The sequence below is a fragment of the Tautonia sp. JC769 genome, from assembly GCF_040717455.1.
GTDB lineage: Bacteria > Planctomycetota > Planctomycetia > Isosphaerales > Isosphaeraceae > Tautonia.
Window position 1 is genome coordinate 57672 of sequence record NZ_JBFEFH010000019.1, and the last position, 82165, is coordinate 139836.

An 82165-nucleotide genomic window follows, 5' to 3' on the forward strand; every position below is an offset into this window, starting at 1 on the left:
TGGCCGGCGGTCATCGGCTTCGGGATCCTGGTCGGCGGGGCGGCTCAACTGGGCGATTTGATGGAGTCGATGATCAAACGCGACTGCGAGCGGAAGGATGCGTCGGCCACGCTCCCCGGATTCGGGGGGGTGCTCGACGTGCTCGACTCCCTGCTCTTTGCCGGCCCGGTGGCGTATGGCTACTGGCTGATTTTCGGGCCGGCCTGATCGAAACCGGCTGCGCGGGGCGGGGGGGCGCGGAAGGGCCGTTGCCTTCGCCGGCCCCATTGTCCAATAATACGGGGGAATCGGCGGGCCGGCCCCCTCGAGTTCAGGGCGTCGGGATTCGTCGCGAGGCAAGGCAGGGACTTGAATGCAGGCAGTGACGATTCGCCTGGCCGATCACGACGAGGAGCTGGCAATCTTCGGCAGCCGGGACCAGTTCCTGCGACAGGTCCGGGATGCCCTGGGTGTCAAGGTCCTCGCCAGGAACGGAGAGATCCGGGTCGAGGGGGAGTCGGATCGGGTGGATCGTGCCTCCCGGGTCTTCGAGGGGTTACGCCGTCGCTATCGGCGTCAGCGCATGATTACGCCCCAGGATGTCGCCGACGCGATCGACGCGGTCACCCCCGTCGACGGGGGGTCGGGCGGCCCGAGCGTCGAGATTCGCGAGGGGAACCGGCTGGTCCGGCCCCGGACCGACGGGCAGACGCGCTACCTGCGCGCCCTGCTCGAGAACTCCCTGGTCTTCTGCGTCGGCCCGGCCGGCACGGGGAAGACCTACCTGGCCGTCGCCGCCGCCGTGGCCGCCCTGCGCCGGGGGGAGATCAAGAAGATCGTCCTGGTCCGCCCGGCGGTCGAGGCCGGCGAGCGGCTCGGCTTCCTGCCCGGCGACCTCGAGGCCAAGATCAACCCGTACCTCCGGCCCTTGCTCGACGCCCTGCGCGACCTGATGGACTACGAGCAGCTGCGCCGCTACATGAGCAACGACCTGATCGAGATCGCCCCCCTGGCCTACATGAGGGGCCGGACCTTGAACGAGGCGATCATCATCATGGACGAGGGGCAGAACGCCACCGTCAATCAGATGAAAATGTTCCTGACCCGCATGGGGACCGACGCCCGGATCGTGGTGACGGGCGACACGACCCAGGTCGACCTGGAGCCCGGCACCCCGGACGGCCTCTCCGACGCCGTCCGCCGGCTGGAGGGGATCGAGGGGATCGGCGTGGTCCGCCTCGACCGTTCCGACATCGTCCGTCACCCGTTGGTCCAGAAGATCGTCAATGCCTACGAGCGGACCGGTTCGCCGATCGAGCCGGGGATGATGGCCTCGCCTTCCCCGATCGCCTCGTCGAATCCACCGGACGACTCTCCTCGAACCGAACCGGGCCTCGCCCCGGAGCATCCGTGAGCGACGCTCCCGTTGCCAAGCCGGCCGACCGGCGGAGCTTCTCCCCATGACGCCTGGTAAACGTAAGCCGAAGCCGGCCCGTGCTCAGCTGCGCGGGGCCGAACTGATCGACCTCCGCAAGAGCCGGCTCACCCGTCAGCGTCAGCGCCTCGCCTGCCTGATCCCCGCGGTCCTCGCGGCCTTCATCAGCGCGGCGATCGTCTGCGGCTCCGGCCCCTCGTTCCCGTACCGGGTCGGCCAGCGGGCCACGCGCGACCTCCGGGTCAACGTCCCCGAATTCCAGCGCCTGAACCTCGTGCAGACGAACCGGCTCCGGGAGCAGGCGGCCCGGCAGATCTCCCCGATCTTCTCGAACGACCCGGCGCCGATCCTGGAGCTGCAGAAGCTGCTCGAAGACCTCGTCGAGACGGTGGCCAACGCCCGCCGCGAGACGATCGCCTCGCTGCCCCCCGACGTGGTCGAGGCCTGGGGCCTCGACGCGAACATCTTCGAGGATCTGCGCGAGGCCAGCGACACCCCCGAGCGTCGCGACGACCTGCGCCGGTCGATCGCCGAGGCCTTCGCGCCGATCATCCGCCACGGGGTCCTCGGCCGCGGCCTGCTGCCGCTCGACGAGGAATCGGGCACGATGATCCAGGTCCTGCAGGACGACCGCCGCGTCTCGGTCAGCCGCGACCGGGTCTTCCCCGAGCGCCTCGTGAGGCCCGACGGCCTGGTCGCCGAGGACTTCGTGGCCTCGTTCAATTCGCCGGAACTGGGCAAGACGCTCTTCGGCCTGGTCGCCGACCGGCTGGCCCAGACGACGACGCTCCACTTCGAGAAGGAGGACACGGCCGCGGCCCGGCAGCGGGCCCGGGACCGGGTCCGGGACTATTACGACACCTACACCCGGGGCCAGCTCCTGGTCGAGAAGGGCCGGACGATCACCGAGGACCAGCTCGAATTGCTCCGGCTCGATCACCAGGCGTCGCTCGACTCGATGACCTCGGCCGATCGGCTGAAGCGGGTCGGGGCCTTCGTGGTCTTGGTGGCGATCCTCTACGGCCTGACCGGGGCCCTACTGCTCCGGTTCGACCCGGGCATCGCGCGGGACCCGCTCCGCGTCTCGGCGCTCTGCTTCGTGGCCGTGCTGGCCCTCGGGCTGGGCCGGTTCATCGCCATGCGCCCGTGGGGGGCCGAGCTGATCCCGATCGCCCTGGCGGCCCTGATGCTCGCCGTGGCCTATACTCCCATGACGGCCCTGGTCTTCGCCTTCGGCACGAGCCTGCTGATCAGCCTGGCGCTGGGGACGGGCCTCGGGTACTTCGTGATGCTCATGGGGGGGACGGCGGCCGGGATCCTTTTGCTGGGCGAGGTCCGGACGCGGACGAAGCCCATCCAGGTCGGCGCCGCGGCGGCCCTCGGCTACGCGGCGCTGTCGGCCGCCTGGGGCCTCTGGCAGGAGCAGCCGCTGGAGCTGATCGCCTCGGAGAGCGGCATGAGGGCCGGCTGGGGCCTGCTGACCGGGTTCCTGCTGGGCGGCAGCCTGCCGTATGTCGAGCGCCTGTTCGGCATCGTCACGGGCATCAGCCTGCTGGAGCTGGGGGACGTGAACCACCCGCTGTTGCAGGAGCTCGTCCGACGCGCCCCCGGGACGCACAACCACTCGATCACCGTCGGTACGATCGCCGAGGCGGCGGCCGAGAAGATCGGCTGCGACGGACTGCTGGTGCGGGTCGGGGCCTACTTCCACGACATCGGCAAGATGCTCAAGCCGAACTACTTCATCGAGAATCAGACCCCGGGCACGGTCAACCGGCACGCGAACCTGGCGCCTGCGATGAGCACTTTGATCATCATCGGCCACGTCAAGGACGGCGTCGAGCTGGGCCGCCAGCACAACCTGCCGGCCCGGATCATCGACCTGATCGAGCAGCACCACGGCACGACGCTGGTCGAATACTTCTACCACGAGGCCAACCGCCGGCGAGACGGGAACCCCGACGCCTCGATCGTCCTGGAGAGCGCCTTCCGCTACCCCGGCCCGAAGCCGCAATCGAAGGAGGCCGCCATTTTGATGATGGCCGACGCCTCGGAGAGCGCCAGCCGGGCCCTGTCGGACCCGACCCCGGCCCGGCTCGAAGGGCTGGTCGAGGATCTGATCGACAAGCGCCTGCGCGACGGCCAGTTCGACCAGTGCGAGCTGACGATCCGGGAGATCGCCGCCATCCGCGAGAGCATCACCAAGTCACTCATCGGCATCTACCACGGCCGCGTGAAATACCCCCAGCAACGGACCGCCTGACACCCCGATGACCGCACCCCCCGACGACCCGAGCCCCCCGACCCTTGAGATCGACCTGAGCGATACCCAGGGGCACCTGCGCCTCGACCCCGACCGCGTGCGGGCCCTCGCCCGCGGCGTCCTGGGCCTCGAAGGCGTGCGAGACGGCAGCCTCTCGATCGCCGTCGTGGACAACCCGTCGATCCGGGAGATCAATCGGCGCCACCTCGACCACGACTGGGCGACCGACGTGGTGAGCTTCCTGCTCTCCGAGCCCGGCGAGCCCGGGTTCTCCGGAGACCTGGCCATCTCGGCCGAGATGGCCGTGACGGTGGCCGCGCGATGCGGCCTTGACCCCCACGCGGAATTCGCGTTGTACTTGACCCACGGATTGCTCCACCTGTGTGGTTACGACGACCTGACCGAGGCGGAGCGTGACCGCATGCGCCGCCGGGAGGACGAGATTCTCGACGCGATGGGCATCGCCCGCCCGCCTCGCGACCTCGATCCCGGGGTCGTCGGATTCGAGGCATCGGCACAGGAGGCAGGTTCTTGAGCGCCTTGGCCTTCGGGATCATCCTGGTCGCGGCCCTGGTGATGGCCGCCTGGCACGGCCTGGCGGTGTTGATCTCCCGGGCGCTGCTGACCTACTCCCGCAGTCAGTTGGAGGCCCAGTGCGAGGCCAACGGCCGCCCCGAACGCGCCGACGCGATCGAGGCCGACTGGGAGCAGACCGAGCGCTCGTGCGCGGTCCATGCCACGGCCTCGGGCCTGCTGCTGCTCGCCCTGCTCGGGGTCGCCGAGGCCTACCACCCGGCGATCGTCGACGACTGGGCCCTGATCGCGGCCTGGATCGCGGCGGGCCTGGCGCTCCGCGTCGTCGCCGGGGTCGCCGGGCGCGTCCACGCCGAGGCGGTGCTCGACGGGACCTGGCCGATCGTCAGGGTCCTGAACAGCCTGGCCGTGCCGGTCCTCTCGGCCGGGGCTGCGCTGGAGGCCTCGGTGCAACGCCGCCGCAAGGGGCCCCGCCGCAACGCCCGGCCCCGCCCGGTGAGCGTCGAGGTCGAGATCCGGTCGCTCCGCTCGGCGGCCGAGGCCGATCACGACCTGACCGAGGCCACCCGAGACCGGATCGAGCACCTCGTCGCGCTGGAGCGGCGCGACGTGGGGGAGATCATGACCCCGCGGTCGGCCATGGTCGCCCTGGCCGCCAGCACCCCCGCGGCCGAGGCGGCCCGGGCGATCATCACCTCGGGCCATAGCCGCATCCCGCTCTTCGGCGAGAATCGCGACGACATCCTCGGCATCCTCTACGCCAAGGACCTGTTCGGCGAGCTGCTCGACGGGCCGGGCCTCGACGCCGTCCGGCTCAGGCGACTGGTGCGCCCCCCGCTCCGCGTGCCGGAGACCAAGCGGGCCTCGGACCTGATCGACGAGATGCGCCGCCAGCGCGTCCACCTGGCCATCGTGCTCGACGAGTACGGCGGCGTGGCCGGCCTGGTCACGCTCGAAGACCTGCTCGAGGAGATCGTCGGCGCCATCGACGACGAATATGACAACCCGACCCCGGAAGACCCGATCGTCCGGATCGCCGAGTCGCTCTACGAGGTCGACGCGGGGATGAGCCTCGACGACCTGAACGAGCGGCTCGACCTCGACCTGCCGACCGACGCCGACTATCAGACCATCGGCGGGTTCGCCTTCAACGCCCTCGGCCGATTGCCCGAGCCGGGCGTCTCGTTCCTCGACCGCGGGGTCGAGTTCACCGTGACCGAGGTGGGGGACCACTCGATCCGGCGGGTTCGGATCGACCTGCGGCCCCGGGAGAGCCTTGAGCATTCCGTCGGATAAGAGGGTTGCTCGATTTCGCATGTTCGGGTTGGCGGACCCCCTCAACCGGCCTTCGGCAACCCTCTCCCCCGCTCGCGGGGGCGAGGGTCGAATCAGCCACCGTCTCCCGGCTCACGGGGGCGAGGGTTGAATCGGCTCCGTCTCCCTCTCCCCGCGAGCGGGGAGAGGGCCGGGGTGAGGGGGCCCCTGCATGAACGCGAGGCATGGCGTCTGGGTCAGCGGACCCCCTCACCCGGCCTGGCGGCCACCCTCTCCCCCGCAGGCGGGGGCGGGGGTCGGAGTCTCGTCGGGTGCTGTCGAGTCTTCGGAGACGCACCGCTGGCCTTCCATCCCGGGTCGGTGCGTCTCCGAAGACTCGACAGCACCCTGCAAAAGATGCCGAGGAGGCGCTCTCCTCGCACGCGGGGGGAACGGCTTGAATTTGCTGCCCTCTCCGTGAGAGCGGGGGGGGCCTTGTTTTCGGAGTTGAGTCCAGTCAATCCGCAACGGAACATCCCCCTTTGGCCGCGATTCGCACCCCCGCCCTGGTAATCCGATCGGTCGAGGTCTTCGAGACCAGCCGGGTCCTGACGCTCTTCACGAGGGAGCTGGGGAAGGTCTCGGCCCTGGCCAAGGGTGCGAGGCGGCTGAAGTCGCCGTTCCAGTCCGGGCTTGACCTGCTGAGCGTCTGCGATATCGTGGTGCTTCACAAGGCGTCCGATGCCCTCGACCTGCTGACCGAGGCCGTGCTTGACGAGCACTTCGAACCACTCCGCCGCGATCTCGCGGCCCTCTACGCCGGCTGCTACGTCGCCGAGTTGCTCGACGCCCTGACCGACCGCCACGACCCGCACCCGAAGCTCTTCGACGCGGCCCGGGTGACGCTTCGTCACCTGGGCGACCCCGTCTCGCGCCCGAGCCGGACCCTCCGGTTCGAGCTGGCCTGTCTCCGGGAGTTGGGCTTGATGCCGGCACTCGATCACTGCGTCCACTGCGGGCGCCCCCCGACGGCCCCCGACCACCGGGTCGCCTTCGGCCTGGCCACCGGCGGCGTCCTGTGCGCCGGCTGCCGGCCCGGCCAGCCGCACGTGGCGACCCTCTCGGCCGAGACGCTCGCCACGATCCGCGCCCTCGCCTCGCCCGGCGATGCCTGGAAGGCGACCTGGGGGCATCCGGAGGTGCTCGGGCCGGTGCGGGCGACCGTCGGGGCGATCATCAGTCATCTCATGGGTCGGAGGCCTCGCCTCCTCTCCTTCGTCTGATCGGATCGGCTTCGGGCCGCAAGGGTCGGGACCCCGAACCGGTGGGTGTGATGATGGACGCGAAGCGGGTCGGCCGAGGGGGTCGGGTCCACGCGGCCTCTTTCTGAGCCGACTCAGCCAGTCGGAGCGAGACACGGATGTCCGAGCCCCTGCCCCGATCCCGAGCCTTCTCTCCCCCGGCCTTCGTCGTGGCCGTGGCGGCCCTGGCGGTTGCGCTGGCCTCGGCCGGCTGCCGAGGGGGCTCGTCTCCCGGCCTCCGCGGCCTGCTCCCGACGGCCCGTCGCGGGGCCGACGTCGATGCCCCGGGACGCCAGGCCTTGCTCGCCCGATGGATGGGGGTCCCGCAAGCCGACGACCAGGTTCGCCGCGCCGGGGGCGGGGGCCTGGTCCTTCGCCCCGACGGCTGGGCCTCGAAGGACGCGACCACCGAGGACCGCCGGGCGGCCGAATTCGAGGCGGCCGAGCAGCTCTACCTCCAGGGGGATCTCGACGCCGCCGAGCGGGCCTTCGCCCGGATCGCCCGCAAGGAACGGCCGTCGGGGATCAAGCGGTTCGCCGACTCCCTCACGGAGCTGGAAGGGCTGGACGACTTCGACCGCCGGCGGTCGCCCTGGGGCATGCGGTCGCTCTTCTACCTGGGCGAGATCCGCTTCAAGAAGGGGAATTACGTCGGGGCGCACGACACGTTCGAGGAATTGCTCAAGGAGTATCCCGGCACGCCTCACCTCGACGAGGCGGTCTCCCGGGAATTCCAGATCGCCCAGACGTGGCTCAACCAGGTCCGGCCGGCGGAGGACCAACCCCCCCTGCCCTGGCACGCCCGATTCCGGGGGGGGCTGCCCCTGATCGACACCGGAGGCCATGCCGTCTCGGTCCTGGAACACGTCCGGCAGAACGACCCGGCCGGCCCGCTGGCCGACGCCGCCGTGAAGCTGATCGCCGACCATTACTCCGAGTCCGGCGACCACGAGACGGCGGCCTTCTACTACGACCAGCTCATCAATGACCACCCCAAGAGCCCCCTGCTCCACGACGCCTTGATGTCGAGCGTCGACTCGAAGCTCAATGCCTACATCGGCCCCGAGTACGACTTCACCGGCCTGGCCCAGGCACGCGACACCGCCAAGAGGGCCATGCAACTGTTCCCGGAACGGCTCACCAGCACCTCGGACGACATCTATCACACGCTCGACCTGATCGCCGACCAGGAGGCCGAGCGCGACTACACGATGGGCGAGTGGTACCGCAGCGCCGGCTACGTGATCTCCGCCGAATACTACTTCGGCGGGATCGTGCAGAAATGGCCCCGGAGCAACTGGGCCGAGAAGGCCCGGGCCCAGCTGGCCGAGCTGGCCACGATGCCGCGCAAGGAGACCGCCCCCTCGAAGATGATGGTCCAGCCGGGCGGCAACGACCCGTTCTCCCAGGGGATCAGCTCGGGGAACCCCGGCGGGCTCGGCCCCGGCTCGACGATGGGCCCCTGATCGGGGGCCTTTTTGATCGGATCGGTCCGAACACGACCCGGAACACAGGACGCGCCCCATCGAGGGCGATCGGCCGACGAGAAGGGCCGGCAGAGGAGGTCCCGCGATGGCGATGTCCCGAACTCTAATCCGAGGCGCCCCCGGCCGCTTCGCCTTGCTCGCTGCGATCGCCGCCCTGGCCGCGATGGGCGGCGGGTGCGGGTACACGCTGCGGGCCCCGTTCGACGAGTCGATCCGCACGGTCTACGTGCCGATCTTCCGCTCCTTCTCGTTCCGCGATGACATCAACATCCGATTGCAGGAGGAGCTGGTCAAGGAGATCGAGGAACGCACCACCTACCGGGTGGTCGATTCGGCCGAGAAGGCCGACACGATCCTCTCCGGCACGGTCCTCTACGCGCCGAAGTTCAACGCCGTCGTCAGCCCGAACAACCTGCCGCGCCAGTTGTTTGCCGAGCTGACGATCGAGGTGAGCTGGGAAGACCTCCGCAATCCGACCGACCCCGACAGGGAGCCGCCCAAGGTCGTGCTCACCCAGACGGTCCCCTTCTTCCCCGAGCCGGGCGAGACGGCCTTCCTGGCCTATCAGGAAGCCATTCGCCGCGCGGCGGTCGATATCGTTAATATGATGGAAGAGCCCTGGTGACCCTTCGGGATGCCCCCGGTCCGGCCGGTCGATCGGCCGGGGGGCCTCGCCGCCGCCGGGAGACGTGATCGGATCGAGACGCCGTGCCGGTGAGCTGCGCCCTGTTGCTGCTGTTGATCGCGTTGGTCGTGCTCGGGACCCTGCCGGGATTGGCCGACTGGACCTTGCCCGATCGGGTCGTCCGGCGGCCGGCGATCATGGGCATCCTGAACCTGACGCCCGACAGCTTCTCCGACGGCGGCCTGGTGCCCGACCTCGCGAGTGCCCTGGCCCGCGCCGAGCAATTGATCGCGGACGGGGCCGACCTGCTCGACCTCGGCGGCGAGTCGAGCCGACCGGGGGCCGATCCCGTCTCGGTGGACGAGGAGATCCGCCGGGTCGTGCCCGTGGTCGAGGCGCTGGCCGGTCGGTCGCATGTGCCGCTGTCGATCGACACGACGAAGGCCGAGGTCGCGCGGGCGGCGCTCCGGGCCGGGGCCTCGGTGATCAACGACATCCGGGGGTTGCTCGGCGACGACGAGATGCCCCGCGTCGTGGCCGAGTCCGGGGCCGGGGTCGTTTTGATGCACATGCAGGGCTCTCCCCGGACGATGCAGCAGGACCCGACCTATGCCGACGTGGTCGCCGAGGTGTACGAGGCGCTGGCCCGCCGGATCGAGCGGGCGGAGTCGTTCGGCATCGAGCGATCGCGGATCGCGATCGACCCGGGGATCGGCTTCGGCAAGACGGAGGAGCACAACTGGCAGTTGCTCCGCCGTCTCGACCGGTTCGCCGGGCTCGGGTGCGCGATCCTGATCGGCACCTCCCGCAAGCGGTTCCTCGGAACTTTGACCGGCCGAGGCGTGTCGGACCGGGCGACGGCCTCGGTCGTCTCGTCCTTGCTGGCGATCGAGGCGGGGGCCGACGTCGTCCGGGTCCACGACGTCGGGCCGATGGCCGACGCCGTGAAGGTCTGGTCGGCGATGCGCCCCTCCTCTTGAGTGCCTTGCGAACGACGGCCATTCCTCACGCCCCAACCTCCGACAGAAACGGAACGAACAGCCATGCCCCTTCCAAGGGGCACCAGGACCGAGAAACACGGTGGGTGGCCGGGGCAGAGCGCAGCGTGCCCCGGGCGAGTGGGCCCTGTCCCCCGGGGCACGCTGCGCTCTGCCCCGGCCACCCACTCGCAACTTTTTTCAGAGGAACCCTCATGGCGTCACAGGTCATGTTCGAAACACTCCTGGATCAGTGCCGATCGCTCGCAACGCGGGCCAAGCTCGCCGCTCGGTCGCTCGCCTCGGCGTCGGGGGCCGCGAAGAATGAGTGGCTGATGCGATCGGCCGAGGCCCTGCGCGCGGACGTCGGGGCGATCCTCGACGCCAACGCCCAGGATGTCGCGGCTGCCCCCGAGTTCGGCCTGACCCAGGCGGCCGTCGACCGCCTGACGCTCAACCCGAGTCGGGTCGATCAGATCGCCGTCGCCCTGGAGGAGGTGGCCGCCCTGCCCGACCCGGTGGGCGAGGTGATCGAGGGCTATCGCCGCCCGAACGGCCTGGAGGTGACGAAGCTGCGCGTGCCGCTCGGCGTCATCTTCATGATGTACGAGAGCCGGCCGAACGTGACCGCAGACGCCGCTGCGCTCTGCGTCAAGAGCGGCAACGCGGTCATCCTGCGCGGCGGCAAGGAAGCCCGGCACACGAACCTGGCCCTGCACGCCGTCCTGGCCGAGCAGCTCGACGCGGCGGGCCTGCCGAGCGAGGCGGTGCAATACGTCGGCGCGACCGACCGCGAGGCCGTCGGCCTGTTGCTGGGCATGCCCGAGTTCATCGACCTGGCCATCCCCCGGGGGGGCGAGAGCCTCATCCGCCGCGTCGTGGCCGAGGCGAAGATGCCCGTATTGAAGCATTATCAGGGGAACTGCCACGTCTACGTCGATGCGAAGGCCGACCCGGCGATGGCCGTCTCGATCGTCCTCAACGCCAAGACCCAGCGCCCGGGGGTCTGCAACGCGGCGGAGACCCTGCTCGTCCACCGCGAGATCGCCCCGCGATTCCTCCCCGAGGCCGCCGAGGCCCTGAGTCAGGCGGGCGTCGAGCTGCGCGGCGACGAGGCGAGCCGATCGATCGTGCCGTCGATCGTCCCCGCCTCGAGCGAGGACTGGGAGACGGAATACCTCGACCTGATCCTCGCCGTCGCCGTCGTCGATGACCTGGACGCCGGCATGGGGCACATCGCCCGATACGGCTCGGGCCACACCGAGACGATCGTGACCGACGACCTCCGCGCCGCCCGGCGATTCGTGGCCGAGGTGGACAGCTCGGCCGTGCTCGTCAACGCCAGCACCCGGTTCAACGACGGCGGCCAGCTCGGCCTCGGGGCCGAGATCGGCATCAGCACCGACAAGTTCCACGCCCGAGGCCCCTGCGGGCTCCGCGAGCTGACCACGACCAAGTGGGTCGTGTTCGGCAACGGTCATATTCGCGGGTGAGGCGGGGACGCCCCCGGGGCGATCAGGGTTCGGCGCGGCAGCGGTCGAGCCCGGCTTCGAGCGTCGGCCGCGAGAACCCGGGGAGCGCCTCCTCGATCCGGGTCGAGTCGAGCGAGATGTCGCGCGGACGCGGCTCGGGGGCGGGGACGTCGGCCTGGCGGTTCTGGCTGATCAGGTGGACGGGCAGGCCCGCATGCAGGGCGAGCCGGCCCATCATCTCGAACCGGGTCAGGCGCTCCGGGCCTCCCAGGTGGAAGACCCCCGAGTGGTCCCGTTCCTCGACCATCCGGACGAGCCCGTCGGCGGCGGTCGCGTAGTCGAGGGGGGTCCGGAACTCGTCGGCGAAGAACGCTTGCGGTTGGCCGGCACGCAGGGCGTCGAAGACCCGGTCGAGGGTGGTCGGCTTCTCGATCCGGGAGGGGCCGTAGAGCAGGCTGAGCCGGACCACGGCATTGTGCAGGAGGCCGGGATAGGGGAGCAGGGATTGCCGCTCCCCCTCCTTCTTCGAGGCGCCGTAGGTGGAGACCGGCTCGGCGTCGTCGTCCTCCTCGCGCCAGCCCCTGAGGCCGTCGAAGACCATGTCGGTCGACGCGAAGACGACCCGGCAGCCCATCAGGCTGGCCCTGGCGGCGATGAAGCCGGTGGCCTTGGCGTTCACGGTGAAGGCGGCCTTCGGGTCCCGGAACGCCTGGTCGACCGAGCTGATCGCGGCGAGGTGGAGGATGGCGTCGGGCTGGGCGCGCTCGAAGGCCCGGCCGATCGCCTCGAGGTCGAGCAGGTCGACGGCCTCGATCGGGAAGCCGGCCCGATGGCCCGGCGCCGACCGGCTCCAGCCGATGACCTCGTGGCCGGTCGGCCCGAGCCGGTCGAGGACATACGCGCCGAGCTGCCCGCTCGCCCCGGTGACGACGATCCGAAGTGGCATGAGAGACGTCCCCGACGGGCCCCGATCGAGTTGCGGTTCACAGTCCCGGCATCTTGCGATACAGTCGGCCCGGTGTCGACCCCGCTCCGGATCGCTCGGCGGGGCCGTCGGAATCGAACAGCCCGAGCGGCCAGGGAGGGCCGCCCATGGATGTCCGCGAATTGCCGGTCGACGAGATCGTGCTCGACCCCGCCCTGAACCTGCGGGACCAGCTCGACCCGGAGACGATCGAACGCTATGCCGAGTCGAGCGAGGACCTGCCGCCGGTCACCGTCTTCGACGTGGACGGCCAGTGGCTCCTGGCAGACGGCTTCCACCGCCACGCGGCGTTCGTCTCCCAGAATCGGCCGAGGATCCCCGCGCAGGTGCGCGACGGGTCGTACAACGAGGCCCTGATCTTCGCCGCCGGGGCGAACCTGACGCACGGCCTGCCGCTCCGCCGCCAGGAGCGGCGCCGGGCGGTCGAGATCCGCCTGCGGCTCGACCCCGAGCGCTCCGACCGCCAACTCGCCCGCGAGCTGGGCGTCAGCCGGGACCTGGTGGCCCGGGTCCGCAACGACCTGGTCGGGGCCGGCCAGATCGGCCCCGGCAAGGGGCGCGTCGGCGCCGACGGCAAGTTCTACCCGAACCCCGGCCTGCCCCGCGACCCGAACGAGTTCCTCCCCGGTCGCGGCGACATGCCCGAGGAACCCCGGGCCCGCCGCAGCGACGAGGACGACGGGTTCGGCCCTCCTCCCCGCCGCGGCCGATCGGGGGGGGACCTCGATCCCGCCGCCGCGGCGCCCGGCCATGCCGAGGTGCCGCCGTTCCCGGGGGACACGCTCGGCGAGCTGCGCGACCTGGCGCGATCCGGCCCCGTCGCGGTCGCCACGCCGACGATCGACGAGATGCTCGAACTCATGACCCGGCAGGTGATGGAGGTCGTCTGCTGGGTCGAGGGGGACGACTTCGCGACGGCCTTCGCCTCGGCCGGCCCCCAGGCCCGCCAGCGGTTCCGGGTCGCCGTGCAGGCGCTGGTCGATGCGTCGGCCCGGCTCGAGGACGGAGAGCGAGGCTGACGGTCGCCGGTCCGGACTGTTTCACCCGGAGGAGGGTCCTGCCCCCCCTCGATCCGAGTTGAGGTCGTCTCCCGCAGGAGGGGGCTCCGCCCATCGAATCCGGTTGAGATCGGTGGGCGGAGCCCCCTCCTGCGGGGAACAAGAGGTCGGGAGTGGGAGCGGGAGCGGGAGCCCCTCCCCAGCATTGCAACGACGTTTCGCCTCGGTCTGGTCCTCGATCGATTTGTCTTGCTTGCCCGGAGGGGTCGTCCCGTGAGTTCCGCACTCCCCGCCGACGCCGCCCGGCCGATGGCCGATCCCCGAGTGATCCGCCGATGGGCGCTCGGGTTCCTGGCGATCGGCATCGCCCTGCGGCTGATCCGATGGCTCCTGCGCTACCCGCTCTGGCACGACGAGGCGTTCGTCGCGGTCAACTTCATCGGCCGGGGGTATCGCGACCTGGCCGGGCCGCTTGAGTACTTGCAGGTCTGCCCGATCCTCTTCCTCTGGGCCGAGCTGACGGTCGTCAAGCTGCTCGGCTACAACGAGTGGACGCTGCGACTGTTCCCGACGCTGTGCGCGATCGGGGGCCTGGTGCTGTTCGATCGCCTGGCGAAGCGGAGCGTCCCCGGCTGGGGGTATCCGATCGCCGTCGGGTTCATGGCGGTCGCCTACTCGCCGATCCGGCACGGCAACGAGGTGAAGTCGTACGCCACGGACCTGCTCGCGGCGACGGCCGTGCTCCTGCTCGCGGTGCTCTGGCTGAAGGAGCCGCGGCGGGCGCGGCGGCTCTGGCTCCTGGCGATCGCGGCCCCGGTCGCCCTGGCCGGTTCGTTGACGGCGGTGTTCGTGGTCGGGGGCGTGGGCGTGGCCCTGCTCCCGAGCGTCTGGAAGGCCCGATCGCGGCGGATCTGGGCGGCATACGCCGGCCTGGCGATGACCTCGGCGTTGACCTTCCTGGCGCTCTTCCGCTTCCACCTGGCGACGGCTCAGAGCGAGTGGCTGCGGACGGAATACCTGATTCCGTACTGGTCGAAGGCGTTCCCCCCCCTGTCTGAGGGGGGGCTGGCCACCCTCGCCTGGCTCGTGCGGAGTCATGCCGGGAATCTCCTCGCCTACCCGATCGGCGGCGACAACGGCGGCAGCACCCTGACGTTGATCGCCGTGCTCGTCGGGCTGATGGCCCTTATCCGGGGGAAGCGCTACGCCCTGGCCGGGTTGCTCGCCTTGCCGTTCGCCCTGAACCTGGTGGCCGCCGCGCTGGGACGCTACCCGTACGGCGGGGAGGCCCGGATCGCCCAGCACCTGGCGCCGGCGGCCTGCCTGCTGGCCGGGCTGGGGGTCGGGCGGTTGCTGGGGTTCGTGCGGTCGGAAGGGCGGGCGGCCCGCCTGCGAGGCTTGGCGGTGGGCGGGTTGCTCCTGATCGGCGCCGGGAACCTCGTGCAGGCGGTCACGTCCCCCTATCACATGATCAGCGCCGCCCGCGACCGCGAGTTCGCCCGCTGGTTCTGGCCCGAGCAGGCCCGGTCGGCCGACCTCCTCTGCATGAAGGCCGACCTGGGCCTCGACTTCGAGCCGAAGCAGTGGATCACCGGCATCTCCGCCAGCTATCTCTGCAACCGGGCGATCTACGCCGCCCGGCGCCCGGCCGCCCGGCCGACGGCCGATCGGCCGCTGCGCTACGTGCTTTTCCACGTCGATACGTACGACTCGCCGCTCGAATCCCCCGAGTTCCGGGCCTGGATGGAGGGGATGTCCGCGGAGCACCGCTTCCACCGGCTCGACTCGTACGTGGTCAACGCCGATCGCGGCTTCGTCGGCTGGAAGGTCGGGCGCTACTGGGTCATCGAGTTCCTGCCCGAGTCGATCGCCGAGGCCGTGATCGCCCGCGATCCCCGGACGATGGGCCGACACCGCGAGTAGCCATGAGTCGGGGGTCCAGTCCGCAAGTTGACGGTGCCCTCGCTCGGGATCCGGGCACTCGAAGACGACCCGGGTGGATCGACTTCGGGTGATTTGGACGTCGGGTCGCTCCCCCCATGGTCACCGGGTGGAGTTGGAACCGCGATCGAGCCGGCCCGGGACGTTTGCTTCGCCCCGAAGGGGGTTGAGGAGCCTGGGGGACGCTCGCGGATGACGAGGCCGATCCGACTCGGAGACGTCCCGGGCTCGATCGACCGAAGGGGGCTACGGGGGGGGCCAGAGCCCTCCGCTCATCCCGCGAGGGGGCCACCCTCTCCCCCGCGATCACGCCGGGGGAGGGGTGTGAGACGTCCCGATCGCCCGATCGAAGGAGGGACTGGGAGCAAGGGCGCGAAGATCGGGGGAAAGGCGTTCGGGAGATCGAGGACGCGGCGTGCCCCGAAGAACGGTCGGGGGCGGGGATTGCCGGAACGGGATTCCGGCGGCGATCGATCGATCACTCCGAGCGAAGAAGGGCGGAGCGGCTTCCGTCCTCATCAGGTCATGCTGCGTCCGTGCGTGTAATCCTGCTCGGCCAGGTCGGCGCGGCAGTCGCCGGCATCGGGGGCCTCGGCATGGCGGATGACGGCGTCTTCGAGCGGTTCGACGCGGTCATCGCCACGGTCGGGGGCCTCGACGGCCGGCTCGGGGGCTCGGACGAGGTGGGGATCGACGGACGTGTCGTTCGTGCGATCGGCCGATCGGTCGATCCGGGGCTGGGTCTTGGCGTCGGTCGTGAACATGGGACACCTCCCCGCTCGGAGCGGGTAGAGACAGGGACGATCGGCGCAGCACGAGGCGACGGCCGTTCGGGAGTCCGAGGGACGAGATCACCTGCGAGGCCTGGCCCGATCTTCCGCGATCGGCCGGTTCCGGTCGGCCGATCGATCGCCGCCCCGACAAGGGGCGTCGCGCGGACACCAGCGGTCGATCGGCCCGCGAGCGATGAAGACGGGAGACGATCACGGAGCGATTCGGGGCCGACAGGCCGATGGTCCGAGGGTATTCTACGATCCGGCGGTGATGTCGCCAAGGGAATCCGCGTCCGATCGAGAGTTCCTTCCAATCATGCGCATCGGAATCCTGTCCGACTCTCACGACCAGATCGGGCGCACGGCCGCGGCGGTGGCCCTGCTGGCGGCCGAGGGGGCCGAGATCCTGATCCACTGCGGCGACCTGACCGAGGCGTCGGTCGTGCACACGGTCGCCGGGGCGGGGCTCGCGTGCCATTACGTGCTCGGGAATAACGACTTCGACCTCGAGGGGATCGAGCGGGCGGTCGGGGCGACCGGCGGGAGTCTGCACGGCTGGGCGGCGGAGCTGGAGCTGGCGGGGCGCCGGGTCGGGGTCACGCACGGCCACCTGACGGGCGAATTCCGGCGCCTGCTCGCGGCCGAGCCGGATTACCTGCTCTTCGGCCACTCGCATCAATAGCTCGACGAGCGGGACGGGCCGATCCGCCAGGTCAACCCGGGGGCCCTCCACCGGGCGAGGGAATGGACCGTGGCGCTGCTCGACACGGATCGGGATGAGGTGCGGTTTCACCGCGTGCGGTGAGGCCTGTGCGGCGACCGTCGGCGCGGTCGGCCGCAAATCGGGGTAGCCGGGGGGCGTCCGGCCGCTATAATCCGCGCACGCAAACGCCCGGTCGCTTGCGGGATTCGGACCAGGGAACGGGGGCTCGCGAGCACGATCGGATCCGGGCGACGGCGGCCTTCGGCCCTCGATCAAACGGGGTCAGCGGCCCCTCGCCTCGCGTCGACCCCCCGCTCCGAGCGGCTCGACACTCACCCGGCATCATGGAAGGAGCCTCCCATGCGTCTCTGCTTCGTCGAAGACATGGCCGTCGTCGGCCTGGAGCCGCTGACGCTCACCCGCCCGGCCTATGGCCTGCGGCTGGGGGCGGTGACGCTGGGAGATCGGGTCGCCCGGGCCTTCGGGGTCGGGCCGGGGCCGGCGCGTCGGGCGGCGATCGTGCGGTCGGTCCTCGAGCCGATCGTCCGCGAGCGCGACCCCCACACGGTCCTCAACGACGGCGACTGGCTGGCCCAGGGGCCGGTGATCGTGGCCAACTCCCGCTGGGTGCCGCCGAAGGATTTCGAGCCGTCGACCACCGCGGCGCCGTGGCTGGGACTGTGCAACGGCCGGCCCGCCTGCGCCGTGGCGGGTCCGGAGCGGGCGGTGGCGCTGACGAGCCATCGGATCGACGAGTGGTTCGACGACCTGCTGGCGAAGGTCGACGGCGAGGAGGTCGGCGGCCACTGGGTCGACCGGCCGTGGGACCTGGTCTCGCTGAACGAGCAGGCCATCCGAGACGACTTCGAGGCGCTCGGCGGCGACTCGGTGACGAACCGCCACCTGCAGTCGATGGCGCTGGTCGGGTCGCCCGATCAGCTGCGGATCCACGAGACGGCCCGGATCGACCCCTACACGGTCTTCGACGCGACGAACGGGCCGATCATCGTGGGGAGGGATGTCTGGGTGCAGCCGTTCACGAGGATCGAGGGGCCCTGCGTGATCGGCCCGGGGACGCAGTTGTTCCGCGCGAACATTCGAGGGGCGGTGACGATCGGCCCGGCCTGCCGGGTCGGCGGCGAGGTGGAGGCGTCGATCGTCCAGGGGTACTCGAACAAGTACCACGAGGGGTTTTTGGGGCACTCGTACGTGGGAGAGTGGGTGAACCTGGGGGCGATCACCTCGAACAGCGACCTGCGGAACGACTACGGCGAGGTCGAGGTGCCCTTGCGAGGCGACCCGGTGCCGACCGGCCAGGCGAAGGTCGGCTGCTTCATCGGCGACCACTCGCGGACGGGGCTCGGCAGCATGCTGAACACGGGGACCTCGATCGGCGTGATGTGCAACGTCCTGCCCGCCGGCTGGCTCCTGCCGAAGCACGTGCCGAGCTTCTCCAGCGTCCTCTGGGGCAAGGTGGCCAGGGGGTTCGACCTGGAGCAGATGTTCGAGACGGCCCGGATCGTCAAGGGGCGGCGCGGGCTGGAGTTCACCGAGGCCGAGGAGGGATTCTATCGCTCGCTCTTCGAGCAGACGAGGCTGGAGCGGCAGCGGGCGTTCCAGAAGGCGCAGGGCTCCCCGCCGATCGAGACCGGCCGGCCGGTCTCGGCCGCCGCCCGCTGAGACGGCGTGGGATGGACCGACGAGGCGAGGAACGTCGGGCTCGGGCCGCGTGTGACGGCCTCGTTGCGAATCGGCGGCGATCGTGTGGCCCTGGGGACTCTTCCCTGGATGATCATGCGTGACTTCGAATAGAATCACGACGCCCGAGGATCCCGAGCGCCCGCCGAGGCCCGCCGCCCGCCGCCCGCCGCCCCGATCGCTCGCGACCGGCCCCGGTTCGCCGGGCCGCCAGGCCCCGCCACCCCTCAGCCCCAAGGGTTCGACAACACGATGAGTGCGCAGAGCCATCGCCCCATCCCCCTCGAAGACCCGGCCCCCGGCGGCCTGCGGCTCCGAATCGTGGTCTACGCGCCCAACATGTCGTTCCGCATGGGGGGCGAGGCGGCGAGGCCCATCCACTACGCCCGGGAATTGATCGCCCGGGGGCACGACGTCCGGCTGATCACGCACGAGCGGTGCCGGAGGGACATCGCCCAGGACGTGCCGGAGCTGGTGGATCGGACGCAGTTCGTGCCCGACACCTCGGCCCAGCGACTCGTCTGGAGGCTCACCTCCTGGTTGCCGGAACGCCTGAGGGAGTTCACCGGCGGCCAGCTCCTCAAGATCATGATGGATCGGACCGTCTCCTCGCTGCTCGAGTCGATGGACGGCGTGGACCTCGTCCACAAGCCGATCCCGATTTCCCCGAGGATCCTGACGGTCGTGCGGACCGGGCGCCCGTTCGTGCTCGGGCCGCTGAACGGAGACATCAGCTATCCCCCGGCGTTCGCCTCGCAGGAGTCCTGGATCACGAGGGGGGTGATCGCCCTGGGGAGGCGGCTGGCGCCCTCGCTCCACCGCCTGCTCGCGGCCCGCCCGACCCTGACGCTCGTCTCGAACGACCGGACGGCGAGGAGCCTCCCCGTGCCGCCTCCGCCCGACCGGCTGCGGCTGCTCCGGGCCAACGCGGTGGACCTGTCGGAGTGGTCGATCGATCGCGACCGGGGGCGCACGCAGGCCCCGGTGCGCATCGCCACGATGAGCCGCCTGGTCCAGTTCAAGGCGATCGACGTCCTGATCCGAAGCCTCGCGGGCTCGGCGGTCCTCCGAGAGCAGGCGGAACTCGTGATCATCGGAGACGGCCCGGAACGGGCGAACCTGCAAGGGCTGGCCGATCGGCTGGGCGTCTCGGATCGGGTGGAATTCCTCGGCTGGATGAAGTCGTCGGAGGCGATCGACGAGCTCAGGCGCTGCGACGTGTTCGCCTTCCCCAGCTTGCAGGAACCGGGGGGGGCGGTGGTCATGGAGGCCGCCTGCCTCGGCCTGCCGATCGTCTGCGCCGACTGGGGAGGCCCGGCCGATTACCTGCCCGAAGGGGGCGGGGTCGCCGTCGCCCCGGACTCCAGGGAGGGATACCTCCGCGGGTTCCGGGAGGCGATGGAGGCCCTCGTCCTCGATCACGAACTTCGAGGCCGGATGGGGCAGACCGCGAGGCGAGTCGCCCTGGAAGCATTCGGGTGGAACCATCGGGTCGATTCCCTGGAAGCCATTTACCGCGAGGCGATCGCCCTGCACTCATCGACGATCGGGGCCCGGCCGGGGGCGTGATGGCTCGGGGTCGGTGTCGGTGTCGGCGCCGATCGATCGCGGTTGCGATCGCCTCGGAGGCGGGCGATCGCGTAGAATGACGCTGGAATCGAGACCTTGAGTGGGCAACCTGTCCCGGACGGATGATTCATGGCCTGGATTGTCTTGGTGATCGCCGGTCTCGCGGAGATCGGCTTTACGACCTGCCTGAAGCTGAGCGAGAACTTCACCCGGCCGATCCCCTCGGCCGGGTTCTTCGTCCTGAGCATCCTGAGCTTCGTGCTCCTGACGAGGGCGATCCAGACGATCCCGCTGGGCACGGCGTATGCAGTCTGGACCGGGATCGGCGCCTGCGGGACGGCGATCGTCGGCATCGTCCTGTTCAAGGACCCGCTGACGGGCAGCAGGGTGGCCTTGCTGGCGCTCCTGATCGGCTCGGTCATCGGCCTGAAGGTGATCTCGGGCGATTGATCGGCGGGTCGAAGACGGCCGGGGCATCTCGGGCCGGCGGCGGCGGGCTTCGGCGGGGCGGTCGCTCGCGAGAATCGAACCTCCCGGCCTTGTCGAGCCTCTATAGGATAGTGAGGGGACGCGCGGACCGGGTGGCCCGGGCTGCGATCGGTCTCGGTATTTTCACAATTGGGGTTGCTTCGATGGCAGGTCAGGAAGACGGTGGCGGTTCGCATCACGGGACGGGCGGACGGCGGGACTGGGCGGCTTACGTCTTCCTGATCTTGATGGTGGTGATCGGATCGACCACGGCCCTCTCGGCCAAGCTCGCGGTGCGCGAGCTGCCCTTGCCGCTGGTCCCCCTGGTGCGGTTCGGGGTGGCCGGGCTCTGCCTGCTGCCGTTCGCGATGAAGGGGGGGGCGCTGCGCCGGATGCTCCGGGAGGATCTGGGGCGGGTGCTGGCCTCGGGCCTCTTCTGCGTGGGTCTGAATCAGCTGTTCTTCCTGACGGGCGCCCGGCTGGCGCCGACGACCCATGTGGGCCTGATCTACGCGACGAACCCGCTGTTCGTGCTCCTGATCGCCAGCGCGATCGGGCAGGAACGCCTGCGCGGGGACCGGCTGGTGGGGATCGTCGCCAGCGTGCTGGGCGTGGCGGTGATCGGCCTGGGGAGCCTGCGCGGGGACGGGTCGGTCGAGGCGTCCCGGGCGATCCTGGGGGACGCCTTGCTCGTCGGGGCGGTGGTGACCTGGGGGGCGTACATGATCGCCAGCCGGCCCTTGATCCGCCGTCACGGGGCGATCCCGGCGCTGGCGGGGACGTTCGTGGTCGGCTCCGTGATGGATCTGCCCGTGTCGCTCTTCTTCCTCGACTGGGACGGGTCGATCCTGCCGCTGGGCCTGGGGGCGATCGGCTCGGCGTCGGCGGTGGCCTGGCTGGGGCTGGCGCACCTGACCCTGATCGTCACGGTCTTCGCCCTGGCCTTCCAGAACCTGGCGATGACCCGGCTCGACGCGAGCGAGGTGGCCACCTTCGGTAACGCGGCGCCGATCCTGACGGTCGTCTGGGGCTACCTGTTCCTCGGCGAGGCGGTCACGCCGTTCCTGGTCGTCGGCGGGGCGTTGACGATCGGCGGCATCCTCTGGACGATCCGCCCGAGGCGAAGCCGGGCGGTGCTGCCGGAGGCGGTGGCCGAGGCCCCCCGGCCCGTCGAGTTGCCGAGGCCGACGGCCGCCGTCATCCCGTGCGCCGAGTGACCCCGCCCGGGCGGTCGGGGGCAGGCCCGAGGAATCGGGGCGAGGATCCTGGTACGATCGACCCTCCGCCCGGCGGGCCTTGAGGCGCGTCGGGCATCGAGTGGATCGCGGGGGGGCCGGCCGCGGCGCCGGCGGCCTCGCGGTCGTGGATCCGACGCGGATTGCCGGGAGAGCTTCGATGCTTCTTCAATCCTTGATGGTTTCGGTGGTGATGCTGGCCTCGCCCGCAGTGGTCGAGGAGGACGGGTTCCGGGTGATCTTCGACGGCAAGACGCTCGACGGCTGGAAGCAGGTCGGCCCCGGGTCGTTCGAGGAGGCGGAGGACGGGGACGGGTTCAAGACCGTCGGCGGGATGGGCCTGCTCTATTACGAGAAGGAGACGTTCGGCGACTGCGTGATCCGGGTCGTCTACAAGGTGGGGGACGAGCGGGATAACGCCGGGGTCTACGTCCGGATCGCCGAGGAGCCGGACGACCCCTGGTACGCCGTGCACAACGGGTATGAGGTGCAGATCGTCGATCGGGGGAGCCCCTTGAGCCAGACGGGGGCGATCTACTCGTTCGCCGAGGCGAAGAAAATCGAGTCGCGCCCCGGCGAGTGGAACACGATGGAGATCACGCTCGACGGCGAGGTGATCGCCGTCTCGGTCAACGGCGAAGCGGTCTCGCGGTTCGACCCGACGAGCGACCCGATCCCGCCGCCCCGGAACGACATCGACCCCAAGCGTCAGCCGAGGAAGACCCGGGGCTACATCGGCCTGCAGAACCACGGCGACGACGACCTGGTGTACTTCAAGGAAGTGAGCGTGAGGCCGCTCGAAAAACAGGCCGACGCGACCGACTGATCGGCCTGGGGGCGCCCGCCGGGCCGTGACGACCCGGATTCCAGGCGGTCGGTCGCGTGAGGGATCGGCGAGCCGGGATCGAGGGGGGGGGGGCGACCGCCCGTCCCCCTCGACGCCCCGGGGCCGTCGTGCTCAGCTCGGATCGAACTCCAGGCCGTGATCGGTGATCCGGTAGGGCACGATCGCGTCGGAGCAGGCGCTCCCGCGGTGCTTGGCGACGTAGAGGGAGCGGCCCATCCGCCCCTCGTGGCGGGTCCGGCCCATGAGGATGATCGTGTTGGCGTTGGAGAAGACGTCCCCCTCGCCGATCGGCTGGGTCATCAGGTCGTCGAGCAGGACGTGGGGCGTGGTGTAGAGGTAGAGGCAGCCGATCGAGGCGTGATCGTAGCGGTGGGCCATGACCTGCGGCTCATTCGCCCGGTAGTGCTCGCGGAAGAGCTCGCGGGCGGCCCAGTCGTCCTCCTTGCGGAGGACATGATGATAGAGGTACTCGAAGAACTCGAACTGGATCGACTCGCTCATGCGGTCGCTCGGCTCGATGCCGTCGACGACCACCCGGCGGACGCCCCGGACGAACTGGGCGTAGAAGAACTCGACCGACTTGCGCAGGACGCGGGACAGGTCGGTCTTCCAGGCGTGCCAGTCGTCGTACTCGAGGTCGCGGCGGGTGACGCGGCGGCCGGCCTTCGAGAACGGGTGGAAGTAGTCGCCGAGCGACCGGTCGAGGTCCCAGACCGAGGCCAGGTCGAGGTTCGTGTCGCTCCGATACGGGGCGATCTCCCAGTCGAAGTGCGACCGGGCGTAGGCGGCGTGGTTCTGGGCGTCTCCCCGGCTGGTCAGGTCGCAGAGGACTCCCCGGCGGCCCTCGGCCCGTCGCCCCTCGTCGGCCCACCGCAGGCCGAGCTGGGTCTTGCCGACCCCCGTGGCCCCGGCGATGACCGTGAGGGTGCCCGGGAGCAATCCGCCGCCGAGGAGCGCGTCGAGCGCGTCGATCCCGAATCCGAGCCGCTGCTGGTGCTGACCGGTCATGAAACGTCCCTCGGCCCGCTCCGCGGAGGGGCCTTTGTGCGCGATCGAGGAGGTCCTGGGCCGGCCGTCGCGGCGATGGCGTCGCGCCCCGGCCGGGTCCCGCATTGTGACGGGTCCGGGGCCGCTCGGGCAAGTGCGGTGGATCGGCTTAAGTTAGGGGAGGGTCCGGTCGATGAACTGACTATCGTGGCCATAAAGTCCACATAATCCGCACGAGTCTCACGGCCGGACCGGGTCATCGGCGATGCCGCAAGGTCGATCCGGGTTACTCATCGGAGGATACCGGGTGTTTCAGCTGCGACACACTCTCGTCCGAACTCGGCCGGTTCTGGGGACCGTACGATGGTTCATGCTCGTCGCGATCGTCGGGGGATGCCCGGGGGGCCCGGGCCTGCTCGCGCAGGAGGCGGAGATCCCGCCGCCCAACGTCGCCCCGCCGGTGGCCCCGCCGGTGATCCCCGCCCCCGATGCCCCGGCCGGGGGCATGATCCGGATCCAGACCGAGACGCCCCCGGCCCCCCCCGCCGGCGACGCCGGGTTGCCCCCGGTCGCCGGGCCGGGTGACGAGCCCGAGCGATTCCCGGTCCCCGACCAGGGAACCCTGATCGAGGCGGTGGATCTGCCCCCCTCCGAGGTGAACCTGATCATCGGCCGGTCCCGATTGTTCCGGCTGACCCGCCCCCTCTCGGCCGACACGCTGATCACCTACGACAACGACGGGGTCATCGAGGTCCAGCCCCTGACCGACCCCGAGGCCCGGGACCTGCGGTTCATCAACGTCATCGGGGTCGGGTTCGGCCGGGCGACCGTCCGCCTGGTCGATCAGGAGCGCAACCTCGTGCAGACGCTCGAGGCGGTCGTCTCGATCGACGAGGAGGCGCTCGAGAACCGGATCAATACCATCCTGGAAGGCTCCGACATCACCGTCCGCCAGGTCGCCCAGAACGTCATCCTGGAGGGCCAGGCGGCCAACTCGAAGGTCATGGCCGACGTGCTCGAGCTGGTCCGGTCCGAGCTCCGGCTCTCCGGCCAGGCGGCCGTCGGCAGCGTGGCCAGCGACCTGGGCTTCAGCGCCGGAGAGCCGGCGCTCGGGACCCCCGTCCCCCCGGCCGCCGCCAGCCCCTCGGGGGTGCAGCCGGGCCTGGTCGTGGTCAACCGGGTGAAGGTCCGGGGCCCCCGTCAGGTGATGCTGAAGGTCAAGATCGCGGAGATCAACCGGACCGGCCTGCGGCAGCTCGGCGTCAACTTCCAGCGCATGACCGACGGCACCGACGTCAGCTCGGTCGTCGGCGGCGTGGCCGGCGTGACCCCGTTCCAGCCCCTGCTCGGCATCGAGCAGATGCTCTTCGCCGACCCGCTCGACACCCAGCTCTTCGGCATCTTCAACGACGGCGACTTCCGGCTCTACCTGAACGCCCTGCGGCAGAACGACCTGGTCCGGATCCTCGCCCAGCCGACCCTGATGACCCTCGACGGCCAGCCCGCCCGGTTCCTCGCCGGCGGCAGCTTCCCCTTCCCGGTCCCCCAGATCGGCATCGGCGGCGTGGCGACGATCACGATCGAGTTCCGCGACTTCGGCGCCCTGCTCGAATTCCTGCCGACGATCCTGGAGGACGACTCGATCCGGCTCGACGTGCAGCCGATCTTCTCCGAGCTGAACCAGAACACCGGCATCGCCGTGGCCGGCACGGCCGTCCCCGGCCTGACCGAGCGCAGCGCCCGCACGGTCGTGCAGCTGCGAGAGGGGCAGACGCTGGCCATCGCCGGGTTGTTCTCGACCCGGACCAACGGCTCGACCCAGCGGATCCCGCTGCTCGGCGACCTGCCGGTCGTCGGCCCCCTGTTCAGCCGCAACGTCATCCAGACGAACGAGACCGAGCTGATCGTGCTCGTGACCCCCGAGCTGGTCGAGCCGGTCGACGGCCAGGCGGCCCCCGGCCCCGGGGAGCTGTACCAGGAGCCGAACGACCTGGAGTTCTACTTCCTCGGCCGCCTGGAGGGCAAGACCCGGCACCCGCACCGATCGACGGTCAATTACCTCGACCCGTTCCAGGTCATGAAGCATTTCCGGAGCGAAGACCAGTGGGTCGTCGGGCCGCACGGCTTCGCGGACTGATCCCCGGGCCGGGCCCTTCTTCGATTCCCGAAGGAAACACGAATAAAAGGCGGGGAGAAGACCCATGCGAGACGATCGACGAACGCTCGGCGCGGCCCTGCTGGGCGCGGCCCTCGCCGCCACCACCTCGACGGCGACGGCCAGGGCGCAGGTCGAGGCCCAGGACCCGCTCCCCCCGATCCTCCCCCCCGCGGTCTCGGGGCCGATCGACGCGGCGCCGATCCCCCCCCCGACTCCGTTGCAGGCCGGCAAGGGGATCGATGCGCCGGTGATCCCGCCCGAGGGCCTCGCGGGGGTGCCCCCGGCGCCCCTGCCCGGCCAGGCGTCCGGCCTGGTCGCCGGCCCCGACGCCGGGGCGATCCACACGCACCAGCCCGGGCCGATCGCCCGGTCCTTCCACCACATCGGCTACGCGATCAAGGACCGGATGGTCGGCGAGCACGAGCGCTTCGCCGAGCCGCCGCTCGGCTGGTCGGTCAACCGGAACTTCGGCGCCCAACAGGCGAAGGCCGAGATCCACCGCTTCACCCTCTATCGCACCGACTTCCTCTCCGGGAGCGAGCGGTTGAACCCGGGCGGCCTCCGACGCCTCGGCCGGATGGTCTCCCTGCTGCATTGCTACGACGGGCCGATGCTCGTCGAGGTCGACCCGAACCGCCCCGGCCTGGCCGAGGCCCGCCGCCAGGCCGTCCTGGAGCTGGCCGCCAGCTACGGCACGATGCTCGACCCGGGCCGGCTGATCGTCGGCGGCTCCCCCTTCCTGGGCGGTCGCGGCGACCTCTCCGAGATTTACGACGGCGTGCTGCTCGACCGATCGCTCCGGGCGCCGACGACCTACCCGCTCCCCCCGCTGCCGAACGCCGATTTCCAGAACTGACCCGAGGCTTTCCCAATGACCTGCCGCACCGCGCCGCCGATTGCGAACGACGACGACCGGGCCCGGGGGATCGGGCGATCGCCGGGCCGAGGGCGAATCCGCGGGGGCCCCGGCCCGCGACTCGCCGGGGGCCATCGGCTCCTGCTGGCCGGCCTCCTGCTGGCGGTCGCCGCCTCCTCGGGGTGCCGGAGCACGTCTCGACTGCGCAAGGCTGACGCCCCGGCGATGCCCGGCGTCTCGACCGACGAGGCGATGGGATCGGCCCTGATGAACAGCATGGCGACGAACGCGGCGGCCGACTCGCCGACGAATCCGGAGCCGATGCCCGAGCTGACCTCGCAGCGGACGGCCGACGTCCACCTCGACCTCGGCCGCGTCTTCGAGGCTCGCGGCCAGTTCGAGGCGGCCGAAGGGGAATACCGCCGGGCCATCGACGCCGTCGACCGCAAGGTCGACCGGTCGACCCGGGCCCTCGCCCACCGCCGCCTGGCCGCCTCGCTCGACCGGCAAGGCAAATTCGCCGACGCCGTCCCCCACTACCAGGAGGCCACCCGGATCGCCCCGAAGGACCACCGGACCTGGAACGACGCCGGCTACAGCGCCTATCTCCAGGGCCGATTCGACGACGCGATCGCGTCGCTCCGCAAGGCCGAGGCGCTCCAGCCGAACGATTCCCGGGTCCTGACGAACCTCGGCCTGGCCCTCGCCGCCTCGGGCAGGCAGGACGAGGCGATGGCGACCCTCTCCCGGGCCAGCGGCCCGAGCGCGGCCGAGGCCAACATGGCCTACATCCTGGCCGCGACCGGCCAGACCGACGAGGCCCGGGCCCGCTACCGGCGCGTCCTCGAGGTCAATCCCGCCAACGCCCTGGCCCAGAAGGCCCTCGGCCAGCTGGAGGCCCAGGAGGCCCGGTCGGCCGAGGCGATCGCCTCGGCCCCCGCGCCGGCCGACCCGGCCGTGCGGCCCGCGACATTCGAGGCCGTCGGTTCGGCCTCGCCCCCGGTTTCGGTCTCCCCCAGCCCGATGCCGGTCGAGGCGTCCGACGAGGCCCGGCCCGCCCGGAAGGGCCTGCTCAAGAGGCGCAAGGCTCGCTGATCTGACGGAGTCAACGGGACGTTGCTTTCGTCGGCCCGCTCGCGCTGCTAAGGTGGGTCTTTCGGCGGTCCCGTGTCGAGCCGATCAGGGCCTCGACCCCCTTTCCCCGACCCGAAACTGGGAAGAAACTCCATGAGCTACGCCAACTGGTCGCGTCGAGGGTTCCTCCGGGCATCGACCTCCGCCCTGGTCGCCGCGGGCCTGCCCCTCTGGTATGCCCGGGAGGTCGCGGCGGCCCGCGAGGAGGCGAGCAGCAAGCCGAAGCGGAAGATCGGCCCGAACGACACGATCGTGATGGCCGCCATCGGCTGCGGCGGCCAGGGTCGGGGGATCATGCGGTCGGCCGCCGGGCGCGAGGGGGTCAAGTTCGTCGCCGTCTGCGACGTCGATTCCCGGCACGCTGAACAGGCGGTCGAGGACCTCGGCGGCGGCGAGATCAAGATTTACAAGGACTACCGCGAGCTCTTCGCCAACGAAGAACTCGACGCCGTGACCATCGGCACGCCCGACCACTGGCACACCCTGCCCGCCCTGGCCGCGATCCGGGCCGGGGTCGACGTCTACTGCGAGAAGCCGCTCACCCTGTTCCTCGACGAGGGGAAGGTGCTGGTCAAGGCCGCCCGCGAGCACGACACCGTCTTCCAGGTCGGCAGCCAGCAGCGCTCCGACGCCCGATACCGCCTGGCCTGCGAGCTGGTCCGCAACGGCCGGATCGGCACGGTCAAGGAGGTCGAGGCCCGGATCGGCCGCAACCCGGTCGGCGGGCCGTTCAAGGAGGCCCGGGTCCCCGACGAGTTGGACTGGGACTTCTGGCTCGGCCAGACCCCCGAGGTCGCCTACGTCCCCGAGCGTTGCCACTACGAGTACCGCTGGTGGCAGGCCTACTCGGGCGGCAAGATGACCGACTGGGGCGCCCACCACAACGACATCGCCCAGTGGGCGCTCGGCTACGACGGCTCCGGCCCGGTCAAGGTCGACGCCGACGGCTCCCCCTGGCCCGTCCTGCCGCACTCGTACGACATGCCCGAGCGGTTCGTCTGCACCGCGACCTACGACAACGGCACCGTCCTGAAGACCATGAGCGACGGCGAGAACGGCAACCTCTTCACCGGCGAGGACGGCTGGATCTTCGTCAACCGCGGCAAGATCGAGGCCAGCGATCAGGCCCTGATCGACGAGCCCTTGGGCGACGACGCCGTCCGCCTCTACGTCTCGAACGACCACATGGGCAACTTCCTCGACTGCGTCCGCAGCCGCGAAACCCCCATCTGCGACGTCGAGATCGGCCACCGCTCCGTCTCCGTCTGCCACCTCGACAACATCGCCCTGAACCTCCGTCGCGAGCTGACCTGGGACCCCGAGCAGGAACGCTTCAAGGACGACGACGAGGCCAATGCCCTGCTCCGTCGCGAGATGCGCTCGCCCTGGACGCTCGACTTCTGAGCCCAGTCCGGCGCTCCTCGCCGGGAGACGCCACCCTTGCCGAGGGGATCACGGGCCCGGGTCCGTCGCGAGCCCCGATCCCCCTTCGCTGGCCCCCTTCGATCGAGACAAGTCCCGTCATGGATCAATCGCCACCCCCCTCGGATCGCGAGCCGTTCGAGTTCAGGCCCGATCACGGGCACTTGATCGCCGACCTCGGCTCGAAGCTGCATTTCGTCGGCATCCTGACGATCGTGCTCGGGGGCATCGCCCTGCTCTCGGGCCTCCTGAATCGGCCGCCGGGCACCCTGCTGTCGGGCGGGACCCTGGTGGCCGCCTTCTCCGCCCTGTTCCTGGTGGCGATCGGCTTCTGGTCGATGCGGAGCGGCCGCGAGTTCCTCCTCGTCGCCCAGACCGAGGGGGCCGACATCCCCCACCTGATCCGGGCCCTGGAGAACCTCCGGCGGCTCGTCAGCCTGCAATACAACCTCGCCTGGTTCGGCCTGCTCCTCCTCGTCCTGCTCATCGTCTTCGGCTTCTTCATCGACCCGGCCCACTGACCTCGCCCCGGGGATCGCCCCCCGCGATCCGATATTGTTGAATTTTGCATTCACCCATTCTCAATTGGTGGCGTGCTGGATTAAATTCATTCCACACCCTTCTTCCGGCGCCCTCGCTCGCGGGCAAAGGGCCCCGCGACACGCCGGACCGTCGCCAATCGGGCTTCCGTTGAATGGACGTGCAAATCTGGTCGAAGTCGCAGGAGAAACGCGCCCATGTGCTGGCGCTCCGGGGGAATGAGGTTTCCCTGGTCTCCCTGTCGGGGAACATGTTCACCCTGAAGAAGAAGCTGAAGGAGGTCATCGAGCGGCTCGAAGCCGGCGACGACCCCTCGCAGCTCAAGGCCGGGTCGGTCGCGACGATCGACGCGGCCTCGATCGCCAGGGCCCGGGTCAGCCCCGGCAACGACTCGTTGACCCTCCACGGCGGCCCCGACGGCTCGAAGACGCTGAGCTTCCCGACGGCCGATGGCAACGCCTCCGAGATCCTCCAGGCGATCCTCGGCCGGGCCGGCCGATCGTTCCAGTCGACCCGGGAAGACATCGGGGTGTTCGAGGCGATCATCCCGCCCGCCATCGTCGGGGGCCTCGGCGGCCTCTTCTGGATGGGGACCTACGACGCCGCCACCAGGCTCGCCTCCGGCGAGGCGGTCGAGGCCACCGGGCGTCGCCAGGGGATGAAGCGCCTCCTGATCGGCGTGGCCGACACGCTGGGGACGACCGGGACGATCGCCGTCGGCGTCGGCCTGCTGGCGTTGGTCCTCGGGTGGGCCTTCCTCCGGATCACCCGACGGCCCCAGCGCACCGTCTGGCTCCCCGATCAGGGGTGAGCCGGGCAGGCGGTCGCGTCCGATCCTGCCGCCCCGTCGCGTCGATCCCGGTCGACCGCGGCGGGGCCGCCCCCAGCTTGCGAGTGCCCGCGCCCGGAAATCCGCGGGCCTCGAACCTTCCCCCCTTGGCCTCGGTCCTAGAATGATGAATCGTCACGGACCGGCCCGGATGGGGAGCATGCAACGATGGCAGCGGATGCGGACAGCGAGGCGGAGCCGAGCGCGAGTTCCGGGGAGGCCCATTTCCCCAACCGGCGGATCGTCACCGTCGCTTTGATGATGGCCATGGCCGTCGCGGCGATGGAGCAGACGGTCGTCTCGCCGGCGATGCCCACGATCATCGCAAAGTTCAACGGGGTCGAGATCTACGCCCTCGTCTTCTCGGCCTACCTGCTCGCCTCGACGATCACGACGCCGCTCTACGGCAAGCTCGCCGACCGCCTCGGCCGCAAGCGCGTCCTGCTCTTCGGCCTCGGCGTCTTCGCCCTGGGTTCGATCCTCTCGGGACTCTCCCGGAGCATGCCCGAGCTGATCGCCATGCGGACGCTCCAGGGGATCGGCGCCGGGGCGGTCGCGCCGATCGTCATCACCCTGCTCGGCGACCTCTATTCGCTGGAGGAGCGGGCCAGGGTCCAGGGGCTTTTTAGCGCCGTCTGGGGGATCTCCAGCATCGCCGGGCCGGCGCTCGGCGGGGTGCTCACCGACCATCTCTCCTGGCGGTGGGTCTTCTTCGTCTCGGTCCCCTTCGGCCTGATCTCGATGGTCATCCTGGCGACCCGGGTCCGCGAGTCGGTGGCCGAGCGGGAGCCGAAGCCGCTCGACTGGACCGGGGCCGCGCTCTTGACCGGCGGCACGGCCGCGCTGTTGATCGCGGTCCTCGGCGGCGAGGGGCGATCGTGGGAGCACGAGCTGCTCCTGCTCGCCCTGGCGGCCGCCCTGATCGCCGTCTTCATCCGCCACGAACGCCGGGCGAGCGACCCGATCCTGCCGATCGACCTGCTCGCCCAGCCGGCGATCGCCGCCTCGATCCTCGGCAGCTTCGTCATCGGCGGCCTGCTCATCGGCATCGATACCTATGTCCCGCTCTTTGTGCAAGGTGTCCGCGGCGGCTCGGCGACCGACGCCGGCCGGTCGATCATGCCCCTGTTCGCGGCCTGGTCGATCAGCGTCTTCATCGCCGCGAAGCTCGTCCCGCAGTGGGGATTCCGCAAGACGGCGGTCGTCGGCTCGGTCCTGATCGCCCTCGGCTCGATCGGCCTGGTGGCCGGGACGATCTGGCCGGATTCGAGCCGCTTCGCCTTCCTCGTCGGCATGGGGGTGATCGGCCTCGGGATGGGGCCGACCTCGCTCAGCTACATCCTCGGGGTGCAGAACTCGGTGCCCTGGGAGCGTCGCGGGGCGGCGACCGGTGCGGTCATCTTCTCCCGGATGATCGGCGGTGCGGTGATCGTCGGACTCCTGGGTGCGACGCTCGGGCACGAACTGGCCTGGCGGCTCGGCGGCAGCTCGGGCGTCGATGTCGCCGCCGCCCTCCGGCCCGAGACGCACGCGCAGCTCTCACCCGAGCAACTGGACGTCGTCCGGCTGGCCATGAACGCCTCGCTCCGTGACGTCTTCCTGCAGATCGTCGTCCTGGCGGCCCTCGGCCTCGGCTGCGCCGTCCGGCTCGCCGGCGGCCGGGCGGTCGATCGCCGCGACCTCCCCGGCTCGCACGCCGAGCAGCCGGATCGGGTCGCCGCCGCGATCGAACACTGAGCGGCTCATCCGGCAGATCCGCCGACGCTCGGGCGGTTTCCCCTCTCTCCCCCCGGGCGGGCAAGAATACGGCGGCAGAGAACGCTCTCAACCCTCTCCCCCGACTCGGGGGAGAGGGTGGCCGCCAGGCCGGGTGAGGGGGCGCTGGCCTGAACGCCATGCCTTGCATCCATTCCCAGGACCCCTCACCCCGGCCCTCGCCCGCGCTTGCGGGGAGAGGGGGCCGGGACCGATCCCCTGTCGGCGACTCTGGCAGATGCTCCACGAAGCCGAGACTCCCGGGCGCCTGGCCAAGCTCGGCTCGAAGCACGGTCCTCGGATGTGATACGCTGGGGGGCCATCGTCAGCCTTTGTTCGATCGTCCAGGGCCCGGGTTCCCCATGTCTCTGCTCAGCCTTCGCAACGCGGTCCTGTCGTTCGGCGGCCCTCGACTCCTCGACGGCGCGGATCTCTCGGTCGATCGGGGGGACCGCGTCTGCCTGCTCGGCCGCAATGGCGAGGGCAAGAGCACGCTCCTCCGCCTGATCTCGGGCGAGCTGGAGGCCGATTCCGGCGAGATCATCCGGGCCTCGGGGCTTCGCATCGCACGATTGCCGCAGGAAGTCCCCCAGGGACGCACCGGGACGGTCGCCGAGCTGGTGGCCGAAGGGTTGCCCGACGACGACCATGCCCTCGGACCGCTCGATCACCGGGTTTTGGCCATCCTCTCCCGGATCGGCCTCGACCCGGACGCCCCGTTCGACTCCCAGTCGTCGGGCATGAAGCGCCGGACCCTGCTCGCGGCGGCACTCGTGGCCGACCCCGACATCCTCCTGCTCGACGAGCCGACGAACCACCTCGACATCGAGTCGATCCGATGGCTCGAAGACTTCCTCATCCGCTGGGGGGGCACGATCCTCTTCGTCACGCACGACCGCGCCCTGCTCGAGACCCTGGCCACCCGGATCGTCGAACTCGACCGCGGCCATCTTTATGTGTTCGATTGCGATTACTCCACCTACCTCGTGCGACGCGAGGAGCAGCTCGCCGCCGAGGAGAAGCAGGCCGCCCTCTTCGACAAGAGGCTCGCCCAGGAGGAGACCTGGATTCGCAAGGGGATCGAGGCCCGCCGCACCCGCAACGAGGGGCGCGTCCGGGCTTTGAAGGCCATGCGAGAGGCCCATCGCGCCCGCCGCGATCGCCAGGGGGTCGCCCGCATCCAGGCCCAGGAGGCCGACCGCTCCGGGGCCCTCGTCATCGAGGCGAAGGGCGTCTCGTTCGCCTTCGACGACCGCCCGGTCATCCGGGACCTGACCACCACGATCATGCGGGGGGACAAGGTCGGGATCATCGGCCCGAACGGCGCCGGCAAATCGACCTTGCTGCGACTTTTACTCGGCCAGCTCGAACCGCAATCGGGCTCGATCCGTCTCGGGACGAACCTCGAAGTCTCCTACTTCGACCAGCTCAAGGCGACGCTCGACGAGGACAAGACGGTCCAGCAGAATGTGAGCGAATACGAAACCATCACCGTCGACGGCCGCCAGCGTCACGTGCTCGGATACTTGCAGGATTTCCTGTTCGCCCCCGACCGGGCCCGGACGCTCGTCAAGGTCCTCTCCGGCGGCGAGCGGAGCCGATTGCTCCTGGCGAAGCTCTTCACCCGGCCGTCCAACGTCCTCGTGCTCGACGAGCCGACGAACGACCTCGACCTCGAAACGCTGGAACTCCTCGAAAGTCTGCTCGTCTCGTATGCCGGGACCTTGCTCCTGGTCAGCCACGACCGGGCCTTCCTGAACAACGTCGTCTCCAGCACGCTGGCGATCGAGGCCGGGGGCGCCGTCCGGGAATACGACGGCGGATACGACGATTTCGTCCGCCAGCGGAAGGTCGAGACGCCGGCCGAGGAGCCGCGCCCCTCCTCCTCGTCGTCGAAGGCCGCGGCGGCTCGCCCGGCTCGCCCCCGCAAGCTCAGCTCGAAGGACCAACGCGAGCTGGACGCCCTGCCCGCCCGGATCGAGGACCTCGAGACGCAACTGGGCACGATGCACGAGGCCATGGCGTCTCCCGAATTCTACAAGCAGGACGGCGAGCAGATCGCCGCGGCCAAGGCCCGGCTCGAAGCCCTCGAACGGGAACTCGCCTCGTGCTTCGAGCGCTGGGAGGCGCTCGAAGCACAGCGGGCCGAGGCGTCCTGACGCTCAAGGGGTGGGATCAAGCGCAGCAGGATCCGGATCGGGGTCGCGCAGGGCGTCGGGGAGCTGCGGGGCCTGCCCCGGGTCGGCCGGGTTCGGGGCCCCCGGCGGGTTGGCGTCCGGATCGCCCGCTCCGGGGAGGCCCATCCCCTGCCCCGCCCCGTCTTCCCTCAGGACATCGGGAGGCGCCGGGATCGGGTCCGGGCCGAGGGCGGCGTTCGGGATCGAGGGGGGGGCCGGGGCCGAATCGACCTCCGGCAGGATCGTCGGCGGGGCGACCATCGCCACCTCGGGCGTCACGGCGTCGAGGCCGACTGCGGCCCGGTAATCGGCCAGGGCCGAGAAGTACCGCCCCTCGGCCAAGACGCGGTTGACCTGGGCGTCGAGCACCTGCTGCTGCAAGATCACGAAGAAGAGCAAGGGCGAGGCGGCCATGATCTCCAGCCGGGTCCGCTCGGCCTCGGCCAGTTGCCGCGTGACGATCTCGACGTTGCGGAGGTATTGCAGCGATTCGTAGGCGGCGCGGAGGTTGGCCGCCTCGCGGAGCACGTCGTTCTGGATCGTGTCGCGGGCGAATTGGGTCCGGGCCGAGATCTGCCGCATCTCCGCCTCGGCCGTCCGGACCCGGCCCCGGGCCAGTCGGCGCTGCAGGGGGACCTCGAAGAACATCGAGGCCTCCAGGATGAACGGCCGGAAGTCCCCCCGGAGCGACACCTGCCGATCCCCGACATTCTGCTCGGTGAACACGTAGAAATTCAACGACGGCAGCATCAGGTTCCGGGCCAGGTCGCGGTCGATCCGGACCCGGTCGTACTGGAGCATCAGGTCGAAGACCTCCGGCCGCAGGTTCAACGCCACGGCCACGTCCTGCTCGACCTGCGAGGCGTCGGGCGGCTGGGCGTCGGGGAAGGCCAGCGGGATATTGTCCGCGGCCGGGATCGACGGCAGGCCCCGCTCGTCCCTCAGGTAGAAGGAGAGGGTGATCGACGCCTGCTCGAAGTTCCGCCGGGCGTCGACGAGCTGCTGCTGCCGTCGGATCAAGACGTTCTGGAACGCGATCACGTCGATCTGCGACACCCGGCCGATCTCCGGCCGGGCCTGCTCGATCAGCGTGGCCATCTGCGTCTGGGTAATCTTGAGCAGGTTCTGATTGATCGCGTACACCTGGCCGGTCGCGACCCAGGCCCAGTACGCCTTCGCCGCGTCTCGGAGCAGGGTGATCCGCTCCCGGAGGATCCCCGGCTCGACCCGCCGACGCTCGATCTCGGCCTGGAAGAGCCGGGCCCGCCGCGCATCGAGCCGCAGGTTCTGCAGGAGCGGCTGCTCGAACCCCGACACGAAGGCACCGCCGCCGAGCGTGTTGAGGTAGTTGTAATACGTCGGGTAATCGCCGTAGGCCAGGCGGTAGCCGGTGAACGCCTTGCCGCCCGAGTTCATGATCGGCTGCGTCAGGAAGACGCTGTGGACGGCCCGGTCGTAGTAGCCGAGCGGGTAGTTCCGCGAGTCGGCGTTGAGGGCCAGGTCGAACGACCCCATCGACGACTGCACGGCCCCATCGGCCCGGTTCCTCCCCTCCAGGACCGCCAGGAACGGCGGGTAGAGGCGCTCCGAGGAGACCCGGACCTCCTGGAGCATCAAGGGCGGCCCCGCCGGCCGGCCGTCGATCCGAGGCGCCCCGCGCGGGATCTCTCCCGTGCCGGCCTGGAGCTGCTCGACCTCGGGCAGCGTGAACGGCTCGTCGGAGGGGGGGGCGTCGGCCGGGCCTTCGTCCCCCCGGCCGAAGAGGCCGGGCAGGAGCAGGAGGTTCTGGTCCTGGGAGCCGAGCGCCGGGGGAGACGGGGCCTGCGTCCCCGGGAAGAGGCCCGGCAGGAAGGCCCCGCCGGGGGCGACGCCCGGCATGAACGGGACGAACGTGCCTTGCTGGCCGGGGCGGAACAAGGTTTCTCCCATCGCCTGCGGCGGCCCGCTCATCGGGTTCGAGAGCATCGTCGGCGGCAAGGGCTGGCCGAAGGGGGAGATCCCCATCGCCCGGGGGGGGCCGGGCGTCAGGTCGGGCTGGAGGGAGAAGGGCAATTGGGCTCCCGCGGAGCCGTCCGCTCCCTGGAAGCCGGGGTAGTCCTGCGCGACCGCGGCCGGGGTGATCGCCATCAACCCGGCCGCGATCCTGACGAAGAGCCTCCGCATCCTGCGGGTCATTTCGGCCTCTTCACCTTGGGTTTGTCGTCCTTTGCCCCCCCGCCGTCCTTGGCGGAAGGCTCCTGATCGGCCACAACCGGGGCGAACCCGTTGAGCCGACGCCAGATCTCGAAGCCGAGCGGGACCTCTCGCAAGAGCACCCAGCCGTTGGCCCGAGCCCCCTGACGCAGATACTCGCGAGACGGCCAGGGGCTCCGGACCCTCGCCAGCCCATCCCGCTCATCTTGAATCGGCTCGTCAGGCAGGAATTCGCCACTCATCCCGGTAATTGTCAAACGTCCTTCGCCCGAATCTTCCGGATTAATCTCCACCGCCGCGACGGTCCCGGTCGCCCCCGACTCAAGGCCCGTGACCGTGCTGCCGACCGAGAAGCCCGCCTCGTTCAGGTCGTACACGCTCAGCTCGGGACCCGAGAGATCCGGGACCGCCAGGATCCGGAACCGGCCCTTGAGCGACTCGCTCGCGTCCACCAATGCCACCTTCGCGGGGAAGGTGCCGACCGCGACCGACGGCCATCCCATGAACTGCAAGGCCGGCCACCCCTCGAACTGGAGCCGGACCGGGTCGCCCGCGTGCACCAGGGGCACGTCCCGGCCGGGCAGGTAGATCTCGGCGGCCAGCCGGGGCGTGTCGGGGATGATGATCGCCAGCGGGTCTCCGTCCTTGACCTGGGCACCCGCGCCGACGTTCGTCAGGATCCGCAAGACCGTCCCCGCCTGCGAGCTGACCACCCGGGTCCCCTGCTCCTGCTGGCGGATCTTCACCAGCATCTCCTGCTTCTTGTTCTCGTAATTCTGCACCTCGACCTGGGCGTTCTGGATGTCGCTCCGGGCCTTCTCGACCTCGGCGATCGCCTTGGCCTCCACCGCGTTGCGCTTCGCCTCGTAGCCTTCGAGCGCCTGCTTGGCCTGCTCCAACGCCGCCTCGGTCTGGCTCAGCTTCTGTTCGGTGGTCCGATAGATTTGCTCGGCGGCGATGACCGCCTGCCCCGCCTCCAGGCCGCGCTCGTAAAGCGCGCGGACCTGCTCGTACTTCCACTTGTAGCCCTTCAGGTCGGTCTCGGTCTCGGCGACTTTCTGCCTGGCCTCGTTGATCTTCTCCTCGGCGCCGTCGATCATCGCCTCGGCCTCGAAGACCGACTGCTCCTTCTCGGCCTCTTTCTGGGTCAGGGCGGCCTCATACGTCTCGACCTTCTGCTTGGCGAATTCGAGCTGCTGGACGGCCAGCTCTTTCTGCTGCTCCAGCGTCTCGATGTACTGCGGGTCGATGTTCTCGACCCGGGCGACGATCTCGCCCGCCTCGACCCGGTCCCCTTCGTTGACGTAGAACTCGACCACCCGGCCGTAGATCGGCGAGAAGACCTGATATTCCCGGTCGAGCGGGTGAAACGCCGTGACCTGGCCGTCGCCGTAGACCGACTGCCGCCAGGGGACCCAGATCATCACGAACGGCAAGACCAGGCAGACGAGGATCACCCCCATCCCCACCCGGCGCGCCGTCTTGGGCGTGCCGACCTGATGCAAGGCCGGCATCCGCGACCCGGCGTCGAAGGCCCGGGCCGGCAGGCCCGGGCGCGGCCGGATCGCCGGCAAGCCGCTGGCCGGCCGCCGCATCGGGGCGCGTCGGGTCGGGACCTCGGCCGGGAGCATGGCCGCATCGGTCGCCAGCATGCCCCCTTCCGCCATCCGGGTGGCCGTCGCTCGGGTCGAGGCGGCCGTCTCCTGGGGTCTCAGCTCAGACGACATAGCTGCGTCTCCTTCAACCAGTCTTCGAGGTCCCGACGCTGACCGCCGGCCATCTCAAGGGTGTGTTCGATGTGCCCGTCGGCCAGGATCACCGCCCGGTCGCAGTTCGTCACCACTTCCTGGCCGTGCGAGACGATCAGGAGGGTCCACGGCGCGCCGCGGTCGAACAGGGTCTCCACCACCTTGCGGCGGGCATCGAGGTCGATGCTGTCCAGCCCCTCGTCGATGACGAGCAGGCGGGGGTCCCCGGCGATGGCCCGGGCGAGCATCACCCGGCGCGACTGGCCGAGCGACAGCGGCGCCCCGTTGCTCGAGAGGATCGTGTGCAGGCCGTCGGGCAGGTCCATCACCTCTTCCAGCAGCCGCACCGCGTCGAGCGCCCGGCGGACGTCGCTGAGCGAGAGCCAGAGCCGGCCGACCCGGACATTCTCCAGCACCGTGTCCTCGATGATCTCCAGGCCCTTGACCATCGCCACTTCGGCCCTGAGTGATTCGAGCCGGAGGTCCCGGGTGTTCGTCCCGTCCAGTTCGATGGCCCCGTGAGTCGGGGCGCGGAGGCCGTAGATCAGGTCGAGTAGCGTACTCTTGCCCGAACCGCTCGGCCCGATGATCGCCAGGCGTTCGCCCGGCTTGACCTCCAGATCCATGTTGTGCAGCACGGACCGGTGATTCTCGTATTCGTACGACAGGTGACGCAGGACCAGGTGCGCCCCCTGTTCCGGGATCTCGCGCTGCGGCTCGCCGTCGTGCCGCTCCAGGGGCAAGTCGACCAGGACCCCCAGTTTGTCCATGGCCGCCATCATGTCGTACCAGGCTTCCAGATGCTTGCCCAGCTTGCTGAACGAGAGCAAGACGGTGGCGATGATCAGCTCGGCGGCCACCAGCTGCCCGAGGGTCAGCTGCTGCTGGATCACCAGGTAGCCCCCCAGCCCCAGCAGGGCCGAGCTGGCGATCGCCTGCAAGGCCAGCGCGAAGATGACCTGACGCATCACGATCGCGAAGTGCCGGCGGCGGGCCGACAGGTAGCGCCGGGTGGCGGCGTCGGCCCGGTCCATCGCGAAATCGGCCCCGCCGTCGACCTTGAACGTCAAGGGGGTCCGGGCGATCTCCTCCAGGCCGCCGGCCACCTCGTACTTGGCCACCGACTCCTGGATGCTCGTCCGGATCGCCCCCCGGCCGAGCAGGAAGATCATCCCGGTCATGGCGATGAGCAGGATCAGGTCGAACCCGAGCAGGAACGGGTGGTAGAAGGCCAGGACGATCAGGCCGATCCCCGCCCCCAAGACGACCGAGATGCCGTCGAGCATCAGCAGGGCCGCGACCTTCTGCACGATCAGGACGTCGAAGAACCGATTCACCAGCTCCGGCCCGTGGTTGCGGTCGTAGGCGTCGATCCGGACCCGGGGCAGGCGGTACGCCAGGTCGGCCGTGACCCGGGCGAAGATCCGGCGCTGCATGATCTCGACCATGTAGGTCTGCAAGGCCCGCAACATCGCCGCCAGCCCGAGGCAGGCCAGCAGGATCAGGGTCAGCACGATCAACTGCTGGAGCAGCAGGTTGAGGGCCACGGTCGTGACCACCGCCTCGACCGCCAGCGGCGTGGCCAGGGAGAGGATCCCGACCCCCACCGCATAGGCGACGATCACCCAGAGGTCCCGCTTCGCCTCGATCCGCAGGAGGCCGATCAGGCGTCGGACCGGCGAGATGTCGTGCCCATGCCCATGTCCGTGCCCCCCGCCGTGCCCATGCCCATGTCCCCCGCCATGCCCGTGCCCGTGTCCGTGAGCGTACATCTCATCGGCGTCGGGATCGCGCAGGGGGTGGCACGGGGCGAGCGGCAGGACCATCGCCCAGGACACCGCGGCCTTCGGATCGCCCAGCCCGAGGCGCCGGGCCAGTTCCTTCTCGGAGACGACGGCCCCCGAGCCGCCGCGTTCCGGGGCGGCGAGCCGGGCGTGTTTGCCCTTCCGGCCGACGAGGGTGATCCAGGTGCCCAGCCCGCCGTCCTGGCCGGGGACGAAGGTGACGACCGGCATGTCGGGCCGGGCCGAGGCGATCGCCTCGCGGATCGACCACCGCGACGGCGTGATCCGCAGGCCGAAATGCTTGCCCATCATGGCGAGGCGCGCCAGCCAGGCCTGATCGGCCGGACCCTGGAACTCCCGCTCCGACTGGTAGAACAGCTGCCGGCCCAGCACCGGGTCGTATTCCAGGCCCGCGGCCTCGGTACAGGCGTCAAGCACGTCGTCGGTGGCCCAGCTCATCCTCGCCTCCCGTTGGGGTTCGCTTCAGACGCGGCCGACCCGGTGTCGACGGCATGGGTTCCGGCTCGCGATCGACGAGCGAGGACGAACCGGGGCCCAGCCCGATCCCCTCGCGGACCTCATGCTGGCGTTCCACCTCGCGCACCAGGGCGCGGCCGGCCCGGTCGATCGCCCGGGCCACCGCCTCGAACGGCTCGTCGCCGCTGTCCTCCACCTTGACCAGGCCGTCGGCCATCGACAGCGTCACGGCGCAGCGGACCCCCGGCACCGCCGAGTTCCCCGCGTCCGACAGTCGAACCGTCACCCGGTCGACCTTCGGGCCGAACCGCCCCAGCGCCGATCCCACCCGACGCTCCACGTGCGATCGCAACGCCGGGTCCACCGGAATTCCCAAGCCCTGCACCATCACTCGCATGACGACTCTCGTGACCCTCGCCTTGGATTGAACCGTGTTGCGATGCCCAAACACGACGATGTCCGGCCGCGCCGTATTGTGGGACGCTCCAATCCAAACGACAAGAGAAACTTTCGTTGGCGACTCATCGAATTTTTCGATGAGTCTTCGATCGGTTTCCTCGAAGAGTCCCCTGGGAATCATCGAGTAGATCGTTTAGTCTCTCTGACATGGAAGCGCTCAACTACCACCACTTGTTCTACTTCTGGATGGTCGCCCGCGAGGGGAGTATCGCCGCCGCCTGCGAGCAGCTCGACGTCTCGCAGCCGACGATCAGCGCCCAGATCCGGGCCCTCGAGCGCTCGCTCGGCCTCGGCCTCTTCGCCCGGGAGGGGCGCGGCCTGGTGCTGACCGACGCCGGGCGCGTCGCCTATCGCTACGCCGACGAGATCTTCTCGCTCGGCCGGGAGCTGCGCGACACGATCTCCGGTCGGCCGGCCGGCCACCCCTTGCGGCTCGCCGTCGGCGTCATCGACGCCATGTCGAAGCTGGTCGTCGCCCGATTGCTCGAACCGGCCCTCCGCCTGGAGGAGCCGGTCCGGATCATCTGCTCCGAGGGGTCGGTCGAGGAGCTGCTCGGCGACCTGGCCCGCCACCGGCTCGACGTCGTGCTCTCCGACGTCCCCCTGGCCCCCGGGGCGGCGGTCAGGGCCTACAACCACCAGCTCGGCGAGAGCGACGTGGCCATCTTCGGCCCCCCGGCGCTCGCCGACTCCCTGGCCGACGACTTCCCCCGATCCCTCGACGGCGCCCCGATGCTCTTACCTGCCGAGCAGACCGCCGTCCGACGCTCGCTCGAACACTGGTTCGAGTCCGAGAATCTCCGCCCGCGGATCGTCGGCGAGTTCGAGGACAGCGCCCTGATGAAGGCCTTCGGCCATTCCGGCTTCGGCCTGTTCCCGTCCCCGGCCGTCATCGCCCGGGAGGTCTGCGACCAGTACAAGGTCCGGCTCGTCGGCCGGATCGACTCGGTCCGCGAGCAGTTCTACGCCATCTCGATCGACCGTCGCCTGAAGCACCCGGCCGTGGTGGCGATCTCCGAGGTCGCCCGGCGTCGGTTCCTCACGACGACGCCGGCCGACCAACCCGCCGCCGACTGAGCGTCCCTCGCCCGCAGCCCCCGTCGATCGGCCGGCCGGTTTCCGGGGGCGAGCACGCGGATCGGCCCGAGGGGCGAGGCCCCTCCGCCGTGCCGTCCTCCGCCGAGATCAGCCCCCCCGGCTGCCGATGGTCGACCAGCCGCTTCGAGAAGAGGACCGCTGCGATTCGCCGGCCGGTCGCGAGGGGTTCGAACGCCCCGACGCATCGGCCGACGTCGGCCGGTTGCTCTGGCGGGCCGTCCCCGAGGCCACCCGGCTGCCGCCGGTCGAGCTGCCCGGGACCACCGGCGTCCAGGCCGATCGGCCCGGCCGATCGGCGCGGCCGGTGGCCAGCTCGGGCTTCACCCCGGCCCGCGGCCGATCCTCTCGGGCCGGCTCCAGGCTCGCCTCCGGCACCTGGATGCCGAGGAATTCGGGGCGGGGGACGACGATCGGGTCGACGTTCAGCATCCGGTCGCCCCGGCCCGAGTTCGCGACGGCGATGGCCTCGTCCTCCCCGCCGTTCTGCAGGCGGTAGGTGTAATCCTGCGGGGCCTCCTGGCGGGCCGCCGGGCTCCCCGAGTTGTCGGCCACCGAGAGCTGCGGGCCGCGAGGCGCCCGGTACTCATACAGGTACGACATGTCGTTGCGGTCGAGGATCGCGTAGATCGAGCCCGGCGACGCGTACAAACCCCGGCCGACCGACGGGTCGAAGGCGAAGTTGCAGACGCCGGCCACGTAGCCGTCCTCGGTGAACAGGCCGCCGCCCGACCGCCCCTGCTTCGGCGAGTGCTGGCACTCGATCGCCTCGTAATTCCGCTTGCCCGGCACCTGGTAGCGCGACGTCGGCGCGAAGATCACCGTGTTCCAGGCCGTCGCGTCCTCGCCGTGCGAGCAGCCGACCGTGTACATGCTCATCCGGGCCTTCGCCCGCCAGTGCTCCGGCACGACCCGGGCCGACGGCACGACCGACCCGGGGCGAATCCGGACCAGGGCCACGTCGCGGTCGAAGTCGTAGTCGATCACCTCGCCCGGCATCGGCTTGCCCTGCGGCCGGACGGTCTGGCCCCCCGGCCCGCCCAGCTTGCCGTCGAACAGCTCGACGAGCACCGGCAGGTTGAACTGGTCGGGCCTCGGCTGACGCCCCTTGACCGTGAAGATGTGGGCACAGGTGAGGATGATCGACTCCTCCGGCGTGCTCTCGATGATCGTCCCCGAGCCGAACCCGAGCGACCCGCGGTCCTTGACCGTGATTCGAACCACCGTCGCCCACGGGTCGGGGTTCGACCGCGAGGGGGCGGCCGCCGCGTTCGAGGCGGCCCGGACCGGAGGCCGGGCCTCCTCCCGGACGGGGGTCGGCTTCGCCGCCTCTCGGTACAGGTCGGCCAGCTCTCGGGTCTCGACCAGCCCTTCCCGGCGCGTCAGCTCCCGGCCCTCGGCGTCGACGATGACGAAGGTCGGGACCCCTTCGATCCCGTACCGCTCGACCAGTTCCGGGTGCTCGTCGACGTCGATCGATCGGACGGGATAACGGTTTTCAATGAGCGTCTCGACCCGAGGGCGCATCTGCTTGCAGGGCGGGCACCACTCGGCATGGAAGTCGAGGATCAACGGGCCTCGGGCACCTTGCTCGGCTCCGCCGGGAGCGGCGGAGGCCGAGGGGCCGGGGCCGGGGATGATCGCAAGCACCAAGGTCAGCAGCAAGGGGGCGGTGGTCATGCCGCGAGGACTCCTTCTTCCCGGGCAGCAATCCACCTCGCTCGGCCTGAGAGCGACGCCTGACCGCCCGTGAAAGGCAGGGGCAGGATCGTTCCGGATCGATCGGGCAGATCGGCCGCGATTGTTCCCTCGCCGTCGGGCAAGCGGCCCGACGCGGGGGGCACCGGCCTGACGGGCCGGCGCCGGGAAACCACCGAGTGCGAGGATGTGAGACGAGAGGCGATCGCATCCGCAACCCGTTCCCGATGCTCGATCCCGGATCGGGCCACTCGGGCCTGACGGATCGACCGGGGGGCGGGTCCGACCACGGCGAGGGCCGTGGTGCGATGCGCCGAGGAAAGAGGGGAGAATTCGAGAGGGGGTGCGGCATGCCGGATCGAACATCCGGCCCTTCCTTGGACAAGCCTCAGATCACTGACCCCGCGGCCCGACCTCATGTCGGGCTTCGGCACCGGCCGCCCAGAACCCCGGCGCGCTCGATCATCCCGTGATTGCCCCGCGAAGGACAGCCGAGGAAGGGATCGAGAAACTCGCGAGGGCTCAATCACGGCTGGCGGGCCTCTTTCTACTCGGAGCGGGCACGAAGGACCAGATCAGTTATCGGCCCCGGCGTCGGGTTTCTGGACGGTTTCTCGAAAAAGATCCGCCGATCCCCCGCCGGTCGTGCGGTTCTTGCCGCCATTGCCGAAGCTGTCGGAACCAAATGGCCCCGGAGGTCGTCTGAACGGTGTGGCCGGTTTGCCGCCGCCCGGTTGGTCGGGTAGAGTTGGCTCAGTCCGGCTGGTCGGACAGCGATCGCGGCACCCTGTCGGCCCGAACCGCATCGAGAATCGTTTTCTGCCTCGCCTCGCTCCTTCGCACTGCGGCCCCATCACGGAAGTCGTCTCCTGTGGGTGACTTGCGAGTCGGTTTGTTCAGTGCTTAGAATGCAAAGGCGATGGCAAGGGCGGTTTTGTACTGCGTCGATCCGATTCCGGGTCGCTCGCCGCTCCGGTCGAGTTCACCTCCACCCACTCCACGGTCTTGCCCCCCAATCGTTCCAACGCCCCGCCGAGATGCTCTCGAGGCGCGACGTCCAGAAGGCCCGGGCGGCCGACCGTCTGACTCCGATCGCAACGGGATGGGACCATGACGTTCGTCGGGAAAATCCTCGTCATCGTGATCCTGGCCTTCGCCCTGTTCTTCCTCGCGTTGTCGACGGTGGTCTTCACCGCCTCGACGAACTGGCGGACAGCGCACCAGGCGGTGACCGAGAAACGCAACCAACTGCAGCAGGAGCTGACGGCCGCCCAGAATGACCTGGCGGCCCAGAAGACCGCGCTGCAGAAAGAAATCGACGACCGCGATGCTCGGATCGCCACGCTGGACGCTCAGAGCACCTCGCTGAGCAACCAGATCGACACGCTGCAGACCGACATCACGAGCCTCCGCACCCAGGTGGAGGAGGCCCAGCGCACCACGCAGACCCAGGTGCAGCTCGCCCAGGCCACCACGGCCGAGGCCCAGCAGCTCCGCGAGCAGTTCCAGGCCGCCCAGAAGGTCGCCAACGACTACGCGGCCCGGCAGACCGAGCTGGACGAGCGGATCTTCCTGCTCGAACGCCAGCTCAACACGGCCACCCAGAACAACGAAGACCTGCGCAACGCCCTGGCCGACTACCAGAACTACCTGGAATCGCGCGGCCTGCCCGCCGATCCCGAGCAGGTCCGCCTGGCCGCCCAGGGGACCCAGGTCTCCCCCGACATCGAGGGCCGCGTGCTCCGCGTGGCCAACGACTACCTCGAAATCTCGCTCGGATCCGACGACGGGGTGACGACCGGCCAGGAATACTTCGTGTTCCGGACCGGCGACTCTCCCCAGTACATCGGTAAGGTTCGGATCACGCTGACCGAGGCCGATAAGGCCGTCGGCCGCCTGATCTTCTCCAACTTGGGCCGCAAGGTGATGGAGGGTGACAGTGTCGCAGGCAAGATCCAGCCGCGGAGCTAAGGCGGGAGGCCGGTCCCGGGGCTCTCGCTCCCAGGCCGTCGCCGCCCCCCGAGGTGGTGGGAGAGGCGTCTACGTCCAGCAGGCCCGCAGCGATATCTTCGTGGTCCTGCTCGGTGTCGCCCTCGGCGCCATGATCATCGGGTGCCTCTTCCTGGCGCTCAAGCTCAACCAGTACGAGTTCAGCGTCTCCGGCCCCGGCGGTTTCTGACCGTCGCCGCCCCGACCGAACATCTTGATCCGCCTCCAGGGCCGGCCCCTCCGTCCAGACGATGGGGGCCGGCCCTGTTCTCGTTGGGACGACCCTTGATCGTCTCGTCCCAGCCCACCCCCTTTGGCCTGGCCCTCCCCCCCTGGCCTCTTGCCGATCCTCGTCCGGAGTCGCCCGCCCTCGGGATACGATCGCTCACCTCGTCCGCCGCCCGATCCGGACCGACGCTCGCATGTCGGGGCACTCGAACCCTCGATGCCGCCCCTCCCCCCTTCTCCTCTTTACTCCACGTCCTCGCCAGCGCAAGGGAACATGGCCGAGGAGGATTGCACCGTCGCATCGCATCCCCTCGTGCCGAATTGCCCGGATGACGATCCTCGATGCCCGCCGTCGGTTGCCACGGGGCCGTGTTCTGACCCGTGCCCGAAACTCCCGAAGGCCACCGTTCGAGGCGATCGGGTCTGGGCGTCTCGACCGGTGTTCCGATCGGATGCCGCCGAATCGGGCGACGGCCGCGGGGAACCGTGCCTAAACAATAAAAAAAGGCAGGTGCCGAAGCACCTGCCCTGCAATTCCGATCGGGTTCGAACGCACCGTCAACCGCCGACGGCCGGGATCGTCACTGGCCGCCGCCGAGTTCGGGCATCTCCAGGGGCAGTTGCTTCGGCGGGCAGCGGTCGAAGAAGGAGAGGACGGCCGCGCTGCCGTCGAAGTCCTGGCTGGTCTTGCCGACCATCTCGACGTGATAGTTCGAGGGTTTCCCGGGCCAGTTGTGGCCGGCCCCCTCGATCCGGTAGATCTCGACGAGCGTGCCGCCCTCGCCCGGCGGATACGAATAGACGCGGGTCGTCGTGTCGTCGTCCTCCGGGCGATCGGGCAGGGTCGTCACCTCCGGCTCGCCGGTGATCCCGTTGGCCGCGAGGTAGGCCGCGATCGTCTCGTCGGCCGGGGCGACCCGCCCTCGGTCCTGGGGCAGGAGGCCGGCGATCGGCCCCCCGCCGACCGGCATCAAGGGGTCGTCCTCGCCGATGATCGCCATCAGCGAGACCGGGTGCGGCGGGTCGAAACGCCCGGCCACCACGTCGGTCATCGCCCCGGAGACGGGGGCCACGCCCGCGACCACGTCCGAGGCGTCGGCCGCCAGGCGATGGCAGAACATCGCCCCGCTCGAGATCCCGGTCGCGAAGACCCGACTGCTGTCGATCAGCCCCTCGGCCGCCAGCTCACGGACGATGGCCCGGACCATCGCCACGTCGTCGAACCGCCGGTCCATCTCCGGGTCGAGCCCGTCCCGGCGGGTGAACGAGGCGAAGCCCCGGTTGCGGACGATCGGGGCGCCGGAATCGTAATTCCAGTTCTTCCCCTCACCCTTCGGGTAGATCAGCACGAAGCCGCGGTCGTCGGCCATCGGGTCGAGTTTCGCGTAATTCTGGATGGTGTCCGGGGTCCCTCCCTCGCCGTGGAAGACGAAGATCGCCGGCGCGGGGCGCGACCACCCCGACGGGACGAACAGGCGGAACGACCGCGTCTCCTGCCCGACCGTCACGACCCGATCTTCCGCCGACCCGGGCACGAACCCCTTCGGAGCGTCCAGGCTCGGCGGCGCCAGCATCACGGAAGCGACAAGCGTCCAGATCAAGGTTCGGTTCCTTTAGATGTCGTGTGTGGAGGTGTCAATCTCTTGGTGCATCCTCGGCCGAGGCCCACGCACGGCCCCGGTCCTCTCTCCTAGCATCACCCGCGGGCCGATGGCGTGAGACCGCCCGATCGCGACCGATTTCCGCTCCCGTCGTCACGATCACACTTTCCGCGCCAATCCCATCGTCCCCGGCCCTTTTTCTCGTCGCGATACTGAACCTATTGACACCATGTCCCGGAATTGGTATCGTTTGTACACCTGGAGGCGATGGGGCGGGATGCCCGCCGATCGCCCCGGCAGTCGGATCCAGTTTCGGGGCGACTTGACTGCCCCGGAGTCCGGCGATGCACCCGGTGGTTCTTCTCAGCGAGGGCGGCGTTCGGCCTTTCGAGATCACGACTTACGTTCGTGCGGCCGGATCGTCCGATCCTCCGGGGGGCGAGACATCCATGACTCAGTATCCCGACCTCTTCGCGGCCCTCGCCGCGCCGTTTGCCGCTCACGAAGTCAAGGTCCGTCCGCAGGCGGGCCGACAGCTCCATTATATCACTGCCCGGACGGCCATGAACCGCCTCGACAGTGTCCTGGGGCCAGAAAACTGGTGGGACTCCTATCAGCCGTCCGAGCATTCGGTCCTCTGCACCCTGACGATCCGGCTGCCCGACGGCACGACGCTGTCGAAGTCCGACGCCGGCGGCTACGCCGGCATGTCCGACCAGGGGGACGACGACAAGAGCGGCTACAGCGACGCCTTCAAGCGTGCCGCCGTCAAGTTCGGCGTCGCCCGCTACCTCTACCGCGACGGCGTCCCCGAGTTCGTCCGGGAGCGGGTCGCCGCCGCCTCCCCCGCCGTCGCCGTGGCGGCGCCTGAGGGCTCGGCCCCTGCCCCTTCGGGCTCGGCGGCGCAGGAACCGACCCCGTCGCCCCGATCGGATCGCGATCGCGAACGGTCGCCCCGATCGGACACCAACGGTGCATCGAACGGCATCGTCGGCACTCCCCCCCGGAGCGGCCGGGCCCTGTTCGCCTGGGTCAAGGACCAGGAGCAGCGGCACGAGGTCGGCCTGCTCCCGTACCTGAACAAGTGGGGCAAGCTCCAGGATTATCCCGGCCGCATGGTCGACTGGGACAACGAGCAGGTGGCCAACGCCTATCAGGAGGCCATCCGCAAGATCCAGGCGAGCCTGCCCGACCGCAATGAGGCCCTTGAGGAGGCGCTGGCCAATTAATTCGATTGACCCGTTCGGATGAACCCCGGGCCGACGACCTGTTCGGAGCCAGCCGAACTCGCCCTCGACCCGCCGATCGGGTTCGAGCCCCTCAGAGGCCGATTCCGCCCCCCGGTCGCGGGTTTCCTCGCGTCCGCGGGGGCGTTTTTCATGGAAGTTCGCCCCGACCCGCGACGCCGTCCCCGTCGCAGGGGCTCCGCCCCGCCATCGGGAGATCCACATCATGCGTCGGAGGATCGGGAGGCGGGGCCCCCTCCGACGTCTCGGCCGTGAACCCCACGCCGGGTCAGGTCCGCAAGTCGGCCTCGCAGATCACCTCGAACCCGGTGTCGCGGAGGATTTGCCCGGCCAGCTCGACGTTGTCGATGTGCATGGCCACGGCGGCCCGGCCGTGCGGGTGGACGATCAACGGGTAGGCGTAGTGGATATTCACCTCCCCCTGGAGCAAGGCGGTGCAGATGTCGCCGAGCGTCCGCGAGCCGGCGGTCAGCTCGGCCACGAGCAGCTCATTCTCGGCGAACGGCAGCTCCGACTTCTGGAGGATCTCCCGCCCCTGCTCGCTGTGGCTGAGCATGATCCGCACGATGCAGCAATCGGCCGAGTCGGCGATCGAGAGCCCGGCGATCCGGACCTTCGTGCCGGTGAACGACCGGACCAGTTCCAGCAGTTGCCCGACGCGATTCTCCAGGAAGACGGAGAATTGCGTGATTGTCGGCCACGAGTAGCCTTCCAGGGTCTCGAACCCCAGGCCGCCCTCGCCCCCTCCTTCGCCCAGACTCATGGCGTCTCCCTGCTCAACATCCCTGGAGCCGATGCGACGCACCCGATCCCTTTGGGAGAGAAGATCCCGGAGCGGCTCGGGCTCGATTCCGAATCGATGGGACTCACCCTAACCGGTGAGCGATCCAAATGTTAATGAGCACGCCGCCCCCGGTCAATCGTCCTCTTTCCCCCGACCTCCGGAACGCCCAGGCCACCCCTTCCCGGGCAACTCGGGGATTTGGGGAAAGCCCGGGCCCCCCGGCTGCCGATGGGAAGATGACACAAGCGGATTGAATCTCCAGGGGGCGCGGGGCGTCCCTTGGGATGAGGATGGGGCTTCTGCGCCGGTGGGACCGGCGCCGCCGGAAGGTGGCCGAAGCCCCCGTTTACTGGTCCACATCACCCCACCGCACGCCCTTTTGGAACGATCCGGGCTCGACCGGCTCGCTTCCGCGAATGGCCGGGCGGCCCGCTCCCCTCCGAGAGGTGGTATTCATGTACTGGCGACTGCGTGACCTGGTCCGGGCCGGGGCGGCCGCGGGCCTGCTCTTCGCGATGGCCGGCCCGATGCTCCGGGCCCAGGAGCCGACCGAGCCCCTGCCCGGCGCCTCCCTGCTGGGCGAGACCGTCGACATCCTCCGCGCCCAGCGCACCGGGGCCCTCGAGGTCGAGGCCCGGGGCGCCGGCAACGACCGCGTCGAGCTCCGGCTCCGCAACACCTCCAACCAGCGGCTCCACGTGGTCCTGCCCCCCGGCCTGGTCGCCTCGGCGGCCTCCGGACAGTTCCAGAGCATGGGCCTCGGCACGCCGACCAACCAGCCCGAGGCCTTCGGTCGCTTCGATTCGCTGGCCCCGGCCAACCTGCCCGGCTTCCGCTCGATCGCCGTCTCCGGCTCCTCGGCCGTCGACGCGGTCACGGTCCCGGCCGGCCAGGACGTCGCCGTCACCCTGCCGGCGGTCTGCCTCAACTACGGCCTGCCCGACCCGAAGCCCTCGAACCGCTTCGAGCTGATGGACGTGGCCGAGTACACCCCGGATCCCCGCGTGCAGAAGGCCCTGCGGTCCCTGGCGACCCTCGGCACCGGCCGCCGGGTGGCCCAGGTCGTCATGTGGCACGCCTGCAACGGCCTCTCGGTCCCCCAGGTCGCCCGCCTCGCGCCGAAGCTGGCCAACAAGTGGGAACTCGCCCTGGCCGACCGCTTCCTCGAGGCCCTCGACGCCTCGACCGCCGGCGACCTCGTCGACCCGGCCTACCTGACCGCCAATCGCGTCTTCGTCCGGGTCCAGGGCGAAGGCGACCTGGCCGAGCACGCCGACCGCCTGGCCGACTCGCTCGACGGCGCGACCCTCTTCGGCCTGCCCGTCCAGGTCGTCCGGGGCAGCGAGACCCCGGCCGCGGCCGGCCCGGCCCTGTCCTTGGTCGTCACCCTGGTCGCCTCGTCCGACAGCCAGACGACCGGCCGGGTGGCCGTGCACGGCGTCGCTCGCGATCAGGAGTGGGTCCACGGCGGCTCGACCAAGCTGGCGATCGACGTCCCCTCGACCTCGCTCGACGGCGCGATCCTCGTCTCGGCCGTCGACCGGGCCGTCGCCAACCATTTCGTCAAGGTCCGCCGCGTCGGCTCGACCAACGGCGGCACCACGATCCGGGTCGAGAACGGCCTGCCGCTGACCGTCGCCTCGCTGATCGTCGACGCCTCCCCCGAGGGCGGCGCCTTCGTCCCGTTCGAGGCCGTCGGCATCAGCCCGCTCCGCTCGGTCGAGCTGACCGTCCCCGCCGCCGGTGCCCGCATCGAGTCGCTCGAATTCAACGGCCTCTGATCGAAGCCGTTGAACCTTCAAGACATCGCGTCGGCGGGATCCGAAGGGCACCCCCGTCCTGATTCCCGCCGACCGAATGCTTGCGAGAGGGCCGTGCCCTCCGCGCCGGATCGCCCTCGACGCGAGCCCGGCCCGGGGGCGCACGGCCCTCTCTGCGTTTCATGCCACCCTTCGTAGGGTGCCGTCGAGTCATCGAAGACGCACCCAGAGCCGCTCCCATCGCCAATGGCAGGTCGCGGTCGCCCGTTACGGCTGCTCGCCGACCTCTCCCCCGGAGCACGTCGCCTTCGCCCGCCAGACCGGCAGCGCGATCCCGTTGCTCACGAAGCTGACGCTCCCGTCCATCGAGAGGGCATTGACCCCGCCTCGATGCCGGCTCCTCGCCGTGAAGACCCCCCAGCGCCTTACCCGGTCCCAGAGCAGGGTGCTGCGGTACGATTCGCCCCCGAACGCGCAGTCGGGGTCGCTCGCGTTCGGGGCCTGGCAATGGTTGTAATTCGTGCAGTGATAGCCCGAGAGGAACCAACTCTCGCCCGACCGCGACTCCGCCGGCACGATCCCCCGCCCCAGCGACGCGCAGAGCCGCGCCGCCCCGTCGGGGTCGGTCACCTCGCGGAAGCCGGTCCGCAGGTGGTAATCGCCGCTCGGGTCGAAGACGTCGCGGGTCCAGTCCCCCTGGACGCGTTCGGAGACGCCGATCGTGTTCGACAGGCCGTCGCGGAACTCGGCCGGCCTCCGGAACCGATGCGCGGTGAAGGGTCCTGACTGGGAGAACGGGAACGGGGGCCCCCCCGCGCTGAGCGGCGTCGGGCCGACGTTGAACCGATAATTAACCCTCCCGAAGCCCGGCACGCGGGGTTGAGCGTCGGAGGGGCAGAGGAAGACCTCGACCGTCGTCGTCATCACCGTCCGATTCGCCCACTCGGCGACCGGCAACCGCGTCTCGTGCTCGAAGTTCGCCGCGTCGTAGAGCGGGACCTGATCCAGTTGCGCCAGGAGCCGGGCCAACGGGCTGTAAGCATGGGCCGACACGACGCCGTGTGCCCTGCGATAGGTCGGGGTCAGGTAGCCCGGGTAGTAGCCGTGGAGCGAGCCATAGTGGTTCAGCGCCAGGCCGATCTGCTTCAGGTGATTCATGCACTGGAGCCGCCGGGCCGCCTCGCGGCTCCCTTGTACCGCCGGCACGACGATGGCCGTCAGCAGGCCGATGACGAGGATCACGGCCAGCAATTCGATCAGGGTGAACGCCGGCCGTACCGGGGACGCCCCTCCGTTTCTCCCCCTCATCGCGCTCCTCCCCTCGTCAGCGGTGGCGGATCGAGAACCAGCCGAGCCCCGCGACCAGAGCGGCCGCCAGCGCCCCGAGCAACCAGGGCCAGCGGCGGGGCGGGTCCAGCTCGCCGGGCATCTCGGGCGGCGGCGGGCCGGAGTCGGGGGCCATCACGAAGGGGCGGCCCCGCGCGGGCAGGTCGCGCAGGTCCCAGGTCTCTCGCGGCGGGTAATCGGCCCTCGCCTCCAGGTCCTGGACCGGCGTCGGCTCGTCGAACGTCAGGCGGAAGCTCGACGGATCGGGACGCGTCTCGAAATCGGCGTCGAGCACGACCGTCTCCTTGTAGAGCCGCGGGACCGACATGTGGAAGATGGAGCGGAACGGGAACCACGCCTTCTCGGCCACGAGCCGCAGGTCCTCGTTGACCTGCGCGGTCGTCTCCCCCGTTTCTTCGTTGCGAGAGAGGAATCGCAGGGGGATCGCCCCGCGCCGGAGATCGATCCAGAACGTGTAGCTCCAGTCTCCCGACGCGAAGCGGACCCTGACGACGGGCACGCCGTCGAGCGTGTCCTCCTCGACCCCGGTCAGCGAGAATCCCGTCGCCTCGTCCGCGGCGAGATCGATGTAATAGCCCAGGTCAAGGTGCGTCGGTCGATCCGCGCCGAGCCGCAGCGGGGTCACGACTCGTCCATAGAATTGCTCAGGCCCCGGGGTAATCGACACGCCGTGGAGGAGCCCCGTTCCGTCCGGGGCCACGTTAATCCGATGCACGAGCGATCGCTCCCCGTCGGTCAACGCCCGCGCCGGGTCGAGGGACGTGGCGAAACTCGTCTCAGAGACCTGACGCCGGTGGGTGGCCATCTGCTCAAGCGTATTGATTCGCTCTGTGCGTCCGTGCGGCAGGTCGAAGACATGGGAACCCTCCGTGGCAATCGGATTTTCCCCCCGACCCGCGACCGCCTGCTCAATGCTTGATGACCGCCCCCGGATGTATTGGAACCGGATCGACCCGTACGCCAGGGCCTCCCGGTTCGCCTCGTAGGCCGTCCGGATCGCGTCGACGGTCACGCCGGTGTCACTACCGAGGGCGATAAGCGTCCCGACCAGAGGGGCGAGAAGTGGTGCAAGCATCGGATACGTGCCCTGCAAGGTGTGGACAAGACCGGATCACGGGTTGCAATCGGTGGAATCGTCGTCGATCGTGCAGGTCGGGAACGTGTCAGCCTCGGAGGCTGGAGAGACGAAAGGCGGTCCCCCCCTTTATCGCAAAGATCTGCCTTGCAATCACCCTGAGGTTTCTTGATTCGGGATGCAACGAAGAAATCGGATCTTCTGAAGAAAACTTCATGTGGCATCACTTCGGATCATTGCGCGTCACGAAGCTCGGGACTGGGAATCGCGCCGTGATCCGACCTGCCACCCGTCCACCTCCTGGAGCATCGCGACGCGGTGATTGACCACCTTGCCGGGTCAGGCCGCCTGACAAACCGACCGTGAGGTGTCGGCCGGGCCTTCATCACGTCCCTGGGGGAGACACGAACCGGCCCCGGAATTTGGAAGGTCTCGCGTGTCGCCTTCCGCCGGGGAGCGTGTTAATCTGGTGAATCAGGCGATTGACCCGAATCGGGCCGATTTGAGCCGTGGCAAGGTTGGTTTTGGGATCGACGATCCATGATCCGTCGCCGAGTCTTCTACGAGGGCCGCGTGCAGGGGGTCGGCTTCCGGGCCACCACCTGCCGGATTGCGGCCGCCCATGCCGTCGCCGGCACGGTGCGCAACCTCGACGACGGGCGGGTCGAGCTGATCGCCGAAGGGCCGGAACCCGAGGTCGAGGCGTTCCTTGCGGCGATCCGGGCCGCGATGGAGCGCTTCCTCCGGGACGAGCGCATCGAAATCCTGCCGCCCGGCGAACCTTTCCCCGACTTCCGCGTAGCATACTGAAACGGACCCGATTCGTGCCCGATCAGGGTGCGCGATCGGGGCCTCGATGATGCGGATCCGCCACCGTTCATCCGGCATCTGTCCACGGTCCTCATTCGTTCATCACTCACACGACGCGAGCCGAGCCCCCTCCCATGAAGACGTTGACCATCGCGCGGGCGACCGCCACCCAGGCGATCCGCCAGCCGGCCTTCATCGTGTTGCTGGCCTTCGCCTCGATGATCCTCGTCACCTCGGTGTTCCTGCCGTACTTCACGTTCGGCGAGGACATCAAGATGTACAAGGATACCGGCCTGACCGCGATCACCTTCTTCGCCCTCTTGCTGGCCCTGCTGACCTCCAGCTCGGCCGTGGCCGAGGAGATCGAGGGCAAGACGGCCGTAACCCTGCTCTCGAAGCCGGTCAACCGCCGGCAGTTCATCCTCGGGAAGTATCTCGGGATTCAGCTCGCCGTGCTGGCCCTGTTCCTGATCCTCGGCGCCCTGTTCGCCGGGGGGGTCTGGTACAAGTACGTCTACGACCTCCGCGAGGGGGCCGGCGGCACGGTCGATTCGGCCGTCCGGGCCAAGCAGGTCCTGCAGGTCATGCCCGGCCTGGTGCTCGGCTTCTTCGAGGTGACGATCATCACCGCGATCAGCGTGGCCATCTCGACCCGATTGCCGATGCTCGTCAACCTGGTCGTCTGCATCTCGATCTTCTTCCTCGGCCGCATGACCGAGGTCCTCGTCCGCCAGGCCGACGCCATCCAGGCCAACGAGCTGGTCAAGTTCATGGCCCGATTGTTCCAGTGGGCCCTGCCCTTCCTCGAATTCTTCAATGCCGGCCCGGCCATCTCGACCGGCGTGATCATCCCCTGGGTCGGCTACGTCCTCCCGGCCTTGTTCTACTGCGTGTTGTATAGTGGAGCGGCGCTGCTGTTCGCGTTCCTGCTGTTTGAGACCCGCGACGTGGCGTGACGCCCGCCCCGCACACCCGGCCAGGGCAGCCCGGACCGCGGGCTTCCCCGGACCGGTGAACGATCCCGGGGCGACGTCGCCGCGCCCCGGGCGAGGGGTCCGATTGCCATGAACTGGGGTGATTATCACCGCCTCCGAGAGGTCGCTCGAATCGACGGATCCCGCCGCGGGATCATCCACGCGGCCGGGATCGTCCAGGCGATCCTGCTCCTGGCCCTGCTCTTCGTCGTCGGCCTGGCCCTGGCGGTCATGACGGTCGACCCCTCGGAGGCGGTCGCGACCTTCCGGGGGGCGCAGAATCTTCCGCTCGCGCGCATCCCCCTGACCCCTCCGACCGAGGCCGAGGCGGATGCGGGTGCCGATGCCCTCTCCGCCGAGCTTCCCGAGCCGGTCCTCCAGGCCCGGAAGATCGCGGCCCAGGGGATGCTCGCCCTGATCCTCGCCGTCGGACTCGGCCTGCTCGTCCTGATGACGGTCCTCGACACGGCCCGACGCTGGGCCCTCGCCCGCCTCTCGGCCCGGTTCGCGTCCGGCATCCGCCGCCAGATCCACCGGCAGATGTACCGCTTCGGCCAGTCGTCGCTGCCGACCGAGGGCATGGGGCCGACCCTCGAACTCTTCTCGCAGCACGTCGACGACCTCCGCGACGGCTTCCGCGCCGGGCTCGATCAGCGCTGGCGGCTGCCCGTCACCCTCATCGGCCTGACCGCCCTGGGCCTCGTCCTCGGGGGCTGGCTGACCCTCTTCCTGATCATCCTCGCCACCCTGCTCGCCTTCCTCGTCTCGTCGATGATGCGACGCAACGCCGAGGCGTCGGAGACCGCCGATCGCAACGCCGCGATGAAGCTGAGCCTCCTGCAGGAAGACCTCGGCCAGATCCGGACCGTCCGCGTCTTCAGCATCGAGTCGGTCGACAACCGCCGCTTCGACGCCCACCTGGATGACCACCGCGAGGCCGACGCCACCCGCCTCCGGTTCGACCGCGACTTCGGGCCGGGCACGACCATCCTGCTCGGCATCTCCGGCGCCCTGGCCCTGGGGATGATCGGCTTCCTGCTGATCGCCGGGCAGCTGGAGCTCCCCGCGGCCGTCCTCCTCCTGGCGACGCTCGCCCTGATGGTCCGATGCGTCACCAGCATCAACCAGATGAACCTCGACCGCCGCCGGGCGGCCCGGTCGGCCTCGTCGGTCGTCTCGTTCCTCGACCGCCGGCCCGAGATCCTCCAGGTCCCGAACGCCAAGTTCCTCTCCCCGGTCCGCGAGCGGATCGTCCTGGAGAACGTCACCGTCGAAGGGCCGACCGGCCGCCGGCTGCTCGAAGGGGTCTCGCTCGAACTGCCCGCCGGCTCCAAGACCGGCATCATGGGCCGCGACGAGGACAGCAAGCAGGCCCTCGTCTGCCTCCTCCCCCGCCTGCTCGACCCCCGATCCGGCCGGGTCCGCATGGACGGGCTCGACCTCCGCGAGGTCACGCTCGAATCGCTCCGCGCCCAGGTCGCCACCGTCTTCCAGTCCGACCTGATCTTCAGCGACACGGTCGCCTTCAACATCGGCCTCGGCGACCCGAGCTACGACCTCCCCCGGCTGATCGAGGCCGCCAAGCAGTCGCACGCCCACCACATCATCCAGGACCTCCCCGAGGGGTACGACACCTTCGTCGGGCCGATGGGCCACTACCTCCGGATCGACGAGCAATACCGGATCGCCCTGGCCCGCGCCTGGCTGTTCGACCCCTCGATCCTCATCATCGAGGAGCCGACCTTCCCGATCGAAGACTCGATCAAACCGCTCATCGACGACGCCATCGCCCGGCTCTGCCGAGGCCGCACGGTCGTCTTCCTCGCCCATCGCCTCTCGACCCTCCGCGCCTGCGACCGCGTGGTCGTCCTGCACAACGGCCGGATCGAGGCCCTCGGCACCGCCAAGGAACTGCAGGCCACCAGCAAGCTCTACCGCCACCTCCAGTACGTCGAGTTCAACCAGTTCGCCTCCGGGGGCATCGAGGCCGGGCAGATGCAGGGATAGGCTTTCCCCACTCCGGAGGGTTTTTCTCTGTTGGGAAAGGGCCGAGGACGTGATTCCTGCGGAATTACTGAGAGCGCAGATCGGGTGCCCGGGCAAAGCTTCGGGTGCCCCGGGTTCCGCGCAGCGGACCCCGGGCGGAGCCGCTTCGGCCTGCCGCCCCCGGCCCGGGGTCCGCTGCGCGGGACCCGGGGCACCCACGGGAAAAACGTGAACCCACCGATTCAATCTGGAAGCGGGAGTAGGGTGCCGTCTCTCCTGTGCTACTCCGCCACGCGAAGCGTCAGCGGCGCCCCCGGCGTTTCGAACCCGCCCCGATCGCCCGAGGCCGGGTCCTCGATCTCGAACGGGGGCAGGCCGGGCCGGCAGAGCAGGAACCCCTGCACGTAATCGACGTCGTGCTCCTGCAGCCAGGCCAGCTCCCCCGGCGTCTCGACCCCCTCGGCCACCGTCTCGATGCCCAGGTCGCGGGCCATGCTCAGCAGGGGGGCGGCGATGCACGCCTTGTACGGGTCGAGATCGACGCCCGTCGTCAGCTCGCGGTCCAGCTTCACGTAATCCGGCTTCAGGGCGTGCAGGAGGTTCAGCGAGCTGTACCCGGCCCCCAGGTCGTCGAGCGCCACGCGGAAGCCGGCCGATCGGTAGTATCGGACGATCGACGCCAGGTGATTCGGGTCGGCCCGCTCGCTCTCGACGATCTCGAACGTCACCCGGCCCGGCGGCAGGCCGGCCTCGATGATCGCCTCGACGGTCGACCGCAGGCAGGTGGCCGGGTCGTAGATCGACGACGGATTGAAGTTGATGAACAGCCGGCCGGTCAGGCAGTGCTGCACCGCCTGCCTGATCGCCGCCAGCCGCGCCGCCCGGTCGAGCGGGAAGAGCAGGCCCGCCGCCTGGGCATCCCGGTAGATCGTCTTCGGCGGGATCAGGCTGCCGTCGGCCCGCTGCCCCCGGGCCAGGCACTCGAACGCGAACACCGATTCCGGGGCCCGGCTGTACACGATCGGCTGGAAGTGGAAGAGCAGACCGTCCTCGATCAACTCCATGACATACCGCGATCGAATCTGAGCAATCCATCGCGAGAGCGACTCCATCCGCAGCAGGTCGGCCAGGCTCGGCTCGGTCCCCTCCTCGACGAGCAACGACCGGCAGTCCTCCTGTTCGGCAGGCGTCAGCAGCCCGGCCAGAAGCTCGGCGCAGGGTTCCACCCGATCCCGATCAATCCGGACCGCCACCACTCCTTCCACTCCCGAGTCGACCGGCCGGCCGATCCGAGCCACTCCGGCCGCAATCCGAGCGATTGCATGTCCATTCGGGGGAACGAGATAGAGCCGCGACTGCTCGGGAAGCGAGGTGCGGGCGGGCGTGCATCGAAAACAATTCACCGTGAGTCTCCGGGGCGAGTCTCGCCGCCCGGGCCGTTCCCCGGCCTCGGAATCCAGGGGCACCGCGGCCCGGGGGCGAGCATGATACAATCACCCTAGTTCACCCACGCCGATCGTCAACGAGTCATAACGACATGCGCTCAGGCAAACTGGTCCACCGTCGGCTTGATGACCAGCTCCGGCACGTGGGCCCGCGGCGGCAGCTCGGCCAGGAATCGGACGGCCTTCGCCACGTCCTCGGGCTGCAGGATCTCGGCGCGGCGTTCGGCCCCCACCGGCACCGGCCGGCGGTCGAGGATCGGCGTCTCGACCTCCCCCGGGTGGATCGCCGTCGATCGGATCCCGTACTTCCCTTCCTCCTGGCCGATGCACCAGGCCAGCGCATTCTGCCCGAACTTCGAGGCCGAGTAGGCCGTCCCCCCGAGCACGCTCGCCCGGATCCCCGAGATCGAGCAGATCTGCACGACCAGCCCGCGCCGATGCCTCCGCATCGACGGCAAGGCGAAATGCACGAGGTTATACGCCCCGGTCAAATTGGTGGCGATCAGGCGGTCCCAGTCGGCCGGGTCGAGCACTTCCAGCGATCGGTTCGGGATATTGATCCCGGCGTTGCAGACGAGGATGTCGATGCTGCCGAAGTCGTCGAGCACCCGCTCGACCATCCCCGCCACCGCCGATCGATCGGCCACGTCGCACGACTCGACCCGGCAGGCCGCCCCCGCCTCTCCCAACCCGGCCTGCACGGCCTCCAGCTTCGCCCGGTCGCGGCCGACGAGGGCGACCCGGAGCCCGGCCCTCGCCAAGTCCTCGGCGATCGCCTGCCCCATGCCGCTCCCGGCCCCGGTCACCAATGCGGTGCGATGTTCCACGGGTGATCCTCGTTCTCAAAGTGATGCAAATTGAGGTGGATGTCGATGCCCCTGGCCGGGGCGGCCGTCCGCCTGGCCGTTCCGAAGCCTCCTCAGCGGCTCCCCCGCCCTCGCGGGCGAGGGTCGGCCGAGCCACCATCATCCCTCACCCCCGTGTTCGGGGGAGCGGGGGGCCGCAGGCCGGGTGAGGGGGCGGCGGATTCGAACGCCTTGCGAGCCGGCCGGGGACCCCTCACCCCGGCCCTCTCCCCGCTCGCGGGGAGAGAGGCCAATTCAACCCTCGCCCCCGTTGGGGGAGAGGGTGGCCGAAGGCCGGGTGAGGGGGGCTTGGTCCGTCGCCTCGGGCCTTGCGTCTCGTCTCCCGGCCTGGCCAGTCCCACTTCCCTCGTCGCCGAGGGGCGGGTGGCGACCGGCGAATCGGACGCGATCGCCACTCACACCGAACCCCGACCGGCCAATCGGCCAATCGACCCCGCCCACATCCTCCGCAGCCACGAGCACGAAACACACGAAGGCCCTTTGCCCGGCCAACCCTCGTGCTGGCTCGGGCACAGGCCCCTCGTGGTCATGAACGCCCTGGATTCTAACCGGCGCGGCCGGCCGACTCAAACCGACGACGGCCGAATCGTCAGCGGCCGCTTCGCCGACTCCTGAGCCATCACCTGAGTCGGCCGGAGCGCCTCGAGCCGCTGCGCCCGGGCAGTCGCCCGCTGCGATCGCAGGATCTGCGCCCGGCTCCAGGCCGGCGGCAACTCCGGCCGCGACACGTTCCAGGCCCGGACCCCCAGCGTGCCCGACCCCGACCCCGAACCGAACAGGGCCGCCAGCCGCTGCGCCGCCTCGCTCATCACGATCGGGCGATTCGGCCCGACCACGACCGGGCTTTCCTCCTCGTCCTGGCCCTCATCGGCCCCCGATCCGCCCAGGTCGTCGAGCACCTCGTCCAGGATGTCCGAGGGCACCTCAGGCCGATCTGCCGGGGCGGACGGCGGCGCGGCGGGCAAGGAGGGCGAGGACGCCGGTGGGATGCCGGGCACCTCCGACGGCGGCGCCGGGGCCTGCGGCGGCGTCGGGGCCGGGTCGGCCGGGGCCCCGGAGGGAGGAGGGGGGATGGGAGTCGTCGGCGGCTCCGAGGGGGATCCCCCGTTGCCCGAGGGGGATCCCGAGCCGTTGCCGGGCGTTTGCGTGGTCGGGGGTTTGGCCGAGGGCGAGCCGTCGATCGGGGTGTCGGAGCCTCCTGACTGGGCCGGCGGCTCCGCCGCCGGCGTGGAAGGGCGGTCGGTCGTGTTCCCCGGGGGCGTCGGTTTCGGCGTCGTCGGCTTGGGGGGCGATGGCTTCGGCGTCGCGGGAGCGGGCGGCGGGTCGTTCTGGACCGGCGGCCGGGGCGTGTTGCCAGGGTTCGGCTTCGATACCGACGGCGAGGGCACCCGGGCCGCGGCGGCGGCCACGTCGAGCCGACCGATCGTGAACCCGGTCGACGGGTCCCGCATCGCCTGGGCCGACTCGCGGAGCCACGTCTCGATCTGGTCGACCGTCGGCAGCGTCCCGAACCGCGACAGGTGCAGTTCCTGCAAGAGCAGGACCGACCCGGTGACCAGCGGGGCCGCGAAGCTCGTCCCGTCCAGCGGCGCGAATCCGCCGTTCCAGGGGCCCGTCACGTCTCGGCCGGGCGCGGCCAGGTCGGTCGCGAACTTGCCGCCCGCCTCCCGCCCCAGGCGCTGGGCGTCGGGGGCCAGTCGACTCGTCCCGTCGCTGCCGGTCACGCTGATCGTGTTCTCGACGATCGCCGTGAAGCCCATCCCCTGCTGGCCCGAGTAGCTGTTGCCCGCCGCCGTGACGACCGGGATGCGGAGCTGCTCGAGCTGGTCGATCAGGCCCATGATCCGCTTGACGACCGGGCTGGCGAACAGCGTCGGCGCCGACAGGTAGTTCTTGCCGTCGGAGATCGACAGGTTCACGACCGTGATGTTGTGCTCCTTGTGGTGGTCGATCACCCACTGGAGCGAGTCGGCGATGCCGTCGAAGCTCCCCTTGCCGCTGTCGTCGAAGACGCGGAGGGCCGCGATGTCCGCCCCGGGTGCCACGCCGGGGGCCGACGGATCACGCGAGGCGATGATCCCCGCCACCGCCGTCCCGTGCGAGCCGCTCGATTCCCTCGGGTCGGCATCCCCCTCTCCGAAGTCGTGACCGGCCACCACCACCTTGCCCGAGCCGAACCCGCCGCCGAAGGCGCGGTGATCGTAGTCGACCCCCGTGTCGATCACCGCCGCGGTCAGCCCCGCGCCGGTCACTCCGTACAGGGCTCGGGCGGCCGAGGCGCCGATGATCGCGTCGTGCGAGGTGACCTTGGCCGGGGACGATTCGGGGGCCGCGGCGGTCTTCGCGGGGATCGGTTCGAGGCCGTTGATCGGGTTCGCCACGCTGAGCAGGCATCGGGCCTCGACGGCCTCGATGCCCGGGCGAAGGTTCCGGCGGGAGCGGTTGCCAGTCATGTATCGAAACTCTCGGACGGCCGCGACGGACCGACCAGGCAGAGCGAGACGGCATCAATCCCGACGCCCTCCGCGGCGATCACGCGGGGCGTTTGCGTGGTCGGCGGGCCCAGGGCGGCGGTCAACGCGAGAAGGGGCCGCGTTTCCGTCCATTCCGGTCTGATCGGCGAGACTCTTGAGGAGCATGGCCGTGCCGACCCGGCCCGCGTTACGAGACGCCGAAACGGCGTGGCGGGCCAACCAGGCACGGCGGTCGATGGCGATTGTCTCGCGTCCAGCGGCGCGACCGGATCGACCGATCCGAAGGTCGCGGGGAAGCCCGGCCCGTCCTGAGCCTTGCCCTCGCCCTCTCCGCCCCGTGACGGGGTCACGGGGGGAAAACGCGTGTCGTCATGAGCATGAACCGGGCACTGCTGCCTCGGGTCCGACGCCCGACGATCCCTCGCTGCTCCTACCGATCGGCCGACCTCGTCGTCGGCCTTCATCCTCAGAAGAAATTCGTGACGACGCCCCTCGTCCCGACCGATCCGACCGCCTCTCCCCGCACACCCCGCACGCCAGATACCGCCCCGCAAGCCGCTCCGCCCCCGAGAACCGCCACCCCTCCCAGGCCGACCGACGCCCCTCGGCCCGCCCTTCGCCCCTCCAGGCTTAGGTATCGTCTTGCACCCGATTGAAAGATTGGCCAACCCCGGATTGTAAACAGGTCGGTGGATGTTCAATCCCGCACAACCCGCACCCCTTCGCCCGCCCGATCGACCGCCGACCCGGTCCCCCGGATCCTCCGGATCGGGGCCGGCCCGGGGCGGCCGATCGCGCCGCCTTCGCCTCAAGACCTGGCCCGAGCGGGCCGAAGGCGCGGGCCGGCCTTGACGACCCCGGCCCCTCCGCGATACGCTCCCCGCGACGTCGGGGAAGGATCCCCACCCCGTGCCGCCCCCCTTCGATCGGCGCGGACCAGCCCGTCGGCCACGGAACAGGCGAGGTGACGCGATGGCGCGCGACGTTTCCCGACCGGATCGCGTGACGACGATTCCCGGGGCCGGATCGGTGGTGGCGATCGTGCCCGCCCGGTTCGCGTCGAGCCGGCTGCCCGGCAAGCCCCTGCTGGCCGAGACCGGCCGCCCCCTGATCCAGCACGTCGTCGAGGCCGCCGCCCGGGCCCGCCGCATCGACCGCGTGATCGTCGCGACCGACGACGCCCGCATCCTCGACACCGTCCAGCGCTTCGGCGGCGAGGCCGTCCTCACCCGGGACGACCACCCGAGCGGCACCGACCGCGTGGCCGAGGTCGCTGCCCAGCTCCCGAACGCCCGGATCATCGTCAACCTCCAGGGGGACGAGCCCGAGATCGAGCCCGACGCCCTCGACCGCGTCGTCGACCTGCTCGACCGGTCCCCCGCGCTGCCGATGGCGACCCTCTGCACCCCGATCCGCGACCGCGAGACCTACCACGACCCCGCCTGCGTCAAGGTCGTCCTCGCCGCCGACGGCCGCGCTCTTTATTTCTCGCGCCGACCGATCCCCTGCCACCGAGACGGCGAGCCCGACCCGGGCGTCACCCCCCTGGCCTATCTGCACCTGGGGTTGTATGCCTACCGACGCGACTTCCTGCTGAAGCTCTCTCAGCTTCCGCCGTCCTCGCTCGAACAGGCCGAACGCCTGGAGCAGCTCCGCGTCCTCGAACTCGGCGAGTCGATCGGCGTCGGCATCGTCCCGGCCGCGACCGCCGGCATCGACACCCCCGAGGACTACCGACGCTTCCTCGACCGCTGGCGATCGCGCGAAGGCCGCGCCGCCTGATCTCGGCCATTTGGTATCATCGGGGGCACCATGACTCCCGAACCGAACGCCCGCCCTGCTGATCCCCCCGGCGCCTGCCTCGTCCTGCACGGGCTCGGGGGCGGTCGCCACGAGTTCGCTCCCCTGCTCGACGCCCTCTCCTCGGCCGGGATGCCCTTCGAGGCCCCCATCTACCCCGGGCACGAGGGGCCCGGCCCGCACATGCCCCGGTCGACCTGGCCCGAGTGGTTCGGGGTGATCCGGTCGAGCTTCGACCGACTCCAGCATCGCCACGGCTCGGTGGCCGTCATCGGCTTCTCGACCGGCGGGACCCTCGCCCTGCACCTGGCCGCCTCGGCCCCGGTCGATCGCCTGGCCCTGATGGCCCCCTTCCTGGCGATCCGCCACCGCTGGTACTACGGCGTCCGGCCCGAGGTGTATCTCGGCACGATCGGCCGGGCGTTCCGAAGGCTCCCCCGCCGGCCTTCGGCCGTCTCCGACCGCCTCCTCCGCAAGGAGGTCGAGCGGCTCATCCCCTTCCGGACCTTCAACCTCGACGCCGCCCGGAGCGCCGTCGCCCTCATCCGGATCGTCCGCGACGAGGTCCCCCGGATCACCGCCCCGACCCTCATCGTCCAGTCGCGCCGCGACGCCATCGTCGACCCGGTCGGCGCGCAATGGCTCGACCATCACCTCGGCACCCCCGCCGCCGACCGCCACCTCGTCTGGCTCGATCGCTCCGACCACCTTCTCGCCGTCGACGTCGAGCGCGAGACGGTCCTCCGCCACATCCGGCGGTTCCTCGGGATCGGTTGACCCGACCCCTCGGCTTCGCACCCCGATGCTCCCCGGATCACTCGCCGTCCCCGGTCGAGGGCGGATCGGCCGGGGGGGCGGATCCGGGCGGCTTCGCGGCCCCGCGACCCATCGGGCATCCCCCGGGGATCGTCGGCGCGTCCGGCCTCGCGTGCGGCCCATTCGCAACCGATCCGGGGCTGCTCCCCTCGTGCCGGATGAACTCCCGGGTGCCCAGCGCGGTCTGGTGCTCCTCGGCCCGGTCGCCGGCCGGGAACTGGCCGCGGTAGTAATCCTTCTGCCAGTCGCGGCGGTTCGCCTCGCTCCCCGGCACGCCGCGGTCGACCAGGAACGCCCCCCGCTTCGCGTGCCAGTCGAAGTAACTCGAGGCCAGCCCCGGCTCCTCGGCCAGGTCGCGGACCTCCGGGTCGAACCGCTCGATCAGGCCCCTCGGATACGGCACGAGCTGGCAGAGCGGCTCCCCCTCGTGGAAGTTCACCGTCTCATACGGCCGCGTCAGCTTCCAGTTCATCGTGAACGGGGCGGGCGTCCAGTCGGTCTCCACCAGCCCTTCGAGCGCCTGGATGCCGTCCTTGATGATATTCGCCGGCCCCTTGACCCAGAGGTTGTACCCGGCGCTCGTGCGGAAGAGGTACGGCAACTGGAACGTGACCACCCCCTCGCCGAAGTGGCTCTCGACGACCGACTCCGGCCCGAACGCGGTCGAGAACCCGTGCTGACCCGGCGGGACGAGGATCTGGATGTCGGTCGCCGCCGGCCCGCCGTTCCACATCAGGCTGAAGGTGATCGGGTTCCGCACCAGCCAGCCCGCCTGATTGGCCATCACGAGCGGCAGGCAGCGATAGGCGAACCGGCCGGCCGATTCGTCCATCCATCGCCTCCTGGGGGGCGCCGGGAACAGGGCCAGCTCGACCGGCCCATACCGCTCGAACGCCACCAGCTTCAGGCGTTCGTCCTCCTGACCTCGCGTCGAGGGATCACCGTCCATGGTGCCTTGGCTCCGTGAGACCTTCGGGGAATGGCGAGGAAATCGGTCGCAAGGGTCGATTGTGAGCGCGGGCCGCCGACCGGGCGATCCCGCCCTATCACCCGGCGATCATGCCCGGGATCGGCCCCCGCGCGAAGGCCGATTCCCCGGCGAGTTTCTTCTCCGGTGACGGGCAGACGGGGAGACAGGGTCCAGGACCTTCACGCAGAGACGCGGAGCCGGCCGCGACGCGATCGCCCGACCGACCTCCCACTTCTTCATCGTCTCTGCGTCCTTGCGTCTCTGCGCGCGACCCCTCCTCCCCATCCCCTCTCGCCTCACCCGCCCCCGGATCCGTCACTCCATCAATGGCTTGCCTTGGGATTGATCGACGATTCTGCCATCTCGGTCAATTTCTGATCCGTGGCCTTCTCTTCGTCGAGGGTCTCCTGCAGCAAGGCGGCGACCGACTTGCTCCCGTTGCGCAGGGCGAAGTTGCGGGCGCAGCCGTAGCCGGCGATCTCGTAATGCTCGACCCGCTGGGCCGCCGCGATCAGGGCCGCGTCCTTGATGTCCGGGTCGCCCGAGGCGTTGATCACCTCCTCCCCCTCGGAGATCAGGCCCTTGATCGCGTTGCAGGTGACGGCCTTCGCGTCCTTGCCGAGCAGCTTGAACGCCTCTTCCAGCCGCCGGACCTGCCCCTCGGTCTCCTTAAGGTGCTGCTCGAACCCCGCCTTGAGCTTCGAGTCGCTCGCCGCCTTGGCCATCTTCGGCAGCGCCTTGGTCAGGCGTTGCTCGGCGTCGTACAGGTCGCCGAGCTGGTCGCACAGCAGGTCTTCCATCGAGTTCAGTTCCTTGGTCGTGAACAGTCCCATCGGTGTCGCTCTCCGTTCGGTGTGGTGTCCGTCGTGTCGTCTGGTGTGGTGTGGTGTCGGGTCGCGTCGGGGCACGAACCCGTCGTCCTCGGGAATCGATCAAACGATCCCCCCGTGTCGATCCTTGCAAGCCCGGTTCCGATTCCGCCCGATCGGGCCGGAGAATTTCGAATCTCCCCCGGATCGCCCCCCTTCGCCGCCGCCGGGGCCCGCGATCGCAACCCGACGCGACCCCCCGTCGGGCCGATTGTTGGATAGGTTTGCGGAATCGGCCCCGGTGCGCTAAACTCGGGAGATCACGACTCGGGAATGGACGGGGACCAAATCCCCCCGATCGATCCCCGAACGCCGATCCAATCCCTCCCCTTCCCCAGGCCCTTTTTTTTTGGTGTCGCGAGCGACCCTGACCGGAGACGGCCCCGATGGGCGATGAGCCAACCCTGTACGAGCGGATCGGCGGCGCGGAAGCCCTGACCCGGGTGATCGACGACTTCTACGGCCGCGTCACCCGAGACCCCGACCTCAGCCCCTTCTTCCGCAAGGCCTCGATGGACAAGCTCCGTCGCATGCAGCACGAGTTCCTCGGCGCCGCGCTCGACGGGCCGCAGCAATACACCGGCCTGTCCCTCTCCCACGTCCACTCCGGCCTCGGCATCACCGTCCACCACTTCAACCGGTTCTCCCAGCACCTGCTCGAGACCCTCCGCGACATGGGGGTCGACGAGAAGGACATCGACCAGGTCATCTCCCGGATCAACCTGCACGTCCACGACATCGTGGGCGGCACCATCGCCACCGATTGACCGCCCGCCCCGGGAATCGGCACGCAAATTGCCTCGACTCCTTTTCCAAATGAAACGTGACGGGCGCGGGTTGCCCGTCTGGTTCCTCTTTGGAAAAGGACGATGCCATGCGCATCAAGCGGGCGACCAATGACCTCGGAGACAAGATCGCTTCCATCGCCGTCTGGTTGCTGGGAGTCGGCGTCGTGCTCGCCATCTGGGGTGGGGTCTGGCTGGTCTACCTCTACCGCAACCCCCCCGAGGGCGAGGCCCTCCCGTTCCTCGCCACCGGCATCCTGCTCTCCGGGCTCGACCTCACCCTGATCGGCTTCCTCTCCGGCTTCATCGGCCGGGCCAGCCAGGACGAGCCGCCCGAGGACGCCCGCCGCGCCGATCGCGTCGCCGTCGCCACACCCGACCGCGACGAGACCCGCGAGACCGCCCGCTGACCCGTCGGGCCGATCCCGACCGCCGCCCCTCTCTTCTCTCCCCCGTCCCGATCCGCGGCCAGTCCCGGCGACGACTCGACTCGCCCCGGGCCGGCCGCCTCGGCCGGTTCGCGATCCGCTCGCGAGCGACGCCGGGGGCCGGGGGAACCGGCGAGGCGGTCGAGGCCCCGATTCGGCCCGCCCTGGATTGATTTTTCCCGTCCGCGAACCCGCACGCTTCCCCCGACGAGGTTGATCCGATGCGCACCGATACCAACGACCCCGACGTCTCCTGGGCCGGCACCTCCCTGCTCGGCGTCACCGTCGGCTCGCTCCTGTCCATCTGGAGCGGGCTCTGGCTCGTCTTCCTCAATCGGCACCCCCCCGATCAGTCCGGCTGGACCTATCTCGCCACCGGGATCCTGCTGACCGGCCTCGCCTTCCTCGTCTTCGGCCTCGGGCTGGGCCTCTTCCGCAGGCAGACCGAGCAGCAGGCCGAGTGAGTCGCCGACCGCCGCCACGCCCGGTCGCCCGCGTCGGCCGCGACCCTCGCTTGCCGGCCCCGGCCCCCTGACGAGCCGGGGGGGGATTCCCGGCTGCCTTGCGCCATTGATTGAGCCGTCCCCGTCACGGCCCGGTTCGCGGTGCCGACCGGTCGTCGCGCGATGCCGGTTCGGGATCCCTCTGCGAATCGCGATCGGCCGGAGCACCCGCCGGGGGACTTCGTGGACTACAATGACGCCCGGTTGTCGAACCCACCACGATGTCCCCCAGTTTGCGTCAAGGCGTCATCATGAAGGCATGGCTTGAAACGCTCTCCCGGGTGCTGCTCGACCGCTCGACCGAGGAACTCTTCGGCGCCGGCCTCCTGTGCCTCGTGCTCGCCATCGTCGGCGCCGGCCTGGCTCGCTGGCTCTGCCGATCGGGCAGGGATGTCATGGCCCGGCAGACCGGCGTCATGCTGGTCATGATCGTCGTCGCGATGATCGCCGGCGCGACCCTGGCCCGATCGACCTTGCCCGGCCCCGCCCGGCGGGAGCACCGCCCGTCCGAGTTCCCGGTGATGATGGGCCCGTCCACCCTGCATCAAATGGTCTTCATCCTCGACACCAACGGCAACGGCCTCGTCGACCCCGAGGAGCTGGGCGCGGCCGCCCTCGCCCTCGGCACGCAGGACCGCCTCGTGTCCGAATCGACCTCCGGGCCGATCGACCCGGACCTCCCGACTCCCGGGATGGGGGCGGCCGGCCCCGGGGCGCCGGATGACCTCGTCGTGCCGCTCGATCCCCAGCCCCCCTCGGCCGACGACGCGGCGACCGGGCCGTGAGGCTCCTGGATCGACTGCTCGATCCGATCCCCTTCCTCGTTCTGTTCCCTCTCCCGTTCGTTGACCCCCGCGCTACTCGCGATTGGAGGACCTCCATGCGTCCCGCTCACCGATCCACGCTGCATCGCGCCTTGATCCTCGGGGGCGTCTCGGGCCTGCGGGCCGCCCTCGGGCCCGCCCTCGTCTCCGCCTCGCGACGCTCCGGCAACCGAGAGCTGCTCGCCCTCGCCGCCATCGGCGAGATGGTCGTCGACAAGATGCCCCTCGTGCCCAGCCGGAGCCGGCTGCCCTTGCTGATCCCCCGGGCCCTCGCCGGCTACTGGGTCGCCCGCCAGGTCGCCGAGCAGGACCGCGACAGCAACCCGAACCTCCCGCTCCTGGGCGCGACCGCCGCCGTCGGCGCGGCCCTGCTCGCCCCGACCATCCGGTCGGCCCTCGCCGCCGCCTTCCGCCTCCCCGACCCGGTCCTCGGCGCCCTCGAAGACGCCCTGGCCGTCTCCCTCGGCTCCCGGGCCGCCAACCTCTCGCCCGAGGAACTCCAGGACCTGATGGTCGACTCCATCGCCTCGCTTCGGCAGTCCCTGCCCAGTGCCGGCACCTCCGCGCTCCGCCGCTGACCCCCCGCGCCCGCCCGGGGGGGCTCCGGCCGCGGGGCCGGTATCCCGCCCTTGCGACAGATCTCTTGATCGCACGCGCGAGTAATCCATTGTGTGATTCGGGGGCGGCGAAATTCCGGTTCAGCCCCTTGACGACGCCCCTCCTGGCCCGTGTAATGAGTCAGCCGAGAGCGGGCGGCCCGATCGGGATCGCCCCGCTTCCGGCGCATCGAACGCTCGCTCGCGTCACCTCCGGAATCGTTCGAGTGATTTCCAGGCTCTCACGAATTCTGATGGGTTGCTCGATCTGGCTCGCCGGGGCGATGGTCCTGGCCGGGCCGGGTTTGCATGGGATCGCCCCGTGCGAACACGAGGCCCACCACGATTCCGACCCCGGGAATCGCCTGGGGGAGTCGGACGCCTGCCCGGTCTGCTCCCTCCTCGACCAGGGGATCTCTTCCCCCGAGCGACTCCGCTTCGAGGCCGTCGCCCCTCAGACCGACCGGGTCCACTTCTCCTTCGACCCCCCGCCCCCCGAGGTGCCGGCGCGCTCACGTCTCCCGCGCTCCCCTCCTCGCGCCTGATCGGCCCATCTCGCCCGGGTTTCCTCGCGTTCGCGATCCGTCCCCCGAAGGGGCGTGCATCGCCATCCCGGGCCCGGGCTGCTTCACGCCCCGGGCTGCCTCATCGAGCGCCGCCCGAGATCTGATCGGCACGCCCCGGCCCCTCCCCCGTCCGGGGACGGGCTGACCGGGCGAACTCCGACGTCGACGGACCAGCGACCCCCCGTCCTGGCCCGCCACCGGGTCGATACGACCCCTGCCCGACGGCCTTGACTGACCTCGCCCCGTCTCCGGGAACCGCGGGGCCGATCGCCGTCCGCGCCGGGCGTCGCGACCGCGACCCGGCGTCCGGCCCGCCTCGGCGCGTCGCCGAGGGCCGGGCAATCCCGCGTCACATTTTTTCATGAAGGAATGAAATCGTGAATCTCCGAAACGTCATCTCGGCCGTCCTCGTCCCCCTCTGCCTCCTGGCCGCCGAGGCCCGGGCCGAGCAGATCGGCTACTACGTCGCCCGCGACGCCAACCCGACGAGCGGCGCGAATCCGAACCCGAACTTCGGCCGGCTCACCCTGCTGTACAATCACGGCGACCATTTCCACAGCATCGGCCGATTCGGCGGGGGGCCGAACGTGCTCCCCGAGGCGAATCGCGGGCGGCTGACCCTCTTCGCGGGGACCGGCGACATGGAGGGCCGATTCGTGAGCAAGCGCTACGACGACGGCTCGCCGGCGGCCGAGTACAGCGACCTCCGCATCGGTTCCATCCGGAACCTGAGCGGGTTCGACCCCGGCTCTCCGGAGGACATCCTCCTCACCAGCAGCAATCACCGCTGGGTGAGCGGCCCCGAACACCCCATCGAGGACCGTCGACTCTCGCTCGAGGGCTCCCTCCTGGCGCTCGAGGTGCTCTCCCTCTCCTCGGGCCTGAACGCCTCCATCGGCGACCAGGTCGCTTCGAGCGTGGGAGACATCCTCGAACTCGGCCCCGGAGACTCGTTCCTCGCGCATCTGACCTTCTTCACCGACCTCGGGATCGGCGGCCTGCAGGATCTCTCGGCCTCCTTCCGGCTGGTCGACCTGTCTTCCGGCGGCACCCCGATCGGCGGGTCGGGCGAGTTCTTCTATCACATGGCGACCGTCCCCGAGCCGAGCACCTTCGTCATGCTCGGCATCGGCCTCGCCGGGGCCCTCGCCGTCGGCTTGAAGCGCCGCCGGACGTCCCCGATCGCCTGACCGCCCGTCGGGCGATCTCGGCCGTCCTCCTTGACGGCCACTCACAACCCTCACATCCACATCCCTCGCAGGCGTCCGGCCTCCTCCCCGGAGCCGGGCGTCCTCCGAGACCCCACACACCCCATCGACCAACAGGACCGTCCACACACTCGCGCACATCATCACACTGTGATCAGCTCGCGTCCCGACGCTTCCGGCGTCGCGACCATCACCGCGCCGCCGCCAGGCTCGGCCGCCCGAAAATCGCCTCGTCCGGGAAGTGGGCACCCGGGCAGACCGTCGGCCTGGCCGAGAACGCCTGGTGGCTGCCCACCCGGTCGCCGGGGATGGCATACCGTTCTTGCAGGTAGGCGACCAGCGTGCGAGCGGCCTCGACCTGCTTCGGGGTCGGCCCGGTCGCTTCGAGGTCGCCGACCAGGCAGATGCCGATGCCGTACTCGTTGACGCTCGGGTGCTTGGCGTCGCGGCAGTGGGCGCCCGGCTTCTGATCCGACCAGCGACGGGTCACCTCGATCATCCCGTCACCGCTCTCGGTTCCATTGCCGATGACGAAGTGGTAACTGCAACCGTCCAGCCCCGCTCGCTCGCGGTGCTCGCGGTCGATCTGGGCATAGCCCCCCTCGGCCGAGGCGCTCTGATGCACCACGATGTACCGCCAGGGCCGATCGGCCCGGGGCGGCTGCACCAGGTCGAGCGGGTCGTCGGCCATCGCCTGCACCCTCGCCCGCAGGTCGGACCGCGCGCTGACGCGCGTCGCGGTCCGGCCGGGAGACTCGTTCCGGGTCTGGGGCGGCAGGACCCGCGGCGGCTCCCCCACGTCCGAGGGGATCGTCTGCCCGTTGCTCGGGCTCGGCAGCGGCTCCGGATCCGGCTCCTGCTCCCCCAGCGGGCTGAGGTTCAGCTCCGGCTCGTTCGCCGGGCCGGGTCCGGCCGGGGGCGAGACGTACGACCCGAACGTATCCTCATACGCGGGGGGGACCGACGACGGGACCTCCGCGTCGAACTCGTAGTCATACGGCGCCGGGTCGGTCGGGATCACCGTGGTCGACGACGGGATCGGGTCGATCAGGACCGGCTCGGCATTCCGGAACGTCGGCCGATAGCTCGATCGGCGGTGCTTGCAGCCGGCCGTCGTGACCATCCCGATCGCCAGGCCGACCACCATCAGACGTGCCATGCGACTCGTCCGGATCGTCTGCCATCGCGCGTCCATGAGCGTTACCTCCAAAAAAAGAACGTCGATCTGTTCCGCGTGTTGAAGTGCGTCAAGGTGCTGAAGCAAGGGCGGTGCCGAGCGAAGCCAATCGACCATCTGCCGGCGGGTCACGCTCCTCGGATTCGTCTCAAGTCTACACCCCGCCGAGACGACGGGCGGATCGGCCCCCCGAGATTTCCCGAAAAAAGGCTCAAGTCCCCGCCCTGCTCGCCCGGGCCCTCCGTGTAACTCTTGCAAACCCTTCCAAGCATTTCCCCTCACAACCGGCACGACCCCTCCAGCCCGACCGATCTCCCCTCGCCTCGCTGGTCGCGGGGCCCTCCGGGCGTTATGCTAGGGGATTCGATTGAGTCCCCCCGCCCGGACGATCGGCCCGACCCGCGCATCCCGCAGAACGCGACCCCGGCCGAAATTTTTCTCGCGATCAGATCGCCCAGGAGACCGCGGTCGATGCCGGCCTACCACCCCCAGCGTATCGAGTCGAAGTGGCAAGCCTTCTGGGACGCGAACGAGACCTTCCGCGTCGCCGACCTCGTCCCCGATCAGCCGAAGCTCTACATCCTCGACATGTTCCCGTATCCCTCCGGCGCCGGCCTGCACGTCGGCCACCCCGAGGGGTACACCGCCACCGACATCCTCTGCCGCTACAAGCGTATGCGCGGCTTCAACGTCCTGCACCCGATGGGCTGGGACGCCTTCGGCCTGCCCGCCGAGCAGTACGCCATCCAGACCGGCACCCACCCCCGCATCACCACCCAGAAAAACATCGACACCTTCCGACGTCAGATCAAGGCGCTCGGCTTCTCCTACGACTGGTCCCGCGAGGTCGACACCACCGACCCCGACTACTACAAGTGGACCCAGTGGATCTTCCTGCAACTCTACGACACCTGGTACGACCCCGACTTCTCCTGGACCGACCCCGAGGGCCGCTCCCGCGTCGGCAAGGGGCGACCGATCGCCGAACTCCCCCTCCCCGACGCCTGCCCCGACCCCGACGCCTATCGAGACAGCAAGCGCCTCGCCTACCGCGCCGAGGTCCCCGTCAACTGGTGCCCCGCCCTCGGCACCGTGCTCGCCAATGAAGAGGTCATCGACGGCAAGTCCGAGCGCGGCAATCACCCCGTCGTCCGGATGCCGTTGAAGCAGTGGATGCTCCGCATCACCGCCTACGGCGACCGCCTGATCGAGGATCTCGAGATCGTCGACTGGCCCCGCGCCATCAAGGACATGCAGCGCAACTGGGTCGGCCGCTCCGAGGGGGCCGAGGTCGACTTCAAGATCAAGCGCGGCGGCGACTTCGACAACTGGCGGCAGGCCCGCTCCGCCTCCGGCTGGCCCGAATCCGCCCCCGACGACGTGATCCGCGTCTACACGACCCGCCCCGACACCCTCTTCGGCGCGACATACATGGTCCTCGCCCCCGAGCACCCGCTCGTCGACCGCCTCACCACCCCCGAGCAACGCGACGCCGTCGCCTCCTATCGCCGCCAGGCCGCCGGCAAGAGCGACCTCGACCGCACCGACCTCGCCAAGACCAAGACCGGCGTCTCCACCGGCGGCTTCGCCGTCAACCCCGCCAACGGCGAGCCGGTCCCCGTCTGGATCGCCGATTATGTGTTGATGGGCTACGGCACCGGCGCCATCATGGCCGTCCCCGCCCACGACGAACGCGACTTCGAATTCGCGAAGACATTCGATCTCCCCATCCGCCCCGTCGTGATGCCGACAGACGAATGGTTTCTGACTCATCCTTTGATTGCGAAACATCGAGGTCATCCTGATGTTATGAATCAGAAAATCAATCAGATGAAAGAGCTAATTCTGAGCCGCTCAGAGAATTTAGGTGCTTCCATTGACGTGGATGGTATTGCGGTTAATTCTAGTAATCCCGATCTTGTCCTCAACGGTATGGCCACACCCGATGCCAAGGTTCGGATAATTAGGTGGCTTGACACCAACGGGTTTGGAAAAAAGGCTGCCAACTACAAACTTCGAGATTGGCTCTTTTCCCGTCAGCGGTACTGGGGAGAGCCGTTCCCCATCCTTCTCGATCGTGACGAAAAACACCACGCCGTCGATGAGTCGGAGCTCCCTGTCCGACTCCCCGAGGTAGATGATTATCGCCCTTCTTCTACTGGTCAGCCCGAGCCACCGCTCGCAAAGGCGACTGAATGGGTGAAGTATTCGGATGCTTACATCCGTGAAACTAACACGATGCCGCAGTGGGCCGGCTCGTGCTGGTACTACCTCCGCTACATTGACCCGAAGAATACCAGGCAACCTTGGGATCCCGAGAAAGAACGCTACTGGATGCCCGTCGACCTCTACGTCGGCGGCGCCGAGCACGCCGTGCTCCACCTTCTTTACTCCCGCTTCTGGCACAAGGTCCTCTTCGATCGCGGTCTCGTCTCCACAGCCGAGCCGTTTCAACGCCTTGTTAATCAAGGGATGATCCTCGGAGAGATCGAATTTACTGGTTTTGAGGATGAAAATGGACGACCGGTTTCATGTTATATGGTCGAACGTATGGAAGGAGGATATATCGAGATCGAAGCTGACCAAGTAGTCATTGGTGAATCAAAAGTAGAAGTGAAAAATCCTTGGCCATTGCATCCTTTTGTTTCATTGAGGGAGGTAAAATTAACTGAGAATCAGGTCGAAAAGCAGGGAAATCACTATGTGAGAAAAGGGTGTAAAAATGTCTTCGTGTTTGCCCGTGCCCACAAGATGTCCAAGAGCCGCGGCAACGTCATCAACCCCGACGAGGTCATCGCCGACTACGGGGCCGACAGTCTCCGACTCTACGAAATGTTCATGGGTCCGCTTGAGGCCACCAAGCCCTGGAGCATGAAGGGGGTCGAGGGCGTCTACCGCTTCCTCGCCCGCGCCTGGCGGATGATCGTCGACGACAAGGCCGACGACATCCGACTCGCCCCCCAGGTCCAGGACGTCCCGCTCGACCCCGAGGCCGCCAAGGTCGTCGCCCGCGCCGTCGCCGGCGTGACCGACGACCTCGACGCCATGCGCTTCAACACCGCAATCAGCAAGCTCATGGAGTTCGTCAACGTCTTCACCGGCCGCGACGTCCGCCCGAAAGGCGCGATGGAGACCTTCACCCTCCTGCTCGCCCCCATGGCCCCCCACCTCGGCGAGGAACTCTGGCAGGTCCTCGGCCACGACCAGACGCTCTCTTACGAGCCCTGGCCCACATTCGACCCCGCCCTCCTCGTCGACACCGAGGTCGAGATCCCCGTCCAGATCAACGGCAAGATCAAAACCCGCCTCGTCGTCCCCGCCCAGGCCGACAAGGCCGCCCTCGAATCCCTCGCCCGCTCCGACGCGAAGATCGCCTCCCTCCTCGAAGGCCAGACCATCCGCAAGGCCATCATCGTCCCCGGCAAGCTCGTCAACTTCGTCGTCTCCGGCGGCTGAACCCTCTCACCGCTCCCTTCCCCCTCCCCCCGCCCGCGGGGAGAGGGTTGCAGATATGATTGCATTCCGCGCCATGAGCCGCGATCTTCTCCCTCTCCCCGCCCGCGGGGAGAGGGCCGGGGTGAGGGGTCCCTGCGTTCGCCACCCAGTCCTGCGCCTCCTCACTAGCCCATCGCGTGCCGGGCGTCCCCTCCACCACCGCGTCCTACTCGATCGGCCCCCTCGGCCGCTCCGCCTCGGCCCGCACGTCGGCGAGGATCTGCCCTAGATCCCGGGTCGGGGCATACCCGATCAACCGCCCGATCTTCTCCAGGCTCGGCACCCGCCGCACCATGTCCTCGAAGCCCGACGTGTACGCCTCGTCATAAGGGATCGTCCGGATCTCGCTCCGCCCGCCGGTCAAGTCGCGGATTCGCTCGGCCAACCCCAGAATCGACACTTCCTCATCGTTGCCGACGTTGAACACCTGCCCCCGCGCCTCGGGGTGGTGGATCAACCGCACCAGCGCCTCGACCACGTCCTTCACGTGGGCGAAGCACCGCGTCTGCCGGCCGTCGCCGTACACCGTCAAGGGCTCGCCGGCCATCCCCTGCGCCATGAACCGGGGGATCACCATCCCGTACCGCCCCGTCTGCCTCGGCCCGACCGTGTTGAACAAGCGAGCCACCACCACCGGCAACCGCGCCTCGTGCCAGTGGGCCAGCGCCAGGAACTCGTCGAGCAGCTTCGCCCCGGCATACGCCCAGCGCCGCGTGGTGCTCGGCCCGAGCACCACGTCGTCCTCCTCCCGGAACGGGATCCGCTCGCTCTTGCCGTACACCTCGCTGGTCGAGGTCAGCAGCATCGGCCGCCGATACCGGGCGCAGCACCGCAACAAGACATCGGTCCCATTGACAATCGTCTCAATCGTCCTGACCGGTTCGTCCACCACGAGGCGGACCCCGACCGCGCTGGCCAGATGGAACACCGCCTGGCTCTCGGTCACGCAGCGTTCGACCACCCCCGGGTCGGTCACGCTCGCCACCCGAAGCTCGAACCCGGGGCGCCCTTCCAGGTGCGCCACGTTGGAGAAGCGGCCGGTGCTCAGGTCGTCGAGCGCCAGCACCGCATGACCGTCATCGAGCAGTCGCTCGCAAAGGTGGCTGCCGATGAACCCGGCGCCGCCGGTGACCAGATAATTCATGGATGGACCGGGTCCCTGGGGACGACCCCCGGCGAGGCAATCGCCCTTCGTCGGCAATCCGCTCGCCCCGCCGCGTCGTCCCGGATGACAATTGGCTTCGGGCCTCGCGCCCCGGGTCTTGCATGACCCCGGGCGCGAGGCCCATCAGGAAGGATCACTCGCCCTCGTCGAGGGCCACGTTCCAGTACGCCTCGCTCACGAAGCGCGACCAGCTCTCGATCCGCATCGTCGAATAGGCATACAAGGGTCTCCACTCGGGCCGGAACGGCTTCTTGCGGAGCCTCATCTGCGCCTGCTCGGGCGTGCGGTTGGCTTTCCGGGAATTGCAGGCCACGCAGGCCAGCACGCAATTCTCCCACGACGACACCCCGCCCTGCGCCCTCGGCAGCACGTGGTCGATCGTCAGTTCCGACGACCCCGGCCGAGACCCGCAGTACTGGCAAGTCGAGTGGTCGCGCTTGAAGATATTCCGACGGCTGAAGGTCACCGTCGACTCGCGGTACCGGTCGTAATGCGACAGCGTCACGACCTCCGGCACGCGCATGCGGAACGTCACGGCCTGGATGAACGGCTCGTCGTCCCGAGGTTTCAACCGGGCCCAGTCGGCCCACTCATAGAGTCGGAAATCGTCGGGGTCGACGACGCGGGCCGACTCGTTCCACAGCATCACCAATGCCCGAGAGACCGAGGCCACATTCACCGGCTGCCAGTTCCGGTTCAGGACCAAGGTCGGGCGATCAAGGACGGCGGCGCTCATCTTGGGTGGGCCTCCCCCGACTCGGCGGGACCGGGTCTGTGGGACGAAACGCGGTCGGCTCCCGAAGCTACCGGGGCCCGACACTCCCGAGGCTGGGCGGACGCAGGGCAGTCGACCCCTTCGGGTCGCCATACTATTATGACACGATGTCCACGCCCCTTCGCAACCTCGTTACCCTGCGACACCCCCGACCTCCCCCCCGGTTCACCGACTTTCCCCCGAAAACCTTGGGAAATCCCCCTCGCTCCCCCTCCGGGAAATTCTCGTGAAGCCTCCGTCGACATCCCCTCAGCCCCCCCAGACCCACCGTCCGGGCCGATCATTGCGTGAGAGCGTGCGTGTCCTGTTCGCGCGTCGAGGCCCCGGCCCACTGCTTGCCCCCTCCCCCCCGATTGCCCGCCTTGAGCACCCCCGCCGGCCCTCGCCCGGGCCCGGCCGACGCCCGCCGCTCGTCCGGCGCGATCGGACCGCGGCCGTCACGCTCGCGGCCCGATCGCGCCCCGGGATTTGCATGATCCGTGATCCATCGCCGGGGGCAATGCCCCAGGGCCGGGCGTCTCGGACCCCCGGGACCACCTCTCCAACCCCCATTATGACCCTCCGAGCCTAACCTCCATGCATGCCGAACTCCTCATGATCGGAAGCGAGCTGATCAGCGGCGCGAAGCTCGACACCAACGGCCAGTGGCTCTGCGACCGCCTCGCCGCGCAGGGCATCCCGGTCCGCTTCTCGACCCTCCTGGGCGACACCCTCGACGACAACGTCGCCGCCTTCGCCCTGGCCATCTCCCGGTCGGATCTGGTCGTCACCAGCGGCGGCCTCGGCCCGACCCAGGACGACCTGACCCGCGACGCCCTCGCCAAGGCCGCCGGGGTCGGCCTCGTGCAGGACGACCGGGCCCTCGCCATGATCGAGGCCCTCTTCGCCCGCCGCGACCGAGAGATGCCCGACCGCAACCGCATCCAGGCCCTCATCCCCGAAGGCTCCTCGATCCTGCCGAACCCGATCGGCACCGCCCCGGGCATCTGGATGAAGACCGGCATCGCCCACGTCGCCTGCCTCCCCGGCGTCCCCCGGGAGCTGAAGGCGATGTTCGACGAGGAACTCGTCCCCCGCCTCCGCGCCGTCGGCCTCGGCGGCCGGGTGATCGTCAACCGGGTGATCAACCTGTTCGGCCTCGGCGAGTCCGAGGTCGAGGCCCAGGCCCCCGACCTCACCGCCCGCGGCCGCGTCCCCGAGGTCGGCATCACCGCCTCCGACGCCACCATCAGCTTCCGCATCCGCGCCGAGGGGGTCGACGAGGCCGACGCCCTCGCCGCCATGCAGCCGACCATCGACGCCATCTACGAGCGCTTCGGCGACCTGATCGTCGGCGAGGGGACCGACGACGTGGCCGAGGCCGTCATCGCCCTTTTGCACGACCGGAACAAGACGATCGCCGTCGCCGAGTCCTGCACCGGCGGCCTGATCGCCCACCGCCTGACCCGAATCCCCGGCGTCGGCCCCGTCTTCCCCGGCGGCATCGTCTCCTACGCCAACGAGGCCAAGACCGACTTGCTTGATGTCCCCGCCGACCTGATCGACTCCGTCGGCGCCGTCAGCGCCGAGGTCGCCGAGGCCATGGCCGTCGGCGTCCGCCGCCGCTTCGGCACCGACGTCGGCCTCTCCGTCACCGGCGTCGCCGGCCCCACCGGCGGCTCCCCCGACAAACCTATCGGCCTCGTCCACCTCGGCCTCTCCCTCGACGACCACACCACCCACCGCCGCCTCTCCCTCGGCTCCGAGCAGCCCCGCCCCGTCATCCAGAGCCGCTCCGCCAAGCACGCCCTCAACTTCGCCCGCCTCGGCCTCCTGGGGAAAACTCCCTGATCTTCCCGACCCGTCCTCGTCTTCCTATCACAGACACATGATCTTGCCTTGAATCCTTCATCCTCTTCGCTCGGGTGCCACTGGCTCTGCCAGTGCTCCCCGTCGATTGGCACCGGCAGCCCCAGTGCCTTCCGTCCGCCGAACCTGGAGCTGCGACGCTGGGTGCCACTGACTTTGCCAGTGCTCTGGTTCGGCCCTGCACTGGCGGAGCCAGTGGCACCCGAACATCAGTACATTCGCCGTGTGCCAGTGGCTCCGCCAGTGCTCCCCGTCCGAGTGGTACAATTCGACACTGGCCAAGCCACTGGCACCCGACGATCGTGCTTCCTGACCGTGTGCCACTGGCTCTGCCAGTGTTCCCCAGCCGATCGGAACCATCAATACCATCGGCCCTCAGTCCTCGGCCGTGCCGGTCCTCAACCAACGATGTTATGAGAGAGCATCCCCAGGTAAGCCATGAACCCATGGCAATGAGGCATCTTGCCGAGACGGCAGATCGCCCAGATAGAATCGCGCGGAAGACCACTTCCAGTCCACGGCACGCTGGCACAGCCCTCGCTTCACAGGATTGTTGTGGATGTAATCCAGGCTGGCCTGAATCGCCACGGGAGAAAAGAGGTTCCGGTCGAATCCCGAGCCCTCCTGCCAGAATCGAAAGCAGGTCTTGCCCGGCCGTTCCCGGACCGTCAGGTCCCGCGGCAAATGGGATTGATGTCGGATCAGGATGTCTTTGATCTGCTTCGAGAACGGCTGCTTGACCCGGGCCAGGTATCGGCTGATCGACCGGGCCGGATCGGTGAGATGAACCAGGAGATGGAGGTGTTCGGGCATGAACACGAACGCGACCAGTTCGATTTCCGCCTCCCGATTGGCCTCGTCCAGGCACCGGGCCAATCGCTCCCGCCAGGCATCGTTGGTCAACAAGGGCAAACGTCGGTAGCACGAGAAGGTCAACTCATGCAGGTGTCCCGGTTCGTGGACATGCCGCACCTTCTTCCGATGAGCCATGCCCGCTCGCTCCCGTTCCACCGCCGCCCCCCCTCGCTCCCCGCTGGCTTGACCCGTGCTCGATCTCCGATCGTACCATTCGACATTGGCCAAGTCAGTGACACCCGCTCCCATCCTCCCTGACCGTGTGCCACCGGCACTGCCACTGCTCCTCCTCCGATTTGCACCATTCGACGCTTGCCAAGCCTGTAGCACCCGACATCGTGCCCCCTGACCGTGTGCCACTGGCTCTGCCAGTGCTCCCCGTCCGATCGGCACCGGCAGAACCCGTGCCTCCCGGCCGCTGAACCCGGAGCTGAAGGCCTTGCAACTGCTCTCCCAATGCCGGGCCGAACCGGAGCACTGGCTGAGCCAGTGACACCCGGACATCAGCACTTTTCATTCGCCAGTGCCCCCCGGCCGCTTCCAAGCACGACCGACGCGAGGACGCTTTCGTCGGGATGAACGACACAGAACTCGCCACCCGGCTCCTCATAGACCTCACCGGCCCGTATGACGAGGGAGCCGGCGGCAAGTCGGAGCGTGAGCTCGACGAGATCGCCCGACGCGTCCAGGACAGAATCCACCCCCATGATCAGGCCGGCCGGCAACTCGGCGAGGTGGCGTATGCGAGAGATGCTACCCTCCTCCGTGGGCCAATCCGGGATCGTCCGCACGCCATCAAGCCTGAGCCCCCAGGCATCGTCATTCTGGTAGGTGCCTACTCGGACGACGGCATCTCCGAATTCGGCGTAGAGATCGAGCAGTTGCAGGAATGGGATGGACGCGTCCTCGAACTGGGGCAGGCCGGACGGCCCCCGCTCGCGGATTGCCATCTCGACGCCGACCCAGCGTGCGACGGCCTTGCCGGCAAGCAAGCGGAAAGCCTCGACCTGGCCGGCAACCCAGAGATTCACGAGGGCGCTCCA

At 69.5% G+C, this 82165-nt stretch carries 66 protein-coding genes (1 of these 66 running past the window's edge); 44 read left to right on the forward strand and 22 right to left on the reverse strand.

Features of this window, described 5'->3' with window-relative positions:
* The 10 genes from AB1L88_RS18080 to AB1L88_RS18125 all read left to right on the forward strand — a co-directional run.
* On the forward strand, positions 1-207 hold the end of the coding sequence (locus AB1L88_RS18080) for a phosphatidate cytidylyltransferase (RefSeq protein WP_367098082.1). Its footprint begins 693 nt before the window's first position; only the last 207 of its 900 coding nucleotides appear in the window; the start codon falls outside the window, past its left edge; it ends in the stop codon at positions 205-207.
* Positions 208-352: 145 nt separating this feature from the next.
* On the forward strand, positions 353-1393 hold the full coding sequence (locus tag AB1L88_RS18085) for a PhoH family protein (RefSeq protein ID WP_367098083.1): 1041 nt from the start codon (positions 353-355) through the stop codon (positions 1391-1393).
* Positions 1394-1439: 46 nt separating this feature from the next.
* Positions 1440-3677, forward strand: coding sequence for an HDIG domain-containing metalloprotein (locus tag AB1L88_RS18090; RefSeq protein ID WP_367098084.1), 2238 nt, complete (start codon positions 1440-1442; stop codon positions 3675-3677).
* Positions 3678-3684: 7 nt separating this feature from the next.
* Positions 3685-4212, forward strand: coding sequence for an rRNA maturation RNase YbeY (gene ybeY, locus AB1L88_RS18095; protein WP_367098085.1), 528 nt, complete (start codon positions 3685-3687; stop codon positions 4210-4212).
* On the forward strand, positions 4209-5507 hold the full coding sequence (locus AB1L88_RS18100; protein ID WP_367098086.1) for a hemolysin family protein: 1299 nt from the start codon (positions 4209-4211) through the stop codon (positions 5505-5507). The genes ybeY and AB1L88_RS18100 overlap by 4 nt, the downstream gene beginning before the upstream one ends.
* A 500-nt stretch (positions 5508-6007) precedes the next feature.
* Entirely contained in the window at positions 6008-6748 is a 741-nt protein-coding gene (recO, locus tag AB1L88_RS18105; RefSeq protein ID WP_367098087.1) for a DNA repair protein RecO, read from the forward strand.
* Between the two features lie 137 nt (positions 6749-6885).
* On the forward strand, positions 6886-8232 hold the full coding sequence (locus tag AB1L88_RS18110; protein ID WP_367098088.1) for a tetratricopeptide repeat protein: 1347 nt from the start codon (positions 6886-6888) through the stop codon (positions 8230-8232).
* Positions 8233-8338: 106 nt separating this feature from the next.
* Positions 8339-8878, forward strand: a complete 540-nt coding sequence (lptE, locus tag AB1L88_RS18115; protein ID WP_367098089.1) for an LPS assembly lipoprotein LptE — start codon at positions 8339-8341, stop codon at positions 8876-8878.
* An 89-nt stretch (positions 8879-8967) separates the two neighbouring features.
* Positions 8968-9858: a dihydropteroate synthase gene (gene folP, locus AB1L88_RS18120; protein WP_367098090.1), complete on the forward strand. Its 891-nt coding sequence runs from the start codon at positions 8968-8970 to the stop codon at positions 9856-9858.
* Positions 9859-10070: 212 nt separating this feature from the next.
* On the forward strand, positions 10071-11348 hold the full coding sequence (locus tag AB1L88_RS18125; RefSeq protein WP_367098091.1) for a glutamate-5-semialdehyde dehydrogenase: 1278 nt from the start codon (positions 10071-10073) through the stop codon (positions 11346-11348).
* Between the two features lie 22 nt (positions 11349-11370).
* On the opposite strand, the gene AB1L88_RS18130 is transcribed toward AB1L88_RS18125, so the two are convergent.
* Positions 11371-12273: an SDR family oxidoreductase gene (locus AB1L88_RS18130; RefSeq protein WP_367098092.1), complete on the reverse strand. Its 903-nt coding sequence runs from the start codon at positions 12271-12273 to the stop codon at positions 11371-11373.
* 146 nt (positions 12274-12419) lie between these two features.
* Between AB1L88_RS18130 and AB1L88_RS18135 the strand changes: the two genes are divergently transcribed.
* The gene (locus AB1L88_RS18135) at positions 12420-13331 is read left to right on the forward strand and encodes a ParB/RepB/Spo0J family partition protein (protein WP_367098093.1); all 912 of its coding nucleotides are present in this window, start codon (positions 12420-12422) and stop codon (positions 13329-13331) included.
* A 252-nt stretch (positions 13332-13583) separates the two neighbouring features.
* Positions 13584-15233 carry a hypothetical protein gene (locus AB1L88_RS18140; RefSeq protein ID WP_367098094.1) on the forward strand — a complete coding sequence of 550 codons (1650 nt, stop codon included), beginning with the start codon at positions 13584-13586 and terminating at the stop codon, positions 15231-15233.
* A gap of 536 nt (positions 15234-15769) precedes the next feature.
* Here the strand turns inward: AB1L88_RS18140 and AB1L88_RS18145 are convergent.
* The gene (locus AB1L88_RS18145; RefSeq protein ID WP_367098095.1) at positions 15770-16015 is read right to left on the reverse strand and encodes a hypothetical protein; all 246 of its coding nucleotides are present in this window, start codon (positions 16013-16015) and stop codon (positions 15770-15772) included.
* A gap of 325 nt (positions 16016-16340) precedes the next feature.
* Here AB1L88_RS18145 and AB1L88_RS18150 point away from each other — a divergent pair, with 325 nt between their 5' ends.
* The 6 genes from AB1L88_RS18150 to AB1L88_RS18175 all read left to right on the forward strand — a co-directional run bounded on the left by AB1L88_RS18150 (position 16341) and on the right by AB1L88_RS18175 (position 22523).
* Positions 16341-16706 (forward strand): metallophosphoesterase family protein, encoded by a 366-nt coding sequence (locus tag AB1L88_RS18150; protein ID WP_367098096.1) that lies wholly within the window; start codon positions 16341-16343, stop codon positions 16704-16706.
* Between the two features lie 381 nt (positions 16707-17087).
* Positions 17088-18407, forward strand: a complete 1320-nt coding sequence (locus AB1L88_RS18155; protein ID WP_367098097.1) for a putative sugar nucleotidyl transferase — start codon at positions 17088-17090, stop codon at positions 18405-18407.
* Positions 18408-18677: 270 nt separating this feature from the next.
* Positions 18678-19994: a glycosyltransferase family 4 protein gene (locus AB1L88_RS18160; RefSeq protein ID WP_367098098.1), complete on the forward strand. Its 1317-nt coding sequence runs from the start codon at positions 18678-18680 to the stop codon at positions 19992-19994.
* Positions 19995-20123: 129 nt separating this feature from the next.
* Positions 20124-20444: a multidrug efflux SMR transporter gene (locus tag AB1L88_RS18165; RefSeq protein WP_367098099.1), complete on the forward strand. Its 321-nt coding sequence runs from the start codon at positions 20124-20126 to the stop codon at positions 20442-20444.
* Positions 20445-20626: 182 nt separating this feature from the next.
* Positions 20627-21679: a DMT family transporter gene (locus AB1L88_RS18170; protein ID WP_367098100.1), complete on the forward strand. Its 1053-nt coding sequence runs from the start codon at positions 20627-20629 to the stop codon at positions 21677-21679.
* Positions 21680-21857: 178 nt separating this feature from the next.
* Positions 21858-22523 carry a DUF1080 domain-containing protein gene (locus AB1L88_RS18175; protein ID WP_367098101.1) on the forward strand — a complete coding sequence of 222 codons (666 nt, stop codon included), beginning with the start codon at positions 21858-21860 and terminating at the stop codon, positions 22521-22523.
* Between the two features lie 132 nt (positions 22524-22655).
* On the opposite strand, the gene AB1L88_RS18180 is transcribed toward AB1L88_RS18175, so the two are convergent.
* Complete coding sequence (locus tag AB1L88_RS18180; protein WP_367098102.1) at positions 22656-23552, reverse strand: ATPase domain-containing protein; 897 nt, start codon at positions 23550-23552, stop codon at positions 22656-22658.
* A 349-nt stretch (positions 23553-23901) separates the two neighbouring features.
* Here AB1L88_RS18180 and AB1L88_RS18185 point away from each other — a divergent pair, with 349 nt between their 5' ends.
* From AB1L88_RS18185 to AB1L88_RS18220, 8 genes are all read left to right on the forward strand, one after another.
* The gene (locus AB1L88_RS18185; RefSeq protein WP_367098103.1) at positions 23902-25668 is read left to right on the forward strand and encodes a pilus assembly protein CpaC; all 1767 of its coding nucleotides are present in this window, start codon (positions 23902-23904) and stop codon (positions 25666-25668) included.
* 64 nt (positions 25669-25732) lie between these two features.
* Complete coding sequence (locus AB1L88_RS18190) at positions 25733-26545, forward strand: hypothetical protein (protein WP_367098104.1); 813 nt, start codon at positions 25733-25735, stop codon at positions 26543-26545.
* Between the two features lie 15 nt (positions 26546-26560).
* The gene (locus AB1L88_RS18195; RefSeq protein WP_367098105.1) at positions 26561-27640 is read left to right on the forward strand and encodes a tetratricopeptide repeat protein; all 1080 of its coding nucleotides are present in this window, start codon (positions 26561-26563) and stop codon (positions 27638-27640) included.
* 132 nt (positions 27641-27772) lie between these two features.
* A complete protein-coding gene (locus AB1L88_RS18200) occupies positions 27773-29083 on the forward strand; it encodes a Gfo/Idh/MocA family oxidoreductase (protein WP_367098106.1) in 1311 nt (436 codons plus the stop codon).
* A 119-nt stretch (positions 29084-29202) separates the two neighbouring features.
* Entirely contained in the window at positions 29203-29622 is a 420-nt protein-coding gene (locus tag AB1L88_RS18205; protein ID WP_367098107.1) for a hypothetical protein, read from the forward strand.
* 173 nt (positions 29623-29795) lie between these two features.
* The gene (locus tag AB1L88_RS18210) at positions 29796-30452 is read left to right on the forward strand and encodes a hypothetical protein (RefSeq protein WP_367098108.1); all 657 of its coding nucleotides are present in this window, start codon (positions 29796-29798) and stop codon (positions 30450-30452) included.
* A gap of 186 nt (positions 30453-30638) precedes the next feature.
* Positions 30639-32207: an MDR family MFS transporter gene (locus AB1L88_RS18215; RefSeq protein WP_367098109.1), complete on the forward strand. Its 1569-nt coding sequence runs from the start codon at positions 30639-30641 to the stop codon at positions 32205-32207.
* A gap of 380 nt (positions 32208-32587) precedes the next feature.
* Positions 32588-34384: an ATP-binding cassette domain-containing protein gene (locus AB1L88_RS18220; protein ID WP_367098110.1), complete on the forward strand. Its 1797-nt coding sequence runs from the start codon at positions 32588-32590 to the stop codon at positions 34382-34384.
* A 3-nt stretch (positions 34385-34387) separates the two neighbouring features.
* On the opposite strand, the gene AB1L88_RS18225 is transcribed toward AB1L88_RS18220, so the two are convergent.
* The 4 genes from AB1L88_RS18225 to AB1L88_RS18240 are packed head-to-tail and all read right to left on the reverse strand — an operon-like array spanning position 34388 to position 41001.
* Entirely contained in the window at positions 34388-36577 is a 2190-nt protein-coding gene (locus tag AB1L88_RS18225) for a TolC family protein (protein ID WP_367098111.1), read from the reverse strand.
* Positions 36574-38322: an HlyD family efflux transporter periplasmic adaptor subunit gene (locus tag AB1L88_RS18230; RefSeq protein ID WP_367098112.1), complete on the reverse strand. Its 1749-nt coding sequence runs from the start codon at positions 38320-38322 to the stop codon at positions 36574-36576. Before AB1L88_RS18230 ends, AB1L88_RS18225 begins: the two co-directional genes overlap by 4 nt.
* Positions 38307-40586 (reverse strand): ABC transporter ATP-binding protein, encoded by a 2280-nt coding sequence (locus AB1L88_RS18235; protein ID WP_367098113.1) that lies wholly within the window; start codon positions 40584-40586, stop codon positions 38307-38309. Before AB1L88_RS18235 ends, AB1L88_RS18230 begins: the two co-directional genes overlap by 16 nt.
* On the reverse strand, positions 40558-41001 hold the full coding sequence (locus AB1L88_RS18240) for an HPF/RaiA family ribosome-associated protein (RefSeq protein WP_367098114.1): 444 nt from the start codon (positions 40999-41001) through the stop codon (positions 40558-40560). The genes AB1L88_RS18235 and AB1L88_RS18240 overlap by 29 nt, the downstream gene beginning before the upstream one ends.
* A gap of 209 nt (positions 41002-41210) precedes the next feature.
* Between AB1L88_RS18240 and nhaR the strand changes: the two genes are divergently transcribed.
* A complete protein-coding gene (gene nhaR / locus AB1L88_RS18245; protein WP_367098115.1) occupies positions 41211-42140 on the forward strand; it encodes a transcriptional activator NhaR in 930 nt (309 codons plus the stop codon).
* 108 nt (positions 42141-42248) lie between these two features.
* Here nhaR and AB1L88_RS18250 read toward each other — a convergent pair whose 3' ends face one another.
* On the reverse strand, positions 42249-43838 hold the full coding sequence (locus tag AB1L88_RS18250) for a thioredoxin domain-containing protein (RefSeq protein ID WP_367098116.1): 1590 nt from the start codon (positions 43836-43838) through the stop codon (positions 42249-42251).
* Positions 43839-44966: 1128 nt separating this feature from the next.
* On the opposite strand from AB1L88_RS18250, the gene AB1L88_RS18255 reads away from it, so the two are divergent.
* A complete protein-coding gene (locus tag AB1L88_RS18255; RefSeq protein WP_367098117.1) occupies positions 44967-45827 on the forward strand; it encodes a hypothetical protein in 861 nt (286 codons plus the stop codon).
* Between the two features lie 827 nt (positions 45828-46654).
* Here AB1L88_RS18255 and AB1L88_RS18260 read toward each other — a convergent pair.
* Positions 46655-47674 (reverse strand): PHB depolymerase family esterase, encoded by a 1020-nt coding sequence (locus tag AB1L88_RS18260; protein ID WP_367098118.1) that lies wholly within the window; start codon positions 47672-47674, stop codon positions 46655-46657.
* 449 nt (positions 47675-48123) lie between these two features.
* Here AB1L88_RS18260 and AB1L88_RS18265 point away from each other — a divergent pair, with 449 nt between their 5' ends.
* On the forward strand, positions 48124-48903 hold the full coding sequence (locus AB1L88_RS18265; protein ID WP_367098119.1) for a Rad52/Rad22 family DNA repair protein: 780 nt from the start codon (positions 48124-48126) through the stop codon (positions 48901-48903).
* 286 nt (positions 48904-49189) lie between these two features.
* Here AB1L88_RS18265 and AB1L88_RS18270 read toward each other — a convergent pair whose 3' ends face one another.
* Positions 49190-49684 (reverse strand): acetolactate synthase, encoded by a 495-nt coding sequence (locus tag AB1L88_RS18270; RefSeq protein ID WP_367098120.1) that lies wholly within the window; start codon positions 49682-49684, stop codon positions 49190-49192.
* Positions 49685-50160: 476 nt separating this feature from the next.
* Between AB1L88_RS18270 and AB1L88_RS18275 the strand changes: the two genes are divergently transcribed.
* Entirely contained in the window at positions 50161-51486 is a 1326-nt protein-coding gene (locus AB1L88_RS18275; protein ID WP_367098121.1) for a hypothetical protein, read from the forward strand.
* Between the two features lie 246 nt (positions 51487-51732).
* Here the strand turns inward: AB1L88_RS18275 and AB1L88_RS18280 are convergent, their stop codons facing one another.
* Together AB1L88_RS18280 and AB1L88_RS18285 are read right to left on the reverse strand one after the other, a co-directional pair.
* A complete protein-coding gene (locus tag AB1L88_RS18280) occupies positions 51733-52773 on the reverse strand; it encodes a DUF1559 domain-containing protein (RefSeq protein WP_367098122.1) in 1041 nt (346 codons plus the stop codon).
* Between the two features lie 16 nt (positions 52774-52789).
* Positions 52790-53887: a hypothetical protein gene (locus AB1L88_RS18285; protein WP_367098123.1), complete on the reverse strand. Its 1098-nt coding sequence runs from the start codon at positions 53885-53887 to the stop codon at positions 52790-52792.
* Positions 53888-54427: 540 nt separating this feature from the next.
* Between AB1L88_RS18285 and AB1L88_RS18290 the strand changes: the two genes are divergently transcribed.
* The 3 genes from AB1L88_RS18290 to AB1L88_RS18300 all read left to right on the forward strand — a co-directional run bounded on the left by AB1L88_RS18290 (position 54428) and on the right by AB1L88_RS18300 (position 57678).
* Positions 54428-54697, forward strand: coding sequence for an acylphosphatase (locus tag AB1L88_RS18290; RefSeq protein ID WP_367098124.1), 270 nt, complete (start codon positions 54428-54430; stop codon positions 54695-54697).
* Between the two features lie 134 nt (positions 54698-54831).
* Complete coding sequence (locus AB1L88_RS18295; protein WP_367098125.1) at positions 54832-55653, forward strand: ABC transporter permease subunit; 822 nt, start codon at positions 54832-54834, stop codon at positions 55651-55653.
* Positions 55654-55761: 108 nt separating this feature from the next.
* A complete protein-coding gene (locus AB1L88_RS18300) occupies positions 55762-57678 on the forward strand; it encodes an ABC transporter ATP-binding protein (protein ID WP_367098126.1) in 1917 nt (638 codons plus the stop codon).
* A 260-nt stretch (positions 57679-57938) separates the two neighbouring features.
* Here the strand turns inward: AB1L88_RS18300 and AB1L88_RS18305 are convergent, their stop codons facing one another.
* The 3 genes from AB1L88_RS18305 to AB1L88_RS18315 form a co-directional block, all read right to left on the reverse strand.
* A complete protein-coding gene (locus tag AB1L88_RS18305) occupies positions 57939-58955 on the reverse strand; it encodes an EAL domain-containing protein (RefSeq protein WP_367098127.1) in 1017 nt (338 codons plus the stop codon).
* Positions 58956-59200: 245 nt separating this feature from the next.
* Entirely contained in the window at positions 59201-59929 is a 729-nt protein-coding gene (locus AB1L88_RS18310; protein WP_367098128.1) for an SDR family NAD(P)-dependent oxidoreductase, read from the reverse strand.
* Positions 59930-60534: 605 nt separating this feature from the next.
* Entirely contained in the window at positions 60535-62421 is a 1887-nt protein-coding gene (locus AB1L88_RS18315) for a S8 family serine peptidase (protein ID WP_367098129.1), read from the reverse strand.
* A 993-nt stretch (positions 62422-63414) separates the two neighbouring features.
* Between AB1L88_RS18315 and kdsB the strand changes: the two genes are divergently transcribed.
* Both kdsB and AB1L88_RS18325 read left to right on the forward strand, forming a co-directional pair.
* Positions 63415-64224: a 3-deoxy-manno-octulosonate cytidylyltransferase gene (kdsB, locus tag AB1L88_RS18320; protein ID WP_367098130.1), complete on the forward strand. Its 810-nt coding sequence runs from the start codon at positions 63415-63417 to the stop codon at positions 64222-64224.
* 30 nt (positions 64225-64254) lie between these two features.
* Positions 64255-65019 carry an alpha/beta fold hydrolase gene (locus AB1L88_RS18325; protein ID WP_367098131.1) on the forward strand — a complete coding sequence of 255 codons (765 nt, stop codon included), beginning with the start codon at positions 64255-64257 and terminating at the stop codon, positions 65017-65019.
* Positions 65020-65056: 37 nt separating this feature from the next.
* Here AB1L88_RS18325 and AB1L88_RS18330 read toward each other — a convergent pair whose 3' ends face one another.
* Together AB1L88_RS18330 and AB1L88_RS18335 are read right to left on the reverse strand one after the other, a co-directional pair.
* Positions 65057-66007 (reverse strand): DUF6065 family protein, encoded by a 951-nt coding sequence (locus tag AB1L88_RS18330; protein ID WP_367098132.1) that lies wholly within the window; start codon positions 66005-66007, stop codon positions 65057-65059.
* A 344-nt stretch (positions 66008-66351) separates the two neighbouring features.
* Positions 66352-66861, reverse strand: coding sequence for a ferritin-like domain-containing protein (locus tag AB1L88_RS18335; protein WP_367098133.1), 510 nt, complete (start codon positions 66859-66861; stop codon positions 66352-66354).
* 422 nt (positions 66862-67283) lie between these two features.
* Here AB1L88_RS18335 and AB1L88_RS18340 point away from each other — a divergent pair, with 422 nt between their 5' ends.
* The 7 genes from AB1L88_RS18340 (at position 67284) to AB1L88_RS18370 (ending at position 71789) form a co-directional block, all read left to right on the forward strand.
* Positions 67284-67664, forward strand: a complete 381-nt coding sequence (locus AB1L88_RS18340; protein ID WP_367098134.1) for a group 1 truncated hemoglobin — start codon at positions 67284-67286, stop codon at positions 67662-67664.
* 107 nt (positions 67665-67771) lie between these two features.
* Complete coding sequence (locus AB1L88_RS18345; protein ID WP_367098135.1) at positions 67772-68092, forward strand: hypothetical protein; 321 nt, start codon at positions 67772-67774, stop codon at positions 68090-68092.
* Positions 68093-68331: 239 nt separating this feature from the next.
* The gene (locus tag AB1L88_RS18350; protein WP_367098136.1) at positions 68332-68574 is read left to right on the forward strand and encodes a hypothetical protein; all 243 of its coding nucleotides are present in this window, start codon (positions 68332-68334) and stop codon (positions 68572-68574) included.
* Between the two features lie 290 nt (positions 68575-68864).
* Positions 68865-69398 (forward strand): hypothetical protein, encoded by a 534-nt coding sequence (locus AB1L88_RS18355; RefSeq protein ID WP_367098137.1) that lies wholly within the window; start codon positions 68865-68867, stop codon positions 69396-69398.
* Positions 69399-69493: 95 nt separating this feature from the next.
* A complete protein-coding gene (locus tag AB1L88_RS18360; protein ID WP_367098138.1) occupies positions 69494-70015 on the forward strand; it encodes a hypothetical protein in 522 nt (173 codons plus the stop codon).
* A 272-nt stretch (positions 70016-70287) separates the two neighbouring features.
* Entirely contained in the window at positions 70288-70578 is a 291-nt protein-coding gene (locus tag AB1L88_RS18365) for a hypothetical protein (protein ID WP_367098139.1), read from the forward strand.
* A gap of 398 nt (positions 70579-70976) precedes the next feature.
* Entirely contained in the window at positions 70977-71789 is an 813-nt protein-coding gene (locus tag AB1L88_RS18370) for an all3515 family Zur-repressed PEP-CTERM protein (RefSeq protein WP_367098140.1), read from the forward strand.
* A 208-nt stretch (positions 71790-71997) separates the two neighbouring features.
* Here the strand turns inward: AB1L88_RS18370 and AB1L88_RS18375 are convergent, their stop codons facing one another.
* On the reverse strand, positions 71998-72966 hold the full coding sequence (locus tag AB1L88_RS18375) for an N-acetylmuramoyl-L-alanine amidase (protein WP_367098141.1): 969 nt from the start codon (positions 72964-72966) through the stop codon (positions 71998-72000).
* Positions 72967-73455: 489 nt separating this feature from the next.
* Here AB1L88_RS18375 and leuS point away from each other — a divergent pair, with 489 nt between their 5' ends.
* Entirely contained in the window at positions 73456-76440 is a 2985-nt protein-coding gene (gene leuS / locus AB1L88_RS18380; RefSeq protein WP_367098142.1) for a leucine--tRNA ligase, read from the forward strand.
* A gap of 205 nt (positions 76441-76645) precedes the next feature.
* On the opposite strand, the gene AB1L88_RS18385 is transcribed toward leuS, so the two are convergent.
* Both AB1L88_RS18385 and AB1L88_RS18390 read right to left on the reverse strand, forming a co-directional pair.
* Positions 76646-77623 (reverse strand): NAD-dependent epimerase/dehydratase family protein, encoded by a 978-nt coding sequence (locus AB1L88_RS18385; RefSeq protein ID WP_367098143.1) that lies wholly within the window; start codon positions 77621-77623, stop codon positions 76646-76648.
* A 154-nt stretch (positions 77624-77777) separates the two neighbouring features.
* On the reverse strand, positions 77778-78380 hold the full coding sequence (locus AB1L88_RS18390) for an HNH endonuclease (RefSeq protein WP_367098144.1): 603 nt from the start codon (positions 78378-78380) through the stop codon (positions 77778-77780).
* A 615-nt stretch (positions 78381-78995) separates the two neighbouring features.
* On the opposite strand from AB1L88_RS18390, the gene AB1L88_RS18395 reads away from it, so the two are divergent.
* A complete protein-coding gene (locus AB1L88_RS18395) occupies positions 78996-80249 on the forward strand; it encodes a competence/damage-inducible protein A (RefSeq protein ID WP_367098145.1) in 1254 nt (417 codons plus the stop codon).
* 429 nt (positions 80250-80678) lie between these two features.
* On the opposite strand, the gene AB1L88_RS18400 is transcribed toward AB1L88_RS18395, so the two are convergent.
* The gene (locus AB1L88_RS18400) at positions 80679-81257 is read right to left on the reverse strand and encodes a transposase (protein ID WP_367098146.1); all 579 of its coding nucleotides are present in this window, start codon (positions 81255-81257) and stop codon (positions 80679-80681) included.
* Between the two features lie 368 nt (positions 81258-81625).
* Positions 81626-82165, reverse strand: a 540-nt coding sequence (locus AB1L88_RS18405; RefSeq protein ID WP_367098147.1) for a hypothetical protein, incomplete at its 5' end; no start/stop codon positions are given.

Bases quoted from the DNA above. Each gene is read 5' to 3' on its own strand.
- AB1L88_RS18085 (WP_367098083.1), top strand. From the start codon at position 353: ATGCAGGCAGTGACGATTCGCCTGGCCGATCACGACGAGGAGCTGGCA.
- AB1L88_RS18090 (WP_367098084.1), top strand. From the start codon at position 1,440: ATGACGCCTGGTAAACGTAAGCCGAAGCCGGCCCGTGCTCAGCTGCGC.
- ybeY (WP_367098085.1), top strand. From the start codon at position 3,685: ATGACCGCACCCCCCGACGACCCGAGCCCCCCGACCCTTGAGATCGAC.
- AB1L88_RS18110 (WP_367098088.1), top strand. From the start codon at position 6,886: ATGTCCGAGCCCCTGCCCCGATCCCGAGCCTTCTCTCCCCCGGCCTTC.
- lptE (WP_367098089.1), top strand. From the start codon at position 8,339: ATGGCGATGTCCCGAACTCTAATCCGAGGCGCCCCCGGCCGCTTCGCC.
- AB1L88_RS18125 (WP_367098091.1), top strand. From the start codon at position 10,071: ATGGCGTCACAGGTCATGTTCGAAACACTCCTGGATCAGTGCCGATCG.
- AB1L88_RS18130 (WP_367098092.1), bottom strand. From the start codon at position 12,273: ATGCCACTTCGGATCGTCGTCACCGGGGCGAGCGGGCAGCTCGGCGCG.
- AB1L88_RS18135 (WP_367098093.1), top strand. From the start codon at position 12,420: ATGGATGTCCGCGAATTGCCGGTCGACGAGATCGTGCTCGACCCCGCC.
- AB1L88_RS18145 (WP_367098095.1), bottom strand. From the start codon at position 16,015: ATGTTCACGACCGACGCCAAGACCCAGCCCCGGATCGACCGATCGGCC.
- AB1L88_RS18150 (WP_367098096.1), top strand. From the start codon at position 16,341: ATGCGCATCGGAATCCTGTCCGACTCTCACGACCAGATCGGGCGCACG.
- AB1L88_RS18155 (WP_367098097.1), top strand. From the start codon at position 17,088: ATGCGTCTCTGCTTCGTCGAAGACATGGCCGTCGTCGGCCTGGAGCCG.
- AB1L88_RS18160 (WP_367098098.1), top strand. From the start codon at position 18,678: ATGAGTGCGCAGAGCCATCGCCCCATCCCCCTCGAAGACCCGGCCCCC.
- AB1L88_RS18165 (WP_367098099.1), top strand. From the start codon at position 20,124: ATGGCCTGGATTGTCTTGGTGATCGCCGGTCTCGCGGAGATCGGCTTT.
- AB1L88_RS18170 (WP_367098100.1), top strand. From the start codon at position 20,627: ATGGCAGGTCAGGAAGACGGTGGCGGTTCGCATCACGGGACGGGCGGA.
- AB1L88_RS18175 (WP_367098101.1), top strand. From the start codon at position 21,858: ATGCTTCTTCAATCCTTGATGGTTTCGGTGGTGATGCTGGCCTCGCCC.
- AB1L88_RS18180 (WP_367098102.1), bottom strand. From the start codon at position 23,552: ATGACCGGTCAGCACCAGCAGCGGCTCGGATTCGGGATCGACGCGCTC.
- AB1L88_RS18185 (WP_367098103.1), top strand. From the start codon at position 23,902: ATGCTCGTCGCGATCGTCGGGGGATGCCCGGGGGGCCCGGGCCTGCTC.
- AB1L88_RS18190 (WP_367098104.1), top strand. From the start codon at position 25,733: ATGCGAGACGATCGACGAACGCTCGGCGCGGCCCTGCTGGGCGCGGCC.
- AB1L88_RS18195 (WP_367098105.1), top strand. From the start codon at position 26,561: ATGACCTGCCGCACCGCGCCGCCGATTGCGAACGACGACGACCGGGCC.
- AB1L88_RS18200 (WP_367098106.1), top strand. From the start codon at position 27,773: ATGAGCTACGCCAACTGGTCGCGTCGAGGGTTCCTCCGGGCATCGACC.
- AB1L88_RS18205 (WP_367098107.1), top strand. From the start codon at position 29,203: ATGGATCAATCGCCACCCCCCTCGGATCGCGAGCCGTTCGAGTTCAGG.
- AB1L88_RS18210 (WP_367098108.1), top strand. From the start codon at position 29,796: ATGGACGTGCAAATCTGGTCGAAGTCGCAGGAGAAACGCGCCCATGTG.
- AB1L88_RS18215 (WP_367098109.1), top strand. From the start codon at position 30,639: ATGGCAGCGGATGCGGACAGCGAGGCGGAGCCGAGCGCGAGTTCCGGG.
- AB1L88_RS18220 (WP_367098110.1), top strand. From the start codon at position 32,588: ATGTCTCTGCTCAGCCTTCGCAACGCGGTCCTGTCGTTCGGCGGCCCT.
- AB1L88_RS18225 (WP_367098111.1), bottom strand. From the start codon at position 36,577: ATGACCCGCAGGATGCGGAGGCTCTTCGTCAGGATCGCGGCCGGGTTG.
- AB1L88_RS18230 (WP_367098112.1), bottom strand. From the start codon at position 38,322: ATGTCGTCTGAGCTGAGACCCCAGGAGACGGCCGCCTCGACCCGAGCG.
- AB1L88_RS18235 (WP_367098113.1), bottom strand. From the start codon at position 40,586: ATGAGCTGGGCCACCGACGACGTGCTTGACGCCTGTACCGAGGCCGCG.
- AB1L88_RS18240 (WP_367098114.1), bottom strand. From the start codon at position 41,001: ATGCGAGTGATGGTGCAGGGCTTGGGAATTCCGGTGGACCCGGCGTTG.
- nhaR (WP_367098115.1), top strand. From the start codon at position 41,211: ATGGAAGCGCTCAACTACCACCACTTGTTCTACTTCTGGATGGTCGCC.
- AB1L88_RS18250 (WP_367098116.1), bottom strand. From the start codon at position 43,838: ATGACCACCGCCCCCTTGCTGCTGACCTTGGTGCTTGCGATCATCCCC.
- AB1L88_RS18255 (WP_367098117.1), top strand. From the start codon at position 44,967: ATGACGTTCGTCGGGAAAATCCTCGTCATCGTGATCCTGGCCTTCGCC.
- AB1L88_RS18265 (WP_367098119.1), top strand. From the start codon at position 48,124: ATGACTCAGTATCCCGACCTCTTCGCGGCCCTCGCCGCGCCGTTTGCC.
- AB1L88_RS18270 (WP_367098120.1), bottom strand. From the start codon at position 49,684: ATGAGTCTGGGCGAAGGAGGGGGCGAGGGCGGCCTGGGGTTCGAGACC.
- AB1L88_RS18275 (WP_367098121.1), top strand. From the start codon at position 50,161: ATGTACTGGCGACTGCGTGACCTGGTCCGGGCCGGGGCGGCCGCGGGC.
- AB1L88_RS18280 (WP_367098122.1), bottom strand. From the start codon at position 52,773: ATGAGGGGGAGAAACGGAGGGGCGTCCCCGGTACGGCCGGCGTTCACC.
- AB1L88_RS18285 (WP_367098123.1), bottom strand. From the start codon at position 53,887: ATGCTTGCACCACTTCTCGCCCCTCTGGTCGGGACGCTTATCGCCCTC.
- AB1L88_RS18290 (WP_367098124.1), top strand. From the start codon at position 54,428: ATGATCCGTCGCCGAGTCTTCTACGAGGGCCGCGTGCAGGGGGTCGGC.
- AB1L88_RS18295 (WP_367098125.1), top strand. From the start codon at position 54,832: ATGAAGACGTTGACCATCGCGCGGGCGACCGCCACCCAGGCGATCCGC.
- AB1L88_RS18300 (WP_367098126.1), top strand. From the start codon at position 55,762: ATGAACTGGGGTGATTATCACCGCCTCCGAGAGGTCGCTCGAATCGAC.
- AB1L88_RS18315 (WP_367098129.1), bottom strand. From the start codon at position 62,421: ATGACTGGCAACCGCTCCCGCCGGAACCTTCGCCCGGGCATCGAGGCC.
- kdsB (WP_367098130.1), top strand. From the start codon at position 63,415: ATGGCGCGCGACGTTTCCCGACCGGATCGCGTGACGACGATTCCCGGG.
- AB1L88_RS18325 (WP_367098131.1), top strand. From the start codon at position 64,255: ATGACTCCCGAACCGAACGCCCGCCCTGCTGATCCCCCCGGCGCCTGC.
- AB1L88_RS18330 (WP_367098132.1), bottom strand. From the start codon at position 66,007: ATGGACGGTGATCCCTCGACGCGAGGTCAGGAGGACGAACGCCTGAAG.
- AB1L88_RS18335 (WP_367098133.1), bottom strand. From the start codon at position 66,861: ATGGGACTGTTCACGACCAAGGAACTGAACTCGATGGAAGACCTGCTG.
- AB1L88_RS18340 (WP_367098134.1), top strand. From the start codon at position 67,284: ATGGGCGATGAGCCAACCCTGTACGAGCGGATCGGCGGCGCGGAAGCC.
- AB1L88_RS18345 (WP_367098135.1), top strand. From the start codon at position 67,772: ATGCGCATCAAGCGGGCGACCAATGACCTCGGAGACAAGATCGCTTCC.
- AB1L88_RS18350 (WP_367098136.1), top strand. From the start codon at position 68,332: ATGCGCACCGATACCAACGACCCCGACGTCTCCTGGGCCGGCACCTCC.
- AB1L88_RS18355 (WP_367098137.1), top strand. From the start codon at position 68,865: ATGAAGGCATGGCTTGAAACGCTCTCCCGGGTGCTGCTCGACCGCTCG.
- AB1L88_RS18360 (WP_367098138.1), top strand. From the start codon at position 69,494: ATGCGTCCCGCTCACCGATCCACGCTGCATCGCGCCTTGATCCTCGGG.
- AB1L88_RS18365 (WP_367098139.1), top strand. From the start codon at position 70,288: ATGGGTTGCTCGATCTGGCTCGCCGGGGCGATGGTCCTGGCCGGGCCG.
- AB1L88_RS18375 (WP_367098141.1), bottom strand. From the start codon at position 72,966: ATGGCACGTCTGATGGTGGTCGGCCTGGCGATCGGGATGGTCACGACG.
- leuS (WP_367098142.1), top strand. From the start codon at position 73,456: ATGCCGGCCTACCACCCCCAGCGTATCGAGTCGAAGTGGCAAGCCTTC.
- AB1L88_RS18385 (WP_367098143.1), bottom strand. From the start codon at position 77,623: ATGAATTATCTGGTCACCGGCGGCGCCGGGTTCATCGGCAGCCACCTT.
- AB1L88_RS18390 (WP_367098144.1), bottom strand. From the start codon at position 78,380: ATGAGCGCCGCCGTCCTTGATCGCCCGACCTTGGTCCTGAACCGGAAC.
- AB1L88_RS18395 (WP_367098145.1), top strand. From the start codon at position 78,996: ATGCATGCCGAACTCCTCATGATCGGAAGCGAGCTGATCAGCGGCGCG.
- AB1L88_RS18400 (WP_367098146.1), bottom strand. From the start codon at position 81,257: ATGGCTCATCGGAAGAAGGTGCGGCATGTCCACGAACCGGGACACCTG.